At 72.9% G+C, this 114,505-nt stretch carries 93 protein-coding genes and 18 pseudogenes (2 of these 111 cut by a window edge); 49 read left to right on the top strand and 62 right to left on the bottom strand.

What is annotated here, in order from left to right:
* Positions 1-505, bottom strand: the 5' portion of a protein-coding gene (locus ACQ95T_RS07670) for a LuxR C-terminal-related transcriptional regulator (RefSeq protein ID WP_431473803.1). Its footprint begins 947 nt before the window's first position; the window shows 505 of its 1,452 coding nt (coding positions 1-505); its start codon is at positions 503-505; its stop codon lies off the left edge, out of view.
* A 254-nt stretch (positions 506-759) separates the two neighbouring features.
* Between ACQ95T_RS07670 and ACQ95T_RS07665 the strand changes: the two genes are divergently transcribed.
* The 4 genes from ACQ95T_RS07665 (at position 760) to ACQ95T_RS07650 (ending at position 3,310) form a co-directional block, all read left to right on the top strand.
* Positions 760-1,518: a response regulator transcription factor gene (locus ACQ95T_RS07665; RefSeq protein WP_425940758.1), complete on the top strand. Its 759-nt coding sequence runs from the start codon at positions 760-762 to the stop codon at positions 1,516-1,518.
* 142 nt (positions 1,519-1,660) lie between these two features.
* The gene (gene nthA, locus ACQ95T_RS07660) at positions 1,661-2,317 is read left to right on the top strand and encodes a nitrile hydratase subunit alpha (RefSeq protein ID WP_425940757.1); all 657 of its coding nucleotides are present in this window, start codon (positions 1,661-1,663) and stop codon (positions 2,315-2,317) included.
* Position 2,318: 1 nt separating this feature from the next.
* Positions 2,319-2,954 (top strand): nitrile hydratase subunit beta, encoded by a 636-nt coding sequence (nthB, locus tag ACQ95T_RS07655; protein ID WP_425940756.1) that lies wholly within the window; start codon positions 2,319-2,321, stop codon positions 2,952-2,954.
* Positions 2,951-3,310 (top strand): nitrile hydratase accessory protein, encoded by a 360-nt coding sequence (locus ACQ95T_RS07650; protein ID WP_425940754.1) that lies wholly within the window; start codon positions 2,951-2,953, stop codon positions 3,308-3,310. The genes nthB and ACQ95T_RS07650 overlap by 4 nt, the downstream gene beginning before the upstream one ends.
* Positions 3,311-3,373: 63 nt before the next feature.
* On the opposite strand, the gene ACQ95T_RS07645 is transcribed toward ACQ95T_RS07650, so the two are convergent.
* Entirely contained in the window at positions 3,374-4,390 is a 1,017-nt protein-coding gene (locus ACQ95T_RS07645) for a LacI family DNA-binding transcriptional regulator (RefSeq protein WP_425940752.1), read from the bottom strand.
* A 171-nt stretch (positions 4,391-4,561) separates the two neighbouring features.
* Here ACQ95T_RS07645 and araB point away from each other — a divergent pair, with 171 nt between their 5' ends.
* From araB to ACQ95T_RS07600, 9 genes and pseudogenes are all read left to right on the top strand, one after another.
* The gene (gene araB, locus ACQ95T_RS07640) at positions 4,562-6,298 is read left to right on the top strand and encodes a ribulokinase (protein ID WP_425940750.1); all 1,737 of its coding nucleotides are present in this window, start codon (positions 4,562-4,564) and stop codon (positions 6,296-6,298) included.
* Complete coding sequence (locus tag ACQ95T_RS07635; protein ID WP_425940748.1) at positions 6,295-7,011, top strand: L-ribulose-5-phosphate 4-epimerase; 717 nt, start codon at positions 6,295-6,297, stop codon at positions 7,009-7,011. Before araB ends, ACQ95T_RS07635 begins: the two co-directional genes overlap by 4 nt.
* Positions 7,008-8,516: an L-arabinose isomerase gene (gene araA / locus ACQ95T_RS07630; RefSeq protein WP_425940746.1), complete on the top strand. Its 1,509-nt coding sequence runs from the start codon at positions 7,008-7,010 to the stop codon at positions 8,514-8,516. Before ACQ95T_RS07635 ends, araA begins: the two co-directional genes overlap by 4 nt.
* A gap of 107 nt (positions 8,517-8,623) precedes the next feature.
* Entirely contained in the window at positions 8,624-9,802 is a 1,179-nt protein-coding gene (chvE, locus tag ACQ95T_RS07625) for a multiple monosaccharide ABC transporter substrate-binding protein (RefSeq protein WP_425940744.1), read from the top strand.
* 141 nt (positions 9,803-9,943) lie between these two features.
* Entirely contained in the window at positions 9,944-11,485 is a 1,542-nt protein-coding gene (gene mmsA / locus ACQ95T_RS07620) for a multiple monosaccharide ABC transporter ATP-binding protein (RefSeq protein ID WP_425940742.1), read from the top strand.
* Positions 11,482-12,653, top strand: a pseudogene (gene mmsB, locus ACQ95T_RS07615) (multiple monosaccharide ABC transporter permease). The gene mmsA and the pseudogene mmsB overlap by 4 nt, the downstream one beginning before the upstream one ends.
* 10 nt (positions 12,654-12,663) lie before the next feature.
* Positions 12,664-13,652: pseudogene (locus ACQ95T_RS07610) on the top strand (aldo/keto reductase).
* Between the two features lie 97 nt (positions 13,653-13,749).
* Positions 13,750-14,907, top strand: a complete 1,158-nt coding sequence (locus ACQ95T_RS07605; protein WP_425940737.1) for an acyl-CoA dehydrogenase family protein — start codon at positions 13,750-13,752, stop codon at positions 14,905-14,907.
* A 71-nt stretch (positions 14,908-14,978) separates the two neighbouring features.
* Positions 14,979-15,875, top strand: a complete 897-nt coding sequence (locus tag ACQ95T_RS07600; protein ID WP_425940735.1) for an LLM class flavin-dependent oxidoreductase — start codon at positions 14,979-14,981, stop codon at positions 15,873-15,875.
* 19 nt (positions 15,876-15,894) lie between these two features.
* On the opposite strand, the gene ACQ95T_RS07595 is transcribed toward ACQ95T_RS07600, so the two are convergent.
* Genes ACQ95T_RS07595 through ACQ95T_RS07575 form a run of 5 tightly spaced genes read right to left on the bottom strand, consistent with a single transcriptional unit; the run spans position 15,895 to position 20,114 of the window.
* Positions 15,895-16,530 carry an SHOCT domain-containing protein gene (locus tag ACQ95T_RS07595; protein ID WP_425940734.1) on the bottom strand — a complete coding sequence of 212 codons (636 nt, stop codon included), beginning with the start codon at positions 16,528-16,530 and terminating at the stop codon, positions 15,895-15,897.
* A 52-nt stretch (positions 16,531-16,582) separates the two neighbouring features.
* Entirely contained in the window at positions 16,583-17,455 is an 873-nt protein-coding gene (locus ACQ95T_RS07590) for a biotin-dependent carboxyltransferase family protein (protein WP_425940733.1), read from the bottom strand.
* A gap of 31 nt (positions 17,456-17,486) precedes the next feature.
* Positions 17,487-18,092: a 5-oxoprolinase subunit B family protein gene (locus ACQ95T_RS07585; protein WP_425940731.1), complete on the bottom strand. Its 606-nt coding sequence runs from the start codon at positions 18,090-18,092 to the stop codon at positions 17,487-17,489.
* Between the two features lies 1 nt (position 18,093).
* The gene (locus ACQ95T_RS07580; RefSeq protein WP_425940729.1) at positions 18,094-18,867 is read right to left on the bottom strand and encodes a LamB/YcsF family protein; all 774 of its coding nucleotides are present in this window, start codon (positions 18,865-18,867) and stop codon (positions 18,094-18,096) included.
* 5 nt (positions 18,868-18,872) lie between these two features.
* Positions 18,873-20,114, bottom strand: a complete 1,242-nt coding sequence (locus ACQ95T_RS07575; RefSeq protein ID WP_425940727.1) for an NRAMP family divalent metal transporter — start codon at positions 20,112-20,114, stop codon at positions 18,873-18,875.
* 121 nt (positions 20,115-20,235) lie between these two features.
* On the opposite strand from ACQ95T_RS07575, the gene ACQ95T_RS07570 reads away from it, so the two are divergent.
* The 5 genes from ACQ95T_RS07570 to ACQ95T_RS07550 all read left to right on the top strand — a co-directional run bounded on the left by ACQ95T_RS07570 (position 20,236) and on the right by ACQ95T_RS07550 (position 23,679).
* Entirely contained in the window at positions 20,236-20,922 is a 687-nt protein-coding gene (locus ACQ95T_RS07570; protein WP_425940725.1) for a GntR family transcriptional regulator, read from the top strand.
* Positions 20,919-21,785, top strand: coding sequence for a putative hydro-lyase (locus ACQ95T_RS07565; protein WP_425940723.1), 867 nt, complete (start codon positions 20,919-20,921; stop codon positions 21,783-21,785). The genes ACQ95T_RS07570 and ACQ95T_RS07565 overlap by 4 nt, the downstream gene beginning before the upstream one ends.
* The gene (locus tag ACQ95T_RS07560; RefSeq protein ID WP_425940721.1) at positions 21,782-22,477 is read left to right on the top strand and encodes an enoyl-CoA hydratase/isomerase family protein; all 696 of its coding nucleotides are present in this window, start codon (positions 21,782-21,784) and stop codon (positions 22,475-22,477) included. Before ACQ95T_RS07565 ends, ACQ95T_RS07560 begins: the two co-directional genes overlap by 4 nt.
* Positions 22,478-22,546: 69 nt before the next feature.
* The gene (locus ACQ95T_RS07555; RefSeq protein WP_431473716.1) at positions 22,547-23,554 is read left to right on the top strand and encodes an aminotransferase class V-fold PLP-dependent enzyme; all 1,008 of its coding nucleotides are present in this window, start codon (positions 22,547-22,549) and stop codon (positions 23,552-23,554) included.
* On the top strand, positions 23,554-23,679 hold the full coding sequence (locus tag ACQ95T_RS07550) for a hypothetical protein (protein ID WP_431473715.1): 126 nt from the start codon (positions 23,554-23,556) through the stop codon (positions 23,677-23,679). Before ACQ95T_RS07555 ends, ACQ95T_RS07550 begins: the two co-directional genes overlap by 1 nt.
* A 29-nt stretch (positions 23,680-23,708) precedes the next feature.
* Here ACQ95T_RS07550 and ACQ95T_RS07545 read toward each other — a convergent pair whose 3' ends face one another.
* From ACQ95T_RS07545 to ACQ95T_RS07530, 4 genes and pseudogenes are all read right to left on the bottom strand, one after another.
* The gene (locus ACQ95T_RS07545; RefSeq protein ID WP_431473714.1) at positions 23,709-24,485 is read right to left on the bottom strand and encodes a carbohydrate ABC transporter permease; all 777 of its coding nucleotides are present in this window, start codon (positions 24,483-24,485) and stop codon (positions 23,709-23,711) included.
* A 51-nt stretch (positions 24,486-24,536) separates the two neighbouring features.
* A complete protein-coding gene (locus ACQ95T_RS07540; RefSeq protein ID WP_425940715.1) occupies positions 24,537-25,391 on the bottom strand; it encodes a carbohydrate ABC transporter permease in 855 nt (284 codons plus the stop codon).
* Positions 25,392-25,504: 113 nt separating this feature from the next.
* Complete coding sequence (locus tag ACQ95T_RS07535) at positions 25,505-26,026, bottom strand: extracellular solute-binding protein (protein WP_431473713.1); 522 nt, start codon at positions 26,024-26,026, stop codon at positions 25,505-25,507.
* A gap of 67 nt (positions 26,027-26,093) precedes the next feature.
* Positions 26,094-26,786: pseudogene (locus ACQ95T_RS07530) on the bottom strand (ABC transporter substrate-binding protein); the annotation flags it as partial.
* A 240-nt stretch (positions 26,787-27,026) separates the two neighbouring features.
* Between ACQ95T_RS07530 and ACQ95T_RS07525 the strand changes: the two are divergent.
* Positions 27,027-27,926, top strand: a complete 900-nt coding sequence (locus ACQ95T_RS07525; RefSeq protein WP_425940711.1) for an SIS domain-containing protein — start codon at positions 27,027-27,029, stop codon at positions 27,924-27,926.
* A gap of 61 nt (positions 27,927-27,987) precedes the next feature.
* Here ACQ95T_RS07525 and ACQ95T_RS07520 read toward each other — a convergent pair whose 3' ends face one another.
* From ACQ95T_RS07520 to ACQ95T_RS07505, 4 genes are all read right to left on the bottom strand, one after another.
* Positions 27,988-28,827, bottom strand: a complete 840-nt coding sequence (locus tag ACQ95T_RS07520; protein ID WP_425940709.1) for a class II fructose-bisphosphate aldolase — start codon at positions 28,825-28,827, stop codon at positions 27,988-27,990.
* A gap of 17 nt (positions 28,828-28,844) precedes the next feature.
* Entirely contained in the window at positions 28,845-29,828 is a 984-nt protein-coding gene (locus tag ACQ95T_RS07515) for a 1-phosphofructokinase family hexose kinase (protein ID WP_425940707.1), read from the bottom strand.
* A complete protein-coding gene (locus ACQ95T_RS07510; RefSeq protein WP_431473712.1) occupies positions 29,825-30,586 on the bottom strand; it encodes an ROK family protein in 762 nt (253 codons plus the stop codon). The genes ACQ95T_RS07515 and ACQ95T_RS07510 overlap by 4 nt, the downstream gene beginning before the upstream one ends.
* A gap of 345 nt (positions 30,587-30,931) precedes the next feature.
* Positions 30,932-31,678, bottom strand: coding sequence for a DeoR/GlpR family DNA-binding transcription regulator (locus tag ACQ95T_RS07505; RefSeq protein WP_431473711.1), 747 nt, complete (start codon positions 31,676-31,678; stop codon positions 30,932-30,934).
* Between ACQ95T_RS07505 and nagA the strand changes: the two genes are divergently transcribed.
* Positions 31,649-33,016 carry an N-acetylglucosamine-6-phosphate deacetylase gene (gene nagA, locus ACQ95T_RS07500; protein ID WP_425940701.1) on the top strand — a complete coding sequence of 456 codons (1,368 nt, stop codon included), beginning with the start codon at positions 31,649-31,651 and terminating at the stop codon, positions 33,014-33,016. The two genes, ACQ95T_RS07505 and nagA, sit on opposite strands and share 30 nt — an antisense overlap.
* Positions 33,017-33,257: 241 nt before the next feature.
* Positions 33,258-35,645, top strand: coding sequence for a M14 family metallopeptidase (locus tag ACQ95T_RS07495; RefSeq protein ID WP_425940699.1), 2,388 nt, complete (start codon positions 33,258-33,260; stop codon positions 35,643-35,645).
* Positions 35,646-35,749: 104 nt separating this feature from the next.
* On the opposite strand, the gene ACQ95T_RS07490 is transcribed toward ACQ95T_RS07495, so the two are convergent.
* The 13 genes and pseudogenes from ACQ95T_RS07490 to ACQ95T_RS07430 all read right to left on the bottom strand — a co-directional run bounded on the left by ACQ95T_RS07490 (position 35,750) and on the right by ACQ95T_RS07430 (position 48,151).
* Positions 35,750-36,814, bottom strand: coding sequence for a tartrate dehydrogenase (locus ACQ95T_RS07490; RefSeq protein ID WP_425940697.1), 1,065 nt, complete (start codon positions 36,812-36,814; stop codon positions 35,750-35,752).
* Positions 36,815-36,816: 2 nt separating this feature from the next.
* Positions 36,817-37,695, bottom strand: a complete 879-nt coding sequence (locus tag ACQ95T_RS07485; protein WP_425940695.1) for an NAD(P)-dependent oxidoreductase — start codon at positions 37,693-37,695, stop codon at positions 36,817-36,819.
* A gap of 43 nt (positions 37,696-37,738) precedes the next feature.
* Positions 37,739-38,500, bottom strand: coding sequence for a TSUP family transporter (locus ACQ95T_RS07480; RefSeq protein WP_425940693.1), 762 nt, complete (start codon positions 38,498-38,500; stop codon positions 37,739-37,741).
* On the bottom strand, positions 38,497-39,372 hold the full coding sequence (locus tag ACQ95T_RS07475; protein WP_425940692.1) for an alpha/beta fold hydrolase: 876 nt from the start codon (positions 39,370-39,372) through the stop codon (positions 38,497-38,499). The genes ACQ95T_RS07480 and ACQ95T_RS07475 overlap by 4 nt, the downstream gene beginning before the upstream one ends.
* Before the next feature lie 44 nt (positions 39,373-39,416).
* The gene (locus ACQ95T_RS07470) at positions 39,417-40,436 is read right to left on the bottom strand and encodes a hypothetical protein (RefSeq protein WP_425940690.1); all 1,020 of its coding nucleotides are present in this window, start codon (positions 40,434-40,436) and stop codon (positions 39,417-39,419) included.
* Positions 40,433-41,005, bottom strand: coding sequence for an RNA polymerase sigma factor (locus ACQ95T_RS07465; protein WP_431473710.1), 573 nt, complete (start codon positions 41,003-41,005; stop codon positions 40,433-40,435). The genes ACQ95T_RS07470 and ACQ95T_RS07465 overlap by 4 nt, the downstream gene beginning before the upstream one ends.
* Positions 41,006-41,105: 100 nt before the next feature.
* Entirely contained in the window at positions 41,106-42,074 is a 969-nt protein-coding gene (locus ACQ95T_RS07460; protein ID WP_425941027.1) for a SulP family inorganic anion transporter, read from the bottom strand.
* Positions 41,990-42,949 carry a SulP family inorganic anion transporter gene (locus ACQ95T_RS07455; protein WP_425940686.1) on the bottom strand — a complete coding sequence of 320 codons (960 nt, stop codon included), beginning with the start codon at positions 42,947-42,949 and terminating at the stop codon, positions 41,990-41,992. The genes ACQ95T_RS07460 and ACQ95T_RS07455 overlap by 85 nt, the downstream gene beginning before the upstream one ends.
* Positions 42,950-43,048: 99 nt before the next feature.
* Positions 43,049-44,905, bottom strand: a pseudogene (locus ACQ95T_RS07450) (FIMAH domain-containing protein); the annotation flags it as partial.
* Between the two features lie 9 nt (positions 44,906-44,914).
* A pseudogene (locus ACQ95T_RS07445) lies at positions 44,915-45,052 on the bottom strand (thrombospondin type 3 repeat-containing protein); the annotation flags it as partial.
* Between the two features lie 291 nt (positions 45,053-45,343).
* Positions 45,344-45,895 (bottom strand): annotated as a pseudogene (locus ACQ95T_RS07440) (FG-GAP repeat domain-containing protein); the annotation flags it as partial.
* Between the two features lie 342 nt (positions 45,896-46,237).
* Positions 46,238-47,008: a maleylpyruvate isomerase N-terminal domain-containing protein gene (locus ACQ95T_RS07435; RefSeq protein WP_425940684.1), complete on the bottom strand. Its 771-nt coding sequence runs from the start codon at positions 47,006-47,008 to the stop codon at positions 46,238-46,240.
* Positions 47,009-47,014: 6 nt separating this feature from the next.
* Entirely contained in the window at positions 47,015-48,151 is a 1,137-nt protein-coding gene (locus tag ACQ95T_RS07430; RefSeq protein WP_425940682.1) for a zinc-binding dehydrogenase, read from the bottom strand.
* A gap of 17 nt (positions 48,152-48,168) precedes the next feature.
* Here ACQ95T_RS07430 and ACQ95T_RS07425 point away from each other — a divergent pair.
* Positions 48,169-48,954: pseudogene (locus ACQ95T_RS07425) on the top strand (zinc-binding dehydrogenase); the annotation flags it as partial.
* 364 nt (positions 48,955-49,318) lie between these two features.
* On the opposite strand, the gene ACQ95T_RS07420 reads toward ACQ95T_RS07425, so the two are convergent.
* Together ACQ95T_RS07420 and ACQ95T_RS07415 are read right to left on the bottom strand one after the other, a co-directional pair.
* Positions 49,319-49,996, bottom strand: coding sequence for a haloacid dehalogenase type II (locus ACQ95T_RS07420; RefSeq protein WP_425940678.1), 678 nt, complete (start codon positions 49,994-49,996; stop codon positions 49,319-49,321).
* A gap of 52 nt (positions 49,997-50,048) precedes the next feature.
* Positions 50,049-51,389: an alpha/beta fold hydrolase gene (locus ACQ95T_RS07415; RefSeq protein ID WP_425940676.1), complete on the bottom strand. Its 1,341-nt coding sequence runs from the start codon at positions 51,387-51,389 to the stop codon at positions 50,049-50,051.
* Positions 51,390-51,555: 166 nt separating this feature from the next.
* On the opposite strand from ACQ95T_RS07415, the gene ACQ95T_RS07410 reads away from it, so the two are divergent.
* Complete coding sequence (locus ACQ95T_RS07410) at positions 51,556-52,290, top strand: flavodoxin family protein (protein ID WP_425940674.1); 735 nt, start codon at positions 51,556-51,558, stop codon at positions 52,288-52,290.
* A 9-nt stretch (positions 52,291-52,299) separates the two neighbouring features.
* On the opposite strand, the gene ACQ95T_RS07405 is transcribed toward ACQ95T_RS07410, so the two are convergent.
* From ACQ95T_RS07405 to ACQ95T_RS07395, 3 genes are all read right to left on the bottom strand, one after another.
* Positions 52,300-53,037, bottom strand: a complete 738-nt coding sequence (locus tag ACQ95T_RS07405) for a maleylpyruvate isomerase family mycothiol-dependent enzyme (protein ID WP_425940673.1) — start codon at positions 53,035-53,037, stop codon at positions 52,300-52,302.
* The gene (locus ACQ95T_RS07400) at positions 53,037-53,867 is read right to left on the bottom strand and encodes an alpha/beta fold hydrolase (protein ID WP_425940671.1); all 831 of its coding nucleotides are present in this window, start codon (positions 53,865-53,867) and stop codon (positions 53,037-53,039) included. Before ACQ95T_RS07400 ends, ACQ95T_RS07405 begins: the two co-directional genes overlap by 1 nt.
* A gap of 118 nt (positions 53,868-53,985) precedes the next feature.
* The gene (locus ACQ95T_RS07395; RefSeq protein WP_425940669.1) at positions 53,986-55,134 is read right to left on the bottom strand and encodes a sugar ABC transporter substrate-binding protein; all 1,149 of its coding nucleotides are present in this window, start codon (positions 55,132-55,134) and stop codon (positions 53,986-53,988) included.
* A gap of 287 nt (positions 55,135-55,421) precedes the next feature.
* Between ACQ95T_RS07395 and ACQ95T_RS07390 the strand changes: the two genes are divergently transcribed.
* The 3 genes from ACQ95T_RS07390 to ACQ95T_RS07380 are packed head-to-tail and all read left to right on the top strand — an operon-like array spanning position 55,422 to position 58,664.
* Positions 55,422-56,618: an O-succinylhomoserine sulfhydrylase gene (locus tag ACQ95T_RS07390; RefSeq protein WP_431473709.1), complete on the top strand. Its 1,197-nt coding sequence runs from the start codon at positions 55,422-55,424 to the stop codon at positions 56,616-56,618.
* Entirely contained in the window at positions 56,615-57,688 is a 1,074-nt protein-coding gene (locus ACQ95T_RS07385) for an NAD(P)-binding domain-containing protein (RefSeq protein WP_425941025.1), read from the top strand. Before ACQ95T_RS07390 ends, ACQ95T_RS07385 begins: the two co-directional genes overlap by 4 nt.
* A 4-nt stretch (positions 57,689-57,692) precedes the next feature.
* Positions 57,693-58,664, top strand: a complete 972-nt coding sequence (locus ACQ95T_RS07380; RefSeq protein ID WP_425940665.1) for an Lsr2 family DNA-binding protein — start codon at positions 57,693-57,695, stop codon at positions 58,662-58,664.
* Between the two features lie 20 nt (positions 58,665-58,684).
* On the opposite strand, the gene ACQ95T_RS07375 is transcribed toward ACQ95T_RS07380, so the two are convergent.
* From ACQ95T_RS07375 to ACQ95T_RS07365, 3 genes and pseudogenes are all read right to left on the bottom strand, one after another.
* On the bottom strand, positions 58,685-59,911 hold the full coding sequence (locus tag ACQ95T_RS07375) for a saccharopine dehydrogenase family protein (protein WP_425940663.1): 1,227 nt from the start codon (positions 59,909-59,911) through the stop codon (positions 58,685-58,687).
* A 14-nt stretch (positions 59,912-59,925) separates the two neighbouring features.
* Positions 59,926-60,495 carry a diacylglycerol/lipid kinase family protein gene (locus tag ACQ95T_RS07370; protein WP_431473708.1) on the bottom strand — a complete coding sequence of 190 codons (570 nt, stop codon included), beginning with the start codon at positions 60,493-60,495 and terminating at the stop codon, positions 59,926-59,928.
* An 89-nt stretch (positions 60,496-60,584) separates the two neighbouring features.
* Positions 60,585-61,238: pseudogene (locus ACQ95T_RS07365) on the bottom strand (diacylglycerol kinase family protein); the annotation flags it as partial.
* Between ACQ95T_RS07365 and ACQ95T_RS07360 the strand changes: the two are divergent.
* The 3 genes from ACQ95T_RS07360 to ACQ95T_RS07350 all read left to right on the top strand — a co-directional run bounded on the left by ACQ95T_RS07360 (position 61,171) and on the right by ACQ95T_RS07350 (position 64,860).
* The gene (locus ACQ95T_RS07360) at positions 61,171-62,679 is read left to right on the top strand and encodes a DEAD/DEAH box helicase (RefSeq protein WP_425940660.1); all 1,509 of its coding nucleotides are present in this window, start codon (positions 61,171-61,173) and stop codon (positions 62,677-62,679) included. The pseudogene ACQ95T_RS07365 and the gene ACQ95T_RS07360 sit on opposite strands and share 68 nt — an antisense overlap.
* 282 nt (positions 62,680-62,961) lie before the next feature.
* A complete protein-coding gene (locus ACQ95T_RS07355) occupies positions 62,962-63,843 on the top strand; it encodes a DUF72 domain-containing protein (RefSeq protein WP_425940658.1) in 882 nt (293 codons plus the stop codon).
* Positions 63,844-63,924: 81 nt separating this feature from the next.
* Positions 63,925-64,860: an aldo/keto reductase gene (locus ACQ95T_RS07350; RefSeq protein ID WP_425940657.1), complete on the top strand. Its 936-nt coding sequence runs from the start codon at positions 63,925-63,927 to the stop codon at positions 64,858-64,860.
* Positions 64,861-64,906: 46 nt separating this feature from the next.
* Here ACQ95T_RS07350 and ACQ95T_RS07345 read toward each other — a convergent pair whose 3' ends face one another.
* Together ACQ95T_RS07345 and ACQ95T_RS07340 are read right to left on the bottom strand one after the other, a co-directional pair.
* Positions 64,907-67,375 (bottom strand): hypothetical protein, encoded by a 2,469-nt coding sequence (locus tag ACQ95T_RS07345; RefSeq protein ID WP_431473707.1) that lies wholly within the window; start codon positions 67,373-67,375, stop codon positions 64,907-64,909.
* A 323-nt stretch (positions 67,376-67,698) separates the two neighbouring features.
* A pseudogene (locus ACQ95T_RS07340) lies at positions 67,699-68,669 on the bottom strand (quinone oxidoreductase family protein).
* A 61-nt stretch (positions 68,670-68,730) separates the two neighbouring features.
* Here ACQ95T_RS07340 and ACQ95T_RS07335 point away from each other — a divergent pair.
* Positions 68,731-68,950 (top strand): annotated as a pseudogene (locus ACQ95T_RS07335) (MFS transporter); the annotation flags it as partial.
* A gap of 138 nt (positions 68,951-69,088) precedes the next feature.
* On the opposite strand, the gene ACQ95T_RS07330 reads toward ACQ95T_RS07335, so the two are convergent.
* The 5 genes from ACQ95T_RS07330 to ACQ95T_RS07310 all read right to left on the bottom strand — a co-directional run bounded on the left by ACQ95T_RS07330 (position 69,089) and on the right by ACQ95T_RS07310 (position 72,783).
* Entirely contained in the window at positions 69,089-69,688 is a 600-nt protein-coding gene (locus tag ACQ95T_RS07330; RefSeq protein WP_425940653.1) for a TIGR00725 family protein, read from the bottom strand.
* Complete coding sequence (locus ACQ95T_RS07325; protein ID WP_425940651.1) at positions 69,660-69,863, bottom strand: hypothetical protein; 204 nt, start codon at positions 69,861-69,863, stop codon at positions 69,660-69,662. Before ACQ95T_RS07325 ends, ACQ95T_RS07330 begins: the two co-directional genes overlap by 29 nt.
* Before the next feature lie 60 nt (positions 69,864-69,923).
* A complete protein-coding gene (gene amaB / locus ACQ95T_RS07320; protein WP_431473706.1) occupies positions 69,924-71,480 on the bottom strand; it encodes an L-piperidine-6-carboxylate dehydrogenase in 1,557 nt (518 codons plus the stop codon).
* An 83-nt stretch (positions 71,481-71,563) separates the two neighbouring features.
* The gene (locus ACQ95T_RS07315; RefSeq protein WP_425940647.1) at positions 71,564-72,469 is read right to left on the bottom strand and encodes an FHA domain-containing protein; all 906 of its coding nucleotides are present in this window, start codon (positions 72,467-72,469) and stop codon (positions 71,564-71,566) included.
* A gap of 5 nt (positions 72,470-72,474) precedes the next feature.
* Positions 72,475-72,783 (bottom strand): hypothetical protein, encoded by a 309-nt coding sequence (locus tag ACQ95T_RS07310; RefSeq protein ID WP_425940645.1) that lies wholly within the window; start codon positions 72,781-72,783, stop codon positions 72,475-72,477.
* A 130-nt stretch (positions 72,784-72,913) separates the two neighbouring features.
* On the opposite strand from ACQ95T_RS07310, the gene ACQ95T_RS07305 reads away from it, so the two are divergent.
* Positions 72,914-74,113: an acyl-CoA dehydrogenase family protein gene (locus ACQ95T_RS07305; protein ID WP_425940643.1), complete on the top strand. Its 1,200-nt coding sequence runs from the start codon at positions 72,914-72,916 to the stop codon at positions 74,111-74,113.
* A gap of 25 nt (positions 74,114-74,138) precedes the next feature.
* Here ACQ95T_RS07305 and ACQ95T_RS07300 read toward each other — a convergent pair whose 3' ends face one another.
* Together ACQ95T_RS07300 and ACQ95T_RS07295 are read right to left on the bottom strand one after the other, a co-directional pair.
* Positions 74,139-74,531, bottom strand: coding sequence for a L,D-transpeptidase (locus ACQ95T_RS07300; RefSeq protein ID WP_431473705.1), 393 nt, complete (start codon positions 74,529-74,531; stop codon positions 74,139-74,141).
* 86 nt (positions 74,532-74,617) lie between these two features.
* Positions 74,618-74,938, bottom strand: a pseudogene (locus ACQ95T_RS07295) (peptidoglycan-binding domain-containing protein); the annotation flags it as partial.
* A gap of 225 nt (positions 74,939-75,163) precedes the next feature.
* Here ACQ95T_RS07295 and ACQ95T_RS07290 point away from each other — a divergent pair.
* Positions 75,164-76,462 carry an ABC transporter substrate-binding protein gene (locus ACQ95T_RS07290; protein WP_425940639.1) on the top strand — a complete coding sequence of 433 codons (1,299 nt, stop codon included), beginning with the start codon at positions 75,164-75,166 and terminating at the stop codon, positions 76,460-76,462.
* Positions 76,463-76,531: 69 nt separating this feature from the next.
* Here the strand turns inward: ACQ95T_RS07290 and ACQ95T_RS07285 are convergent, their stop codons facing one another.
* Both ACQ95T_RS07285 and ACQ95T_RS07280 read right to left on the bottom strand, forming a co-directional pair.
* Entirely contained in the window at positions 76,532-77,470 is a 939-nt protein-coding gene (locus ACQ95T_RS07285) for an SLC13 family permease (protein WP_431473704.1), read from the bottom strand.
* Complete coding sequence (locus tag ACQ95T_RS07280; protein ID WP_431473703.1) at positions 77,467-78,075, bottom strand: SLC13 family permease; 609 nt, start codon at positions 78,073-78,075, stop codon at positions 77,467-77,469. The genes ACQ95T_RS07285 and ACQ95T_RS07280 overlap by 4 nt, the downstream gene beginning before the upstream one ends.
* Before the next feature lie 151 nt (positions 78,076-78,226).
* On the opposite strand from ACQ95T_RS07280, the pseudogene ACQ95T_RS07275 reads away from it, so the two are divergent.
* A pseudogene (locus ACQ95T_RS07275) lies at positions 78,227-79,009 on the top strand (NYN domain-containing protein); the annotation flags it as partial.
* A gap of 374 nt (positions 79,010-79,383) precedes the next feature.
* Positions 79,384-79,758 (top strand): annotated as a pseudogene (locus ACQ95T_RS07270) (DUF488 family protein); the annotation flags it as partial.
* Between the two features lie 600 nt (positions 79,759-80,358).
* On the opposite strand, the pseudogene ACQ95T_RS07265 reads toward ACQ95T_RS07270, so the two are convergent.
* The 5 genes and pseudogenes from ACQ95T_RS07265 to icmF form a co-directional block, all read right to left on the bottom strand.
* Positions 80,359-81,120, bottom strand: a pseudogene (locus ACQ95T_RS07265) (glycoside hydrolase family 32 protein); the annotation flags it as partial.
* 217 nt (positions 81,121-81,337) lie between these two features.
* Positions 81,338-82,003, bottom strand: a complete 666-nt coding sequence (locus ACQ95T_RS07260; protein WP_425940632.1) for a VOC family protein — start codon at positions 82,001-82,003, stop codon at positions 81,338-81,340.
* A 48-nt stretch (positions 82,004-82,051) separates the two neighbouring features.
* Positions 82,052-83,716, bottom strand: a complete 1,665-nt coding sequence (locus ACQ95T_RS07255; RefSeq protein WP_431473802.1) for a DEAD/DEAH box helicase — start codon at positions 83,714-83,716, stop codon at positions 82,052-82,054.
* A gap of 74 nt (positions 83,717-83,790) precedes the next feature.
* The gene (locus tag ACQ95T_RS07250; RefSeq protein ID WP_431473702.1) at positions 83,791-85,437 is read right to left on the bottom strand and encodes an SWIM zinc finger family protein; all 1,647 of its coding nucleotides are present in this window, start codon (positions 85,435-85,437) and stop codon (positions 83,791-83,793) included.
* A gap of 66 nt (positions 85,438-85,503) precedes the next feature.
* Positions 85,504-88,717, bottom strand: a pseudogene (gene icmF, locus ACQ95T_RS07245) (fused isobutyryl-CoA mutase/GTPase IcmF).
* A 332-nt stretch (positions 88,718-89,049) separates the two neighbouring features.
* On the opposite strand from icmF, the gene ACQ95T_RS07240 reads away from it, so the two are divergent.
* From ACQ95T_RS07240 to ACQ95T_RS07230, 3 genes and pseudogenes are all read left to right on the top strand, one after another.
* A complete protein-coding gene (locus ACQ95T_RS07240; RefSeq protein ID WP_431473701.1) occupies positions 89,050-90,453 on the top strand; it encodes an ABC transporter substrate-binding protein in 1,404 nt (467 codons plus the stop codon).
* A 67-nt stretch (positions 90,454-90,520) separates the two neighbouring features.
* Positions 90,521-91,501: a carbohydrate ABC transporter permease gene (locus ACQ95T_RS07235; protein ID WP_425940627.1), complete on the top strand. Its 981-nt coding sequence runs from the start codon at positions 90,521-90,523 to the stop codon at positions 91,499-91,501.
* Positions 91,498-92,443, top strand: a pseudogene (locus ACQ95T_RS07230) (carbohydrate ABC transporter permease). The gene ACQ95T_RS07235 and the pseudogene ACQ95T_RS07230 overlap by 4 nt, the downstream one beginning before the upstream one ends.
* Here ACQ95T_RS07230 and ACQ95T_RS07225 read toward each other — a convergent pair.
* The gene (locus ACQ95T_RS07225) at positions 92,433-93,869 is read right to left on the bottom strand and encodes a GH1 family beta-glucosidase (protein ID WP_425940624.1); all 1,437 of its coding nucleotides are present in this window, start codon (positions 93,867-93,869) and stop codon (positions 92,433-92,435) included. The pseudogene ACQ95T_RS07230 and the gene ACQ95T_RS07225 overlap by 11 nt on opposite strands.
* Positions 93,870-93,979: 110 nt before the next feature.
* Here ACQ95T_RS07225 and ACQ95T_RS07220 point away from each other — a divergent pair.
* The 3 genes and pseudogenes from ACQ95T_RS07220 to ACQ95T_RS07210 all read left to right on the top strand — a co-directional run.
* Positions 93,980-94,474, top strand: a pseudogene (locus ACQ95T_RS07220) (UTP--glucose-1-phosphate uridylyltransferase); the annotation flags it as partial.
* Positions 94,475-94,479: 5 nt separating this feature from the next.
* Entirely contained in the window at positions 94,480-95,409 is a 930-nt protein-coding gene (locus ACQ95T_RS07215) for a UTP--glucose-1-phosphate uridylyltransferase (protein WP_431473700.1), read from the top strand.
* Positions 95,406-96,170, top strand: coding sequence for a helical backbone metal receptor (locus tag ACQ95T_RS07210; protein ID WP_425940620.1), 765 nt, complete (start codon positions 95,406-95,408; stop codon positions 96,168-96,170). Before ACQ95T_RS07215 ends, ACQ95T_RS07210 begins: the two co-directional genes overlap by 4 nt.
* A gap of 33 nt (positions 96,171-96,203) precedes the next feature.
* Here ACQ95T_RS07210 and ACQ95T_RS07205 read toward each other — a convergent pair whose 3' ends face one another.
* The 4 genes from ACQ95T_RS07205 to aroQ all read right to left on the bottom strand — a co-directional run bounded on the left by ACQ95T_RS07205 (position 96,204) and on the right by aroQ (position 99,608).
* A complete protein-coding gene (locus ACQ95T_RS07205; RefSeq protein WP_425940618.1) occupies positions 96,204-96,605 on the bottom strand; it encodes a hypothetical protein in 402 nt (133 codons plus the stop codon).
* A 39-nt stretch (positions 96,606-96,644) separates the two neighbouring features.
* Complete coding sequence (locus tag ACQ95T_RS07200; protein ID WP_425941021.1) at positions 96,645-98,105, bottom strand: aldehyde dehydrogenase family protein; 1,461 nt, start codon at positions 98,103-98,105, stop codon at positions 96,645-96,647.
* 99 nt (positions 98,106-98,204) lie between these two features.
* Positions 98,205-99,086 carry a DUF429 domain-containing protein gene (locus tag ACQ95T_RS07195; RefSeq protein ID WP_425940616.1) on the bottom strand — a complete coding sequence of 294 codons (882 nt, stop codon included), beginning with the start codon at positions 99,084-99,086 and terminating at the stop codon, positions 98,205-98,207.
* 75 nt (positions 99,087-99,161) lie between these two features.
* On the bottom strand, positions 99,162-99,608 hold the full coding sequence (gene aroQ / locus ACQ95T_RS07190) for a type II 3-dehydroquinate dehydratase (RefSeq protein ID WP_425940614.1): 447 nt from the start codon (positions 99,606-99,608) through the stop codon (positions 99,162-99,164).
* A gap of 160 nt (positions 99,609-99,768) precedes the next feature.
* Between aroQ and ACQ95T_RS07185 the strand changes: the two genes are divergently transcribed.
* Together ACQ95T_RS07185 and ACQ95T_RS07180 are read left to right on the top strand one after the other, a co-directional pair.
* Positions 99,769-101,319, top strand: coding sequence for a sodium-dependent transporter (locus tag ACQ95T_RS07185; RefSeq protein WP_425940612.1), 1,551 nt, complete (start codon positions 99,769-99,771; stop codon positions 101,317-101,319).
* On the top strand, positions 101,316-101,498 hold the full coding sequence (locus tag ACQ95T_RS07180) for a methionine/alanine import family NSS transporter small subunit (protein WP_425940610.1): 183 nt from the start codon (positions 101,316-101,318) through the stop codon (positions 101,496-101,498). The genes ACQ95T_RS07185 and ACQ95T_RS07180 overlap by 4 nt, the downstream gene beginning before the upstream one ends.
* Before the next feature lie 38 nt (positions 101,499-101,536).
* On the opposite strand, the pseudogene ACQ95T_RS07175 reads toward ACQ95T_RS07180, so the two are convergent.
* The 4 genes and pseudogenes from ACQ95T_RS07175 to ACQ95T_RS07160 all read right to left on the bottom strand — a co-directional run bounded on the left by ACQ95T_RS07175 (position 101,537) and on the right by ACQ95T_RS07160 (position 109,357).
* Positions 101,537-103,077, bottom strand: a pseudogene (locus ACQ95T_RS07175) (phytoene desaturase family protein).
* Between the two features lie 7 nt (positions 103,078-103,084).
* Positions 103,085-104,434: an NADP-specific glutamate dehydrogenase gene (gene gdhA, locus ACQ95T_RS07170; protein ID WP_425940606.1), complete on the bottom strand. Its 1,350-nt coding sequence runs from the start codon at positions 104,432-104,434 to the stop codon at positions 103,085-103,087.
* A gap of 186 nt (positions 104,435-104,620) precedes the next feature.
* The gene (locus tag ACQ95T_RS07165; RefSeq protein ID WP_425940604.1) at positions 104,621-107,008 is read right to left on the bottom strand and encodes a DEAD/DEAH box helicase; all 2,388 of its coding nucleotides are present in this window, start codon (positions 107,006-107,008) and stop codon (positions 104,621-104,623) included.
* Positions 107,009-107,251: 243 nt separating this feature from the next.
* Positions 107,252-109,357 (bottom strand): DNA gyrase/topoisomerase IV subunit B, encoded by a 2,106-nt coding sequence (locus tag ACQ95T_RS07160; RefSeq protein ID WP_425940602.1) that lies wholly within the window; start codon positions 109,355-109,357, stop codon positions 107,252-107,254.
* Between the two features lie 102 nt (positions 109,358-109,459).
* Here ACQ95T_RS07160 and ACQ95T_RS07155 point away from each other — a divergent pair, with 102 nt between their 5' ends.
* From ACQ95T_RS07155 to ACQ95T_RS07125, 7 genes are all read left to right on the top strand, one after another.
* Positions 109,460-110,107: a histidine phosphatase family protein gene (locus ACQ95T_RS07155; RefSeq protein WP_431473699.1), complete on the top strand. Its 648-nt coding sequence runs from the start codon at positions 109,460-109,462 to the stop codon at positions 110,105-110,107.
* Positions 110,032-110,238 (top strand): hypothetical protein, encoded by a 207-nt coding sequence (locus ACQ95T_RS07150; protein WP_431473698.1) that lies wholly within the window; start codon positions 110,032-110,034, stop codon positions 110,236-110,238. The genes ACQ95T_RS07155 and ACQ95T_RS07150 overlap by 76 nt, the downstream gene beginning before the upstream one ends.
* The gene (locus ACQ95T_RS07145) at positions 110,235-111,119 is read left to right on the top strand and encodes an NAD(P)H-hydrate dehydratase (protein WP_425940599.1); all 885 of its coding nucleotides are present in this window, start codon (positions 110,235-110,237) and stop codon (positions 111,117-111,119) included. The genes ACQ95T_RS07150 and ACQ95T_RS07145 overlap by 4 nt, the downstream gene beginning before the upstream one ends.
* 144 nt (positions 111,120-111,263) lie before the next feature.
* Entirely contained in the window at positions 111,264-111,485 is a 222-nt protein-coding gene (locus ACQ95T_RS07140) for a DUF7455 domain-containing protein (protein WP_425940597.1), read from the top strand.
* 111 nt (positions 111,486-111,596) lie between these two features.
* Positions 111,597-112,079, top strand: coding sequence for a DUF456 domain-containing protein (locus ACQ95T_RS07135; RefSeq protein ID WP_425940595.1), 483 nt, complete (start codon positions 111,597-111,599; stop codon positions 112,077-112,079).
* Between the two features lie 114 nt (positions 112,080-112,193).
* Positions 112,194-112,946: a CHRD domain-containing protein gene (locus ACQ95T_RS07130; protein WP_425940594.1), complete on the top strand. Its 753-nt coding sequence runs from the start codon at positions 112,194-112,196 to the stop codon at positions 112,944-112,946.
* A 6-nt stretch (positions 112,947-112,952) separates the two neighbouring features.
* Positions 112,953-113,762: a class F sortase gene (locus ACQ95T_RS07125; RefSeq protein ID WP_425940592.1), complete on the top strand. Its 810-nt coding sequence runs from the start codon at positions 112,953-112,955 to the stop codon at positions 113,760-113,762.
* 129 nt (positions 113,763-113,891) lie between these two features.
* On the opposite strand, the gene ACQ95T_RS07120 is transcribed toward ACQ95T_RS07125, so the two are convergent.
* Positions 113,892-114,505 carry the 3' portion of an anti-sigma factor domain-containing protein gene (locus ACQ95T_RS07120; RefSeq protein ID WP_425940591.1) on the bottom strand. It continues 232 nt past the right edge of the window, so the window shows 614 of its 846 coding nt (coding positions 233-846); its start codon lies beyond the right edge, outside the window — the gene reads right to left on this strand; it ends in the stop codon at positions 113,892-113,894.

Here is a 114,505-nt window from a genome sequence, read left to right as displayed (position 1 = left end):
TCCAGCGCTGCGCACGCGGGAGGTCGCGCAGCTCGAAGCAGAGCGACATCGTGTCGCAGTAGAGGAGCCCCACCCACTCGGGAGCGACCTCCCCGGCCTGCACCGGCAGCATGGCCTCGTCGACGTCGCGCAGCCCCTGCTCGGTCCGGCCCTCGTGGACGGCCACGCACCCGCACAGGAAGCGGCTGAGCGCCACCACCGTCGCCAGTCCGTGCTCCTCGCCCAGCGCGAGCGCCTCCCGAGCCAGCCGTCCGGCGGCCCGCAGGTCACCGGAGGACAGGGCCCCCTGGGCGTCGGCCGCCAGCAGAAGGCCGCGCTCGGGTGCCTCCGGCACCTCCGCGAAGAGTCGCCGGGCACGGGCCATCCACCCGATCCCCACCTCCGCCCGGCCCCGCACGACCTCGGTGTAACCCAGCTCGAAGGCCACCAGCGCAGCCTCGACGGGTCGCTCCTCCGCAAGGAGGCGCCGGTGCAGCTCCGCGCTGGCGGCGGCATACTCGTCCACCTCGCCCAACCACCAGCAGGTGTGTCCACCAGCAGACCCAGGTCCTCGGTGCCCAGCTCCCCGGCCGCCCGGAACTCCTCGCGCGCCGCGGCCCAGCGGTGCTGCCCGCACGCCGCGCGGGCCGCCTCCAGGGACTCGTCCTCGGTCATCGTCCACCCACCTCGACCGATCATGGCAGCAGCGCCCCGGACTGTCACGACCCGCAGGCGTCGGTTGCTCTCGCGGCGCGGCCGACGCGGCCGCATACTCCCTCCATGGACGTCGCCAGGATGGCGCGCCGCGGCGCCGACCTGTGCCACGCCGTGGCCGAGGGGCACGAGGTGATGCCCGAGGTGCTGCGGCTGCTGGCCGACGGTGTCGGCACCGACATGGTGTCGTGGTCCTGCATCCAGCTCAACGGGACCGGCACCCAGCTCCTCCAGCACGGGCGCGGCCCGCTGGAGCAGCCCGGGATGGCCGAGTGGGAACGGCTGCTGCCCACGCACCCCTACGCCACCCACCTGATCACCGATCCGGCCCCGCGGACGAGGCTGACCGACGTGGTCGACCTGGTGCAGTTCCAGCGCAGCGAGGTGTACCAGGTGCTGCTGGCTCCCACGGGCGACCGCTACCAGGCCGCCTTCGTGCTCGACCGGTCGCCGGAGGAGCTGACCCTGCTCTCGTTGTGGCGGGTCCGGCGCGACTTCACCGACGAGGAGGTGGCCCCGGTCGAGCGGCTGGCGGCCGCGCTCGCGGCCAGCGCGCGGGTCCGCGACAACCTCGAGGCGCTGCGGGGGATGGCCGAGGCGGACCCGGCGACGCCGCTGACCCCGCGACAGACCCAGGTCGTCGCGCTCGTGGCCCTGGGTCTGACGAACGAGCAGGCCGCCCGGAGGCTCGGGCTGTCGCCGCGCACCGTGCGCAAGCACCTGGAGTCACTCTTCGCCCGGACCGGGGCGACGTCCCGCACCGAGCTGGCCGTGCTGTGGCGCGAGTCGGTGCGGACGGGGATGCCGCTGGGTCCTCTGCGGTGACCCGGCTCCGCCGGGTCGGGGCGCCCCGAGCGCGCCCCGACCTGCGGAGCCTCCAGACCCAGGGTGCCCCTGCGCCGCGCCCGGGCGGAAGGTGGCGCTTCGGCCACCCCGGGAGGGCGCGGGGCCCCACTAGAGTTTCGACATGTCGCACGCGCACGGTCAGGACCACCAGCACGACCACGACTCCCCCGGGTCCAGCGAGCTCTCGGAGATGGACGCCCGCGTCCGGGCGCTGGAGACCCTGCTGACCGAGCGCGGGCTGGTCGACCGGGAGGCGCTGGACGCGGTCGTCGAGCGCTACGAGCACGAGGTCGGGCCGCACAACGGCGCACAGGTCGTCGCCCGGGCGTGGGTCGACCCCGACTACCGCCGCTGGCTCCTGGAGGACGCCGACGCGGCGATCGCCTCGCTGGGCCACGTCGGTCGTCAGGGCGAGCACATGGTCGCCGTGGAGAACACCCCTGAGCTGCACAACATGGTGGTCTGCACGCTGTGCTCGTGCTACCCGTGGCCGGTCCTGGGTCTGCCACCGGTCTGGTACAAGTCTCCTGCCTACCGGGCCAAGGCCGTCGTCGACCCGCGCGGCGTGCTGGCCGACTTCGGGGTCACCCTCCCCGCGGGCACCCGGATCAAGGTGTGGGACTCCACCTCCGAGGTGCGCTACCTCGTCCTCCCCCGTCGGCCGGAGGGCACCGAGCACCTGACCGAGGACCAGCTCGCAGCCCTCGTCACCCGGGACAGCATGATCGGCACCGGGCTGGCGTCCGCCGCCGCTCCGTCCGCGTCCGAGGGGGCCTGACGTGGACGGCGTGCACGACCTCGGCGGGATGCACGGCTTCGGACCGGTGCGCCCCGAGGCGGACGAGCCGACCTTCCACGCCGACTGGGAGCGCCGGGCGCTCGCGCTCACGCTGGCCACGGGTGCCCTGGGCCGGTGGAACATCGACCAGATGCGCCACGTGCGGGAGTCGCTGCCGCCGGCCGTCTACCTCACCAGCAGCTACTACCGGATCTGGACCCTGGGGCTGGAGCGGGCCGTCGCCGCGCTGGGGCTGCTCGAGCGCGACGACCTGGAGGCGCGGTCCGCGGAGCAGCTGCGGAAGGGGTTCTCCACTCCCGGCAGCTACGAGCGTCCGACCTCCCGGCCGCCCGCCTTCGCAGCGGGACAGCAGGTGCGGGCCAGGAACATCCACCCCCGTGGGCACACCCGCCTGCCCCGGTACGCCCGCGGCCACGTCGGCACCGTCGTGGCGGTCCACGGTGCGCACGTCTTCCCGGACCGGCACGCGGCACCGCTCGGCCGGCCGGCGGAAGAGGCGCCCGAGTGGCTCTACACCGTCGACTTCCCCGCCCGCGAGCTCTGGGGGGAGGAGGCCGACCCGACGGTGACCGTCTCGGTCGACGCGTGGGAGCCCTACCTGGAGGTGCCGGCATGAGCACCGCGGCCCGGACGCTGGCCTCGATCTCGGCCGCGTGCGGCGAGAGCCTGCCCCTGCCGCCCCGTGGCGACGAGCAGGTCTTCGCCGCGCCCTGGCAGGCGCAGGTGTTCGCGATGACCGTGGCCCTGCACGAGCGCGGGATCTTCACCTGGCCCGAGTGGGCAGACGTCCTGGCGCGCCACGTCGCCCGCGGCGCCGCCGACGGCGCCGACTACTACGAACGCTGGGAGGACGCGCTCGAGGAGCTGCTGCACACCCGCGGGATCGCCACCGCCGCCGAGGTGGGCCGCGCCACGCGGGCCTGGCACGAGGCCGCCGCGCGCACCCCGCACGGGCAGCCGATCGAGCTGTAGCCGGCCCTCAGGGTCCGGTGCGGGTGCCCACCGTCACCGGCGGCGGGCGCCGCCAGCGGGAGGTCAGCCGGCGGCGTCCGGCACGGGGCCGGTGCTGCTGCGCACCACGAGCGCGGGTGAGACGAGCACCTCGGGCTCGACCGGCAGTCCCTCGACGAGCTTGAGCAGCTGCTCGATGCCCACCTCGCCCGCCCGCCGGAACTCCTGCTCGACCGTGGTCAGGGGCGGGAAGTACCACCCGCTCTCGGGAGTGTTGTCGTAGCCGACGACGCTGACGTCGGCGGGGACGCGCAGACCCGCCCCGCAGAGGGCGGACAGCAGCCCCAGGGCCATCTGGTCGTTGGCCGCGTAGACCGCCGTCACCCCCGCCGCCTGCATCCGGGGCCAGGCCTCGAAGCCCGACCGGGCCGACCAGTCCCCGTCGACGCGCACGCCGCCGTCCAGGCCGTGGTCGGCGAGCACCCTCTCCCAGCCCACCGTGCGCAGCCGCGCCTCCGACCAGTCGGCGGGACCGGCCACGTGCCCGATCCGCGTGTGCCCCAGCGAGGCCAGGTGCTCCCCGGCCAGGGCTCCACCGGTCTCGTTGTCGCTGGCGACGAGCGGCCGTCCGGGGAGGCGCGCCTCCAGCGCCAGGACGGGCAGGTCGTCCGGCAGCACGGAGTCGACCAGCTCGGCCTGCTCGTCCGTCGGTGCGACCACCACCAGCCCCTCCACCTCGCGCTGCAGGAGGTCGTCCAGGACGGCGCGCGACTGCCGGGGCTCGAGCCCGGCGAGGGAGACGGAGTATGGCGTGTAGCGGCGCGCGCGGGCGGCGGCCTCGACCGCCTGGATGGTCGACATGGGACCGAAGTAGGGCCCGACGAAGGTGACCACCCCCACGGCCCGGGTCCGGCGGGCGGCGAGGCTGCGGGCGGAGGCGCTGGGCCGGTAGCCGAGCCGGGTCATCGCCTCGCGCACCCGGCGCTCGGTCGCCTCGGCCACGTTGGGCGCCGCGTTGACCACCCGGGAGACGGTCTGGTGGGACACGCCCGACTCGCGGGCGACGTCGTACATCGTCGGACGCCCCTTGTGCGCACCCATGACGCCATCCTTCCACGCCCAGGACCGGAGCCCCGTGACCGGATCGTGATCTGTCGGCCCCTTGACAGGAACCGGGTTGTGAGCGCTAACGTACCGCTCAGCGTTAGCGCTCACAACCACCCGGACCGGGTGCTGCGGGCGCGACCACCTCGACGGCGAGGAAGGAGCTCGATGAACATCGCCGAAGCACCCCGGCCGACGGGTCCGGACGCCCTCGTGGTGGGGGTCGACTACGGCACCCTGTCGGGCCGCGCGGTCGTCGTGCGGGCCGCCGACGGCCAGATCCTGGGATCGGCCGTGCACCCCTACCCGCACGCCGTGATGGAGGAGGCGCTGACCGCGGGCCCCTCCGCCGGCGCACCCCTTCCCCCCGACTGGGCCCTGCAGGTGCCCGCGGACTACGTCGAGGTGCTCACGGTCGCCGTGCCCGCCGCCCTGCGCCAGGCGCGCGAGGAGCACGGGGTGCAGGCCGACCAGGTGGTGGGGATCGCGACGGACTTCACCGCGTGCACCATGGTGCCCACGACCGAGGACGGCACGCCGCTGAACGAGCTGCCCGGGCTGGCCGACCGTCCGCACGCCTACGTCAAGCTCTGGAAGCACCACGCCGCCCAGCCGCACGCCGACCGGATCAACACCCTGGCGCACGAGCGCGGCGAGCCGTGGATCAGCCGCTACGGCGGGCTGATCTCCTCGGAGTGGGAGTTCGCCAAGGGCCTGCAGCTGCTCGAGGAGGACCCCGAGGTCTACGCCACGATGCAGCACTGGGTCGAGGCCGCCGACTGGATCGTCTGGCAGCTGTGCGGTGACTACGTCCGCAACGCCTGCACGGCCGGCTACAAGGGCATCCGACAGGACGGGGCCTACCCCTCCCCCGACTTCCTGTCCGCCCTCGACCCCGGTTTCGCCGACTTCGTCTCCGACAAGCTCGAGCACCGCATCGGCCAGCTGGGAGAGCAGGCCGGCCGGCTCACGGCGCAGGCCGCCTCCTGGACCGGCCTTCCCGAGGGCATCGCGGTCGCGGTCGGCAACGTCGACGCCCACGTCACCGCGCCCGCGGCCGGTGCCGTCGAGCCCGGCCAGATGGTCGCGATCATGGGCACCTCCACCTGCCACGTCATGAACGGGGACGCCCTGGCCGAGGTCCCCGGCATGTGCGGGGTCGTCGACGGTGGCATCGTCGAGGGGCTGTGGGGCTACGAGGCCGGCCAGTCCGGCGTGGGCGACATCTTCGGCTGGTTCGTCGACCACGGCGTTCCCGGCAGCTACCACGAGGAGGCCGCCGCCCGCGGCATCTCGACGCACGAGCTGCTCACCGAGAGGGCCGCCGCCCAGCAGGTCGGCGAGCACGGTCTCGTCGCGCTGGACTGGCACTCGGGCAACCGCTCGGTCCTGGTCGACCACGAGCTCTCCGGCCTGGTCCTCGGCCAGACCCTGGCCACGCGGGCGGAGGACGTCTACCGCGCCCTGCTCGAGGCGACCGCCTTCGGCACGCGCGTCATCGTCGAGACCTTCCAGGACGCCGGCGTGCCCGTCACCGAGTTCATCGTCGCCGGCGGCCTGCTGAAGAACCCCCTGCTCATGCAGATCTACGCCGACGTCACCCGCCTGCCGCTGTCGACCATCGCCACCGACCAGGGACCCGCGCTCGGGTCGGCCATCCACGCCGCCGTCGCGGCCGGCGTCCATCCCGACGTCCGGACCGCGGCCGCCGCGATGGGCAAGGTCGACCGGGCCGTCTACACCCCCGACCCCGAGCGGGCCGCCCGCTACGACCGGCTCTTCGCCGAGTACCGCCTGCTCCACGACCACTTCGGGCGCGGCGGCAACGACGTCATGCGCCGGCTGCGGGCGCTGCGCCGGGAGGCGCACGCCCCCGCCGGAGCCGTCGCGGAGGTGCCCCGGTGACGCTGGCGGCATACTCCTCCGCGGTCCGGGACGAGGTCGCCCGCGTGCGCGAGGTCGTGGCCCGCCTGCACGCCGAGCTGCCCCGGTGGGAGCTCGTCGTGTGGACCGCCGGCAACGTCTCGCAGCGGGTGCCGGGCGCCGACCTGTTCGTCATCAAGCCCAGCGGCGTCGGCTACGACGAGCTCTCCCCGGAGGCCATGGTGGTCTGCGACCTGGACGGCGTCCTCGTCGACGGCGACCGCGCCCCCTCCTCCGACACCGCCGCCCACGCCTACGTCTACCGGCACCTGCCCGAGGTGGGCGGGGTCGTGCACACCCACTCCACGTATGCCGTGGCCTGGGCCGCGCGCGGCGAGGAGATCCCCTGCGTGCTGACGATGATGGCCGACGAGTTCGGCGGGCCGGTCCCGGTGGGCCCGTTCGCGCTCATCGGGGACGACTCCATCGGCCGCGGCATCGTGGAGACCCTGCGCCGCTCGCGCAGCCGGGCCGTCCTCATGCAGAACCACGGACCGTTCACCGTCGGCCCCGACGCGCGCGCCGCGGTCAAGGCGGCCGTCATGGTCGAGGAGGTGGCCCGCACCGTGCACGTCGCCCGCCAGCTGGGCGAGCCGCTGCCCATCCCCCGGGCCGACGTCGACCGGCTCTACGAGCGCTACCAGCACGTCTACGGCCAACCGGCCGCCGCCCCGACCCAGGAGAGCACCCGATGACCAAGCCCTTCGGCGAGCAGGAGATCTGGTTCTGCACCGGCAGCCAGGACCTCTACGGCGAGGACACCCTGCGCCAGGTCGCGGAGCAGTCCCGGGCCATCGCCGACCAGCTGGACGCCTCCACGCACGTGCCGGCCCGGGTGGTGTGGAAGCCGGTGCTCAAGGACCGGGAGGCCATCCACCGGCTGGCCCTGGAGGCCAACGCCGACCCGCGGTGCATCGGCGTCGTCGCCTGGATGCACACCTTCTCCCCGGCCAAGATGTGGATCGCCGGGCTGGGCGCCCTGGACGTGCCGCTGCTCCACCTGCACACCCAGGCCGACGTCGAGCTGCCGTGGTCGACGATCGACATGGACTTCATGAACCTCAACCAGGCCGCGCACGGCGACCGGGAGTTCGGCTACATCCAGAGCCGGATGGGCGTGCGGCGCACCATCGTCGCCGGTCACTTCTCGCACGAGCCGGTGCAGCGGCGGGTGGGCACCTGGGTCCGGGCCGCCGCCGGCTGGGCCGCGACCCGCGACCTGCGGCTGGTCCGCTTCGGGGACAACATGCGCAACGTCGCGGTCACCGAGGGCGACAAGACCGAGGCGGAGATCCGTTTCGGGGTCTCGGTCAACACCTGGGGAGTGAACGACCTGGCGGCGGCCGTCGACCAGGTCGCCGACACCGAGGTGGACGCGCTGGTGGCGGAGTACGAGGACCTCTACGACGTCGCCCCCGAGCTGCGGCGCGGTGGCGGGCGGCACGCCTCGCTGCGCCACGGGGCGGCCCAGGAGCTGGCCCTGCTGGCCTTTCTGGAGTCGGTCGGCGCCTCCGCCTTCACGACCACCTTCGAGGACCTGGGTGCGCTGCGGCAGCTGCCCGGCCTGGCGGTCCAGCGGCTCATGGCCGCCGGCTACGGCTTCGGTGCCGAGGGCGACTGGAAGACCGCCATCCTCGTGCGGGCCGCGAAGGTCATGGGCGAGGGGCTGCCGGGCGGGGCCTCCCTGATGGAGGACTACACCTACGACCTCACGCCCGGGAAGGAGCTCATCCTCGGGGCGCACATGCTCGAGATCTGCCCCTCCCTGACCACCGCGCGGCCCAGCCTGCAGATCCACCCGCTGTCCATCGGCGACCGGGAGGACCCGGTGCGCCTGGTCTTCTCCGCCGACCCCGGCGAGGGCGTGGTCGTGGCGATGTCGGACCTGCGCGACCGCTTCCGGCTCACGGCCAACGTCGTCGACGTCGTCGAGCCGGTGCAGGACCTGCCCCGCCTGCCGGTCGCCCACGCCGTCTGGCGCCCCCGTCCGGACCTGGCCACCTCGGCCGAGTCCTGGATGCTCGCCGGCGCGGCCCACCACACGGTCCTGTCCACCCAGCTGCCGGTCGAGGCCTTCGAGATCTTCGCCGACATCGCCGGCACCGAGCTGCTCGTCATCGACGAGGAGACCACCGCGCGGGGGTTCGCCCGCGAGGTGCGCTGGAACCAGGCCTACCACCGGCTGGCCCAGGGGATGTGAGGCCGGACCGACGAGCAGCACGACCAGCACGACCACCCGCCACCCGTACGACGCAGGACCCACGCACCACCGACGCAGGACCCACGCACCACCATCAAGGAGTGAACATGTCCATTCGAATCCGGCGGATCACCGCCATCGCAGCGGCCGGAACCCTGGCCCTCGGACTGACCGCCTGCGGCGGCGAGGGCGCGGGCGACACCGGCGACGACGACACCGGGGCCACCGGTGGGGAGGCCGCCGCCGGCGGCGAGGACGTCACCGTCGGGGTCGCCATGCCCACGCAGACGTCCGAGCGCTGGATCGCCGACGGCGAGTCCGTCCAGGCGGGCCTGGAGGAGGCCGGCTACCAGGTCGACCTGCAGTTCGCCAACGACGACATCCCCACCCAGAGCCAGCAGATCGACCAGATGATCACCAACGGCGCCGACGCCCTGGTCATCGCCGCGATCGACGGCACCGCCCTGTCCAGCCAGCTGGACGCGGCGGCCGCGGCCGACATCCCGGTCATCTCCTACGACCGTCTCATCCGGGACAGCGAGAACGTCGACTTCTACGTCACCTTCGACAACTACAACGTCGGCGTCCAGCAGGCGACCTCCCTGCTGGTCGGTCTGGGCATCCTCGACAAGGACGGCAACGAGACCGACGAGGAGGGCCCCTTCAACATCGAGCTCTTCGCCGGGTCGCTGGACGACAACAACGCGCACTTCTTCTGGGACGGCGCGATGGACACGCTGCAGCCCTACATGGACTCCGGCGTCCTGGAGGTGCCGTCCGGGCAGACCGACATCGAGCAGGCGGCCACCCTCCGGTGGCAGCAGGAGACCGCCCAGCGCCGGATGGAGGACCTGCTGACCAGCTCCTACGCCGGCGGCAGCGAGCCCCTCGCCGGTGTCCTGTCCCCCTACGACGGGCTGTCCCGCGGCATCATCACCGCGCTGCAGAACGCCGGCTACGGCGACACCATCGAGGACGGACTGCCCGTGGTCACCGGTCAGGACGCCGAGATCGCCTCGGTCAAGCTGATCGCCGACGACGTGCAGTTCTCGACCATCTTCAAGGACACCCGCAAGCTGGCCGACCAGGCCGTGGTCACGGTGGAGTCGTTCCTGGGCGGCTCGGAGCCGGAGGCCAACGACACCGAGAGCTACGACAACGGCGTCAAGGTCGTCCCGTCCTTCCTCCTGGAGTCGGACATCGTCTACGAGGACAACATCCAGAGCCTGCTCGTCGACTCCGGCTACTGGACCGCCGAGGAGGTCGAGTCGGGCGTCGCCGAGTGACCCCGACCCGCCGGCCCGGCCGCAGCTGCGGCCGGGCCGGCGGGACCGCACCGGCGTCTCTCGCCCGCGCCCGCGCCCGCGCACACCCCATACCCCTCCCTGCCCCCAGATCCGCCACCGGCCCCGAGTGAGGACCGTCGCATGACCGACACCATCCTGCAGATGCGGGACATCACCAAGACCTTCCCCGGCGTGAAGGCGCTCGAGAACGTCAGCCTCGACGTCCGACGCGGCGAGATCCACGCCATCTGCGGCGAGAACGGCGCGGGCAAGTCCACGCTGATGAAGGTGCTCTCCGGGGTCTACCCGCACGGCACCTACGACGGGCAGATCCTGCTGGACGGGCAGGAGGTGTCCTTCTCCCGGATCAACGACAGCGAGGAGAAGGGCATCGTCATCATCCACCAGGAGCTGGCCCTGGTCCCCCACCTGTCGGTCGCCGAGAACATGTACCTCGGCAACGAGCGCCGGGGGACCCTGGGGCTGATCGACTGGCACCAGACCAACGCCGACGCGGCCGAGCTGATGAGGCGCGTGGGCCTGCGCGAGCAGCCGGTCACCCAGATCGGGCACCTGGGCGTGGGCAAGCAGCAGCTGGTCGAGATCGCCAAGGCCCTGTCCAAGGACGTCCGGCTGCTGATCCTCGACGAGCCCACCGCCGCGCTGAACGACCGGGACTCCGAGCACCTCCTCGGCCTGCTGCGCCAGCTCAACGAGCAGGGCGTGACCTGCATCATGATCTCGCACAAGCTCAACGAGATCGCCGAGATCGCCGACCGCACCACGATCATCCGGGACGGGCACACGGTGGAGACGCTCGACATGAGCGACCCCGCCTCGACCCAGGACCGGATCATCCGGGGCATGGTCGGCCGCGACCTGGAGCACCGCTACCCCGAGCGCACGCCCCAGATCGGCGAGGAGCTGTTCCGGGTGGAGGGGTGGACCGTGGACCACCCGACCCAGTCCGGTCGTCGGATCGTCGAGGACGCCTCCCTCACCGTGCGGGCCGGCGAGGTCGTCGGCATCGCCGGCCTCATGGGCGCCGGACGCACCGAGCTGGCGATGAGCATCTTCGGGCGCACGTGGGGCCGGTACGTCTCCGGCAAGACCTACCTGCGCGGCGAGGAGGTCCGCATGCGCAGCGTCTCCGACGCCATCGAGGCCGGCGTGGCCTACGCCACCGAGGACCGCAAGCGCTACGGGCTGAACCTCATCGACGACGTCCGGCACAACACGACCGCGGCGGCCCTGTCGAGGATCTCCCGCGCCGGCTGGGTCAACGGGCTCGAGGAGCTCAAGGTCGCCAACCAGTACCGCGAGGACCTGAACACCAGGACCCCCTCGGTGCTCACCCCCGTCGGCAAGCTGTCCGGCGGCAACCAGCAGAAGGTCGTCCTCGCCAAGTGGCTGATGACCGAGCCCGAGGTGCTCATCCTCGACGAACCCACCCGCGGCATCGACGTCGGGGCCAAGTTCGAGATCTACACGATCATCAACCGGATGGTCGGGGAGGGCAAGGGCGTGCTGGTCATCTCCTCCGAGCTGCCCGAGCTGCTCGGCGTCTGCGACCGCATCTACACCCTCGCCTCCGGGCGCATCACCGGTGAGCTCCCGACGCAGGAAGCCACCCAGGAACGGCTCATGGCCCTCATGACCATGGAGAAGGAGACTGCCCGATGACCGGGACGATGAACCTCAAGGACCTCCTCACCCACAACCTGCGCCAGAGGGGATCCTGTTCGCCTTCGTGGTGATCGTGGGGATGTTCGCGCTGCTGCACCCCAACTTCCTCTCGCCGGGGAACATCTCCAACATCGTCCTGCAGTACTCCTACATCCTCATCCTGGCGATCGGCATGATCATCGTCATCATCGGCGGTCACATCGACCTGTCGGTGGGATCGTTGGTGGCCCTCACCGGGGCGACCTCCGCGGTGGTCGTCGTGCAGAACGGCCAGCCCTGGTGGCTCGGCGCGCTCGCCGCGCTGGTGGTCGGCGTGCTGGCCGGGATGTGGCAGGGCTTCTGGGTCGCCTACGTCGGCATCCCCGCCTTCATCGTCACCCTCGCCGGGATGCTCATCTTCCGCGGGCTGACCTTCCTGGTCCTGGACAACATCTCGCTGTCACCCTTCGGCGGCACCTACTACGAGATCGCCAACGGCTTCCAGAACGGGCTGCTCGGCGGACGGGGCGTGGACGTCTTCACCCTGGTCATCTTCGCCGTCGCCGTGGCGGGGTATGCCGTGAACGCCTGGCGCAACCGGCGCGCGGCCATCGCCTACCAGCAGGAGGTCGTGGCGCTGCCGCTCTTCATCCTCAAGACCGTCTTCGTCGCCGCCGTCGTCATGTGGTTCGCCTACCAGCTCGCCTCCAGCCGCGGCCTGCCCAACGTGCTGATCCTGCTGGCCATCCTCGTCCTGGTCTACGGGCTGATCACCCAGAAGACGGTCTTCGGCCGCAACGTCTACGCGATCGGCGGCAACCTGCACGCCGCCCAGCTCTCGGGCGTGAAGGTCAAGAAGGTCAACTTCCTCATCTTCGTCAACATGGGCCTGCTGGCGGCCGTCGCCGGCATCGTCTACTCCTCCCGGATGAACGGTGCCCAGCCCGGGGCCGGCAACATGTTCGAGCTCGACGCCATCGCCGCCTGCTTCATCGGCGGGGCCGCGGTCACCGGTGGGATCGGCCGGGTGGGCGGTGCCATGATCGGTGGCCTGATCATGGCGGTCATGAGCAACGGGATGCAGCTGATGGGCATCGACCAGTCGGTCCAGCAGGTCGTCAAGGGCCTGGTGCTGCTGCTGGCCGTCGCCTTCGACGTCTGGAACAAGCGCCGTGCCGGAAACTGAGGAGAGTCGTATGGAGCACCGTCCCGTCCCGCGTCTGGACCGCGAGCTGAGCGTGATCGGGCTGGGCTGCTGGCAGCTCGGCGCCGACTGGGGGCAGGTGTCGGAGGAGCGGGCCCTGGAGATCCTCGCGGCCGCCGCCGACGCCGGCGTGACCTTCCTCGACACCGCCGACGTCTACGGCGACGGCCGGTCGGAGTCCCTGGTCGGCCGGTTCGTCCACGGGCGCGGCCGGGCCGGGTTCGTGGTCGCCACCAAGATGGGCCGGCGGGCGGACCCGCACGAGGCCGAGCAGTACACCCCCGACGCCCTGCGCCGGTGGAACGACCGCTCCCGCGAGCTGCTCGGCGACGACACGCTGGACCTGGTCCAGCTGCACTGCCCCCCCCGGCGGTCTACGCCCGGGACGACCTGTTCGACACCCTCGACGAGATGGTCGACGAGGGACGGATGAAGGCCTACGGCGTCTCGGTCGAGACCGCCGACGAGGCGCTGTCGGCCATCGCCCGACCCCGGGTGGCCACCGTGCAGATCATCCTCAACGTCCTGCGCCGCAAACCGCTGGAGCGGGTCACCGGGGCGGCCGCCGAGGCGGGCGTGGGCATCATCGCCCGGGTCCCCCTCGCCTCGGGCCTGCTCACGGGCAAGTTCGACGAGTCCTCCACCTTCGCCGCCGACGACCACCGCCAGTTCAACCGGCACGGTGAGGCCTTCGACGTCGGCGAGACCTTCGCCGGGGTGCCCTACGAGGTCGGTGTCGCGGCGGCCCGGGAGTTTGCCGCGATCGAGGGGGCCGCGGGCTCCACCCCCGCTCAGCGGGCCCTGCGCTGGATCGTCGACCAGCCCGGGGTCACCACCGCCATCCCTGGGGCGAGCTCCCCCGACCAGGCCCGCGCCAACGCCGCCGCCGCCTCGCTGCCGCCCACCGCCCCCGAGGACGCGGCCGCCTACGAACGGCTCTACGACCGGCACGCGCGGGAGCACGTCCACCACCGCTGGTAGACCGGCCGACCGGCAGACCGGCAGCCCTCCGGGGCCGACCCCGGCGCGCGTCGGCGGCATCGGCCAGACTGGAGCCAGGCCGACCGGAGGAGACACGATGCGACGGACCATCTTCACCGAGGACCACGAGGCGTTCCGGGCCTCGGTCCGCGGGTTCGTCGACCGCGTGCTGCGGCCCCGGGCGGAGGAGATGGTCCGGGAGCGGACCATCCCCGCCGACGTCTGGACCGAGGCGGGCCGCCAGGGGCTCTTCGGCCTGGAGATCCCCGAGGAGCACGGCGGTGCCGGCGCCGGGGACTACCGCTTCAACGCGGTCCTGTCCGAGGAGCAGGCCCGCTTCAGCTTCGCGGTCTCCTCCTGCTTCGGCATCCACGCCGACATCTGTCCTCCCTACCTCGTCGACCTCGGCACCGAGGAGCAGAAGGCGCGCTGGCTCCCCGGCATCGCCAGCGGGGAGCAGGTCGTCGGCATCGCCATGACCGAGCCCTCCGGCGGCAGCGACCTGGCCGCGCTGCGCACGAGCGCGGTGCGCGCCCAGGACGGGTCCGGCGACTGGCTGGTCGACGGCTCCAAGACGTTCATCACCAACGGCCACCGGTGCGACCTGGTCGTCGTCGCCGCCCGCACGGACCCCGCGGCGGGCGCCCGGGGCATCACGCTGTTCGTGCTGGAGGCCGGCATGCCCGGGTTCACCAAGGGCGGCAAGCTCGACAAGGTGGGCCAGGACGAGGCGGACACCTGCGAGCTCTTCTTCGACGGCGTCCGGGTGCCGGACCACCACCGCCTCGGCGCGCAGGGTCAGGGCTTCGTGGCCATGATGGAACGACTGCCCCAGGAACGGGTCGGGGCCGCGGTCGCCAACACCGCCCACGCCGCCCAGATCCTCACCGAGACGATCGACTACGCCAAGGAGCGGCAGGCGTTCGGCCGCCCGATCGGGACCTTCCAGCACACCCGGTTCCGGATCGCCGAGCTGGTCACCGCGGTCGAGGTCACCAGGGCCTTCGTCGACCAGTGCGTCCTGGCCCACGCCGAGGGCCGGCTCACCGGCGTCGACGCCGCGAAGGCGAAGTGGTGGTCCTCGCGGATGCAGAACGACGTGCTCGACGAGTGCGTGCAGCTGTGGGGCGGCTACGGCTACATGAACGAGTACCGGGTCGCCCGGGCCTGGCGGGACGCCCGGGTCAGCACGATCTGGGCCGGCTCCAACGAGATCATGAAGGAGATCATCGGTCGCAACCTGGGGCTGGCCTGACGCAGAACGGAGGCACCCCGTGACTGGTAGCGTCGCTGCCCATCTCGGGACCCCCGGTCGAGGAGCAAGCGATGGAGCCGACGCACGGAACCGCCACCCCCCGGTCGCCCCGACACGCGCTCATCCTGCCCAACCCCGAGGTCGGGGACGACGCCCCCGCGATGGTGGAGTATGCCGTCGCCGCCGAGGAGTCGGGGTGGGACGGCGTCTTCATGTGGGACGTGCTGGTCTGGCCGGCCGCGCCGGACGCGCTCGGGCGGGCCGGTGACCCGGAGCACTTCCGCCCGGAGACGTACGCCGCCCAGATCGACCCGGTCATCACGCTGGCCGGCATCGCCACCCGCACCGAGCGGATCACCCTGGGCACCTGGATCGTCCCGGCGGCACGGCGCCAGCCCTGGCAGCTGGCCCGCGACCTGGCGACGCTGGACCGCCTCTCCCGCGGACGGGTGGTGCTGGGCGTCGGGCTCGGCCGCCGCGCCGAGTACGACCTCTTCGGCGAGGAGTGGGACCCCCGGCGGGTGGGCCGGCGCTACGACGAGACCCTGGAGCTGCTGTCCCGCTTCTGGAGCGGCGAGCGGGTCACCTTCCACGGCGAGTTCTTCGACGTCGACGACGTGGCCCTGCTGCCCACCCCCGCGCAGCGGCCGCGCATCCCGATCCTCGTGGCGGCCTTCTGGCCCAACCGCCGGCCGGTGCGCCGGGCCGGCCGGTGGGACGGGCTCATGCCCGTCGTCGACCCGGACCCGGACGGCCCGGACCTGGCGGCGCTGATGACCTACTACCGCCAGGTGGCCGAGGAGCCCGGCGAGGTCTTCCTCTACGTCGACGCCCCCGCCCTGACGGACGCGCGGGTCGCGTCCTACGGCGAGCTGGGCGTCACCTGGCTCGCCTCCGACCTCATCACCGGCCGGCGGTCCTCCAGGGAGAACCTGGCCGCGATCAGGAGGGGCCCGCCGCCCTGGTGAGCCGCACCCGCGGGCCGGATCACCCCTGCGGGTCGGCCAGCAGCCGTGCCTTGGCCGCGGCGAACTCCTCGTCGGTCAGCGCTCCCCGCTCGTGCAGGTCGGCCAACGCCGCCAGGTGCACCACCAGCGGGTGGTCCGACCGGGCCCGCGGGCCGCCGGGCCGCGGCGCGGGGACGTCGTCCTGCGGCGACCCGTCCTCCCGGTCTCCTCCGGCCAGTGGCGGTGCGACCACCGGGATCACGGGCATGCCGCCGGAACCGGTGCGGGCGAGCACCTCCTCCAGCCGGTTGAAGGTCTGCCCGGTGAAGGTCAACGTCCCCAGGTTGACCTCGTCCTCGTCCGTGACCGCCGTCACCAGACCGGCGCTGAACACCTTCTGCCGCTCGATCCGGACGTCGGTGACGCGGGCACGGTCGACCTCGTCCACGACCGGCATGCCGACGTGCTGGTCGCCCAGCGTCAGCAGCCGGCGGTCCGTCACGACGAGCAGGGCCACCGACCGTCGGAAGCGGGTCACGGGGAACACCCCGAGCACCTGCTCCCCCGGCAGCAGGTTGAGGCGCAGCGACTGCCGGGCGACCGGCAGCAGCCACTGCACCTTCGGGTCGACGTATGCCGTGTCCTCCACCGGCCACCCGGACGTCTGCTCCCGCACGCATTTCCTCCCTGGTCCCTGACCACGCTCACCCCGCGGCCCGACGCAGACCCTATCGTCGCGTGGACGGTGCGTCGGCCCCGGCGGACCGGGCGGTGAACCGGACCTCCTGACCCGGCCGCAGCTGGGCGCACCGGTCGACGGCGTCGTCGTCGACGTACGCCATGACCGGGTAGCCGCCCGTCACCGGGTGGTCGGCCAGGAAGAGCACCGGCTGTCCCGACGGCGGGATCTGCACCGCCCCCCGCAGCATCCCCTCGCTCGTCAGCTCGCCCGAGCGCTCCCGCTCCAGCGGTGTGCCCTCCAGCCGCACGCCCACCCGGTTGGACTTGGGATCCACGACGTAGGTCTGCGACAGGAACAGCTCCCACGCCTCGTCCTCGAACCAGTCGCGCCGCGGTCCGGCGGTCACCGGCACCACGAGGAGGTCGTTCGTCGGCTCGGGCACGGGGGCCACGTCCACCCCCGGGACCGGCCGCGGCGTGGTCCCCACCGGCAGCAGGTCGCCCGCCTCGACCACCTTCGGTCCGAGCCCGGACAGCACGTCCGTGGCCCGGCTGCCCAGCACCGGCTCCACGGCGATCCCGCCGCGGACCGCGACATAGGTCCGCAGCCCGGCCTGGGGTATGCCGAGGCGCAGCTCCTCCCCCGCCCGCAGGGAGGCGGGGGCCAGGTGGGGCGCGCCCGGGCACCGCGCTCCGGTGGTGACGACGACGACGTCCTCGTCGGTCGTCAGGACCAGCCCGCCCAGGGTGACCTCGAGCGTCGCCAGGGTGGGGTGGTTGCCCACGAGCGCGTTGGCCAGCCGGTGCGCCCCGCGGTCGCAGCACCCGGAGCGGCCGACCCCCAGCGCGGCCTGCCCCAGCCGCCCGAAGTCCTGCACGGTCGTCAGCGGACCGGCCTCGACGACGGTCAGCGCGGTCACGTCCCGACCCCCGCACCCGCGGCATACCCGCTCATGACGCCTCCACGAACCGGACCGGGGTGCCGGGCAGGAGCAGGGAGGGCGGGTCGCGGTCGAGGTCGAACATCTCCACGAGCGCGTGCCCGACCAGCTGCCACCCGCCGGGCGACTCCCGCGGATAGACGGCGGTGAACTCCCCCGCGAGGGCGAGCGCCCCGGGCGGCACCTTCGTGCGCGGGGAGGAGCGCCGGGGCGTGTCCCAGTCGAAGCGGGTGCCGGCGATGTAGGCGAAACCGGGGGCGAAGCCGCAGAAGGCGACCGTCCACTCCTCCTCCTGGTGGCGGCGGACCAGCTCCTCGGTCGACCAGCCGAGCAGCTCGGCCGCCTCGTGCAGGTCCTCCCCGTCGTAGCGCACCGGGACCTCCACCGGGTCGCGCTCGGGGCCGGTGTGCCCGCCCGGGCGGACCGCGCGGACCGTCTGCTCCAGCTCGCGCAGGTCGGTGCCGCGGTCGGCGACGACGAGGATGGTCCGCCCGGCCGGGACCAGGTCCAGGACCGGCAGGTCGACGTCCTTCAGGGCGGCGTACCGCTCCAGGACCTCCTCCAGGGAGTCCATCTCCAGCAGCAACCCGCGCGAGCCGCTCGGCAGGACGCGCACCTCAGTCCGCCGGGGCGAACGGGGCCAGGGCGACGCCGGCCCCCTCGAGGGCCTCCCGCACGCGGCGGGCGATCTCGACCGCTCCGGGGGTGTCGCCGTGCACGCAGATCGAGTGCGGCCGCAGCGTCAGCGGGTCGCCGTCGACGTCCGTGATCGGTTCACCGGTGGCCATCGCCACGCACCGGCGGGCGATCTCCTCCGGGTCGTGCAGGACCGAGCCCTCCCGGCTGCGGGGGACCAGGTGGCCCTCGGGGGTGTAGGCGCGGTCGGCGAAGGCCTCGTGGGCGGTCGGCACCCCGGCCTCCTCGGCCAGGCGCAGGACGACCGAGCCGGGCAGGCCCATCAGCACCAGGTGCGCGTCGAACTCCTGGACGGCCCGGACGACCGCGCGTGCCTGCTCCTCGTGGGTGACGATCGCGTTGTAGAGGCCGCCGTGCGGCTTGACGTAGGTGACCCGGTGGCCGTGCCGGCGCGCCATGCCGTCGAGCGCACCGATCTGGTAGACCACCTCGTCGGTCAGGACGGTGGGTTCCATGTCGATGAACCGGCGCCCGAACCCGGTGTGGTCGCGGTAGGCCACGTGCGCGCCGACCGCGACCTTCAGCTCGGCCGCCCGGGCGGTGACCTGCCGCATGATCGGCGGGTCGCCCGCGTGGAAGCCGCAGGCCACGTTGGCGCTGGTGACGACGGACAGCAGCGCCTCGTCGTCGCCCATGGACCAGCTGCCCAGGCCCTCGCCGAGGTCGGAGTTCAGGTCGATGGTGCCGATGGTCATGTCGTTCACCCCGTGACGAGCTCGATGGCGGGCCGGATGGAGTTGACCGCCAGGTAGATGGTCACCAGCCACGCGACGGTGCCGATGCCGGCCAGCCACTTCGGGTACTCGTAGCCGTGCAGCAGGTCGCGACGCCGCCACGCCACCCACATCATGACACCGATGCCGACGGGCAGCAGGATGCCGTTGAAGGCGCCGGCGAAGACGAGCAGCTGGGCCGGGGCCGCCCCGATGGCCAGGAAGAGCACCGTGGAGAGCACGATGAACCCGACGACCAGGAAGTTGGTCGTGCGCGGTGGTGTCTTCGTCCTCGAGGTGAGGAAGGTGATCGTCGTGTAGGACACGCCGATCACGCTGGTCAGCGCCGCGGCCGAGAACACGACCCCGAACAGGCGGTAGCCGACGTTGCCGGCGGCGGCCTCGAAGGCGCTGGCGGCCTGGCTGGCCGGGTCGAGCTCTGCGCCGGTGCTGACCACGCCGAGGATCGCGAGGAAGAGGATGACCCGCATGACGCCGGTGACGATGATGCCGGTCGCCGCGCTGCGGGTGATCTCGCGCAGGTGGGCCTCCCCGGTGACGCCGGCGTCGAGCAGGCGGTGGGCGCCGGCGTAGATGATGTAGCCGCCGATCGTGCCGCCGATGAGGGTGGTGATGGCCAGCACGCTGACCTGCTCGGGCAGGACCGAGTTGCGCAGGGCGTCGCCGACCGGCGGGCCGGAGGTGACCGCCACGTAGAGGGTCAGCAGGATCATCACCGCCCCGAGCAGCACCACGATCCGGTCCATCGCGACCCCGGCCCGCTTGGACAGGAAGATGCCGATCGCCACCGTGGCGAGGATGACGGCCCCGATCCGTGGGTCGAGGTCGGTCATGATGTTCAGGCCCAGGCCGGCGCCGCTGACGTTGCCGATGTTGAAGACGAGACCGCCGACGAGCAGCAGGGCGGCCATGACGTAGCCCAGGCCCGGCAGCGAGGCGTTGCCCAGCTCCTGGGCCCGCATCCCCGAGACCCCGATGACCCGCCACACGTTGGTCTGGATCGCGATGTCGACGAGGATCGAGATGAGGATGGCGAAGGCGAAGGCCGCCCCCAGCTGCACGGTGAAGTTGGTCGTCTGGGTGATGAAGCCCGGACCGATCGCCGAGGTGGCCATGAGGAAGATCGCGCCCAGGAGGGTGCCGCGGCCGGTCGCCGCGGGTCGCGCGGCCTCGGCCGTGGTGTGCGGGGAGTCGTGCAGCTCTGCCATCGACGTGGTCCTGCCTGTGCGGGGCCCCGGAACGGGCCGGATGCCGCACGAGCGTAGTGATTGTTCAACGATCCGTCCAGAGCTGTTGAACAAATCGTGACCGTGGTCGATGATCGGGGCCATGGGACCAGGGAGCGAGGGCAGCGGGCGGGCTCGCCGGGCCCGCACGGCGGCAGGGACCGTCGTGACCCTCGTCGGCGACTGGATCACCGACGGACGTCTGCAGCCCGGGGACAAGGTCTCCGAGACCCGGGTCGCGGCCGAGTCCGGCGTCTCGCGCAACACCGTGCGCGAGGCGTTCCGGCTGCTGGAGCACGACCGCCTGCTCGTGCACGAGCCCAACCGGGGCGTCTTCGTCCCCCGGGTCGGCCCGCTGGACGTGCGCGACATCTACCGGGTGCGTCGTGTCCTGGAGCCTGCGGTCGTCCGGGCGCTGACCACCCTCGACGTGCCGCGGATGCAGCCCCTCGCCGACGCCGTCGCCGAGGCCCGGGCGGCCGCCGCCCGGGCGGACTGGCCGCACACGGGCACCTCGAACATGCGCTTCCACCGGTCCCTCGTCGGGCTGGCCGGCAGCGCCCGGCTCGACGCCACCATGCGCCGGCTGATGGCCGAGCTGCGCCTCGTCTTCGCCGTCGTCGAGCACCCGGCCGAGCTGTTCGGCCCGTTCGTGGAGCGCAACGCCCTGATCGCCGACCTGCTCATGGCCACCCGCTTCCCGGAGGCGGCCGCCACCCTGGAGACCTATCTCACCGACTCCGAGGACGCCATCCTCGCCGCCTTCGCCCGACAGGAGCTGACCGCATGACCTCCGCCCCCGCCTCCACGTCCGCCCCCACCCCCGACGGCCGCATCGACTCCCCGGCCCACGGCGGCCTCGACTCCCCCGCCGACGGCGGCCTCGACTCCCCCGCCGCCGCGCGTGCGGCATACCGCGACGGCCTGGTCTCCCCCACCAGCGGGCACGCGCCGGGGTCCACCCAGGCCAACCTCGTGGTCCTGCCGCGCGACTGGGCCTGGGACATGCTCCTGTTCGCCCAGCGCAACCCCCGGCCCGTGCCCCTGCTGGACGTGACCGAGCCCGGCTCCCCGCACACCCCGCTGGCGGAGGGCGCGGACCTGCGCACGGACCTGCCGCTGTACCGCGTGTGGCGCGACGGCGAGCTGGTCGAGGAGGTGCCCGACGTCACCGCCCTGTGGCGCGAGGACCTCGTGGCCTTCCTGGTCGGGTGCTCGTTCAGCTTCGAGCGGGCGCTGCTGGACGCGGGGGTGCCGGTGCGCAACATCGAGCAGGGGCGCAACGTGGCGATGTACCGGACGAACAGGCGGTGCCGTCCCGCCGGCCGGCTGTCGGGGGAGCTCGTCGTCTCGATGCGTCCGATCCCGGCCGCGCTGGTGCCGACCGCCGTCCAGGTGACCGCGCGGATGCCCGCGGTGCACGGCGCACCGGTGCACGTCGGGGCGCCCGAGGGCCTGGGGATCGCGAACCTGGACGATCCCGACTTCGGCGAGCCGATCGAGGCCCAGCCCGGCGACGTGCCGGTGTTCTGGGCCTGCGGGGTGACGCCGCAGGCGGCGCTCATGGCCTCGCGCCCGCCGTTCGCGATCACGCACGTGCCCGGGCACATGTTCGTCACCGACGTGCCCGACCGCGAGCACCGGCTCCCGTGACCGAGGTCCGGCTGAGCACCACCTCCCTGGGTCGGACGCTGGTCCTGGACCGGCCCGACCGCCGCAACGCCCTCACGCTGCCGATGTGGCAGGAGCTGGGCGCGCTCGTGCGCCAGGTCGGGGACGGGCCCGAGCCCCTGTATGTCGTGGGGGCCGGGGGCTACTTCTGCTCGGGGGCCGACCTCGGTGCCCTGCAGCACGCCCGGTCCGGACCCGACGACGCCGAGACGTTCGTCCACGCGGTGGTCTCGGCGCTGCTGAGCATCCACGCGCTCGACCGGGAGGTGGTCGCGGTGGTGGAGGGTGGCGCCGCGGGCGGCGGGGTGGAGATCATGGCCGCCTGCGACCGCAGGGTGGCCGTCGGCTCACCGTCGCTGGTCTTCCCGTTCGGCCACCACGGGATGGTCCTGGACGGCTTCACCCGGTGGCGGCTGCACGGGATCGTCGGGGACGAGCAGGCCGAACGTCTGGTCGACGGACGGCACGTCGTGCAGGCCGACGAGGCCGTGCGGCTCGGGCTCTTCGACGAGCGCCACGCCGACCTGGCCGCGCTGGAGGACGCCGAGCATCGACGTCCGCCGACGGCGGGGGCCCGCCCCGGCGAGCGCTACCTCACCGGGCCGGCCGGGCTGCCCGAGGCCGTGCGGCGCGCGGCGGCGCCGATGCTGCAGGCCTTCCCACGGCATACCTGATCCGGGTCGGCGGCCGGGGACGACCGCTCGCACGCCCGGTCCGTCCCCCCGGCCCGATACCGTGGCCCCATGACGCTCCCTCGCCCCGACATCGACCCCGACGGCCTGCTCGAGTACTCCGTCGTCTTCACCGACCTCTCGCTCAACCACATGTCGAAGCGCTTCGTCGGCGTGATGCAGCAGCTGAACGAGGTGCTGAGGAGCACGTACGGCGCCGACGCGGTGGCGGTCGTCCCCGGTGGCGGCACCTACGGCATGGAGGCCGTGGCCCGCCAGTTGGTGACCGGTCGGCGCGCGCTCGTGGTGCGCAACGGCTTCTTCTCCTACCGCTGGTCCCAGATCTTCGACATGGGCGCCATCCCCGAGGACGTCACCGTGCTCACCGCCCGCCCGACCACCGACGCCTCCCCCTCGCCGTGGGCGCCGCCGCCGGCCGAGGAGGTCGCGGCCGCGATCAAGGAGCACAACCCGCAGATCGTCCTCGCCGCGCACGTGGAGACCTCCGCCGGCATCGTGCTGCCCGACGACTACCTGCGCACGGTCGCGCAGGCCACGCACGAGGCCGGCGGCCTGTTCGTGCTGGACTGCATCGCCTCCGGGGCGCTGTGGGTCGACATGTCGGACATCGGTGTCGACGTGCTCATCACCGCGCCCCAGAAGGGCTGGAGCGGCAGCCCGGGCGCGGCCTACGTCATGGTCAACGCCGAGGCGCGCGAGGCGATCCAGGCCACCACCTCCACCAGCTTCTCGGCCGACCTGAAGAAGTGGCTGTCGATCTCCGAGGGCTACGTCGAGGGCAAGCATGCCTACCACGCCACGATGCCGACCGACACCCTGGCGCACAACCTCGAGGTCATGCTCGAGGGGACGCAGCGCGGGCTGCCGGCGCTGCGCGAGGCGCAGGTCGAGCTGGGCTCCCGGGTGCGGGCGCTGCTGGCCGAGCGCGGCTTCACCTCGGTCGCTGCGGAGGGGTATGCCGCCCCCACCGTGGTCGTGGTCCACACCGACGACCCGGGGCTGAAGTCGGGTGCGAAGTTCGCCCAGGTCGGCCTGCAGGCGCCGGCGGCGTGCCGCTGATGTGCGGCGAGCCGGAGGACTGGTCGACCTTCCGCCTGGGCCTGTTCGGCCTTGACAAGCTGGGCGACGTCGACGGCACGGTGGCCCGGCTGGCCGAGGGGCTGGACCGGGCGCTGGCGCTGTAGGGGGGTGTGTGGGCTCGCCGGGCGGGGTGCTACTTGACACTGCCGGCGGTCAGCCCGCCGACCAGATGCTTCTCGATCATCGCGAACAGGATGACGACCGGGACGACGGCGATCACCGAGGCCGCGAACAACTGGTCCCAGTGCTGCTCGTAGCCGGTGATGTAGGCCCTCATGCCGACGGTGAGGGGCTTCTTCGCGTCGTCGATCATCAGGGTCAGCGCGACGACGTACTCGTTCCAGGCGGCGATGAAGGTGAAGATGGTCGCCGTCACCAGCCCTGGGCGGGTCAGCGGCAGCATGACCCGCCACAGCGTCTGCAGCCGGCTGCTCCCGTCGAGCTCGGCGGCCTCCTCCACCTCCGTCGGGATGGAGGAGAAGAAGCCGTGCAGGATCCACACCGCGAAGGCCAGGTTGAAGGCTGAGTTCGCGATGATCAGTGCCGCGAACGTGTTGACGAGGTTCATCTCGAAGAACTGCCGGTAGAGGCCCACGACGAGGGCGGTGGGGCTGAACATCTGCGTCACCAGCACGAGCAGGAGAAAAGGCGTCCGTCCGATGAAGCGGTAACGGGCCGTCATGTAGGCCGCGGGGATGGCGACGGCGATGACGATGAGGGTGGAGGCCACCGCCACGAGGAGCGAGGTGCGCAGCCAGGCAAGGAAACGCTCGTCCGTGAGAACGGTGACGTAGGTGTCCCACTGCCACTCGCGAGGCAAGAACGTGGGCGGCGTGGTCTTGACGTCTCCACTGGTTCGCAGCGAACTCATGAGCATGACGCTGTAGGGCGCCAGGAAGAAGAGGGTCACGAGTCCGCCGAGCGCGGCCAGGCCCCAGCGACGCCGCTTCGCGGAGGGCTGTCATTTGGTCTCCTCACGCCAGTTGACGACCTTGAGATAGATCAGGATGACCACGAGGATGAGCAGGACGTTGATCACGCCCGTAGCTGCGGACATGCCCACGTCCTTCTCCTGGCTCTCGAAGGCCAACTTGTACATGAAGGTGATGAGCGTGTCGTTGCCGAAGCCCGGGTTGCGGTCGTTGAGGGTGTAGATGATGGGGAAGTTGTTGAACACGTAGATCGTGTTGAGGACCGAGGCGACCATGAGTGCGGGCCGCAGCAGCGGCAAGGTGATGCTCGCATAGCGTTGCCACCCGCTGGCCCCGTCGACACGTGCCGCCTCCATGACGTCCTCAGGGATGGCGTTGAGCCCGGCGATGAAGACGAAGGTCGTGAACGGCAACGACACGAACACGCCAACGGCGATCATGGAGGGAAGCACCAGCCGGTCGTCCCCGAGGAACTCGATGGACTGGTCGATCAGTCCCAGCGACTTCAACAGGTGGTTGATCATCCCGTAGTTGTAGTCGTAGAGCAGCACGAACAACTGGCTGGTGATGATGACCGATGCAGCCCACGGGACGATCAGGGCCCACCGCGCCAACCGTCGGCCCGGGAAGTCCTTGACCAGGAGCTGAGCCAGCGCGAGGGAGATGACCACGGTGATCAGGACGACCGCGACGACCCACACGACGGTGTTGACGACGACCGTGCCGAGCAGTGGGTGGGACAGGACGTTCTGGTAGTTCGACCACCCTGCATCCCCCCGCCGCAGGCCGGTGATCGAGTACTCCGACAGCGAGGCCTGGAAGAGTTTGACCGCCGGGTACAGAACGACCCCGAGAATCAGGAGCAGCGACGGCGCCAGCCACACCAGCGCCAGAGCCGGGTGGATCGATCCTCGGCGGTTCGGACGCCGCCGCCGCGACCGTGCACCGTCGGCGCCCGCGGGGGCGGGCGCCGACGGTCCAGACACGGGAGCCGTCATCAGTCGCCGGCGGACTCGGCGGTCTGCTGCAGGTCGTCCAGGGTGGCCTGCGGGCCCTTGTCGCCCAGCGCGAGACCCAGGTTCTGCTGAACCGCCAGCTTGACGCTGTCCCAGGTCGGGTCGTCGGTGGGGGTCAACCGCGCGTTCGGCAGCGTGTCCAGGTACACCTGCAGGTCCTCGTCATCGGCGAAGTACTCGAGGCCGGACTCGGTGACCGGCAGGAAGCCTTCGTTCTCGATGAAGGTGTTGACCTGGTCCTCCTGGTAGTAGAGCTCGTAGAACGCCCGGACCGCCTCCTGATTGCCGTCCTTCTTGAAGGCCATGAGGTAGTCGGTGACGCCGAAGGTCTTGCTCTCGGAGCCGTCGTTGGTCGGGAACGGGGCGACCTCGTAGTCCACCCGGTCCTCCTCGTCCAGCTGCGTGGCGAGCGGGCTGAAGCCGACGACCATGCCGGCCTTCCCGGACTTGAACAGGTCGAAGGCGTCCGCCCGGTTGCTTCGCGCGGGGTTGTTCTGCGTCAACCCCCCCGTCCGCCAGCGTCTTCATGAACTCCAGAGTCTCGACGTTCTCCGGGCTGTTGATCGTCCAGGTGTCCCCGTCCTTCCAGGTCCCACCGTTGTTGTACAACCACATCGAGAACTCCCCCTGCGCCTCCTCCGGACCGAGCGGGAGTGCGTATCCGACGTTGCCGTCACCCAGGTCCGCGACGGCCGCTGCGTCTTCCTTGAGCTCGTCCCACGTCGTGGGCGCCCCGTCGATGCCGGCCTGCTCGAAAAGGTCGGCGTTGTAGAACAGGGCACGGGCACTGGCCAGGTCGGGGAAGCCGTAGAACTTGCCGTCGTAGGTGCCGTACTCGACGAAGGTGTCCAGAATGTCTTCCTGCGCCTCAGCCGGAAGCACCTCCTCCGCGCTCCAGAGCAGGTCGTCGGCCGCGTAGCTGGCGTAGACGTTCAGGTTCAGGATGTCCGGCGCCTGGTTGTTCTGGATCATGGTCGAGGCCTGCTGGTCGATGTTGTCCCAGCTGATGACCTGGACCTCCAGGGTGTGCCCGGTCGTCTCGTTGTAGGTCTCGGCGAACTGGTCCCAGAACGCCTTGGTGTTGCTGGCGGAGTACTCGGCCGCGACGAGCTTGATCGTCTGGGGCTCGTCCTCGCCGCCGGTGCTGTCGTCTCCGTCGCCACCACCGGCGGACCCGGCTCCCGTCCCTCCGCCGCAGGCGCTCAGGACGAGCACCGACGCCACCGAGGTGGTGGCCAGCGCGGCCCTCAAAGAAGTCTTCATTGGCTCTCCTCTCACGTCCGGCCCACGTGGTCGAGGCCCAGGACCGGACGAACATACCCCTGCCTGACCCACGATCACAAGAGCGAACGTGAAGCATCGGGTCACGTTTGAGTCAAGATCGGTCTATGGGCGTGGGTGGCGCGACGGGCGGGGAGGACGGCAGAACACTTGACGTCTGAACGCAATCAAGTGATGCTAAGGGGCCTGAATACATCAGGAAACGTCAAGCAAGGGAGTATCGTGACCAGTCACCTGGAGACCGAACTGTCGACGCAGCCGGACGTGTGGGCCGAGGTGGTCGACCGCAGCGAGACGCTCCTCCCACCTCTGCCCGCGCGTGGCCAGCGGGTTGCAGCCGTCGGTTGCGGCACCTCGTGGTTCATGGCGCAGGCGTATGCCGCGCTACGGGAGTCCCGGGGTCACGGCGTGACCGACGCGTTCGCCGCCAGCGAGTTCCCGCGCGAGCGCGACTACGACAAGGTGGTCCTCATCACCCGGTCGGGCACCACCACCGAGGTCATCGAGGTCATGCGCGACCTCCGGGAGCGGGGCGTTCCGCACGTCGCCATCGTTGCCACGCCAGGGACCCAGGTGGCCGAGCAGGCCCAGGAGTGCGTGCTGCTCGACTTCGCCGACGAGCAGAGCGTCGTCCAGACCCGCTTCGCCACGGCAGCACTCGGGCTTCTGCGGCTCTCCGTCGGTGACGACCTCTCAGCTGCGATCGCCGACGCACGCGAGATCCTCCGGATCCCCCGAGAGGACCTCTTTCCGGCCTCCTTGACGGAGGTCGAGCAGGTCACCTTTCTGGGCCGTGGCTGGAGCGTAGGCCTGGCGAACGAAGCTGGGCTCAAGCTGCGGGAGTCGGTGCAGTTCTGGACCGAGGCGTACCCGGCCATGGAGTACCGGCACGGCCCGATCTCGATCGCGGCACCGGGCCGCGCCGTCTGGACGCTCGACGAGCTGCCCGAGGGCCTGGCCGACTCCGTCACCGCCACGGGAGCCGAGCTGGTCACTCACCCGGGGGTCGACCCCATGGCCGAGCTGGTACGCGTCCACCGCTACTGCGTGGTCCGCGCCGAGCTCGCGGGTGTCGACCCCGACCAGCCGCGCAACCTCACGCGGAGCATCGTCCTGTCCTGACGGCGCTGTCACGACAGGGGGGTGGTGGCCCGCCTCTGCTGCGGCCCGTCGCCCGGCCCGGTCAGCGACGCGCGTCGGCGAGCAGCCGCAGCAGGCGAGCGCTCTCCTCGGCGACCGCCTCCCGGGCGGGGCCGAGATACTTGCGGGTGTCCACCGTGGGGCGTTCGGCCAGGACCTCCTGCAGCGCCCGGGTGAAGACGACGTTGAGGTGGGTGGCGATGTTGACCTTGGTCATCCCGGCTCGCACGGCCCCCTGCAGGCCCTGGTCGGGAACGCCCGAGGAACCGTGGAGCACCAGCGGTACCCCGACCCGTCCGGCGATCGTCGCGATGAGTCCCTCGTCGAGGGTGGCGACCCGCTCGGTCATCGCGTGCGAGCTGCCGACGGCGACGGCCAGGGCGTCGATGCCGGTGTCGGCCACGAAGCGCGCGGCCTCCTGCGGGTCCGTGCGTGCCCCCGGCGCGTGGACACCGTCCTTGCCCCCGACCTCGCCGAGCTCGGCCTCGACGCTGACCCCCGCCGAGTGGCAGCGGCGCACGACCTCGGCGGTGACGCTGCGGTTCTCCTCGTCCGGCAACCGCGAACCGTCGTACATCACCGACGTCATCCCGAGGTCGAGCGCCTGCGCCACGAGCGACACGTCCTCCGCGTGATCCAGGTGGACGACGACGTGCTGCGCGCAGGCGTCGGCGATGGCGACCACGGCGCGGGCGAGCGGGGCGAGCGCACCGTGGTAGCGCACACAGTTCTCACTGATCTGCATCACCACGGGCAGGCCCGCACGTTCGGCCGCGTCGGCATAGGCCTCGGCGTGCTCCAGCTGGACGACGTTGAACGCACCGACGGCACGGCCCTCGGTCCGGGCCTGAGCGAGCACGGTGTGCAGAGGCTGCAGGGGCACGGTCTCTCCTTCGACGTTCAGATTCGCTCGATGCCGGCGAGGGCACCAAGCTCGGACAGGTGGTCGGGATCGAGATCGCCGGCGTGAGGGTGCAGGACGGCGGCGCCGGACCAGGCGACCACCTGCCGCAGCAGCGCCTCCGGGTCGTCGGCAGGATCGTGCTGAGCCAGGTATGACGCCGCGGCGGCAGTCGCAGCGTCACCGGCGCCGGTGGGGTTGCCCCGAAGAACCCGACCGGGACGGCCGCTCCAGCGCCTGCCGTCGTCCAGGACGAGGACGAGCCCGTCCGCGCCGGCGCTGACCATGGCTGCCCTGGCGCCTGACCTGACGAGTGCTTCAGCGGCCCTCAAGGGGTCGTCCTCACCTGTCGTTGCAGCGGCCTCGTCCGCGTTGGGCTTGACCAGGGCGGGGCGGGTGGCCAACACCGCGGTCAACCACGGTCCCGATCCGTCGACCACGAGTGCCCCCACGCCGCCGAAGCGGGCGGCCAGCTCGAGCAGCGATCCGGGCGGAGAGTCCTGAGCGGCGCCCGGCAGGCTGCCGCAGATGGCGAGCACAGCCCGCCCCGCCCTCGGACCTGTCGCCCCGCGGGCCGCAGCACCGAGGCCGGACACGCGCTCCACCAGTCCGCGCCACACCTGCTCGTCGGGGGTGTCACCAGCCTCGTTGAGAACCGTGGCCGTGCCATCGTCCTGGACGACGGTCGTGCTGGTGCGGGTCCGCCAGGGCGGGGCCACCGCGACCGTCTCCGGTCGGATGCCACGGGCAGCCAGGTCGGAGTCCCACCAGGCTCTGGATGCCTCATCCACGGCGGAGGCACAGGTGACGGCAGCCGACCCTCGCTGCGTTCCACGGACCCGCGCAAGGACACCGGCCGCATTCACTCCCTTGCCTCCCGGACGTCGGTGGAGGTCGGTGATCCGGTGGGAGGCGCCGGGACGGAGGGACGGGACCCGATAGGTGACGTCGATCGCCGGGTTGGGCGTGAGGGTTATGATCACAGCGACATCGACCGACCGTTCCTGGACACCTCGTCCAGGGCCAGGGCCGCGGCCCCCAGCGCGGCGGCCCGGTCGCCCAGTCCTGCGCGCGCGACCCGGATCCGCTGTCCCGGAAGCCTCTCGTGCAGGGCTGTGTCGAGGGGCCCGAGCAGCTGGGCACCCGCGTTGGACAGACCCCCTCCCACCAGCACCAGCTGCGTTCCGGTGGCAGCGACGACCGGGGCCAGGACGGCGCTGAGAGCGTTGATCGCCTCGCACCACAGCTCGACCGCGACAGGCTCCCCCGCGGCGGCCTGTTCGGCGACGACCTGCGCGTCGCCCGGGCGGCCGGTGATCTGGAGCCAACGCCGGGCGAGCGCCCCCGCGCCCGCGACGGCCTCCAGACAGCCAAGCGCGCCGCAACCGCACTCCGGCCCTCCCGGCCGCACGACCACGTGCCCGATCTCACCGGACCAGGGTGAACCCACGACCAGGCGTCCACCCACCAGGAGTGCCGAGGCCAGGCCGGTGCCGAGCGCGACGAAAAGCACGTCCTGCTCCGCCCGGGCCGCGCCGAAGCGGTGCTCCCCCACCAGGCCGGCTCGCACGTCGTGCCCGACGGCTACGGCGACGCCTTTTCGCGAGCCGGACGCCCGGGTGACGAGGTCGCGCAGGGGCAGGTCCCGCCACCTGAGGTTGGCGGACCACACCGCCGTGCCCGTGCGGTGGTCGACCCAGACCGGGAACGACGACGCCCAGACCCACGAGCCGGTGGTCACCGACGACCCGTGCCAGCGCGGTACGCACGTGGTCGACGAACCGGTCGGCCACGTCCGGGGGCGTCGACAGCACCTGCTCGCCGATCGGGTGTGCATCCTCCGGCGTACGCATCGCGGCGTCTTCCACCGATCCCCCGGCCGCCGGGAGAGCGACGACCTTGGTTCGGGTGCCACCGATGTCCACGCCGATGACGAGATCCACCCATCTCCTCTCCTGACTCGATCGCCGAGCCGCTCGTTCGCGGTCCTTGAGAGCCGGATCGCTCACTTTCAAGCATGATAGCGACCCCACGACGCATCCAGGGTGCTCGGCGGGTCCTTCCTGAGATCCGGGGCTCCTGCGCCTCAGCCCATCGGGGGGGGCGAGGCGACGAGCACCTCGACGCCGGCACGCTCGACGGCGGCCCGGTCGGCATCCAGCAGGCCCGGGTCGGTCACGAGGACATCGACGTCCTCGAGGCCACAGATCCGGGCGAACGCGGTGACACCGAACTTGGAGGAGTCTGCGGCCACGATGATCCGCTTCGCCGCACCGACCAGCGCCGCGTTCACCGACGCCTCACCGTCGTGGTGCGTGAAGAGCCCCAGGTCGGGAAGGATGCCGGTGACACCCAGCACGAGCGTGTCGATGCTGACCCGCGGCAGCAGCGCCTCGGCCAACGGACCGACGAGCTCGTAGGAACGCGTGCGCGCCACACCTCCGGTGAGCATGACACGCATCTGCGGTCGGACGATGAGATCGTTGGCGATGTTGACTGCGTTGGTCACCACGGTGATGACCTCGTCCTCGTTGGGGTGCTCGTGCGCCATCCGCACACCGAGCTCGTAGGCCACCGTGGTGGTGGTCGTCCCTCCGTTGAAGGCCACCACCTCATGGGGGTGCAGTCGCTCCACCACCGCCTTGGCCACCGCCAGCTTCTCCCGCCCACGCCGGGCCGCCCGATAGCGCATCGGCACGTCACCGGAGGCGGCGTTCGCCTGGGCCCCGCCACGGGTACGGATGACGAGCTGCTGGTCGGCCAGGGCGTCCAGGTCACGCCGGGCTGTGGCCGCGGAGACACGATGAACCTCCATGACCCGCTCGACGCTCATGGATCCCTCAGCGACGATCCGATCCACCAGCTGGGACAGCCGCTCTGCCCGGGACATTCGTCATCCTTCCACGTCGACGACGCATCGTTCTCCAGCGTCCTGCTGCGAACCTACACGCAGCCTCCACGACGACGACCGTCCCCGGGTCCGCCCCGTGCGGCCTCGGCAGGACGGCGCGTCGTCGTGATGATGGCATGCGCCCACCGTGCAAGAGTGGGCCTGGTGGTGTCCCTGATCCAGGCGGAGCAGCTGCTCCTGAACGACGGGCGTCTCGTCCCGGGATGGGTACGCATCCGGGCGAACGCCGTCGTCGAGGTCGGCCAAGGGCCTGCCCCAGCCCACGCCGACCTGCACGTCCCACTGCTCAGTCCGGGATTCGTCGACATGCACTGCCACGGAGGCGGGGGCGCCGCCTTCGGCTCACCCGACGCGGACGACGTCAGCGTCGCCGCGTCCGTGCACCTGCTCCACGGGACGACGACCGTCATCGCATCCTTGGTCACAGCGGCCGAGGAGGACCTTCACCAGCAAGTCACGAGGCTGGCCGGCCTCGCCGCTCGCGGGGTCGTGGCGGGCATCCATCTCGAGGGACCCTGGCTCAGCCCGCTCCACGCAGGTGCCCACGACCCTGGTCACCTTCGGACACCTGACCCCGGGGAGATCGCTGCTCTCGTCCGGGCTGCCGACGGTCACCTACGCATGGTGACCCTGGCGCCCGAGCTCGACGGTGGGACCGATGCGGTCGTCCAGCTTGCGCGGGCCGGCGTCGCGGTGGCGGTGGGTCACACGGACGCCGACGGGCCTCAGCTGCGTGCCGCTGTCGACAGCGGTGCAAGCGTCGTGACCCATCTGTGCAACGCCATGCGCCCGATCCACCACCGCGATCCTGGACCTGTTGTCGAGGCGCTGGCCGACCCCCGGCTCACCGTCGAGGTCATCGTCGACGACCTGCACGTCCATCCGGACGTGGTGAACCTCGTGCAGCGCAGCGCCCGCTCACAGGTGGCGCTGGTGACCGACGCCATGGCCGCTGCAGGCGCGGGGGACGGTTCCTACACGCTCGGCGGGCTCGCCGTCGAGGTCCGCCACGGTGCAGCCCGCCTCGTGGAGGGCGGCAGCATCGCAGGCAGCACCCTGACCATGGACAGAGCCGTGCGCACGGCGGTCAGGGCCGGGTGGACGACGGCGGCAGCGCTGACGGCGGCCACGCGCACCCCGGCCCGCGCTCTCGGGCTCAGCGCCGGCACGATCCAGGCTGGTCGGCCGGCCGACCTGGTTGCCCTGGACGAAGGTCTGAACGTCCTGTTCGTGATGCGGGGCGGGGACTTCCTCTCCTGAGGCGGAGTCCCACGCTCACACTCCGGGTCGCCACCTCGACGAGGGTCACGCGCTCTGGTCAAGAGCAGGTATGCCGCCGGTCAAGGTTGGGTCAGCAGTGGGCTCAACCCCTTCCAGGGGGTTGTGAGCGACGCCATACTCACGAGCACCCGCCGGTCCAGTGAAGCCCGTCTCGCGTCGCCCGACCATCCGGACCGGCGGCTCGGGACGCCGGCGCGCGGGGGCCGATCAAGGAGGATCAGTGAACCATCCACCCTCGCCCGCCCGTCGCCGCAGGACCCGGCTGTCCCGACTCCTCGCCGTCCCGCTCCTGCCCCTTCCCCTTCTGCTCATCCCTTCGACGGGCTCGGCCACCGAGACCGCGGACGAGGTCCTCGGCGAACCCGAGGTGACCAGCCTCGTCCGCCTGGCCGTTCCCGACAAGGCGGCCGTGCTGGAGCTGGAGCAGGAGGGTTATGACCTGGCGCACTACACCAAGCCCCTGGACGACGGCCTCGAGGTCCACGCCGTGCTCACCGAGGATGAGCAGGCGACACTGGAGGACGCCGGAGTACGCGTGCTGGGCGTTCTCGAGGACGCCGGGACGCTGGCCACGGTGCAGCAGGAGCGGCGTAGCGCAGCTGCAGCGGCCGAGGCCACCGAGGCGGCGACCGACACGCTGACACCGCTGCGGACGGAGTGGTTCACCTCCGTCGGTGGGGAGACCTACCTCAACCTGGAGGTGAAGTCGGACGCGCCCGCGTCGGTGACCGTGACCGCCGACTGGGACGGCGGGTCCGTCACCCTGCAGCGGTTCACCGACGCCGGTCAGTACATGTACCACCGGGCCAGCGCCCCCATCGCGGTCGAGGACGTGCCCGACGCCGTCACCTACACCAGCTCCGGCGGTGGTGAGCTGACCGTGCCGGTGACCCAGTGGCTCGGTCAGCCGCGCAAGGGTCCGTCGCCCCACTACGCGTCCGGCTTCGTCGACCGCTACCTGGATCCCACCGAGGTCACCGAGCGGGTCGAGGAGCTGGCGGCGGAGTTCCCGCAGCTGGCAGAGGTCGTCGACCTGCCGCACGAGACCAACGGCTACCGACGGCACGCGCAGGTGACCGTGGGCACCCTCGCCTCGCACGCGTTCTACGTCACCAGCGCCGCCTGGGGCCACGAGGGTGGCAACAGCGCCCGCCTGGTGCTGGCCGCCGACGCCGTCGACCAGCAACTCTCGGTCGATGTCGACGGATCGGTCGCCACGGTCCACCTCCAGACGGACTCCGCGGGCGACCCGGTCTCCACCGCCGACGAGGTGGTGGCCGCCATCAACGCCGCGGCCGGAGAGGTGATGACCGCCGCGCCATACCGCAGTGACTCCCGGACAGGGGTGGTCACCGCCACCGGCGAGTTCGCCCTCAGCGACAACCTCAGTGCGCCCGACTCCGTGTCCCGCGACCCGTTCGAGATGAAGGCCATCCGCATCGGCGAGCAGCGCGACGGCAGCCGGCCGGGCGTCATGCTCTACTGCCAGGAGCACGCCCGGGAGTGGGTCACCCCGATCACGTGCGTGGAGACCGCCGAACGGCTGCTGCGCAACTACCAGCACGACCCGGGCACGCGAAAGCTGCTCAAGGGGCTGGACGTGTTCATCATGCCGACGGTCAACCCGGACGGCGGGCACTACAGCATGTATGACTACAACTGGCAGCGGAAGAACATGACCAACTACTGCGGGCCGGAGCAGAGCGACCCCGCCCGGCGCACCAGCTGGGGCGTCGACCTCAACCGCAACTTCACGGTCGGTTCGCACCAGGACGGGTACGTCGGCGCGTCGGACAACTGCACCAGCGCCGTCTTCGCCGGGCCCGACGAGCTCTCCGAGCCGGAGGCACAGAACGAGAAGTGGCTGACCGAGGAGTTCGACAACATCGAGTACGCCATGAACACGCACAGCTACGGCGGCTACTTCATGTGGGCCCCGGGTGCCTACAAGCCCGACCGCACTCCGCTGCCCCGTCCCGACTTCGGCACCGAGGAGCACTTCTGGGAGGCCTCGGAGCACATCCTGAGCACCATCCAGGACTACCGGGGCACGGCGATCTGGCCCGGGCGCACCGGCCCAGTCATCGACGTCCTCTACTCGGCCGCCGGCAACTCGGCCGACGAACACTTCTACGAGGGCGACATCTACGCCTGGAACTTCGAGGTGGGCGCGGACCTGTGGGACGCCGAGGCAGGTCGTTGGCGTGCGGTCGGCTTCCAGCCGCCGTTCGAGGAGGGCTACCAGGAGGCGATGGAGTTCAGCAACGGCATGATCGGAATGCTCGAGGTGGCCCTCGAACAGGCAGGTGACGTCAAGGCGCCGACGAGCGACCTCGAGGTCACGGGCACCGAGGAAGGCTCGGTGAGCTTCGTCATCACCACCGACGAGGCCGCCACGGTCTACTACACGACCGACGGCAGCCGGCCGACCTACGACTCCCCGACGGTGGAGTCCGCCGGCCTGCGCGAGGGTCCTGCCGAGATCACCGTGTCCAACACGACCACGGTCAACTGGTTCGCCGTGGACGTGGCCGGCAACGTCGAGCGCAACTACGACCCGGAGAAGAAGGCGAACAACTACCGGTCCGAAAAGGTCCGGGTGCGCTGAGCCCGCCCCGGACCAGACGCCCCCTGCGCCCCACCGGTGCAGGGGGCGTCAGAGTGAGGGTCACGCCGGTCGTCCGGACGACCGGCGTGACACGACAGCGCGGACTATCCCGCCGCCGCGATCTGCAGGACCGCGTCGGCCACCTCGGTGGTGCTCGCGGTGCCGCCCAGATCGGGCGTGCGCACCCCTGAGACGAGGGTGGCCTCGATCGCCGTCACCAGCTCGGCCGCGGCCTGGGGGTGGCCCAGGTGGTCCAGCATCATCGAGGCCGCCCAGATCTGGCCGAGCGGGTTGGCCACGCCCTGCCCGGCGATGTCGGGGGCGGACCCGTGCACCGGCTCGAACATGGAGGGGTGCTCCCCCTCGGGGTTGAGGTTGCCGGACGGGGCGATGCCGATGCTCCCGATGATCGCCGCACCGAGGTCGGTGAGGATGTCGCCGAAGAGGTTGGAGGCGACGACGACGTCGAACCGGCCGGGGTCCAGCACGAACAGGGCCGAGAGCGCGTCGATGTGGTAGTCCCGCACCTCGACGCCCGGGTAGGCCTGCGCGGTCTCGTGGACGACCTCGTCCCAGAACGGCATCGTGTGGATGATGCCGTTGGACTTGGTGGCCGACGCCAGGCTCCCCCGGCGGGAGGATGCCAGCTCCAGGGCGTAGCGGGCGGCCCGCTCGACGCCGCGGCGGGTGAAGACGGACTCCTGGACGGCGAACTCGTCCGGGGTGCCGCGGTACATGCGTCCGCCGACCTCGGAGTACTCCCCCTCGTTGTTCTCGCGCACGACGAGGAAGTCGATCTCGGTGCCCTCTTTCAGCCGCAGGGGGCAGTCGATCCCGGGCAGCAGCCGGACCGGGCGCAGGTTGATGTACTGCCGGAAGGCACGCCGGATGGGGATGAGCAGACCCCACAGGGACACGTGGTCGGGGACCCCGGGGTAGCCGACGGCCCCCAGCAGGATCTGGTCGGCCTCCGCGAGCTGCTCCAGGCCGTCCTCGGGCATCATCCGGCCGGTCCTGGTGTAGTACTCGCAGCTCCAGTCGTGGTGCTGCCAGGAGAAGTCGATGCCGTGGCGGCGTCCGACCGCCTCGAGGATGCCCAGCGTGGGCTCCATCACCTCGGTGCCGATCCCGTCGCCGGGGATCACGGCGACCCTCACCTGCTGGTCCATGGTCACAACCTTCCGTTGAGTCGAAGCACCCCGCGGAGCAGGGCCGAGTGGTCGAGTCCTCCGTCGCCGTTCGCCACGGCGGAGGTCATCAGCTGGGCGAGCAGCGCCCCCACGGGGAGCACCACGGAGGCCTCCCGGGCGGCACCGGTGACGATGCCGAGGTCCTTGTCGTGCAGCTCGACCCGGAACCCCGGGTCGAACCGCCGTCCGGCCATGTTCTCCCGCTTCTGCTCCAGGACGGCGGACCCTGCCAGCCCACCGCCGAGGACGTCGAGCGCGGGACCCAGCTCCACGCCATACCCCTCGAGGAGGGCGACGGCCTCGGCCAGCACCTGCAGGTGGCCGGCGACGATCAGCTGGTTGGCCGCCTTGACCGTCTGTCCCGCGCCGGAGGGGCCCACGTGGACGACGGTGCGCCCGACCACCTCCAGGACGGGCCGCGCCGCCTCGACGTCCTCCGCGTCGCCACCGACCATGATCGAGAGGGTGGCGTTCCGCGCGCCCGCCTCCCCGCCGGACACGGGGGCGTCGAGCATGCGCAGGCCCCGCTCACGCGCCTCGGCGGCCATGCGGCGGGCGACGTCGGGCCGGATGGTGGACAGGTCGATCACCAGCGTGCCGGGCCGGGCGTGCTGGAGGACCGCGCCCTCCCCCACGAGCACGTCCTCCACGTCGGGGCCGTCCGGCAGCATGAGGCAGACGACCTCCGCACCGTCGACCGCCTCGGCGGCCGAGCCGCAGGCCGTCCCGCCGGCGTCGACCAGCGGCTGCATCTTCTCCGACGAGCGGTTGTGGCCGCGCACCTCGTGCCCGGCCTGCTGCAGGTGGACGGCCATGGGACTGCCCATGATCCCCAGGCCGATGAAGGCGATCGTGCTCACGAGACGGGTCCTCTCCGACGGGTCCGCGGCCAGCCTACGGTCCTCAGGCCAGCATGAGCAGCCCACGGACCAGGGCCGCCGCCCCGCCCAGCGCCGCGACCAGGGTGGCGGTGCGTCGGGCGGCCGAGGCGGAGACCCGGTCGGCGAGGTAGCCGCCGAGACCGATCCCGACGAGGACGCCGCCGACCACGACCGCAGCCAGCCACCACGGCGGGACCCACGCGGTGACCGGGGTGACGAAGGTCTTGGCCAGCACCGACAGGGCGCCCATGACCATGAAGACCGGCTGCATCGTCGCGGCGAACCCGGCCTGGCCCCAGCGCACCAGGCGGGAGTGGACGATCATCGCCGGCCCGGCCACCCCGGCGATGGTGTTGAGCGCACCGCCGACCAGCCCGGCACCGGGGGTGACCCACCACCGGCGCACGTGCGGCAGCCGGCCGAGGTGGTCGACCAGCCACCCGGTGCCCAGCCCGAGGAGCACCACGGCGCCGACGGTGATCTGCAGGGCCGGACCGGGAAGTGCCCCGACGAGCAGCGCGCCGAGGACCGCCCCCGGCACCGCGGCGACCCCGATGAGCAGCGCGCGGCGCCACTCGACGGTCCGCCTCACCGCCACCGTGAGCATCAACGCCGAGACCGTCGTCGTGGCGTTGGCCACGAGCACACCGGGCGCGGCACCGAGGAGCACCGCCAGGAGCGGGGCCACCACCAGTCCCATCCCCAGTCCGGACACCCGTTGCAGGGTCGCCCCGACGACGATCGCGACCACGATGAACGCGATCATCGAGGCCGTCAGGGTCATGGGCGGAAGTCTCGCACCCTCGCCAGCACCTCCCGCGCCACCACCTCCGGCTGCCGCTCCGGCAGCCAGTGACCTGCGTCCACCTCCACGAACCGGTACTCGCCGGTGACGTGCCGGGCGGTCCGTTCGGCGGCAGCCCTGCCGAGGAAGGGGTCGCGGGCACCCCAGACGTAGGTCGTCGGCACCGCCACCGGTCCCGCCGCCAGCCCACCGCGCCCACCGCGCCCACCGCGCCCACCGCGCCCACCGCGCCCACCACGGGAGGGTCGCAGCGCGGCGCGGTACCAGTTCACCGGCCCGCGCAGCGCGCCCGCCCGACCCAGCCGCGCGGCATACCTCTCGCCGTCCTCACGCGCCAGGCCCGTGCGGCGCAGGCCGCCGGACCGGAGCATCCGGGCCAGTCCCCGCTCCGGCAGGACGGGGAGCTGGAAGGCGAGCATGTACCAGCTGCGCCGCCCCTGGTCGGTGTGCCGCAGGGCCCAGCGGAGCGCCGACGGGTGCGGCGTGGACAGCACGACCAGGCTGGCGACCCGCGCCGGGTGCTCGGCGGCGAGCGCCCAGGCCACCCCTCCGCCCCAGTCGTGCCCGACCACGTGCGCCCGCTCGACGCCGGCGGCGTCCAGGAGCGCGACGACGTCGGCGACGAGCTCGGGGAACCGGTATGCCGACACGCGCCGGGGGCGGGCGCCGGACGAGTATCCACGCTGGTGGGGCGCGAGGGTGCGCAGACCGGCGTCGTGCAACCCGGGCGTCACCCTGTCCCAGGCCGTTGCGTCCTGGGGGAACCCGTGCAGCAGGACCACGACGTCACCGTCGACCGGGCCGCCGTCGAGCACGTCGAAGACCAGACCGTCGCGGGTGAACGTCTCCACGTCCTGATGCTAGCGACGAGCACCGGCTGACGGGCGGGGCCAGGTCAGGAGACCTGGACCCAGATCCCACCCAGCTCGGCGTGCTGCGAGCACTCGTGGGGACCGGGCGTCAGGTCCAGGGCCGGTGCCGGATTCGGGGGGATGGTGCCACCCGTCCCGCGGAGGACGGGCTCCTGGAAGAACACCGTCGATCCCACCGGGCATCCCTGCGACTCGTCGCTGCTGGTGAGCACGAGGTTGCCCGCGTCGTCCATCGCGACCTCCCCGACGTCGTCGGGGCTGGTCAGCAGCTCACCGTCGTCGTCGAGGACGTAGCGCCCGCCCTCCGCCCCGTCCGGGGTCGTGACGACCAGGAGCCGCCCCGTGCCCTGCTGCATCCACGCGCGGGTGATGAGCTCGATCCGGGTGACGGGGGTCGGGGAACGGTGCCACCTGGCTGCCTCGCTGTTCTCGTGCTCGCGCCACCCGGTGTAGACCACCGCTGCACCGACATCGGACCTCGGTGAGAGGCGGATCCACGACACGCGGTCCCCACCGGTGCAGCCGCCGTCCGAGTCCGGGACGGGGACGACGCTGCCGACCATCCGGCCGTCGTCGGTGATCTGCAGCGACCAGTCGCACAGGTCGTCCGGAAGCTCGATGCCCGTGTCGGTCACCGCGTAGGGAACCGGAACCTCGTCGGAGACGGCCTGGTAGGTCGGGTTGAAGAAGCTGACCGTGCCGTTGCGGTGGAAGGACCACAGCCAGCCGCTGGCGTCGTGCGTGAGCCAGATGCCGGCCAGGTTGTCGACCGAGACGGGGAGCTCCGTCGGCAGCTGGGGCCCGGGTGCTGCCGGCTGCGGCGCCGCCCCCTCCTGCAGCTCCCGCCAGCCGACGGCCCCCGCGAGCACGAGGCCGCTGACGGCCGCGGCGGCCACCAGTCCGGTGCCCCAGCGGCGCCGGACGGCACCCTGCTCGCGCCGGTGGATGAACCGGTGCTCGGCGTGGACGAGCTGCTCGGGCGTCACCGAGACCTCCCTGGCCACGGTCTGGAGCGAGCTGTGCAGCGCCTCGTCGATGTTCATCGGGTCACCTCCATGCTGGTCGACAGGGCCGCGCGTGCCCGGTGGGCGTGCCGCTTGACCGAGCCGGTGCTCATGCCGAGCAGGGCGGCGGTCTCCGCCTCGCTCAGCTCGAGGAAGTAGCGGCAGACGATGACCTCGCACTGCCGTCGGGGCAGGGACCGCACCGCCTCGACGAGCCGGTGCGCCTCGTCCCGCTCGATCACCGACACGCTGGTGTCCAGGACGGGCGGAGGGTCGGCCCATCCGGTGCGTGTGCGTTCTCTGACCAGGGCACGGATCCGCGAACGGGACAGGTTCAGGACGGACACCCGCAGGTATCCGACCGGTGACGCCCGGTCGCGCAGGGTGGACCAGTGCGTGTGCAGGGAGCAGAAGGCCTCCATGACCACGTCCTCCGCGCTGCAGCGGTCACCCAGGATGCAGTAAGACAGTCGCAGCAGACCCTCGTAGTGCTCGCGGAACAGGCTCTCGACGATCTCGTCCCGCGTGAGCTCCACCACCTCGGGGGCAGCCTCGCGGACGGGGGCCTCGGAGTGTCTTTCGTCCGCGTCGCACCCCGCCTGCGACATGCCTGTCACCGCCTCTTCGGCTACGTACCTCATGCTCCCTAGTCGCATCCGACGCCATCAGGTTGACACGCATGCGGCGCGAACGGGGCCAGGCCGTCGGTCAGGGGCCCCGTTCGCCTGTCTCCTCCTCGTCGTCGGCGTGCGCGGTCGACCGCTCCGTCACCCGCAGCGCCCCCTCCGGCAGCACCGGCGCCTGCGGCCGGCGCAGCTCGTGCCCGCGCTCCTCGACCGGCTCGTCCCGCCGGCTGCTCAACCAGGACCGGGCCTCCCTCATCGCGGCGGCCGTCGACGCCCCCAGCCGGGGGGTGGCGTGCTCCAGGTGCACCGTCTCGTCGATGTCGAGCTTGGCCGAGAGTCGCAGCTGACGGGCCATTGTCTCGCTGAGCCCGGTGAGGTGGAGCCGGCCGCCCCCGGCCTCCAGCTCGTCGGCGTAGTCGTCGAGGACGTCGATGAACGTCGCCCCGATCTCCTCGTGCCCGCGCAGCCGCAGCACGACCACGGCGTTCCGCGACCCCCGGGCGGAGGGCAGCTGCTCCTGGAGGGCACGCGCCCCGGCGAAGAACATGGACCCGCGCACGGCGAGCACGAGGACCGATCCGTCCGGCACGTGCCCGGGCAGGTCGGTGTGCTCCTCCAGGCCGCCGTCCTCGGTCGTGCGCAGCTCCACCAGCCGGACGTCGGCACCCGAGCGCGCCACGTAGACCAGCACGGACAGGACGAACCCGGCGGCCACGGCCATGGGGATGGTCAGGACGAGCGTGGCGAAGAAGGTGGCGGCGATGGTCAGCCGCGCCTGCAGCCCGGCGGACCAGATCGAGCGGGCCTCCCTGGAGGAGATGGCCGCCAGGCCGGCGATCACCATGAGGGCACCCAGCACCGTCATCGGCACCTGGGTCACCACGCCCGGCAGGACCACGATGAACAGGAGCATCCACACCCCGCTGAGCACGCTGGCCCACCGGCTCCGCGCCCCGGCCGAGACGTTCAGCGCGGTCTGCCCGACCGACCCGCCGGCGGGGATGCCGGAGAAGAGACCGGCCGCGATGTTGCCCGCCCCCTGGGCGAAGATGTCGGTCGTGGTGGAGATCCTGGAGTCGTCGGGGTTCTCGACCTGCTGCGAGACCCGGCCCCCTGGATCGCCACGATGCCCGCGAGCGCCAGCGCGGCCAGGACCAGGTCGACGGAGAGCAGGGACAGGTCGGGCAGGCTGAGCGCGGGCAGGCCGGAGGGTATGGCGGCCACGTCACCGACGCGTTCGACGCTCGGCAGCCCGAGCAGGACGACGGCGAGGGACGGCACGACGAGAGCCACGACGGTGGCCATCGTCTCGAACCGCGTGGACATCAGCGCGACCATGATGCCCAGGGCCACCAGGCCGACCACGGTCGTGACCAGGTCCCAGTCGCCCACGTGGCGGACGAGGTCGACGAACTGCAGCAGCTCGTTGGATCCGTCCGGTCGGTAGCCGACCAGCGGCGCGAGCTGGTCCAGCACCAGGACGGCCGAGACCCCGAAGAGGAACCCGGTCATCACCGAGTGCGAGACGTAGCGCACCAGCCGTCCCACCCGCAGCACCGCGAACAGGGCGAGGAAGACCCCGGTGAGAAGCGAGATGAGGAACACCGCCGGCCCCCGGTCCTCGGCGGGGTAGGACGCCACCGCCTGGCCGGCGGCCAGCGAGGCCGCCGAGGTGGTCGCGATCATCATCATGTGCGAGCTCGACGTCAGGCCGCCGGCGATCGCCGAGGTGGCCGAGGTGTAGAGGCCGTAGACCGGGTTGACCCCGGCCAGGGCCCCGGCGGCCAGGCCGTCCGGGACCGAGACGACCGCGTTCACCAGCCCTGCCTGGGCGTCGGCGCGGAGGGTCTTGGGCCGGAAGGACTCCTTGGTCAGCCCGGGACGCCGACGGGGTCGCTGCATGGCCGGCCGGTCATGCTGCTCCACCAGTCGCTTCCTTCCGCGGGGTCGGCACACACCCTAGATCCCCGCGCCACGGTTCGCGCGTGGCGCCCGCCCGGGTGGCCCCGGGCCCCGAGCCTGGCTCTACAGCCCGGCCCGCAACGCCTCGATGTCGGTCAGCAGCACCGCCGCCGCCTCGTCCTCGATCGACTTCCCCGTCTGCGCCTCCACGTGCGAGGCCAGAGCGGCGAGCTGGTTGTCAGCGGCCCGCAGGTTGCCCCGCTCCATCGACGCCTCTACCACGGCGAGCCGCGCGACCAGGGTCGCCGCCTCCTCCGGCACGATCAGGCCTGCGTCGGCATACCGCTCCACCAACCCGCGCAGCGACTCCAGGGTCACCTCGGCGATGAAGGTCACCGAATCGGTTCCCTCGTTGCCCGAGGTGTCGATGGCCGTGACCGTCAGCGTGTGTTCACCGAGCCCGAGCTGGCTCAGGTCGATCTCGTCCGCGTCGAACACCTCGCCGTCCAACCGGACCACCAGCTGCTCCACGTCGCCGCGTTCGTCGTCGACCTCCACGACGACCGGGACGACCTCGTGGTGCCCGTACTCGCCGGCCTGCGGAGACGTGATCTCGACCGTGGGGGCCACGTCGTCGACGACGGTGAACGTCCACGCCTCCTGAGTGGCGTTGCCGGCCTTGTCCTCGACCCGCACCACGACGGTGTGCTTGCCCAGCGTCAGCTTATCCAGGTCGACCACGGTCCCCGCCCCGAGAGTCTCGTCGTCCAAGGTGATCTCGGTCGACCAGACCCCCGACAGCGCGTCCCCGACGACCGGCGCGATCGTCACCTCGTCCGTGTAGGAGTAGGACTCCGCCAGGTCGAGGGTCACCGTGGGCGCGTCCGGGTCGTGCGCCCGCATCGCGGCTGCGTACTCACCCAGCGTCATCGACACGCCGCCGGTCTCCTCGAGGAGGGCCTGCAGCTCGGTCAGCGTCCGCTGGTAGCCCTCGAACGCTCTGGGGTCCAGGGTGCCCTCGGAGAAGTTCCCGTCGTAGCTCGTCAGCTCGAAGAGCACCTGGCAGGTGCCGTGCTCCTGGAAGTCCGCGCGGCACCGGTCGGCCAAGGAGGTGGAGGCGTGCCGCTCCCAGTCGGAGTAGTCCTTGCCGTCCTCGGTGGGCCTGCAGACGTCCGCGTCGTCGCAGTCCACGCCGCTGTGCGCCCGTAGACCTTGCTCGGCGCCTGACTGGCAGTTGGTCCAGGTCGCCGCCCCGTTTCCGCAGGCGATCTGCGACCAGGGCACGTGCGCCAGGCCAGCCTCGTCGACGTAGTTGAAGTCGTCCCGGCCCCACGGCTCTGCGTACCAGGCGGAGGAGACGTAGGAGTAGCCGACCGCCTGGATGGCCTCCTGGGCCGCGTCGTCGAAGGCGTCCGTCGGCGGGATGAACCCGGTCAGCGCGTGTGATGCCGCGGCCAGGTCGACGGTGCCCGCGATCGCGTCCATCCCCACGCGCAGGAGTGCGACGGACTGAGACACCGGCATGCCACAGTCGAACTCGGCGGCCGTGGGCCCGTGCTCCTCGAGGTATGGCGTGTAGACGCAGGTGTGGTAGGTCCCGTGGTGGACCAGCTCGAAGTTCGGGTCGGCGATCACCGTGTCCAGGAACTCCGGGGTGCTGCTCCCGTCCAGCCGTCGTTCGTCCCAGGGGATGAGAGCCAGCGAGAAGCCCAGGTCGCGGCCCAACGCCTCGGTCGTGAGGGCACGGGCAATCTCGGACCGATAGCCGACCGACATGGCGTCCGCCCGCAGCATCAGCGCTGGGCTGCGGCCCCAGTCGATCCGGTCTGCCTGCTCGTGCTCCCAGGAGCCGACCTCGGTCGCCGGTCGTCGGTCGTCCCGAGGGTCACAGGCGTCGCCGCGGTCGTCACCGTCGCGGTCCTCCTGGCTGGGGTCCGCGGTCCACGGGCAGACGTCGACCGCGTCCTCGACGCCGTCGTCGTCGTCGTCCGGGTCGCAGGCGTCCCCTGCGCCGTCGCCATCCAGGTCCACCTGAACCGGGTTCTCCTTGTCCAGCTGGATGTCCGGCGGGTTGGGCACCGATGGGCAGTTGTCCAGCGAGTCGGACAGGCCGTCACCGTCGGTGTCGGGCGCCTGGCCGTGGAGCATGGTCACCGGGTTGGTGATCCAGCCGGAGTGGAAGCCGCGGACCAGGTCGAGGTAACCGTCCCCGTCCCAGTCCGTCGCATCGACGACGTTGTTGACCAGACCGGGCAGGGTCAGGGTCGTGCAGGAGTCGTAGACGGGCGCCCCGGCGGTGGACGAGTCCAGACACTGGTGCAGCCGGAACGAGCGGTCAGTACCGACCTGTCCACCCGCCACGAGCAGGTCCAGGCGGCCATCGTCGTCGATGTCGACGACCGTGGGCTCGTGGTAGGCCTCACCGTCCAGCCCGTCGGTCGTGCCCGACCGGACCAGCCACTCCGGCGCTGCCCAGGCGTGGGTGTCACTGGTTCCGACGTTGCGGTACAGGCGCACGCCCTTCTCGTTCGCCAAGGCGCCGGTCCCGATGAGCAGGTCCAGGTCGCCGTCACCGTCCAGATCGACGAGCTCCGGGGAGACGTACGCCGTCGTCGACCCGGTCGTGGCACCCACCCGGGCACCGTCCTCGGTCACGAGGATCTCGCAGCCCTCCGTGTGCACCCGGGCGGCTCCGTCACCGGACCCCGGACACAGGGCGACACCCTTCTGGCTGTACTGGGTCCCGACCACGAGATCGGCCTCTCCGTCCCCGTCGACGTCGCCCACCGCAGGACGGGCGTAGAGCGTCCAGCCGAACGGGTCTCCGATCGTCCCCGAGCCGAAGACGGAGGACAGCTGTCCCAGGGCTCCGTCCTCGTCCCGCAGCGCGACCGCGACACCACCGTGCTGACCTGCACTCCGCAGCCCGACGACGAGGTCGTCGCTCCCGTCCCCGTCCCAGTCGGCCACGGCCGGTGCCGGCGCGTGGTTCGCGGGCAGCTGGAGGAGGTCCACCGTGGTGTCGTGCTCCCAGGGGTAAGGCGCAGCCTGCGCCGCGTCGGGCGAGCCGATCGCCACAAGCGGCGTGACCAGCAGGGCGAGCAGGGCGCTGAGCACCGCAGCTGCGCGCGGGGACGACGACGTCGTGACCACAGAGTTCTCCCGATGGTGATCGCCGCACCGCGGCGTGGTGTTCGTGTGCTGCCGCGTGCAGGCTACGGGGCAGGTCGAGCACCTGACCAGGGACTTTGCCAAGAACTGACCTGAGGATGACCGTCCTGTGACCCGGTGGGTGAGGGATTCCCACGGCGCTCAGCTCCAGCGCACCCGGGCCCGCCCGCGCCAGACCTCGAGCACGCCGCCGTCGTCCTTCACCGCGCCGGGGGCGGCACGGTTCCAGAGGGTGAGGTAGAGCGCGCGGGGTGTGCCGGCCAGGACGGGGTCGTCGTCGCGAGCGGGCCGGTCGCGGTCGGTCGTGACCGCGCCGTCGTCGGCGACCCGCACCGTCCAGGACCGGTCGGACCCGTCGGGGCGGACGACGAACCGCAGGGGCCCGGCGCCCCTGAAGCGCGACCGGCCGCGGGTCACGAACCCGGTGAGCAGCTCATCGACGCCGTCCAGGGCCACCGCGTCGTCGATCCAGACCGCCACGTCCGGAGGCGCAGCCCCGCCCAGCCGGGCGGCGAGCGCGTCGACGGCGTGGATCGTCGTCTCGTGGCACTGGCGCCGGGCCCAGAACGTCCGCGGGGGCGGGGCGTCGCGGAGGAAGACCATGGCCGCGACGTCGTCGGCGACCTCCCCGATCGTGGTGGCCAGCGCCGCGGCGCCCTCGGCGAGCCAGGCCACGGGGTCGGCCACCTCGTGGCCCTCGGCGTTCCAGCCGGGCGGGTGGCACGGCTGCTGCAGCAGGGTGGCGCGCGCCCAGCGGTGCACCATCCCCTGGTGGGCGACCAGGTCGCGGACGGTCCAGCGGGGGCAGGTCGGCACCGCCGCGTCGAGGCCGGCGGTGCTCGCCTCGTGCTCGAACTCCCCCGCCGCGGCCAGGAGACCGGCGACGTGCTCCTCGACGCTGCGGTGCTGCATACCTCCTCAGCCCCCCATGGTCACCACGGCCCGGCCGGTGATCCCCCCGGCGCGCAGGGCGGCGTAGGCCTCGTCGACGTCGGCCAGGTCGAAGGTCCGGGTGACCACGTCGCGGTAGCGCAGGACCCCGCGGTCGGCCAGGTCGATGACCGCCGGCAGGTCGGTGCGGGTGCGGGCGCCGTAGTTGGCCACGATCCGCAGACTGCGCCGGACCATGAGGTTGATCTCCACCGGCGCGTCCTGGCCGGCACGGCCCAGGCCGACCGGGACCATCCGGCCACCGGGCGCCAGAAGCTTCAGCGCCAGCTCGAACGTCTCGGGTCGGCCGAGCACCTCGAAGGCCACGTCCACCCCCAGACCGCCGGTGGCGGCCAGGACCTGCTCGCGCGCGTCGGGGTCGCGCGAGTCGACGGTCACCGTGGCCCCCATCCGGGTGGCCGCCGCCAGCTTGTCCGCGTCGACGTCGACGGCGACCACCTCGGAGGCACCGAACGCCCGGGCCAGCTGGACGACGTTCGACCCCACCCCGCCGACGGCGACGACCGCGACGCTCTCCCCCGGGCGCAGGTCGGCAGCCCGCCGCACCGCGCCGTAGGCGGTCAGCCCGGCGCACCCCAGGACCGCGGCGGGCGCGAGCTCCATACCCTCCGGCACGGGGGCGACCGCGGTGGCGGGCACGACCGCGTACTCGGCCAGCCCGCCCATGGAGTACATCGCGACCGGCTCACCGCCCGAGGTGCGCAACCGGCTCGTGCCGTCGAACAGGTGGCCCGACAACCGATTCTCGGCGAAGAAGGGTTCGCACAGGTCGTCCCGTCCCTGCGCGCAGAAGCGGCAGCGGCCGCAGGGCATGAGGAAGGCCCCGACCACCGGCCGACCGACGGCCAGGCCGTCCCGCCCGGCCCCGGGCCCGAGGGCGGCCACGTGCCCGGAGATCTCGTGCCCCAGGACGGCCGGCCGAGGGAAGGCGATGTGCCCGTCCAGCGCGTGCAGGTCGCTGTGGCAGACCCCGCAGGCGGTGACCCTGATCAGCACCTCGTCCCGCTGCGGCTGCGGCACCGGAAGGTCCTCCAGGGACAGGTGACCGTCCTCGCGGCACACGGCCGCCCGCATCGTGGTGGGCAGTGCCTCGGACGTCGTCATCGTCGTCTCCCTCGTCGATGTGGCGGACGCCTCCGATCATGCCGTGCGGGTGGGGGTCCGGCCAGGCCGGGTGGGGTGGCGGCCGACGGCGTCCACGCCGGACCGGGGAGACTGGGCGGATGGACCCCGCAACCACCCGGCAGGTCGTGCTGCTGTCCCGGCCGGACGACGTCCCCCGGGCCGAGCACTTCGAGATCCGCGAGACACCGGTGCCGGACCTGGCCGAGGGTCAGCTGCTCGTGCGCACCGAGTACCTCTCGGTCGACCCGGCGATGCGCGGTTGGGTCAGCGCGGTGGCCAACTACGCCGAGCCGGTGGGGATCGGTGAGGTGATGCGCTCCCTCGCGGTCGGCGAGGTCCTGGCCTCCCGGCACCCTGCCCACCAGGTCGGCGACGTGGTCATGGGGATGTTCGGCTGGCAGGAGCACGCGGTGGTCGACGCCACCGCCGTGTGGCTGACCGTCGTCGACGACGACCTGCCGCACTCGCTCGCCCTCGGCGTCCTGGGGCTGAACGGGCTCACCGCCTGGGCCGGTGTCCACCGGGTCCTGCGCCCCCGGGCCGGGTCCACGGTCGTGGTCTCCACCGCCGCCGGCGCCGTGGGGTCGATCGTCGGCCAGCTCGCCTCGAGGATGGGCTGCCGCACCGTCGGCATCGCCGGCGGCCCCGGGAAGGCCGCCCGCTGCGTGGAGGAGTTCGGCTACGACGTCGGGATCGACTACCGCGCCGCCGACTTCCAGGAGCAGCTGGCGGCCGCCACGCCCGAGGGGGTCGACCACTACTTCGACAACACCTCAGGACCGATCACCGACGCGGTCCTGGCCCGGCTGGCACCCCGCTCCTCGGTGCTCGTCTGCGGGACCGCGGCCATCCATCACCTCCTGGGACCCCTGGCCCACCGGCCCCCGCGTCGAACGCATCGTCCTCACCCGCCGCGCCCGCATCGAGGGCTTCCTGGCCTTCGACCACCTCGACGTCCTGGAGGAGGCGGTCGGCGAGCTGGCGGACCTCGTCCGCTCCGGCCGGCTGGCCCACCGCGAGCACGTCCTCGACGGGCTCGAGCACGCGCCCGGCGCGATCGCGATGCTCTACGAGGGCAGCAACGAGGGAAAGCTCGTCGTCCGGCTGCCCTGAACCGCACGGTGCGTGGCGCACCGGCGACGGAGGCTACGCCGGGGAGCTTCCCAGCACGGACGCCAGCTCGACCAGCGAGGCCACCTCGACGTCGGGACGGGCGAAGTGGGCGGGGTATGCCGTGCCGCTGCGGTCGATCCACGCCGTCGCCAGACCCGCCTCGTGGGCGCCGTGGACGTCCCACGGGTGGACGGCCACCAGCATGGCGTCGGCCGCGTCCACCCCGCAGACGTCAAGGGCGTAGGCGTAGGCCTGCGGCGCGGGCTTCCACCGTGGCGCGTCCTCCACCGACAGCAGCCGGTCGAAGGCGTCCGTCAGCCCGTGGCGCTCGAACAGCCCCCGGGCGACCGCGGTGGAGCCGTTGCTCAGGGTCACGAGCGGGATTCCCAGGTCGAGCAGTCCCCGCACGCCCTCGACCACGTCCGGGTGCACGCCGAGCTGGCCGAACCCGGCCATCACGTGCTCGACGGCCGGCTCCACGTCGTCCATGTGCGGGGCCAGCACGCCGCCCAGGACGTCCTTGCCGACGTCGGCGAAGGACGGGTTGGACCCGGTAGCGGTGAGGGCGAAGCCGTCCCGCAGCAGCGCGGCGAACCACGTCCTCGCCAGGTGCTCGGGCGCACCGACGGCGGCGAACCGCTCCCCCATCGGGCTCATGTCCGAGAGCGTCTCGTTGACGTCGAACACGATGAGGTCGGGGCGTCGGTCCATCCCAGGACGCTACCCTGCCGCTCCCGACGTGCGGCGGCACCACCGACCTCGCTCAGGCGTCCTCCGGCTCCAGCTCGGTGAAGATCTCCACGGTGCCGGTCAGGGTGCGGTGGACCGGGCACTTGTCGGCGATCCGCAGCAGGGCCTCCCGCTGCTCCTCCGACAGCGCGGGATCCACGGCGATGGAGCGGTCGATCCGCTCCAGACGTCCCTCGGTGGTCTCGCACTCCTGGCAGTCCCTGGCGTGGATCCTGCTGTGCCGCACCGTGACCGTCGTGGTCCCGTAGTCCCAGCCCTTGCGGCGGGCATACATCCGCATCGTCATCGAGGTGCACGCGCCCAGAGCCGACAGCAGCACCTGGTAGGGGTCCGGTCCGTCGTCGTCGCCTCCGGCGGCGGTCGGCTCGTCCAGGACCCAGGTGTGCCCTCCCGCCTCCGCGGTGTGCGCGTAGCCGGCGTCGGCGGCCCGCTCGCTCACCCGCACCCCCTCGAGGACGGGCTGCGTCACCTGGGCCGTGGCCACCGCCTGCGCCGCCTCTTCCCGGGGCGCCGCCTCGTCCTGCCCGCCGGTGACGTCCGCGGCGGCCGTGACCGGGTCGGGCAGGTAGCGACCGGCCCAGGCGGCCACGATCCCGGCGGCGAACTCCGCGTCGGCCGGGTCCGAGAGGAGGTGGTCGGCCCCGTCCAGGGAGACGAAGGACCGCGGGTGACCGGCCGCGGCGAAGATCGTTGCCGCCTCCTCGATGCCGACGACCTGGTCCTGCGGCGAGTGGAGCACGAGAATCGCCGCGTCCAGGGTCCTGAGCCGTTCCGTCTGCGACTGCTCGGAGATGTCGTGGAGGAACTGCCGACCGATGACGAAGGGCCGCCCGCCGATGTCGACCCGCAGCCGGTCCTCGCCCTGCTCGCTGGGCCGGGCGTCGGCCAGCAGGTGCTGCACGTGCTCGGGCGAGGCCGGCGCCCCGATCGTGCTCACCGCACGGACGCTGTCGATCTGCCCCGCGGCCGCGACCACGGCCGGACCCCCGAACGAGTGGCCCACGAGCAGCCCGACCTGCCCCCACTCGCGTCCCATCCACCGGGCGGCGGCCACCAGGTCCTCCACGTTGGTGGTGAAGGTGGTCTCGGCGAAGTCGCCCCCCGAGTCCCCCAGGCCGGTGAAGTCGAAGCGCAGGACGGCATACCCGCGTCCGGCCAGCTGCTGGGAGATGCGGGTGGTGGCGTGCGCGTCGCTGCTGCAGGTGAAGCAGTGCGCCATGATCGCGTAGCCGCGCGGTCGCCCGTCCGGCAGCTCGAGGGTGGCCGACAGGTCGGCCCCGGTGGCCCCGGGGAAGGTCACGTCCCGCACGGTGGTCCGGTCCCCGTCCCGGACGGCCTGCTGCTCCTGCTGCACGTCATACCTCCACGGTGGTCATCCTCGTCCTGGCTGCGTCCACCCTGGCACGCCGCCACGGTCCGTGCCGCGAGGGGGTCACCGCCACCGCCCACGGAGCGGCCGGTGGTGGCAGGCTGGTGGGACCAGCCAGCCCCGACCACCCCGTCGCACCGAGGAGCCACCCATGGACGCACCCCGTTACGAGGACCTGACCGCCCTGCTCGTCAACTGTTCCCTGACCCCCGACCCCGTCCGCTCGCACACCGGCCGCCTGCTCGACGTGGTCGACCACCTGATGAGCGGCGCCGGCGTCACGGTGGACCGCCTGCACGCGGTCAGCCACGACATCGCCCCCGGCGTGCAGCCCGACATGCGCGAGCAGGGGTGGGAGGAGGACGCGTGGCCCGAGCTGTGGCCCCGCGTCCAGGCCGCCGACATCCTCGTGCTGGGCACCCCGCTGTGGCTGGGCGAGGAGTCCTCGGTCTGCCGCCGGGTCGTCGAGCGGCTCTACGCCATGTCCGGGCAGCTCAACGACGCCGGCCAGTCGATCTACTACGGCAAGGTCGGCGGCGCGGTCATCACCGGCAACGAGGACGGCGTCAAGCACACCTCGATGTCCCTGCTCTTCGCCCTGCAGCACCTGGGCCTGGTCATCCCGCCGCAGGCCGACGTCGGCTGGATCGGCGAGATCGGACCCGGACCCTCCTACGCAGACCCGCGCGAGGGCGACGTGCCGGTCGGCTTCGACAGCGACTTCACCAGGAAGAACGCCACGATCATGTCCTGGAACCTCATGCACACCGCCGACCTGCTGCGCCGCTCCGGCGGGCTGCCGTCCTACGGCAACGACCGCAACGCCCTGCAGGACGGCGAGCTGTTCGGCTACGCCGACCCGGAGGCGGTCAGCAGCGGGTCCTGACGCGTCCGGCTACAACCAGCGCGGCAGGGCCGGGGCGGGACCGCCGCCGACCGTCCCCGGCGCCCCGTCCGCGTCCCGACCCGTGAGGTATGCCGCCAGCTGGGCCGCCGTCCCCCGCACCTCGGGCGCAGCAGGGCTCTCGGTCGGCTCGCCGATGCGCCACGTGCGCTCCCCGACCTCGTCGTGGAGCCAGAGGGCGGGGTGGTCGGCCGAGCCGACGGCAGCCGTGCGCTGGGCGACGACGTCGTCCACCAGGTCGTGCAGGAAGCCCTCGGGCAGGTCGGCGAAGGACACCCCGGCCCCCAGGTCGGCGGCATGGATCATCACCTCCCGGGCCCTCATCCAGGGCACCTCGGTCGCCTCGATGGTGCGCCCCTGAGCCGTGCGCACCGGGCTCTCCCACTGCTCGTCGGTCAGCGCGTCGAGGTCGGCGCGCAGGTCCCGCGCGGTGGAGGCGAACCACTCCCTCAGCTCGACCGGCGGTTTCAGCGCTCCCTCGTCGATGTCGGCGTTGCGCTGGTCCATGGAGGCGTACATCGGCGTCTCCACGCCGGTGCGGGCCCAGGTGACGAGGTTGCGCAGGGCCTCGGCGTTGGCCGCCACGTGGGCGACGACGTGGCGCCTGGTCCATCCCTGGAGCGACGAGGGTCCGTCGAGCTCCTCGCCGGACAGCCCGGCCAGCGCCCGTCCGAAGATCGCGGTGCCCTCGTCCGCCCACGCGAGCGAGCGGGTCAGCGGTGGTGCCATCAGAACCTTCCCTCCTCGGCCGGGGAGTCCGGCCGCACGACCTGGTCGAGCCACCCGGCCAGCACCTCGGCGACCTCGAGCGGCTGCTCGGCGGGGGCCAGGTGGGCCGACCCCTCCGCGATGACGACGGACGCCCCCGGGAGGGCCGCGGCCAGCTGTTCCTGCGTCGCGGGCGGCACCACCTGGTCGTGGCGTCCGCCGAGGACCAGCACCGGCATCCTCACGTCCGCCAGGAAGGGCCGCAGGTCGGCCTGCGCGAGCGCCTCGCACACCCGGGCGTAGGACTCGTCGTCCGCCCGCTCCAGGCCTGCGAGCAGCGCCGCCGCGGTGCCGGCCTCCCGCTCGAGGAACCCGGGCGCGAACCACCGCTGGGTCGAACCCTCGACCATGCTGGCCGTCCCGTCGCGACGGACCGTCGAGGCCCGCTCGTGCCATCCCTCGGCGGTACCGACCTTCGCCCCGGAGCACAGCACCGCGCTCCCGAGCACCCGCGCGGCCGCACCCGACCGGCCCGTCGCCAGCGCCAGCCCGACGACCCCGCCGACGCTCACGCCGGCGTGGGCGAAGGTCTCCCGGGGCCGGACCTCGTCCACCAGGGCGACCACCGCGCGGCCGAGGTCCTCCACGGTGAACGCGTCGGGGCAGGGATCCCCGTCCCCGTGCCCCGGCAGGTCCCACCCGAGGACGTCCACCTCGGCCAGGGTCGCCAGGTGCCGGGCGCACTCCTGCCACAGGGCGACCACCCCGGTGCCCAGCGACGGCCCGACGACCAGCAGCGGCCGTCCGCCGTCCGGCGTCAGCCAGTGTCCCCGCAGCACCGGTCCGTTCATCGCCGTCCGTCCGTCCTGCGGTCACCCGTGTCTTCGTGCCTCCCGGTCATGAGGACAGGTTCCCACGGACCAGCCGTGCAGGGGCCACCCGTCCGACCGTGGGATGACGCGCGGTCGGTCAGTCTTCGTCCAGTCCCCACAGCTGCAGGAAGCCCTCCTCGTAGGACATGTCGCCGTAGCCCTCCGACGCGTTCTCGGCGGTGATCAGCCGCGAGTAGGGAAAGTCGACCTCCCTCACGGACTCGCCTCCGGTCATCAGGCGCAGCACCTGGTCGGCGGCGTACCAGCCCATGGCGGTGTGGTCGAAACCGGCCACGGCACCGACCGGCCCGTCGGGCGTCACCTGCTCCAGCACCTCCGGCGTGCCGTCCTGGCTGACGACGAGGACGTCCGTGCGCCCGGTCGCCTCGATCCCCTGCACGGCGGCGTCCACAGCGACGTCCATGGTGACGTGGACGTAACGGGTTGCCGGCGAGCGGGCCAGCGCCTCCTCGACCAGTGCGGGCAGCTCGCCGAGCCGGCCGGTCGTGACCTCCAGCAGGCTCGTCGTGCATCCGGGGCACGCCGCGTAGACGGGGAGCGCCCCGTCCTGGACCCACGCCTGCATCGCGGGGGTGTCGATGAGCTGGACCACGAGCACGGACCCCGTCCCGCCGGAGTCGGCCACGACCCACTCGGCGAGCCAGCCCTGCTGCTCGGCATGGTCGGGACTGAGGTAGCCGACCTCGGCCGGATACCCGCGGCCCGTCGGCGCGGTCTGGGTGAACAGCACGGGGATCTCTGCACGGGAGGCGTGGACCAGCGCCGTCGCGATCCGGTCCTCGGGCACGGCACCGGTGACGATGACGTCGACGTCGGCCTCGACGGCCGCGGTGACGCAGGCGGCCATCACCACCGGGTCGCCCGTGCCGTCGCAGGTCTCCACCGTCACCCCGGCGTGGCCCAGCGCCTGCGCCATGCCGTCCCGGACGGCCAGAAAGGTGCCCACCTTCGACGACGCAGGCACGTAGTGGACCGTTCCACCCTCGAGATCGTCCACTCCCGCCACGGGGGGTCCGGGTGGGACGAACTCCTCCACGGCCATCTCCGTCGCCCGGTCGACCACGGCCTGCGCCCTTCCGGCCGCCGGGTCCACGGTGCGGTCGGCGGTCGCGCCGGTGGCGTCCTGCCCCTCCGGACCGTCCCCGTTCTGCGCCCCGCATCCTCCCAGCGCCAGCAGGGCCACCACGGCCACCGCTCCCGGACCGGTCCACAGCGACGTCCTCATGGCCCTTCTCCTTCCTGCTTCCAGCGTCCTCCCGCCGCCACCTCCTCGTCAGGGTGAGCGGGGCCGTCGCAGGGTGAGTTCGCTCACAGGGAGATCGAAAGGCATCCGCCCCGACCGAAAATTCGTCCTGCCACCCCTCCTCCCGACCATGGTGCGGCCCTCGACCCAGCCACCCGCGCTCTGCCTCCCCCGGCCCACCGACCTGCGAAGATCACGAGCGCACCGGGCGCGCGACGGCATACCGAGGATTCTTCGTCCTCCCCCCGCCCGCCCTAGATTGGCTCCCCATGGAGCAGCCCCCCGCCGCCTGGAGATCAGACACCCTGGCCGTCCGCGGCGGGCTGATGCGCAGCGGCTTCGACGAGACCGCCGAGGCGCTCTACCCGACCTCCGGCTACGTCTACTCCAGCGCCGAGGAGGCCGACGCGGCGTTCGGCGAGGAGATCGAGCGCTTCGTCTACTCCCGCTACGGCAACCCCACGGTGGCCATGCTCGAGGAGCGGCTGCGGCTGCTGCACGGCGCCGAGGCCTGCCAGGCGACCGCCTCGGGCATGTCGGCGGTGTTCACCACGCTCGGCGGCCTGTGCGCGCAGGGCGACCGGATCGTCGCGGCCCGGGCGCTCTTCGGCTCCTGCTTCGTGGTCGTCGACGAGGTCCTGCGGCGCTGGGGCGTGGAGTCCACCTTCGTCGACGGCACCGACCTGGACCAGTGGGCCCGGGCGCTGTCCACCCCGGCGACCGCGGTGTTCTTCGAGACCCCCTCCAACCCCACCCAGGAGCTCGTCGACATCGCGGCGGTGAGCGAGCTGGCGCACGCGGCCGGGGCGGTCGTCGTCGTGGACAACGTCTTCGGCACGCCGGTCTTCTCCCGACCCCTGGACCACGGCGCCGACGTGGTCGTCTACTCCACGACCAAGCACATCGACGGTCAGGGACGCGTCATGGGCGGGGCCATCCTCGGTCCGGCGGAGCTGGTCGGCGGACCGATCCGCACCCTCGTGCGGCACACGGGCCCCTCCCTGTCCCCCTTCAACGCGTGGGTGACCCTCAAGGGTATGGAGACGCTCACCCTGCGGGTGGAACGGATGGCCGCGAGCGCGCTGACCCTGGCGACGGAGCTGGAGGCCGACCCCCGGGTGCGGCGGGTCTTCCACCCCTGGCTCCCCTCGCACCCCCAGCACGGGCTCGCGCGACGGCAGATGAGCGGCGGGGGCACCGTCGTGACCTTCACCCTCGACGGCGGACGCGCGGAGGCCTTCCGGTTCATGAACGCCCTGCAGGTCGTGGACATCTCCAACAACCTGGGCGACGCGAAGTCGCTGACCACCCACCCGGCCACGACCACCCACCGGCGGCTGCCCGAGGAGGCCCGCGTCGCGGCCGGGATCCAGGAGGAGGGCACCGTCCGTCTCTCGGTGGGGCTGGAGGACCTGGACGACCTGCGCGAGGACGTGGCCAGGGGCCTGACGGCGGCGTTCGGCTGACCGTGCGGCGCGTCGACGTCCTCGTCCTCGGCGCCGGGCAGGCCGGCCTGTCGACGGCGTACCACCTGCGACGGCGCGGGTTCGCCGCGCAGGGCCCCGCCACCTACCTCGTCCTCGACGGCGAGGAGGGGCCGGGCGGCGCGTGGCGGCACCGGTGGCGCTCCCTGCGGATGGCGACGGTCAACGGGATCGCCCAGCTGCCGGGGATGCCGGTGCCGGAGGCGGACCCGTGCGCGCCGAGCTCGGAGTTCCTCGTGCACTACTTCGGGCGCTACGAGGAGGAGCTGGAGCTGGCGGTGGAGCGGCCCGTGAAGGTCCGGCGGGTGGTCCGCGAGGACGACGACCCCCGCGGCCGCCTGCGGGTGGAGACCTCGGCCGGGGCGTTCTCGGTCCGGGCGGTCGTCAACGCCACCGGCACCTGGCGCAAGCCGTTCTGGCCGATCTACGCCGGGCAGGAGACGTTCGCCGGACGTCAGCTGCACGTGGCCGACTACGTCGCTGCCGAGGAGTTCCGCGGCCAGCACGTCGCCGTCGTCGGCGGCGGGATCTCGGCCGTGCAGCTGCTCGACGAGATCTCCCGGGTGACGGCCACCAGCTGGTTCACCCGCACGGAGCCGGTCTGGCGCGAGGACGACTTCGACGCGGACGCGGGCCGGCGGGCCGTGGCGATGGTCGAGGAACGGGTCCGCCAGGGGCTGCCCCCGCAGAGCGTGGTCTCGGTGACCGGCCTGCTGCGCACGGCCTCGCTGCGGGCGGCGGAGGAGCGGGGCGCCCTGGACCGGCGGCCGATGTTCACCGAGATCGTCCCCGAGGGCGTCCGCCTGGTCGACGGACGGGTGCTGGAGGTGGACGTCCTCCTCTGGGCGACCGGGTTCCGTGCGGCGCTCGACCACCTGGCTCCGCTCGGTCTGCGGGGCCACGGCGGCGGCATCCGGATGGAGGGGACGCAGGTGGCCGACGAGCCCCGTGTGCACCTCGTCGGCTACGGGCCCTCGTCCTCCACGATCGGGGCGAACCGGGCCGGGCGCGCGGCGGTCACCGCCCTGGTGAGGGAGCTCGGCATACCCTGACGTCGTGGACGACTTCCTCATCGCCCGCAACCCCGAGGAGGGCACCTCGCTGCCCTACCTGCTGCGCATCCCGCTGGGGCCGGAGGGCGTGGTGCTCAAGGCGCGCGACACCTGGCCGCGCACCGGCAAGATCTACTGCCACCGCGCCGCCGGCTGGCCCCGGGACCCGGACATCGTCGAGGCCGTGCCGACCCGCTCGTGCGTGCGTCGGGGGGCGAGCATCGACCTGGTCCTGGCCCGCGGCCGGGAGAACCGCTCGCAGTTCGTGCTCACCCGCGTCCGCGGGGGTCGCGAGGCCATCTTCTGGCAGACCGCGCGGACGGCCAGGCAGGCACGGCCCGCGGTCGCCCTCCCCACGGCCCGCGCCTCCGGCGTCGCCGGCCTGGAGGTGCTCGTCGACAGCCACGAGCGCTACGCCTGGACCTTCGACCACCAGCAGGTCCTCACCCGGCGCCAGGCCCTGGTGGCCGGCGACTACGGTGTCGAGGTCCAGGGTCGTCTGGTCGCCTCCGTCGAGCGGAAGTCGTTGCCGGACCTGGTCTCCACGCTGACGAGCGGCCGGATGCGCTACGTCCTGGCCGACCTCTCCGCTCTCCCCGCTGCCGCGGTCGTCGTCGAGGAGCGCTACTCCTCCGTCTTCAAGCTCGACCGGGTCCGTCCGGCCGTCGTCGCCGACTCCCTCGGCGAGTGCCAGGCGCGTTTCCCTGCCGTGCCGATCGTGTTCTGTGAGAACCGTTCCCTGGCCCAGGAGTGGACCTACCGCTTCCTGGCGGCGGCACTCACCCACGCCGCCGAGGAGGCCCACGTCGGCGGCGAGGCGAGCCCCCTGCCGTCCGCGCGTCCCCCCACCGCCGCCCAGGTGCGGGCGTGGGCGCGGCAGGAGGGGTATGCCGTCTCCGACCGCGGTCGGATCCCGCAGGAGATCTCGGCGGCCTTCGAACGGCGCGGCGGTCGGGCCGGGGACCCGGAGGGCTGACCCGCCCGGCGAGGCTGGGCTCAGGCGTCGAGGCGGCGCACGTCCAGGGAGAACCCCTGCGCGCGGAGCGCCTCGGCCAGCGCGTCGCCGATCGCCACGGCGGGGGTCAGCACCCCGCCGTCGCCCGAGCCGCGCGTGGCGACCAGCGTCAGCGCCGCCTGTCCGAGCATGACCGAGGTGGCGGCATACCCGGGGTCGCCCTGCGCGGCGACGGTGGCGGCATACCGGGTCCCGTTCTCGGTGGTCGTCTCCGTCTCGGTGCGGAACGAGCCCGCCTCGCGCCTCGCCCGGTCCGGACCCTCCCCCGGTGCCGGCAGCCGGCGCTCCACGAGCGGACCCACGACCGGCAGGGCGAGCGCGCCCATGAACGTGCCGAGCCCGGCGACCATCGCCTTCGCCCGCAGCGCGCCCCTGGCCCCGCGCCCGGTGGGCACGAGCTCGCGGTAGCGGAACCGGGGCCCGTAGCCACCCTCGGTGAGCGCGTGGGAGCGCCGGACGACGCGGGTGTTGTAGGGCCCCATGAAGAATGGGGCGGCCCAGCGGCCGCTGCGCTCCTCCACGAACGGCCGCCACACGTCCCGCTGACCCGGCGTGCCGGTCGCCCCGCCGCTGAGCGCCTCGGGGTCGAGGACGACCCGGCGCAGCGAGGGGTCCTGGCGCATCCGCTCCAGCTGGGCGCGCAGGGAGTCGATCGTGCCGCCGCTGATGCCTCCCCGTATCCGTCGCACCCACAGCGTGGTGTCGGTCAGGCCGCCCGCTCCGTCCGCCTCGGCCGCCCGGTGCAGCAGGTGGACGCCCAGGTCGGAGGGCACCGAGTCGAACCCGCACGAGACGACGATCCGCGCCCCCGTCCCCCGGGCCGTCCCGTGCGCCCGCTCGATCGCCTCCCGCACGAAGAGCACCTCCCCGGTGAGGTCGGCGTAGTCGGTCCCCTCCTCGGCGCAGGCCACCACCAGCGGCATGCCGTAGCGCTGGTAGGGCCCGACGGTGCTCACCACCACCGCGGACCGGGCGGCCATCGCCCACAGGGCCGGTTCGTCGGCGGCGTCGGCCACGACGAGGGGCCAGTCGGCCGCGCGCGGGCCGAGCGTGGACCGGACGGCCGCCAGCCGGTCGCGGGAACGGCCGCCCAGGCCGATCCGCACACCCTCGGGGGCGGTGGCCACCAGATGCTCGGCGACGAGCCGACCCACGAAACCGGTGGCGCCGTAGAGGGTGATGTCGAGGTCGCGCGTGTCGTCCGTCATGCGTCCATCGTCGGTCATGGCCGCGGCAGGGACGCGGCCGGTGGGCTCCCGGGCACCCGCAACCGCCAGGCGTCGGGCTCGACCCGCCAGGTCCGTCGCCGGAGCCGCCCCGGCGGGACCTCCCCGTCGGCGCTGACGTGGAACGCGTCCCGCGGCCCCACCGCCTCGACGAGCACCTCCCGGCCCCGGGTCACGGTGACGTCGGAACGCCGGGTGTGCCGTCCCTTGCGCAGGTCGCGGGCGAAGCTCGTGCGCGCCGCGGGAGAGGTGCCCAGGGCGACCACGACCTCGGCGAGGCCGTCGTCGGGCCGGGCGGCCGGCGCCACGAGGGTCCCGCCCCCGACCGAGGAGCCCAGGGCGAGGGTGACCATGAGGACGGGGGCCGAGCCGTCGACCACGGTCGCTCCGTCGACGACGATCCTCAGGTGCCAGCCGCGGGACGTCAGTCCGGCCCGGAGGGCGCCGACCGCGTACGCCGCCTTGCCGAACACCCCCTTGACCTCGCCCGCGTGGGCGGTGGCCTCCGCGGCGACGCCGGCGTGGACCGCGTTGACGACCACACCGCCGGTGTCGTCCACCAGCATCCCGCGTGGGTCGGGACGGCCCGTGGCCGCGCGAGCGGTGCTGCGGCCTCCGGGTCGAGCGGGATGCCGGCGGAGCGGGCCAGGTCGTTCCCGGTCCCGGTGGGCACCAGCCCGACCGTGGCCGGCAGCAGGCGCTGGTCGTGCAGCTCCTGCAGCAGCCGGTGGACGGAGCCGTCACCGCCGAGGACGACCACGTCGCGCCGGACGGGACCGGCGAGGGAGGAGGCGGCGGCGGCATACTCCTCGTCGGACCCGGGGGTCCTGACCTCGACCTGTGCCGGCGCTGCGGCCGTCGCGAGGAGGCGGCGCACGCGCTCGACCCGGGAGTGCTCGTCGTCGTCCCCGGGGGGTCTGGCCAGGACGAGGACCGGTCGACGGTGGTCGGCCCTCGTGACGTCGGCGTCGGCGGTCAGGTCTGCTCCTTCGTCGGTCCTCGGTCGGCTGGGGCCTCCAGCGTAGGTCCACACCGGTCCGGGGCGTCGGTGTCCGGGACGGGCGTCCACGACCGCTACACTGGTTCCAGCGCCCCGCACCGTCTCGCCTCGGGGTGCCCGATCTGTGCGCCGCCCTCCCCCACCTTCCCAGGTGCTCCGGGCAGCCCCCAAGGTCGCGCCGCTCCCGCCGGGGGCCTGCGCGCCGGGTGAGACACCGCATACGTCTCGAAAGACTTTCTTAGTGACCTCCAGCTTCGCCGACCTCGGCGTGCCCGCCCACCTGTCCTCCCTCCTGGCCGAGCGCGGCATCACCGTGCCCACGCCCATCCAGGCCGCCACGCTGCCCGACTCGATGGCCGGCCGGGACGTCCTGGGCCGCGGCCGCACCGGGTCGGGCAAGTCCTACGCCTTCCTCCTGCCGCTCGTCACCCGGCTCAGCACCGGTGCCGACGCCCGCCGGTCCGCGACCCGTGGGCGTGCCCCCCGGGCCCTCATCCTGGCGCCGACCCGTGAACTGGTGCGCCAGCTCGACGAGGCGCTGGCCCCGCTGGCCAAGGCCGCCGGGCTGTCCACCCTGACCATCTTCGGCGGCGTCGGCCAGAACCCGCAGGTGCGGGCGCTGCAAGCGGGCGTCGACGTGCTCGTGGCCACGCCCGGCCGGCTCGAGGACCTCATCAGCCAGCGCCACGCGGACCTCGGATCGGTGCAGATCACCGTCCTGGACGAGGCCGACCACATGTCCGACCTGGGCTTCCTGCCCGCGGTCAAGCGGCTGCTCGACCGCACCCCGCGGGAGGGCCAGCGCATGCTGTTCTCCGCGACGCTGGACGCCGGGATCGACGTCATCGTCAAGCGCTACCTCGACCGCCCGGTCACCCACCACGCGGACTCGGCCCAGTCGCCGATCTCGACCATGGCGCACCACGTGCTGCACATCGACGCCGGCCACCGGCTCCCGGTGCTCACCGACCTGGCGTCCGCGCCCGGTCGGGTCGTCATGTTCACCCGGACCAAGCACGGCGCGAAGAAGCTGGCCAAGCAGCTCAACGGCGCGGGCGTGCCCACGGTGGAGCTGCACGGCAACCTCGCCCAGAACGCCCGGGTGCGCAACCTGGACGCCTTCCAGTCCGGCACGGCGACCACCCTGGTGGCCACCGACATCGCCGCCCGCGGCATCCACGTCGACGACGTGGCGCTCGTCGTGCACGCCGACCCGCCGGTCGAGCACAAGGCCTACCTGCACCGCTCGGGCCGCACCGCCCGCGCCGGCGCATCGGGCACCGTCATCACGATCATGACCGACGACCAGGTCCGCGACGTACGTTCGCTGACCCGCGCCGCCGGCATCAGGCCGACGATCACCAAGGCCCACCCCGAGCACCCCGTGCTCGTCGAGCTCGCTCCCGGTGAGCGCACGCTCGTCCCCGGTGGCCTGCAGCTGGCCGTCCCGGAGCAGAGCGGTGGCCAGGGGCGTGGCCGCGGCAACGGTGGCGGTCGAGGCAACGGTGGCGGCCGTGGCAGCGGCAACGGCGGCGGAGGCCGCGCAGCCGGTGGCGGCCGTAGCGCAGCCGGTGGCGGAGGCCGCGGTCGCGGCAGCGCCGCGGGCTCGGGCCAGGGACGCCCCGCCCGTACCGGCGGAGGCGGCGGCGCCGGCGGTGGTCGCTCCGGCGGACGCTCGCGGAGCGGCTCCGGCGGCGGTTCGGTCGTGGCCTTCTCCTCCTCCAGCAGCGGGAGCCGCGGAGGTCGCTGAGCCGCGGCAGGCTGCACCGCACGGCGTCACACAGCGCACGGCGTCACGCAGGGCACCACGCAGCGCACGGCGTCACGCACCGCACCACGCATCTTGACGGCGGGGGTCGACCTCAGGGTCGGCCCCCGCCGTCGTCGTGGGCCCCCGCCGTCGTCGTGGGCCACCGCCGTCGTCGTCGGCCACCGCCACCGCCACCGCCACCGCCACCGCCACCGAAGGTGCCGGCGTCCGGCCTGCCGCTCCGACCGACGGTCCACCAGGTGCTGGCCTACGGTCGGTGGGGTGAGCACCACCCACCGGATCCGCATCGGCATCTCCGGCTGGAGGTACGCCCCCTGGCGCGGCGTCTTCTACCCGCCCGGGCTGCTGCAGCGTCGCGAGCTGGAGTACGCCTCCCGCTGCCTGGACACCGTCGAGATCAACGGGTCGTTCTACTCCCTTCAGCGTCCCAGCAGCTACCGGGCCTGGGCCGAGCAGACACCGCCCGACACGGTCCTGTCGGTCAAGGGGAGCCGGTTCATCACGCACATGAAGAAGCTGCGCGACGTCGACACGGCGCTGGCCAACTTCTTCGCCTCCGGCCCGCTCGCCCTGGAGCACCGGCTCGGGCCGTTCCTGTGGCAGCTGGCCCCGCGCTTCCGCTACGACCACGACCGCCTGGACGCCTTCCTCGCCCGCCTGCCGCGCACGGCATACCAGGCCGCAGAGCTGGCCGCCCAGCACGACGACCGTCTGCGCGAACCCGCCTGGACCTCCCCCGGACCCGACCCGGAGCGTCCGCTGCGGCACGTGCTCGAGGTGCGCCACCCCACCTTCGCCGACAACGCCGAGCTGCTCGACCTGCTGCGGCGGCACGGCGTCGGGATCGTCGTCGCCGACGCCGCCGGGCTCTGGCCCTACTACGACGTGGTGACCGCGCCCGTCGTGTACGTGCGCCTGCACGGGGACACCGAGCTCTACACCAGCGGGTATGGCGAGGAGGCCCTGGGCGTGTGGGCGCAGCGCATCCGGGGCTGGGCCGAGCAGGCCGAGGTGTTCGTCTACTTCGACAACGACGTCAAGGTGCACGCGCCGCACGACGCGATGCGGCTGGCCGACGTGCTCGGGGTGACCGCCTCGTCGCGTCTGCCCGGGGAGCGGGGCCCGAGCGACGTGCAGGGGTGACCGGGTGAGGCACGGCTGGCCGTGGGGCGGGGCCTACAGTGCTGCCAGCGCACTCGTACTCCATACCCGAGAGGACCACGCATGCCGCAGCTGCCGGGCAGCCCCCTGGAGATCTTCCCCCTGAACCTCGGCGGCAACGCCTTCGGCTGGACGGCGGACGAGAAGACGTCGCACGCGGTGCTCGACGCGTTCGTGGAGGCGGGCGGCACCTTCGTGGACACCGCCGACTCCTACGCCGCCTGGGTGGACGATCGTGGTGGCCAGTCGGAGACGATCATCGGCTCGTGGCTGGCGGCGCGGGGGCGGCGGGACGACGTGCTCGTGCCGACCAAGGTGGCCCGAAAGCCCGGGCGTGAGGGACTGTCGCGGGCAAACGTGCTGGCGGCGGTCGACGAGTCGCTCGAGCGGCTCCAGACCGACCACGTCGACCTGTACTACGCGCACTTCGACGACGAGGACGTGCCGGTGGCCGAGCAGGTCGGGGCGTTCGACGAGGTGGTCCGGGCGGGCAAGGCCCGGGCTGTGGGCCTGTCGAACTTCTCGCCGGCACGCATGCGCGAGTGGTTCGAGACGGCCCGTCAGGAGGGTGCCGCGGTGCCGGTCGCGGTGCAGCCGCGCTGGTCTCTGGTGTCCCGCGAGACCTACGAGCGGGACTACGCACCCATCGTGGTGGACGAGCAGGTGTTGGTGTTCCCGTATCCGGCGCTGGCCTCGGGGTTCCTCACCGGGAAGTACCGGTCCGAGTCGGACTTCGAAGGAGCGCCCCGGGGTGGAGCGGCCCGGCGCTACTTCGAGGCGGGTGGGCTCAGGGTGGTGGACGTGCTCGTCGACGTCGCCGGTCGGCACGGGGTCGAGCCCGCGACGGTGGCGCTCGCGTGGCTGCTGGCCAAGGGGGCGACCGCACCGATCGCGTCCGTGTCCCGACCCGAGCAGCTCGCGCCGCTGCTGGCCGCTGCGACCACGACACTGAGCGACGAGGACGTGCGCCGGCTTGACGAGGCTTCCGAGGGCTTCTGACCGAGTGCCCGCTGTTCCCCGGGTCGAGGTCGGGGCGCTGGAGAGCTCAGAAGGGTGGGGGGTCGTCGGGGGCGGGGCGGGTGGCCCAGCCGTCGGTGTGGCCCTGGCTGGCGGTCCTTGACGCCCAGGGGTCCTGGGTGCGGGGGGTGTCGGGTGTCTTCGCGCCGGGGGTGTCCTTGATGTCGAGGAGCTGTTCGGGGGTGGGGCCTTTGAGGTCGGCGTGGCGGCCGTCGCGGGCCAGGGCCAGGCGGGGGTCGATGCTGGCCCAGCCGGCCAGGCGCAGGTCGTAGGCCTCGGCGTCGACGAGGTCGTCGGTGGCGCGGGCCGGGGCGCCGGCGTGGCGGTGCACGATCGCGGCGTACAGGAGGCGGTTGGCCAGGTCGGCCCGGTCGGCCCACCGTTGCGTACCGTCGGGGTCGTCGAGGTCCGAGGCGGGGGCCAGGGCATCGAGGCGGGTCAGGTACTGGCGGTAGTCGTGCCCGCGGGTGGTCACGACCTGTCGCAGCAGGGTGGTCCAGGTCAGGTCGCGGCGTTGGTTCATCGCCGAGGACCACAGCCGGGCGGTCTTGAGCGCGTGGAAGAAGACGCCCTTGCCGTTGAGGTTGGTCTCGGCCGTGGGACCGCCGTCCTGGTGCTCGTGCTCGTGGTCGAGCTGCCAGCGCTGCGGCGGGGTCCGCTCCCCCGGGCCGCGCCCGTACACGTCGGCCGCGGCGATTTGGCGGCGCATGTCCGCGTCGGGCCGGTAGGCGGCGATCGTGCGCTCGATGCACCGCCCGTCGGCCGGGTCGACCAGGATCCGGTGCATCGTCGTGCCCGGTGCCAGCGCCAGCTCCCGGGCCCCACCCGGGGTCAGGAACGCCGGGTGCAGCCCCACCAGCTCGGCCACCGTGCCCGACCACGCGACCCCCGGCAACGGGACCTGCCCCACCACCGGCCAGCCCGGTGGCACGGCCATCGGTGCTGGCGCGCCCGGCGAGGGCGGCGCGCCCGGAGAGGGCGGCGCGCCCGGAGAGGGCGGCGCGCCCGGAGAGGGCGGCGCGTCGGGCGAGGGCGGTGACGCTCCTGGCGGGGTCGGTGGCCCTGCTGAGGACGGCAGGGCAGACTGGTCCCCGCATCGTCGGGCGAGCCAGTCCGGCAGCGGAGGCCAGCCAGGGCCGGCCAGGGTCAACGACCCGACGTCGGCCGGACCATCTCCACCCCGGTTTCCCTCGCTACCGCCTCCGCCACTGCTGCCTGCTCCGCCATGGCTACCGCCACCCCGGCCTTGGACGCTACCCCCACCTTCGCCGCCCGGTCCGTGGGCACGCCCGCGACCGGGGCCGGGGTGGGTGTGGGCGCACCTCGGACAGGCCACCGTCCCGGTCAGGGAGTCCCAGGGGACCACGACCTGCAGGTTCACCGGTGGGGTCGCCGTCGTCACCGCGGCCAGGGCGTCCAGGTCCTGCGGTGTGAGCAGCTCATCGACGACCTGCGGAATCGCGACCGTGCCGTGCAGCAGGAGACCGGCGCACAGGTCCGAGCGCAGCTGCGCCAGCGAGCGTTCCTCCCCCGCACCCCTCAACGTCCTGGCCATCCGGTCGATGCGGGCGAACACGCCCACGCCCGAGATCAACGGGGTGCGCACACCCACCGTGGCGGTCCCGTCGTCGTGCACCCGCAACCACGCGTCCCGCCCCGCGACCGCCTCGTCGCGGGCGGCCCGCGCGGACCGCTCGTCCCTGCCCCTGGCCCGGACCACCTCACGCTCGAGCGCGGCGTAGAACTCCTTGACCGCCCACGCCCGTCCGTGCAGCTGCCCGTCCGGGTCCAGCCGCTCCGGCGCCGCGCACGCAACGTCGCTGCCGAAGAGCGCCGCGCCGATCATGGTCACGTCCTCGGTCGGCAGCGACCCTGCCTTGGTCCAGAACCGGCGCACCAGGTGCCAGGGCACCTCACCGCGGCGCAACGCACCCAGCACCGCTCCGACGATCCCCTCCGGCGCGCACGCCACCGCGACCATGTCCCGGGCCTCTCCGCGGCCCAGACCCAGGGCCACCTCCAGCTCGGCAGCCACCAACGACTTCACCCGCGCCCGCCACTTCCCCCAGGCCGTGGCCGACAACCCCGCCGGATCCTCGACCCCCTTCTCCTGCAGCAGCCGCCGCCCCGTGCGCACCGCCAGATCCGCCACCGCGACCAGCTGCACCGCCTCCATCCGGCACCGCAACAACGCCAACGCCCCCACCCCGTGGACGGCCTCCAGGTCCATGGCCGGGGCAGTGAGAACTCCCTCGTGCTCGGCCGCCACCACCGCCGCACCAGCCATCGCCTCCACCGTCGCGGCCTCCAGTCCCAGATCGGACAGGACGCGACCCACGGCGCCGATCGGATCCCGCAACGTCAACCCCGGGTCGTGCTCGGCCGCAGGCTCCGCCCAGGCTCCGGGACCGGTCAGCTCCTGCCACACCAGTGACTCTCCGAGGGCGCAGGCCTCGGCGTCGTAGGGCTCGATGTCCTCCCACGGCGGCTCCACCACAGCGACACCAGGACCCGACCCACCCGACACCCACGACGCCCCACCACCACGACCGGCACTGCGACTGCCACCCATCGAACCCCTCCTCCCCAGACATCCCCCTGCCTGAGACCCATATTAGGACATGTGTTCGAACATGGCAAGAGGTATCCCCAGCTCGCGTGTCCCCCACCGCGCGAGAACCCCGCAGGGCTGGCTCGCGGGGGCCTCGGGCGGCCAGACCGACGCGAGCGGCCCCCACGTCAGGAACGTGAGGGCCGCGCGAACACCCGGTTCAGATCAGGTCAAAGGTCAGGTAGGGCAGACCAGGTCAGGTAGGCGAGTCAGGGCACGAGCAGCAGCTTCCCCGTGGTGCCACCCGCCTCAAGGTCCTCATGCGCCCGCCGGGCCTCTGCCAGGGGATATCGTCCGCCGATCCGCACCTTCAGCGACCCGTCGGCCACCCCGCCGAGCACGTCGCCGGCCCGCCACAGCAGCTCCTCACGCTCGGCCGCGTAGTGCGCCAGCGACGGCCGGGTCAGGTAGAGCGACCCGCCGTGGTTGAGCGCCATCGGGTCGACCGGGGGCACCGGCCCGCTGGCCGCGCCGAAGAGCACCATCATCCCGCGGGGGCGCAGCACCGCGATCCCGGCGTCGAACGTGTCCTTGCCGACCCCGTCGTAGACGACGTGCACGCCGTCCCCGTCGGTCAGACGCTGCACCTCCTCCGCGAGGTCGACGTCGCGATAGAGCACGACCTCGTCCGCGCCCGCCTCCTTGGCCAGCTCGACCTTCTCCTGGCTTCCCACGGTCCCGATCACCCGCACGCCCTTGGCGCGCAGCAGCTGGCACAGCAGCAGGCCGACCCCACCGGCGGCAGCCGTCACCACCGCGGTCTGCCCCTCGGCGGCCTCGAAGGTCGAGTTCACCAGGTAGTGGGCCGTCATGCCCTGCAGCATCACCGCGGCCCCCAGCTCGAGCTCCATCCCCTCCGGCACCGGGACCACCCGCGCGGCCGGGACCAGGACCTGCTCGGCATACCCGCTCCCGGGGGCCATCGCCCACGCGACGCGGTCGCCCACCTGCACGTCCTCCACGCCCTCACCGAGGGCGGAGACCGTTCCCGACCCCTCGTTCCCACCGACGAACGGCAGCGGCAACGGGTACCTGCCGCTGCCTGGTAGACGTCGATGAAGTTGATCCCCCCGGCCGCCAGGTCGACGCGGACCTCGCCGGGGCCGGGCTCCGGCGTCTCCCGCTCGACGACGGTGAGGGCCTCCGGCCCTCCGGGCTGCTCCACGATGACTGCACGCATGTCCCGACCCTACCCACGCCGACGGGGCCCGACCGTCGGAGGCACCCCCTGCGGCTCCCCTGTGTCCACCCGCACCGTCGCACCGGACCGCCAAAGCCCCCGCGAACCGCGGCCGGCGCTGTGGGCGCTGGTCATCGGGTTTCATGGTCCTGGCCGGCACCACCATCGTCTCGGTGGCCACGCCCGCCCTCATCGACGGCCTCGACGCCAGCGTCAACGAGGTCCTCCGGGTCACCTCCGGCCACCTGCTGGGGTATGCCGTCCCGCTCCTGGTCACGGGCGCCCGGGTGACCGGGGCCGGAGCTGCAGACCCTCGTGGGGGCCTGCCAGGCGGGCGACATTCAGGCCTGCGACGACCTGTGGTTCGCGGCCCCCTCCGGATCGGCCGAGGAGCAGCTGGGCGCCGACTGCGGTGGCTTCTACCCGGGGCAGGGACCGGGCTGCGTGTGGGCCGAGGAGGACGCCGCCCTCTCGCCCTGATGCAGCAGGTGGGCCACCAGGGCGATCGTCTCCTCGACCGACCCGGCCCGCACCGGCGGACGCCCGGGTCCGTCGGTGCCGCCCAGCAGGTCGGCGTCCCACCCCAGCAGGACGACCGGCACCCCCGTCCGGCACGCGAGCGCCACCTCGCTGAGGGTTCCCCAGCTCGACCCGACGGCCACGACCACGTCGCTGACGCGCACCAGCAGGCCGTTGCGCAGCTCGCCCAGCCCGGTGGGCAGGACGACCGTGTGGTGCTCCCCGGCCGCGCCCCGTTCCCGGCCCGGGAGCAGCAGCCCCACGCTCAGGCCGCCCGCCGCGCGGCACCCCTGCGCCGCCGCGGCCATCACGCCGCCCAGTCCACCGGTGACGACCACGGACCCCCGCCGCCCCAGGGCCTGGCCGACGTCCCTGGCCAGCCCGACCTGCTCGGCCGTGGCACCGTCCCCCGGCCCGACGACCCCGACGTAGCCCGCGTGGCCCGCGTCTGCCTCGCCCCCCGTTGACCGGTCAGCTGGGGTGGCCGGAGAGCTCATCATCGGCGGTGCTGCCCGAGGAGGGGACGACCGACGCCACCGGGCTGCTGCTGGCCGCCCGTCCTCGACGGCCGGTGACGGCCCGGACGATGCTTATGGCGGCGACCATCGCCAGCGCCCCGCCGAAGATCCAGGCGAAGGGCGAGGGGTCCTGTGACCGGTCGGTGCTGCGGTTCATCGGATGCTCCTGGGGTCGCGGTGCCGGCGGCGTCGTCGCCGCCTCCTCCAGTGTCGCCCCTCAGACCTCGAACGTCACTCCCTGGGCGAGGGGCAGCTCGCCGGAGTAGTTCACCGTCGTGGTGACGCGCCGCATGTAGGCCTTCCACGCGTCCGACCCGGACTCCCGACCGCCGCCGGTGTCCTTCTCCCCGCCGAACGCGCCGCCGATCTCGGCCCCCGAGGTCCCGATGTTGACGTTGACGATCCCGCAGTCCGACCCCTCCGCCGAGCAGAACAGCTCGGCCTCGGCCTGGTCGCGGGTGAAGATGCTCGACGACAGGCCCTGTGGCACGGCGTTGTTCATCGCCACCGCCTCCGGGAGCTCCTCGTAGGTCATCACGTAGAGCAGCGGGGCGAACGTCTCGGTGTGCACCACCTCGGTCTGCCGCGGCATCCGGACGACGGCCGGCCGGACGTAGAACGCCTCCGGCGCCTCCTCGGCGAGCACCCGATCACCTCCGGCGAGCAGCTCGCCCCCGTCCTGGACGGCCCGGTCCACCGCGCTGCTGAAGGTCTCGAAGGACCGTCCGTCGAGCAGCGGCCCCACCAGCGTCCCCGCACCCGACGGGTCCCCCACCTTCAGGCTGCGGTAGGCGGACGCGAGCCGCCGGGTGAGCTCCTCCTCCGCCACGTCCACGTGGGCGATCACCCGGCGCATGGTCGTGCACCGCTGCCCCGCGGTGCCGGCGGCGGAGAAGACGATCCCCCGGACCGCCAGGTCGAGGTCTGCGCTGGGTGCGACGACGGCGGCGTTGTTGCCCCCGAGCTCGAGCAGGCTGCGCCCGAGCCGTCCGGCGACGACCGGCCCGACCGAGCGCCCCATGCGGGTCGAGCCGGTGGCGCTGAGCAGGGCCACCCCACGGTCGGCGGCCAGCGCCTCCCCGACCTCGGGACCGCCCAGCAGCACCTGGGAGAGCGCCTCGGGATGCCCCGCCTCACGGATCGCCCGCCCCAGCAGCGCGTCGGCGGCGAGCGCGCACAGCGGCGTCCGCTCGGAGGGCTTCCACACCACCGGGTCGCCGCAGACCAGGGCGACCGCGGTGTTCCACGACCACACGGCGACCGGGAAGTTGAACGCCGAGACCACCCCGACGACGCCCAGCGGGTGCCACGTCTCGCTGAGCCGGTGCCCGGGCCTCTCCGAGGGCATCGTCCGCCCGTAGAGCTGCCGCGACAGCCCGACGGCGAGGTCGCAGACGTCGATCATCTCCTGCACCTCGCCGAGCGCCTCCGAGGTCACCTTCCCGGCCTCGACGGTCACCAGCGCGGCCAGGTCCTCCTTGTGCTCAGTCAGCAGCTCGGCCCACCGCTTGACCAGGGCCCCGCGCACCGGGGCCGGCACGGTGCGCCATCCCTCGAACGCCTCCCGCGCGCGCCGGACCGCCTCGCCCACCTCGTCGGGCCCGTCCCACTCCAGCGAGGACACCACGCCGCCCGTCACCGGGGAGCGGCCCTCGTGCGCCCCCCGCCGGGCGTCCAGGTCCACCCCGCAGGCGCGCGCCGCGGCCTCGGCCCGGGCGCGCAGCTCCTCCTCGGTCGGCAGGGACGCGGGTATGCGGTGGGGCTGGGACGGCACGGGAGGATCCTTCCAGGGTGCTCGGGTGGGCCCCGGGACCGGAGGTCCCGGGGCCCCTCACCCTGCCACAGCCGAGCGGGGACCTATCCCTGGTAGCGGGGCCGGGGGGGCTGCGGCCGCTGGCGGGCGAACTCCCCGCCCGCCCGACCGCCGTAGGGCCGGCCGTGGTCGGCGTACTCCTCCCGCCGGTAGGTCAGCGACCAGCGGCCCACGGACACGACCGCACCGGTCCGCAGCGGCACGGGTCGATCGACCTCGGCCCCGTGCACGCGGACGGACTCACCGGCGACCGGCACCACCTCGTACTCGTCGGTGGCTGGGTTGCGCCGCACCTGCAGCTGGCCCGGCGCCAGCCCCTCGAGGACGAGGTCGTCCTCCGGGCCCGACCCGATCGTCGTGGTGCCCCGGCGCAGGTCCAGCTCCGTCCGGGCGCCACCCTGCTCCGGCGGGGCGGTGTAGTAGACGAGGCGCGGACGCCCGCCCCCGAGAGGATCGTGCGTGGTGGTCACGTGCCGCCGGCGGGGCGGGGCGACGGTGGGGGCGGGTGGCCACGGCGTGGACGGGGGCACCAGCCCCCGCAGCGACGGGGCGCCCGCGTCCCCCTTCGACCGCGCCAGCCGCAGGGCGGCCCGCCGGTCGTGCAGCGCGATGTGGGCCGACCCGGTCAGGGCACGGTCGAGGATCGAGGCGCGGACCCTGCCGAGCGACAGGATCCGGCCATGGTCGCCCTCGACGACCACGGTCAGCCCGTCGTCGGCCAGCAGCCGTGCGAGGTCGCGGACCGGGTCCACGGTCGTGCGCAGGTCCGCGCCCATCGGCAGGACGTCCAGCCCGTCCAGGTGCACCGTCAGCGTCGACCCCGACCCGGTGACGCGACCGGTGAGCCGGCGGCCGGGGTCGTCGGCGGCAGGACCGGTGTCCACCGTCAGGGTGAGGTCGGCCTCCACGTGCAGGCGCGGGGCCGCCGGGGCCGCGGTGGGCGCGGACACGACGGTCACGCCCTGTCGGAGGCGGTGGCGTCGTGGCCCCGGCCGGTGTCGGAGGCGTGCTCCTCGGTGGTGATGCGCAGCGTCCCGTCCAGCTTCCAGGTGGCGCGGGGGGCGTCGGGGCCGGTGTCCCGGGGGACCTCGACGGCCATGTCGACGAAGCTGTAGTTGATCGCGGCCCCTTGGCCGGTCAGGTAGCTCCACATCTCCTTGGCGAGGTCCGTCCACGAGACGGCGCCGGACCCGTCGGCGGCCGGGGCGGTCCCGGGGCCGCCCGGGCTGACGGTGGTGCTGGCGGGGCTGGTGAGCTCGGTCATGTCTGCATCTCCTTGGTTCATCTTTGGACAACCTTTGTCCAATGTCTGTCAGTGTGACACCACCGGGCCGTCGACGCAAGGGGCACCCGTAGGCTGAGCCGCACCCACCCCATACCCGCAGGAGCGCACCGTGGCCCGCCTGAGCAGCACCGACCTGCCCGTCGACCTGATCGACCTCGACGCCGTCCTCACCGAGGAGGAGCGTGCGGTGCGCGACAGTGTGCGCGCGGTGTGCGCCGAGCACGTCCTGCCCTTCGTCGCGGAGTGGTACGAGCAGGGGCGGGCGCCGGTGCGCGAGCTGGCGCGGGTCTTCGGCGCCCACGGCCTCATGGGGATGCACCTGCAGGGCTACGGCTGCGCGGGGATGAGCGCCGTCGACTACGGCCTGGCGTGCCTGGAGCTGGAGGCCGCCGACTCCGGGGTGCGCTCGCTGGTGTCGGTGCAGGGCTCCCTGGCGATGTTCGCGATCTGGCGGTTCGGCAGCCAGGAGCACAAGCAGCGGTGGCTGCCCGCGATGGCCGCGGGCGAGGCGATCGGCTGCTTCGGCCTCACCGAGCCCGACCACGGCTCCGACCCCGGGTCCATGCGCACCCGGGCGCGCCGCGACGGGGACGAGTGGGTGCTGGAGGGGACCAAGACGTGGATCACCAACGGGTCGGTGGCCGACGTCGCCGTCGTGTGGGCGCGCACCGAGGGCGACCCGGAGGGGCGGGACACCGTCCGGGGGTTCGTCGTCCCCACCGACACCCCAGGATTCTCCGCCCCCGAGATCACCGGGAAGATGTCGCTGCGGGCCTCGGTGACCTCCGAGCTGGTCCTCCAGGGGGTCCGGCTGCCCGCCGACGCCGTCCTGCCGGAGTCCGGGGGCCTGCGCTCCCCGCTCGCCTGCCTCGACGAGGCGCGGTACGGGATCGTGTGGGGATCGATGGGGGCGGCGCGGACGGCGTTCGTGACGGCCCGCGACTACGCGGTGGAGCGCGAGCAGTTCGGCCGGCCCATCGCGGCCTTCCAGCTCACCCAGGCCAAGCTGGCCCGGATGCACCAGACGCTGGCCACGGGGCAGCTACTGGCCCTGCACCTGGGCCGGCTCAAGGACCGCGAGCTGCTCCGTCCCGAGCAGGTCAGCGTCGGCAAGCTCCACAACGTCACCGCCGCGATCGAGGTGTGCCGCAGCGCCCGCACGGTGCTCGGCGCCAACGGCGTCTCCGGGGACTACCCGGTCATGCGGCACGCCAACAACCTGGAGTCGGTGCTCACCTACGAGGGCACCGAGGAGATGCACACCCTGGTCGTGGGACAGGCGCTGACGGGCCACCAGGCGTTCAGGTAGGCCGACCCCTCAGGGCCACCGCCGCTCAGACGACGAGGACGCGGCCGCCCATCCCGAGCATCCCGTCGGCCCAGAACATGTCCATCGCGGCGGTGGAGATCCGGGCGCAGCCGTGCGACGCGGGCCAGGGCGGGATCGACCCGGAGCCGTGCACCGCATAGTTGCCGTCGTAGAACATCGGGCGGTACAGCTCGCCGAGCTCGCCCTCGCGCCAACCGTCGCCGAGCGTGCCCACGGAGTCCATGAAGCCCACGACGAAGTCGCCGGAGGGGGTCTGGGCGGTGTACTCGTTCCCCCTGAACTCGTAGGGCTCACCGTTGCCGGTGGAGGTGTTGAACACCATCGTCGTCGCTCCTCCGCGGACGACGAGGAGGAGCTGCGGCCCGAGGTGGACCTCCACGTGGTCCCCGCCGGCCACGGGGCCGGCCGGTAGCCGGTCTCCACGGCCGCCTGGGTCGCTGGCCCGGCGATGCCGTCGCGCACGAGGCCGTGGGCCTTCTGCACGGCCCAGACCGCCTGCTGGGTCAGGTGGCCGAACACGGCGTCGGGGGTGCCGCACCAGTAGCCGGTCGACCCCAGCTGCTGCTGCAGCGCCAGCACCCCGTCGCCGGCGTCACCACGCTGGTATGCCGCGGGCTGGGGCGGCGGGGGCGGCTCGGGCTCCGGTTCGGGCTCGGGCTCCGGCTCGGGCTCGGGCTCAGGCTCAGGCTCCGGCGGGGGTGGCGGCGGCGCGGCGACGACCCGGTCGTACGTGTCGGCGAGCCCGCCCAGCACCGCGCCGGTGACAAGACCCAGACCGCCCCGGAGCAGGTCCCGCCGGTGCATCGGCAGCCGGGTGAGGGCCTGCGGCACCCCCTCGTATCGCTGCAACCTCATGCCCGGTCCTCCCCGTGTGCGGCGTCGACGCGTCCGCCATTGGACGCACGGACCGGACCGGTGGCCCCCGGGCGACACGCGGTCGTTGCCGAATCGTGACCACCGACGGGTGGGGCGCACGCCCACGTCATACAGTGTTCCCACACGTCGGCCGACCCCTCCGGGAGGACCTGCATGGCACCGTCGCCGCCCCTGTCCCGCCGCTCCGTGCTCGCGCTGGGCGGGAGCGCGGCCCTCGGCGCGGTGCTCGCGGCCTGCGACGTCGGGACCCGGCCCGTGCCGATGACCGGGGACGGGACGACCGCGACGGGGACCGCCGGCGGACCTGCCCCGCGGTTGCAGCAGTGGTACCACCAGTACGGCGAGGAGGGGGTGCGGGAGGCGGTCGAGCGCTACGCCGCCGAGTACGAGGCCGCCGACGTCACCGTGAGCTGGCAGCCCGGGGCCTACGACCGCACGACCGTGACCGCCCTGGTGGGCGGCGAGGGTCCCGACGTGTTCGAGTACCCCAACGGACCCTCGGTCGACATGATCCGGGACGGCCTCGTGGTCGACCTGACGGACGTCTTCGGGGACGCCCTGGCCGACTTCACCCCGTCGATGATCGAGCGGATGACCTACGACGGGAAGATCTGGGCGATCCCCCAGGTCATCGACACCCAGGTGCTCGTCTACCGGCCCAGCCTGCTCGAGCAGATGGGCCTCGAGCCGCCGCGCACGATGGAGGACCTGCAGGTCGCGGCCCGCGAGCTGACCACCGACCAGGTCAAGGGCCTCTTCCTCGGCAACGACGGCGGTGCCCAGCGGATGGGCGGCCCGATGCTGTGGTCGGCGGGCCTGGACTACCTGGAGGACGACGAGGTCGCCTTCGACTCGGCCGGCGCGGCCGAGGCCCTGACGGTGCTGCGCACGTTCTGGACCGACGAGGTGCTGCTGCTGGACTCGCCGCAGGACTGGGACGACCCGGCCCCGCTGACGTCCGGCCGGGCCGCCATGCAGTGGACCGGCCTGTGGACCTTTCCGCAGATCCGGGCCGAGCTCGGCGACGACGTCGGGGCCATCCCCTGGCCGTCCATGCCCGGCGGGTCCCCCTCGGTGCCCGTCGGGGCCTACGGGTCCTGCGTCTCGGCCCGTGCGACCGACGTCGAGGCGGCCCGGGACTTCGCCCGGTGGCTGTGGGTGGAGAAGACCGAGCACCAGCTGGACTTCGCGACCTCCTACGGCGTGCACATCCCGGCCCGGCTGAGCCTCGTCCCCCAGGCCGACGTCCTGGCCGACGGTCCGGCCAAGGACGTGGCCGCCTACGTCGTCGAGCACGGCCACGTGCAGACGCCGCTGCTGTGGACCCCTCGGGCGCAGGCTGCCTGGGCCGAGATGATGGGCAGGGTGGTGCGGGAGGGGGCCGAGCCGCAGGCCGAGCTGGACGCCCTGGTCCCGCTCGTCGAGGAGGAGCTGGAGCGCGTGGCGGTCTGAAGGCCCGGGGCTCGTTCCCTCCCTCTTCACCACCGGGGGCGGTTCGACGACGGGGCAACTGCCCCGTCGTCAGAGACCGACGCCGAAGACGAGGGGGACCAGGGTGTACAGCATCAGGACCGCGACGAGCAGCGAGATGATGTTCAGCCACACCCCTGCCCGGACCATCTGCTTGATGCTCACCTCGCCGGAGCCGAAGGCCACAGCGTTGGAGGGAGTGGCCACAGGGAGCATGTAGGCCGAGCAGACCGCCAGGGTCACCGTGATCGTCATCAGCAGGGGATCCATGCCGATGCCCACGGCGACGGCGCCGAAGATGGGGAAGAAGGCCGCGGCCGTCGCGGTGTTGGAGGTCAGCTCCGTCAGACCCAGACCGACGACGGCGACCACGACCAGGATCAGCAGCGGGGACATGCCCTCCAGTCCGCCGACCTGCTCCCCGATCCAGGCGCTGAGACCGGTGGCGGAGAACATGGCCGAGAGGGACAGACCCCCGCCGAACAGGAGCAGCAGTCCCCAGGGGATGTCACGGGCGGCGCTCCACCTCAGCAACGGGATGCCGTCCGGGTCGACCGACCGACGTTCCGCGGGCACCAGGAAGCACGCGATGGCCGCCACCATGGCCACCTGCGGGTCGGAGATGGAGGCCAGGAACGGCAGTGCGGCCCCCACCGCGGGGATGTCCACGATGAACGGCACGGCGACCCAGAAGAAGATCGCGACCGCGAAGATCGCGGCCACCCGTCGCTCGGCCGTCGACATGGACCCCAACCCGCGGAGCTGGTCGTGGATCATCTCCTTGCCGCCGGGAATCCGGTCGACCTCGGGACGGAAGACCAGCTTCGTGAGCACGAGCCAGGCGATGACCAGCATGATCGCAGCCCACGGGACACCGACGAGCATCCAGCGGCCGAACGCGACGTCGATCTCGTGCGCGTCGGCCAGATAGGCCTTCATCAGAGCCATGGGCGGCTGGCCGATCACCGTGGCCGTGGAACCGATGGTCACTCCGTAGGCGACGCCCAGCAGCAGCGAGGCGGCAAACTTCGGGCCTGCGGACGCCGGGTGGCCACCTCGCGGACGAGGTGGAGGACCGAGACGGCGATCGGCACCATGATGACCGCGGTCGCGGTGTTGGACACCCACGCGGAGATGAGGGCCGAGGCCAGCATCAGGCCCAGCACCATCTGGGAGGAGCGGGTCCCGACCGCCCGGATGGTCAGCAGCGCGATCCGGGTGTGCAGGTTGGACCTCTCGGTGGCCAGCCCCAGGATCACGCCGCCCATGACGAGGAAGACGACGGGATTGGCATAGGGGGCCGCGACGTCCGACATCGAGGCCGAGTCGAGCAGGGGGAAGACGGCCAGCGGCAGGAGCGAGGTGACCGGGATGGGTGCCGCCTCGGTCATCCACCACAGCGCCATCCACGCGGCCGTGCCGGCCACCACCCTGCCCTCGACCGGGAGCGACGACGGGAGCAGGAGCGCGAGGACGAGGGCGACCACCGGACCCAGGGCCACCAGCCACCACCGGCGTGGACCCGCGGGGTCGAAGGAGTCCCCGGCGTCGGCCACCGGGGTGCTGGGCGTGGTCGCCTCGCTCGTCATCGTCATGGGAATACCTCTGCGGTCGTCGGACGGGGTCCCCATTCACGCTAGGGCGTTGCAAGGTACAGAAAAAGACTCAAATCACTGCGGATTGATTCTTGCGGATTATCAGTCGTCGAGGTCTTGGCGCTGAAGACGCTGGCGTAGGGTTCGAGGCGTGGATACCGACGCCAGCAGCTCGACCCGGATCGCCGTGCTCATCGACTGCGACAACGTCTCCGCCAAGCACGCCGAGTCCGTCCTGGAGGAGCTGGCCAAGTACGGCACCCCGACGGTCAAGCGGGCCTACGGCGACTGGACGACCCAGCATCTGGTGGGGTGGAAGTCCGAGCTGCACCGTCACGCCATCCAGCCGGTGCAGCAGTTCGCCTACACCGTGGGCAAGAACTCCTCAGACTCCGCGCTCATCATCGATGCGATGGACCTGCTGTGGCAGGGCAACGTCGAGGCCTTCGCCCTGGTCTCCTCCGACTCCGACTTCACCCGGCTGGCCACCCGGCTCCGCGAGTCCGGAAAGCGGGTCTTCGGCCTCGGGCGGCGGAAGACCCCCGAGTCGCTGCGCCGCGCGGTGGACCAGTTCATCTTCCTGGAGGTGCTCCAGGAGCAGGACCAGGACCACCGGCAGCTCGAGGACGACGGGCCCGAGGACGCCGGGCCGGACACGGCCGGTGAGGACGACCGCGGGAGCACCACCCCGTCCATCAACCTGCAGAGCGCCCTGACCAAGGGGGTCAACGCCACCTCGGGCGACGACGGCTGGAGCCGGTTGAGCGTCGTCGGCCAGCACCTGAACCGGGCGCACGCCGACTTCGACCCGCGCGAGTTCGGCTACGCCAAGCTGTCCCAGCTGGTGCAGGACCAGCCCTACCTGGAGACGATGACCGAGGGCGCCCACCTCATGGTGCGCCTGCGGCAGAAGAGGGGCGGACGGTCGACGAAGGCGTCCGCGACGACGAAGACACCCGCGAAGGCACCCGCGAAGTCGATGGAGAAGTCGGCGGAGAAAGCACCCGAGAAGGTGGAGAAGGCGGCCGAAGCGACCGTCGAGAAGGCACCGGCCAGGAGGACGCGGGCCGGGTCGTCCCGGGCCGCCGCGGCCCAGGGCGCGGCCGAGAAGGGCGCGGCCGAGAAGGACGACGTGGAGAACAGCACCGGTGCGGACGCGCCCGTGCCGGACTCCCCCGCCACCCAGGCCCCCGACACCGCCACCGAGCAGAAGCCGCCCGTGCGGCGCACGCCCACCCGCCGAACGGCCAGCCGCCGTGCCACGTCGGGAACCACGAGCCCGGCCGGCGGGGACGCCTGAGGGACGCCGTGGTCGGGACGGACCCCGCCCTGCTCACGTTCGGCCACGGGACGCTCGACGCCGAGGGCCTGGGCGACCTCGTCCGCTCGGCCGGCATCGCCCTGGTCGTCGACGTCCGCCGTTATCCGGGCAGCCGCACCAACCCGGCCGCGGGACGCCCCGCCCTGGAGGACCTGCTCGCCGACGTCGGGGTCGGGTACCGGTGGGACGAGCGGTTGGGCGGCCGCCGACGGCTCGACGCCGCGGAGCGCGCCGACAACCCGGACACCTGGTGGCGCGTCGAGCAGTTCCGGGCCTACGCCGCCTGGACCCGCGAGCCGCCGTTCCGCGACGGACTGGCCGACCTGGTGGCCGGGCTGTCCGGGGATCTGCGCGGGCGCACGGCGGTGATGTGCTCGGAGGCGGTCTGGTGGCGCTGCCACCGCCGGATCGTGGCGGACGTGGTTTCTCGGCGAGCAGGCGACGCCCGTCGGACACCTCATGCACGACGGCCGGGTCACCGCGCACACCCTCAGCGACGGGGCTCGACGGGGTCCGGACGGTCGGCTGGTGTGGAGCGGGGACGCACGCAACCGGCTGACCTCGACCGGGCGCACCTCGACGACGGGAGCAGCGGCCTCGGCCGGGACGACGAGGGACCACGGCCGGGGGTGACGGTGGGTGATCGTCGGACCGGCGACGGGGTAGACCTCCACCACGTCCGCGTCGACGAGGACCCGCGTGCCCGCTCTCAGGTCCACCGCTCCCAGCTCGGGGTGCACCAGCCGGGCACCGTCGGCGAGCGCCTCGACCTGTGCGGCGCGGTCGAGCACCTCGTCCGCCCCGGAGGCGGGGGTCCCGACAGCACCGAGGGGCAGCCCGGCCGCCACCAGCGGGTCGAGCACCAGGCGGACCGCGCCCTCGTGACCACCGTCGGGATCGCGCACGACCCGCCGGGGAAGGGTCAGGCAGCCGGCATGGTCAGGCCCACCGGCGGGCCGGTCCTCCTCGCGCACCCACCCCATGAGCCAGGCGCCCGGCCCCGGGTCCGCGGCGACCTGCGGCGCGTAGAAGGCCTGCCCGGCGTCCAGCACCTCCACCCCCGAGGGGGCGAAGCGGGGCACGCCCCCCTCGTCGAGGATCCTGCCCCCCACCGACACGACCCGGGTCAACCGGCCCCGGTCGTGCAGGGACAGGATCAGCGCCGCATCGCCGTCGCCCAGCAGGACCAGCTGCGGGCACTCCCACACGTCCGCGGGGAGCGCCCCGGCGAGCTCGACACCCTCGCCACGCAGCCAGATCCCGGCGTAGAGCCAGTCGTCCAGGTCCGTGCAGTCGTAGAGCAGGACCGCAGGGGTCCCGTCCTCCAGTCCGGCGCCGAGCAGCGCCCAGCGCCGACCCCCGTGCTGGAGGACGAACGGGTCGCGCATAACCCGGACCGGAGCGCCCGGCTGGGCCGCGACCACCTGGGGGGCCGACCAGAGCACGAGGTCCTCGTCCCCATGCCGCAGGCAGACGGTGCTCACCTGGGTCTCGTCGACCACCCCGGTGTAGAGGGCCACGGCCCCGTCCGCCGTGGGCACGACCACCCCGCTCCAGCAGCCGAACGCGTCCGGCCCGCCCTCGGTGGGTCCGAAGGCGACCGGGTGGTGCTCCCACCGGAGCAGGTCCGTGCTGCTGGCGTGCCCCCACGCGATCCGGTCGTGCCGCGCGGCCTCGGGGTTGTGCTGGTAGAAGACGTGCCAGCGCCCTCCGGTGAAGACCATCCCGTTGGGGTCGTTGAGCCAGCCGCTCCGCGGCCTGAGGTGGTATGCCGTCCCGTCGGGTGCGCCGCACGCGGCACCGCCGTGGTCGCCCCCGGCACCGCCGTGGTCGCCCCCGGCACCGCCGTGGTCGTCGCCGTCGCGGCCGTGGTCGTCCCCGTCGCGGCCGTGGTCGTCCCCGTCGCGGCCGTGGTGGTCGCCGTCACCGCCTGGGTCGCCGTCATCGCCCACGGCAGCACTCCCCCAGCTCGATCCGCCCCTCGGGGCTGTCCAGCACGGCGTGCAGGCGGGGCTCGGGACCGCGGTGCACCTCGACGCGGACGCCCAGGGCGGCCAGGTCCCGGGCCACGGCCTCCGGGTCGGGGTGGTCGACCGCGAGCTCGACGAGCTCCAGGGTCGGCATCGAGGCGTCGGTGGGGTGGGGCCCGTCCCAGGCGATGAGGAACGGCTGCACGCCGCCGTGGCCCAGCGGACGGGGCACCGCCAGCCGCCAGGCCAGGCGGGTGCCGTCGGGCAGCTCCCTGCTCGCGGCGACGGGGTGCCCGGCGTCCACCCCCGCCGCCTCCGCCGCGGCGAGCGCGGCGTCCAGGTCCTGCGGCTGCACCGCCCAGGCGTGCAGCCGGGGGACGAAGTCCGCCCCCAGGGTCCCCAGCCCGAGCATCGTCTCCTCCGGTGCCACCGGGGGCTGGTCCGGGTCGGGTGCCAGCAGCTCCAGGTAGCACCGGCGTCGCCCCTGCCAGGTCATCCCCACCAGGGCGTTGCGGGTCCCCCGCCCGGGATGGGCACCGCCCGCGACCGGCTGCACCCCCGTCCGGCGCGCCAGGTCCAGCACCGCGTCCTCCAGGTGGGGGACGGCCAGGACGAGGTGGTCGAGGGCGGCGGGCATGAGGGACATCCTCAACCATGCGCCGCCGTGCCGCCACCACCTGTGCTCCTATCCGTCCAGCAGGCCCCGGATGTCCTCGGCCGTGATCGTCCCGGAGCGGAACTCCCCGGCGTCGACGACGGTGCGGAACAGGTCGCGCTTGCGCTCCTGCAGAGCCACGACCTTCTCCTCGATCGTGCCGGTGGAGACGAGCCGGTAGACGTTGACCGGGCGGGTCTGGCCGATCCGGTGCGCCCGGTCCACCGCTTGCGCCTCGGCGGCCGGGTTCCACCACGGGTCCAGCACGAAGACGTAGTCCGCCTCGGTCAGGGTGAGGCCGAAGCCCCCCGCCTTCAGGCTGATGAGGAACACCGGGTCCTGGCCCTCGCGGAACGCCGCGATCCGGGCGGGCCGGTCACGGGTGCGGCCGTCCAGGTAGGAGCAGCTGATGCCGGCCGATGTCAACGCTTCCCGGACCAGCCCCAGGTAGCCGGTGAAACTGGAGAACACCAGCGCCCGGTGCCCCTCGGCCGCCAGCTCGCGCACCTGGTCCACGAGCACCGAGATCTTCGCCGAGGTCGCCAGCCCGACGTGCTCCTCGTCGACGAGCCCGGGGTCCAGGGCGAGCTGGCGCAGCATCGTCAGCGCGCGGAAGACGGCCATCCGGTTGCGGTCGAGGTCCTGGAGCAGTCCCAGCACCCGTTGACGCTCGCGCTGCAGGTGGCGGTCGTAGACCTTCTGGTGGCTCGGGTGCAGCGGGACGGGCAGCACCTGCTCGACGCGCTCGGGCAGCTCGGTGGCCACCTCACCCTTGGTGCGGCGCAGCAGGAACGGACGCACCCGGCGCCGGAGCCGGTCCAGCGCCGAGGCCGACCGCTCCTGCTCGATGGGCCGGCGGAAGTGCTCGGTGAACGACTCGGGCCCGCCGAAGAGCCCCGGCGCGGCCAGGGAGGTCATCGACCAGAGGTCCATGACCGTGTTCTCAAGGGGTGTCCCCGTCAGGACGAACGTGCGGGGGCTGCCCAGCTCGCGCACCGCGCGGTAGGTCACCGACCGGTGGTTCTTGACGAACTGCGCCTCGTCGAGGACCACGCCGCTCCACGGCAGCGCGCGGTACTCGGCCGCCTCCAGCCGCAGCAGGGTGTAGGAGGTGATGACAAGGTCGGCCGACCCCACGGCCTCCGCCAGCGCGGCCCCCCGCCGTCTGCGGGTCGCGGTGACCGCGGCGGTGCGCAGGCCGGGGGCGAACCGGCGGGCCTCGGACTCCCAGGTGGCCACCACGCTGGTGGGGGCCACGACGAGGACCGGCCCCTCCGCGAGGTCACCGCGCTCCTCCCCCCGCAGGACCGTCGCGAGGACCTGCACGGTCTTGCCCAGCCCCATGTCGTCGGCCAGGATCCCGCCGAGGCGCGCGTCCCACAGGATGCTCAGCCACCGGAAGCCCTGCAGCTGGTAGTCCCGCAGCGTCGCGTCCAGCGCCTGCGGCACCTGAGCGGTGCCGCGGTCGGCGTCGCCGAGCCGGCGCAGGGCGTCCACAGAGTCGCTCCACCGCTGCGCCTGCTCCCCCACGACGCCCAGCTCGACCAGCTCCTCCCACAGCCCCGCCTGGTAGCGCGTCAGCCGGACCGCGTCCGGACGCTCGACGTCGGTCAGCGCGCGGGCCTCCTCGATGAGGCGGCGCAGACGCTGCAGCTCCGGGGTGTCCAGGGCGAACCACGTGCCCGAGGGCAGCATCATGACGGCGTCTCCCCGGACGAGGGCTGCGAACAGCTCCTCGAACGGCACGGGTTCACCGTCGACCGTCACCGTCACGTGCAGGTCGAACCAGTCCTGGGGTCCGTCGTCGTCGCTGCCGACCTCGCTGGTGCCGAAGGTGACCACCGGGGCGTCCTGGGCCTCGGCGTATCCCGGCAGCTCCCCGTGCAGCCGCACGAGCACCTCGTCGTGGTCCTGCAGCGCCGGCAGGACCACGCTGACGAAGAGCGCGGTGTCGCGACCGGAGAGCGTGCGCGGCTCGGGCCGAGGGGGGACGACCCACGGGTCGACGAGGGCAGGCATCGCCGCCAGCAGCTCCCCGACCTCGGCGAGGAGGCGGTCCTCGGTCCTGATGTCGCGGGGGCCATCCTCGTGCGAGCGCCGGAGGGGGACGACCACGCCCCCGCCGTCCCCGCCTCGGGATCCTCAGGGCCCCCGGAGGTGCTGGTGTCCCGCCCGCGGTAGAGGAAGCTCCAGGCCAGATCCAGCGCGTGCTCGGGCCCTGGCGTGAGGTCGAGCAGCAGGACCGGCCGGGCCGGCTCGAGGTCCTCCGCGGAGCCGTCGCCGGAGCGGACCGGGACCGCCCGGGCCAGGTGCGGGTAGTAGAGCGTGCGGAAACGCTCGACGTCCTCGACCGGCACCTGCACCGGGGTGTCCCGCTCCACCAGCGGCACGAGCGGCTCGGGGATGCTCGTGCGCACCGGCCACAGCTGCAGCCGGCCCTCCCGGTCGACGCGGACCACGCCGTGCGCGGGCCGGCCCAGGACGAGCAGCCGCCCCGCACCGTCGTGCCCGTCGCGTCCGTCCCGGCCCTCGTCGTCGACGGGCCCGTCGTCGTGCACCAGCCGGGGAGCCAGCGACAGGTGCCCGTCCTCGGCGCGGGCGAGGTCGAGCACCACGTCGACCGTGCCCCTGCCCAGCTCGACGGCGGTCAGGCCGGTCCCGGCCACGAGCTCGACCCCGACGTCGCGGCACCGCTGCAGCACCGGCCAGGCCAGGGCCCCCATGTCGCCCAGGGAGAGCTCGGTGGCCGAGAAGTGCCGGTAGGACAGGCTCTGCGCGGCCGTGTGCAGCTGGCTGACCGCCGCGCGGTGGACCGGGTCGACCCCGGGGCTGGCCCACGGGCTGGACAGGTCCCGCCAGGTGACGCCGCTGCGGGCCCAGCGACCGCCGCCGCGCAGGCTGCGCCGGACCGGGCGGACCACGACCCGCGCCCGCTGGTCCCAGGCGTCCGGGCCGTCGGGCAGGCCCAGCTCCAGCCCGAGCCGGTGGGTGGGTTCCTGCTCCCCGTCGCCGTGGGGACCGCCCGCGCCCGGCGAGGGCGCCCGGACGACGGCCGCCAGCGCGTGCTCCCAGTCCTGCCGCGAGGTGTCGGCCCCCAGCTCCCGCAGCCGGCGGGCCGCGACGAGCATCACGGCCACGGCGTGCTTGCAGTCGACCGCCACGGGGCAGGAGCAGCGGCCGAACCACCCGGTGTCGGCGGTCCCCCGGTCCGGCTCCACGACCGTCTGGTAGAGACCGCGGCCCGACCCGTTGACGGTGGCGACCAGCTGGCCGCGCCGCCCGGCGGCGAGGGTGCGCACCTGGTCGCTGGCGGCATACCCCTCGGCGCGCGAGAGGGTGACCACCCCGACGTCGCGCACGAGGGTCTCCCTGCTCAGCTCGAGCACCCAGCGCGCGGAGGTCAGGTCGGTGGCCACCCCGTCACCGTAGGCGCTCGCGCCGACAGTCCCGGCCGCGCGTCCACAGGCCCGTGGCCGCCCCGCTCAGACGTTGCGGCGGTACTGCCCGCCCACCTCGAAGAACGCCTCGGTGACCTGCTGCAGCGTGCAGACGCGGGCGGCGTCCATGAGCACGGCGAAGACGTTGTCCCCGGCCAGCGCCGCCTCCTTGAGCCGGCCCAGCGCCTCCTGCGCCTCGTCGGCGTGAGCCTGCTGGAACTCGGTGACCCGCCGCAGCTGGGACTGCTTCTCCTGCTCGGTGGCCCGGGCCAGCTCGACCTCGACCTCCTCCCGCTCCGACTCCGGCCGGCGGAAGGTGTTGACCCCCACGATGGGCAGCGACCCGTCGTGCTTGCGGTGCTCGTAGAGCATCGACTCGTCCTGGATCCTGCCGCGCTGGTAGCCGGTCTCCATCGCCCCGAGCACGCCGCCGCGCTCGGAGATCCGGTCGAACTCGGCCAGCACGGCCTCCTCCACCAGGTCGGTCAGCTGGTCGATGATGAACGACCCCTGCTGGGGGTTCTCGTTCATCGCCAGGCCCCACTCCTTGTTGATGATCAGCTGGATCGCCAGGGCCCGGCGCACACCGACTCGGTCGACGGTGTGGTGATCGCCTCGTCGTAGGCGTTGGTGTGCAGGCTGTTGGCGTTGTCGTAGATGGCGATGAGCGCCTGCAGCGTGGTGCGGATGTCGTTGAAGTCCATCTCCTGGGCGTGCAGCGAGCGCCCGGAGGTCTGCACGTGGTACTTCAGCTTCTGGCTGCGCTCGTTGGCGCCGTACTTCTCCCGCATCGCCACCGCCCAGATCCTGCGGGCGACGCGGCCGATGACCGAGTACTCCGGGTCCATCCCGTTGGAGAAGAAGAAGGACAGGTTGGGCGCGAAGTCGTTGACGTCCATCCCGCGGGCCAGGTAGGACTCCACGTAGGTGAACCCGTTGGCGAGGGTGAACGCCAGCTGGCTGATGGGGTTCGCCCCGGCCTCGGCGATGTGGTAGCCGGAGATCGACACCGAGTAGAAGTTGCGCACCCCGTTCTCGATGAACCACTCCTGAATGTCGGCCATCATCCGCAGCGAGAACTCGGTGGTGAACAGGCAGGTGTTCTGCCCCTGGTCCTCCTTGAGGATGTCCGCCTGCACGGTGCCGCGCACGGTGGCCAGGGCGTGCGCCCGCAGCTCCTCGGCCTCGGCGCCGGAGGGCTCGCGGCCCTCCCGCTCGCGGAAGGCGTCCAGCTGCTGGTCGATCGCGGTGTTGAGGAAGAAGGCCAGCACGGTGGGTGCCGGGCCGTTGATCGTCATCGACACCGAGGTCGTCGGCGAGAGCAGGTCGAAGCCGTCGTACAGGACCTTCATGTCGTCCAGCGTGGCGATCGAGACCCCGGACGTGCCGACCTTGCCGTAGATGTCGGGCCGCTCGCCCGGGTCGCGCCCGTAGAGGGTGACCGAGTCGAACGCGGTGGACAGCCGGGTCGCCGGCAGCCCCTCGGAGAGCAGCTTGAAGCGCCGGTTGGTGCGGAACGGGTCGCCCTCGCCGGCGAACATCCGGGCCGGGTCCTCGTTGTCCCGCTTGAAGGAGAAGACCCCGGCGGTGTAGGGGAAGGCACCGGGCAGGTTCTCCCGCCGCCAGAAGCGCAGCATGTCGCCGGCGTCGCGGAAGGCCGGCAGGGCCACCCGCGGCACCCTGGTGCCGGAGAGGGACTCCCGGGTAAGCTTGGTGGTGATGTCCCGGTCGCGCACGCGCACCGTGTGCTCGTCCCCGGAGTATGCCGTCACGATCCCCGGCCAGGCCTGCTGCAGCTGGTGCACCTCCTCGGGCAGGTCCTGGCGGGCCTGCTCGAGCAGCTCGTCCACGCCGTGGTCGGTCCGGCCCAGCGCGGCCAGCTCGTCGTCGACCGCCTCCAGGCGCTGGACCCGGGAGGCCGCGTCGGCCCAGCGCTCGGTGTCCGCGTGGTAGCCGCGCACGGTCTCGGTGATCTCGGACAGGTAGCGCACCCGGGTCGGCGGGACCACCTGCCGGATCGTGCTGGAGTGCCGCACGTCGACCCGCGGCAGCGTGCCCTCGGACACCTGGAGCCCGTGCCCGCCGAGGAGCTCGAGCAGGTGCTGGTAGAGGGCGGTGACGCCGTCATCGTTGAAGGTGGCCGCCGAGGTGCCGAAGACCGGCATGTCCTCGGGCCGCTCGCCGAACGCCTCCCGGTTGCGGACCAGCTGGCGGCCCACGTCCCGCATCGCGTCCATCGCGCCGCGCCGCTCGAACTTGTTGATCGCGACCACGTCGGCGAAGTCGAGCATGTCGATCTTCTCCAGCTGGGAGGCGGCGCCGAACTCCGGCGTCATGACGTAGAGCGAGGTGTCCACGAACGGCACGATCCCCGCGTCGCCCTGCCCGATGCCGGGGGTCTCCACGACCACCAGGTCGAACCCGGCGGCCTTGAGGATGTCGATCGCCGCCGGGACGGCGTCCGGCACCTCGCGGTCCCCGCGGGTGGCCATCGACCTGAACATGACCATGTCCCCGTCCAAGGAGTTCATCCGGATCCGGTCGCCCAGCAGCGCCCCGCCGCCCTTGCGCCGGGTGGGTCGATCGCCAGCACCGCCACCCTCAGCCGGTCGCCCTGGTCGACCCGGATCCGGCGGACCAGCTCGTCGGTGAGCGAGGACTTGCCCGAGCCGCCCGTGCCGGTGATCCCCAGGACCGGCACGGTCCTGGCCGCGGCGGCCTCGGCATACCTGCTCCGGTCCGCCTCCGGCAACCGTCCGGTCTCGGCGCCGGTGATCGCCCGCGCCACGGCGGTCCGCTCCCCGGCCAGCACCGCGTCCACGTCGGCGGCGCCGACGTCCCACAGGTCGTAGTCGCAGTCGGCGACGACCTGGTTGATCATCCCCGGCAGGCCGAGGCGCTGACCGTCCTCCGGGGAGAAGATGGTCACCCCCGAACCCCGCAGCCTCTCGATCTCCTCGTGGACGATGACCCCGCCGCCGCCTCCGACGACGCGCACGTGCCCGGCCCCGGCCTCGCGCAGGCTCTCGACGAGGTACTCGAAGTACTCCACGTGGCCGCCCTGGTAGGAGGAGACCGCCACCCCGTTGGCGTCCTCGTCCAGGACCGCGTCGACGACCTCCTGGACGGACCGGTTGTGGCCCAGGTGGACCACCTCGGCCCCCTGGGTCTGCATGATCCGCCGCATGATGTTGATCGAGGCGTCGTGGCCGTCGAACAGGCTGGCGGCCGTGACGATGCGGACCGGGTTGGTCGGCACGTGCCGCTCCGGGGCCGCCGGGGCGGCACCCTGCTGCGGGGTGGCCTCCTGCTGATCCTTCGCCTGCGCGTCGCTCGTCCGGACGTCGGTGTCGGTGCTCACGGCCTTCTCCTCGTCGAGTGCGGGTCTCCCCTGCCGATGGTAGGGGACGCCGGCACCGAGGTTGACGTTCGGGTCAACCGGTCCGGCTCCAGGACAGGCCTCCGTGACCCGCTGAGCAGCGGCGATCGTTACGAGGATGTGACCCGGGGTCCCTCCCCGGGGCGGCGAGCACGGTGCCATAGTGGCCAGGGAGTCCGGTTCGGACGCCCGAGAGAAAGAGAGCTGCAACGATGCGCACCACCCGTATGCACCGCCGGATGAGCCTCGCCCTGGCGGCGAGCCTGGCCACCGTGACCCTGGCCGCCTGCGGAGGTGACGACGGCGGCGACGCGGGCGACGACGGCTCGACGGCCGCCGGCGGCGACACCGACTGCTCCGCCTTCGAGCAGTACGGCGACCTGGAGGGTCTGTCCGTCTCCGTCTACACCTCGATCATCTCCCCCGAGGACCAGCCGCACATCGACTCCTACATCCCGTTCGAGGAGTGCACCGGAGCGACCGTGGAGTACGAGGGCTCCCGCGAGTTCGAGGCCCAGCTGCTCGTCCGGCTGGAGTCCGGCAACGCCCCCGACATCGCCTACGTCCCCCAGCCCGGCCTGATCGAGCGCATGGCGGCGGACTTCCCGGACCAGATCACCGAGGTCGGGGAGCTGGCGCAGGAGAACGTCGACAACTACTACAACGAGGCCTGGCGCGGCTACGGCAGCGTCGACGACACCCTCTACGGCGCGCCGCTGGGCGCGAACGCCAAGTCCTTCGTCTGGTACTCCCCGGCGGCGTTCGAGGAGAACGGCTACGAGATCCCCGAGACCTGGGACGACCTTCTGGCCCTGAGCGACCAGATCGCCAGCGACCACCCGGACTCCAAGCCGTGGTGCGCCGGGATCGAGTCCGGTGGCGCGACCGGCTGGCCGGCCACCGACTGGGTCGAGGACGTCATGCTGCGCACGGCGGGCCCCGACGTCTACGACCAGTGGGTGAACCACGAGATCCCCTTCGACGACCCGCAGGTCGTGGAGGCCGTGGACGCCGTCGGTGAGATCCTGCGCAACCCGGACTACGTCAACGGCGGTCTGGGCGAGGTCCAGTCGATCGCGACCACGCCGTTCGGCGAGGCGGGGCTGCCCATCCTCGACGGCTCCTGCTTCCTGCACCGCCAGGCGTCCTTCTACCAGGCCAACTGGCCCGAGGGCACCACCGTGGCCGAGGACGGCGCGTGTGTTCGCCTTCTTCCTGCCCGGGCAGAGCGCCGAGGACCGCCCCGTCCTGGGCGCGGGCGAGTTCACCGTCGCGCTGGCCGACCGGCCCGAGGTCGCGGCGCTGCAGGCCTACCTGACCAGCCCCGAGTGGTCGAACGAGAAGGCCAGGGTCACCGGCCCCGGCTGGGTGTCGGCCAACTCCGAGCTCGACCCGGCCAACCTGGAGTCGGCGATCGACCAGCTCGCCTACGAGCTGCTCACCGACGAGGAGGCGGTCTTCCGCTTCGACGCCTCCGACCTCATGCCGGCCGCGGTCGGTGCAGGCACCTTCTGGTCGGAGATGACCGCCTGGATCGCCAGCGGCAAGGACACGCAGGAGGCGCTCACGGCCATCGAGAGCTCCTGGCCCGCCGAGTGATGAACCGGCGGCCGTGACCGGGTGACGGGTGGGGGTGATCCCCCACCCGTCACCCGTCAGCGGGTGCCCCACGGAAGGAACCCCATGGACTACCTCCTCGGAGCCGACACCTCCACCCAGAAGCTCGTCGTGATGGTCGTGGCCATTCTGCTCTTCGTCGGCGTGATGGCGCTCGTGCTGTTCGTCGCCGAGCTGCCCAAGATGCCCCGCTGGGCCACCACGCTCGTGTTCGTCGGTCCGGCCGTGCTGCTGCTGGCCTTCGGCCTGGTCTACCCGGCCATCAACACGGTGCTCAGCTCGTTCAAGAGCCCCAACCTGCAGGAGTGGGTCGGTCTCGACAACTACCTCGAGGTCTTCACCAACCCCTCGATGAGACGGGTCCTGCTCAACACCCTCCTCTGGGTCCTGCTGGTGCCCACGCTCTCCACCGCGATCGGGCTGATCTACGCGGTGCTCGTGGACCGCACCCGGTTCGAGAAGATCGCCAAGACCCTCGTCTTCCTGCCGATGGCCATCTCGATGGTCGGGGCGAGCATCATCTGGAAGTTCGTCTACGACTTCAAGCCGGCCAGCCGCCCCCAGACGGGGCTGGCCAACCAGTTCCTCGTCTGGCTGGGCCTGGACACCCAGCAGTTCCTGCTGAACTGGCCGTGGAACACCTTCTTCCTCATCGCCGTCATGGTCTGGATCCAGGCGGGCTTCGCGATGACCGTGCTCTCGGCGGCCATCAAGGCCATCCCCGACGACATCATCGAGGCGGCCAAGCTCGACGGCGCCAGCAGCTTCCGGATGTTCCGGTCGGTCACGGTGCCCTCGATCCGGCCGGCGGTGGTGGTGGTCCTCACGACCGTGGCCATGGCGACCCTGAAGGTCTTCGACATCGTCTACTCGATGACCGGCGGCAACTTCGGCACCTCGATCGTGGCCAACGAGTTCTACATCCAGACCTTCCGGACCGCCCAGCGCGGCGTCGGCGCCACCCTCGCCGTGCTGCTGTTCGTCATGGTGATTCCGCTGGTGGTCTACAACGTGCGCCAGATGAAGCTTTCCGAGGAGCAGCGATGACCAGCAACGCCCCCGTGGCCCCCGTCAAGGACCTGGACGAGGACGGCCGGTCCGAGCCGGTCCGTCCCCGCAAGCTCACCCGGGCGGAGAAGCGGGCGATCGACGCCAAGAACCGCCTCTCCTCCCCCTGGGCCTCGGTCGTGGCGATCGTCATCGCGCTGCTGTGGACGGTGCCCACGTTCGGGCTCTTCGTCACCTCGTGGCGTCCCCCGGCGGACATCCGCACCAGCGGGTGGTGGACCTTTTTCGGGGACCCGGAGGTGACCACGGAGAACTACGTGGAGGTGTTCACCGGCGGGAGCACCGACTTCGCCTCGGCGTTCATCAACACCGTCGTCATCACCCTGCCCTCGGTCGTCATCCCGATCACCCTGGCCCTGCTGGCGGCCTACGCGTTCGCGTGGATGGAGTTCAAGGGGCGCAACACCCTGTTCGTGGCCGTGTTCGCCCTGCAGATCGTGCCCATCCAGGTCACCCTCATCCCGCTGCTGACGCAGTACAACAACTGGGGCCTGGTGGGGTCGTTCTGGCGTGTGGATGTCGCACACGATCTTCGCGCTGCCCCTGGCGATCTTCCTGCTGCACAACTTCATGATGGACATCCCGCGCACGCTCATCGAGGCGGCCCGGGTCGACGGTGCCGGGCACGTGAAGATCTTCTTCATGGTGCTCCTGCCCCTGCTCGTCCCGGCGATCGCGGCCTTCGGCATCTTCCAGTTCCTCTGGGTCTGGAACGACCTGCTCGTCGGCCTGGTGTTCGGCTCCGGCCCGGACATCTCCCCGCTGACGGTGCGCCTGGCCGACCTGACCGGCACGCGCGGGACCGCCTGGCACCTGCTCTCCTCCGGCGCCTTCGTGGCGATGGTCGTCCCGGTGACGGTCTTCCTGCTGCTGCAGCGCTACTTCGTGCGCGGCCTGCTCGCGGGCGGCGTCAAGGGGTAGGCCGGGCCCCGTCCTCCGGCACCACGCCCGTCGAGGCGAGCCGCGCCCACCAGCGCGCGCTCGCCTTCGGCGTGCGCCGCTGGGTGTCGTAGTCGACCCGCACGATGCCGAACCGCTTGGCGTAGCCGAAGGCCCACTCGAAGTTGTCCATCAGCGACCACACCAGGTAGCCGCGCAGGTCGGCCCCCTGCTCGATCGCCTCGTGGGCCGCGCGCACGTGCGCGTCCAGGTAGGCGATCCGCTCCTGGTCGTCGACGAACCCGTCGGCATCGGGCAGGTCGTCGCAGGCCATCCCGTTCTCGGTGATGACCATCGGGATCCCCCGCGGACCGGTGTAGTCGCGCTGCAGGCGCAGCAGCAGGTCGCGCAGCGCGTCCGCGGAGATCTCCCACCCCATGTCCGAGACGGGTATGCCGCGGCGCACCGCGCGCACGTGCTCGGACCCCACGTCGGGCGAGGGGTCGTCGAAGGCCCGGGCCTGGCGGGCCGCCTCGGCGGCCCGCTCGGGCTCGCATCCGGTCACCGCCTGGGTGGCGTAGTAGTTGACGCCGAGCACGTCGATCGGGGAGGAGATGATCTCCAGGTCGCCCTCCCGCACGAGGTCCTGAGGCCATAGCTCGCCCAGGTCCGCCAGGACGTCCGCGGGGTAGGCCCCGCGGGTCACCGCCTCGACGAAGAAGCGGTTGGCCGTCCCGTCGACGCGGCGGGCCGCGTCCCGGTCCCCCTCCCGGTCCGGGTCGAGGGGCACGGTGTCGGTGAAGTTCAGCGTCAGGCCCAGGCTGGCGTCGGGGTCGCGCTCGCGCAGCGCCTGCACCGCCCGGCCGTGGGCGAGCAGCAGGTGGTGCGCCGCCCGCAGGGAGGCGACGGGGTCGGCATACCCCGGCGCGTGGTGGGCGGCGGCATAGCCGTGGAAGGCCGAGCACCACGGCTCGTTGAGGGTGGCCCAGCTGCGGACCCGGTCGCCCAGGGCGTCGTGCACGGCGAGGGCGTAGTCGACGAAGCGGTCGGCCGTCTCGCGCGCGGGCCAGCCGCCCCGCTCCTCCAGGGCCTGCGGCAGGTCCCAGTGGTAGAGCGTCAGCCACGGGGTGATCCCCCGGTCCAGCAGGGTGTCGACCAGGCGTGAGTAGAAGTCCAGCCCGGCGCGGTTGACCGTGGTCCCGTCCGGCACCACCCGTGCCCAGGAGGTGGAGAAGCGGTAGGTGCCCAGCGACAGGTCCCGCAGGAGGTCCACGTCCTCCTCGTAGCGGTGGTAGTGGTCGCAGGCCACCGAGCCGTCCTGGCCCTGCAGCACGGCACCGGGCTGGCGCGCGTAGACGTCCCAGATCGAGTCGGCCCGGCCGTCCTCGGTGGCTGCGCCCTCGATCTGGTAGGCGGCCGTCGCCGCGCCCCAGAGGAAGCCGTCGGGAAACTGCACCTGTGCGTTCATGCGCCCCATCCTGTCGCACGGGCCCGCGTGGCAGGCTGGGGCCCGTGGCAGTGACGACGCAGGAGCAGCAGGACCCCTTCCGTCCGGGGCGCGAGGCCGCGGTGGCCCGGATGAGGGCCGTGGGGGTCGCCGAGCCGGCGGTCCGGGCCTTCGAGCGGCAGCACGCGGCCCTGGCCGGCGGGGCGTCGGGGCTGATCCGCGAGGCCGACGTGGAGCCCGTCGCGCCGCAGGTGCACCTGGACGACCTGCCCGAGGAGCCCGGCTCCGCGCGCGCGGCGCTGGACGCGACGGCCGTCGTCGTGCTCAACGGGGGGCTGGGGACCTCGATGGGGCTGTCCGGTCCCAAGTCGCTGCTGCCCGTGCACGACGGGCTGACCTTCCTGGACCTCACCGTCCGCCAGGTGCTCGCCCTGCGGGAGGCCTCAGGGGCGCGGCTGCCGCTGCTGCTCATGGACAGCTTCGCCACCCGCGACGCCTCCCTGGAGCGGCTCGCGGCATACCCCGACCTGGTCGTGGACGACCTGCCCCCCGACGTCCTGCAGAGCCGCGAGCCCAAGCTGCGCGTCGAGGACCTCGCCCCCGTCGACCACCCGGCCGACCCGCGGCTGGAGTGGTGCCCGCCGGGGCACGGGGACCTCTACCCCACCCTGATGGCCTCGGGCGTGTGCTGGACGCGCTGCTGGAGCGCGGCTACCGGCACCTGTTCGTCTCCAACGTGGACAACCTGGGTGCGGTGCCCGACCCCCGCCTGGCGGCCTGGTTCGCGGCGAGCGGGGCGGGGTACGCCGCCGAGGTGTGCCCCCGCACCGCGATGGACCGCAAGGGCGGGCACCTCGTGCGCCGGCGGGCCGACGGCCGGCTGCTCCTGCGCGACACCGCGCAGACGGCGAGCGAGGACATGGGTCACGCCACCGACGGCGAGCGGCACCCGTGGGTGCACACGAACAGCCTGTGGCTGGACCTGCCGCGGCTGCGCGAGCTGCTCCTGACCCACGACGGGGCGCTGCCGCTCCCGCTCATCCGCAACACCAAGACCGTCGACCCCACGGATCCGACGTCCACGCCGGTCGTGCAGGTGGAGAGCGCCATGGGCGGAGCGGTCGCGCTGTTCGACGACGCGGTCGCGGTCGGGGTGGGCCGCGACCGGTTCGTGCCCGTCAAGGGCACCGACGAGCTGCTCCTGCTCCGGTCGGACGTGTACGAGGTGGGGGCGGGCACGGGCTACCGGCTGCTGGCGGGTGTGGACCCGCTCCCGGTCGTGAGCCTGGACCCGGAGCACTACCGCTTCGTGCACGACCTGGACGCCCGGTTCCCCGACGGTGCCCCCTCGCTGCGGGAGGCGGTGTCGCTGCAGGTCCGGGGCGACTGGACGTTCGGCGCGCAGGTCGTCGTGCGCGGACGCGTCCGGCTGGACGACCGGGGTGGGGCGCGGCGGGTGCCGGACGGCACGGTGCTGGAGGGGTCGGCTGGTCCAGGGCCGGGCGGTACGGGGCCGGGTGGTACGGGGCCGGGTGGTACGGGGCCGGAGGAGGCGCCGTGAGGACGGTCGTCGACGACCTGGGCGGCGAGGTGGTGCTGCCGGAGGGTCCGGTGACTAGGGTCGTCTCGCTCGTGCCGTCGCTGACCGAGGCGGTCGCGGCCACCCGGCGGGACACCCTGGTGGGGGCCACCGACTGGTGCACCCGTCCGGCCGACCTCGCCGTGGATCGGGTGCGCGGGACGAAGAACCCCGACCGGGGGGCCGTGGCGGCGCTCGCCCCCGAGCTCGTCCTGGCCGTCCAGGAGGAGAACCGCGAGCTCGACGTGCGCCGCCTGCGGGCGGCCGGGGTGCCGGTCTGGGTCGGGGTGGTGGAGTCGGTCGACCAGGCCCTGGACGTCCTGACCCGGCTGTTCCGCGACATCCTGGGGTGGGGCGACCCGGCGTGGCTGCAGGAGGCCCGTCGGCGGTGGGGCGCGAGCCAGGCACCGTCACCGCGGGCGCGGGTGGCCGTGCCCATCTGGCGCGACCCCTGGATGGTCGTCGGCTCGGCGACGTTCACCGGCGACCTGCTGGGCCGGGCCGGCCTGGTGAACGTCTTCGCCGACCATCCCGAGCGCTACCCCTCGATGACGGTGGAGGAGGTCGACGGCGCCGGGGCGGACCTGGTCCTGCTGCCCGACGAGCCCTACGTCTTCACCGCCGACGACGGGCCGGAGGCGTTCGCGCGGACCCCCACCCGGCTGGTCAGCGGGCGGCTGCTCACCTGGTACGGCCCGGCCATGGTGGAGGCGTGGGACCACCTGGCCGGGATCGAGGTCTGAGCGGGTCGGCTCCCGCGGGTCTTCCCGCCCGGCTCAGTGGCCCTGCAGCCGGGCCGGGTCGACCGGCTCCAGCCGCATGCCCGGCTTGCGCAGCGCGAGGGTGGCCAGCGGCACGGCGGCGAGGAAGAAGAGGACGCCGACGACGATGTGCGCCGTGCGCAGGCCCATCTCCCCGAGGGCGACCTGGGCGACGGCGAGCACCAGGACGCCGACCGCGTGCAGAAACAGGCCCTTGTTGTCCGAGGCCCGCATCCACAGGAAGGCCACCACGGCGGTGACGAGGGCGACGACGACCGTGGCGTTGCCGATCATGCCGTGGGCCCCGATCCAGGTGCCCCCGACGATCAGGAACCCAAGGACGGCCTGCAGCACCCCCAGGAGGGCGGTCAGGACGGCGGTGATCTTCAGCAGGGACAGGGTGGTGTCGGACGTCATACCTGCGAGTATCCCAGATGCGGGACGCGTCAACGGACGTCAGAGCCGGACGTTGACCTGCTGGATCTGGGTGAAGCCCTCCAGCAGCCCCTCCAGGGAGAACTCGCGCCCGTGACCGCTGGACTTCATCCCGCCGTAGGACTGGCCGACCTGCTGGCCGCCGCCCTGGTTGACCTGCACCCACCCGGACTCGATCCGGTGCGCGGTCCGCAGGGCCGCGGAGACGTCCCGGGCGAAGACGAAGGCCGCCAGGCCGTAGTGGGAGTCGTTGGCCATCTGCACGACCTCGTCCTCGTCGCGCCAGCGCAGGACCGAGAGCACCGGGCCGAAGATCTCCTCGCGGGCGATCCGCCAGTCGTTGGACACCTGGGACAGGATCATCGGCGCGTGGTAGAACCCCGGCTCCCCCACCGTGAGGTCCGGGCGGCCGTCGAAGGCGACCTCGACGCCCTCGGTGCTCAGCCCGTCCTCGACGTAGCCCTGGACCCGGTCCCACTGCCGCTGGTTGATGATGCACCCGATGTCGGTGGACTCCTCGCGGGGGTCGCCGACCGTCAGCCGGGAGACCCGGTCGACGAGCTTCTCCAGGAAGCTGTCGTGCACGTCCTCGTGCAGGAAGAGCCGGGAGCCGGACGTGCAGCTCTGGCCCTGCCGGGCGAAGCGGGTGGCCAGCAGCACCTGCTCGACGACCTCGTCGGTGTCGGAGTCGGGGAAGACGATGCACGGCGACTTCCCGCCGAGCTCGAGGGAGACGTGCGCCAGCCGCTGCCCCGCCCGGGCCGCGACGCCGGAGCCGGTGACCGTCGACCCCGTGAAGGACACCTTGTCCACCCCCTCGTGCGCGACCAGGGCCTCGCCGACCTCCGGGCCGTAGCCGGTGACGACGTTGACCACGCCCGGCGGCAGGTGCCGCTGGCAGACCGCGGCCAGCTCCAGGATCGTCGTGGGGGCGTCCTCGGCGGCCTTGAGCACGACGGTGTTGCCGGTGACCAGGGCCGCAGGCAGCTTGAACGCGGCGATCATCAGCGGGGAGTTCCACGGCAGGATCGCGGCGACGACGCCCAGCGGGAGCCGCCTGCTGTAGGACAGCGTCCCGGGACCCGTCGGCAGCGTGACGCCCTTGACCTCGCCCGCCAGCCCGGCGAAGTAGCGGAAGGCGGTGACGAGCAGCGCCGCCTCGGGCCGGGCCTGGGTCCGGATCGCGTTGCCGGTGTCCAGCGCCGTCAGCCGGGCGAGGTTCTCGACGAGCTCCTCCAGGTCGTCGGCGATGCGCAGCAGCGCCCGCTGGCGCTCCACGAACGGCAGCTCCGCCCACCCCGGGTATGCCGTGCGCGCGGCGCGCACCGCCCGGTCCGCGTCCTCGGCCCGTCCGCGGGGCACGCGGGCCACCACCTTCGTGCGGTCGATCGGCGTGATGACGTCGATCGTCTCGCCCGCCGCGGCCGCCACCCACTCCCCGCCGATCAGCATGCCGTACTCGCGGGGGGTCGTGTCGTCCATCGTGGGGTAGGGCTGGTCCGGGCCGGTCGTGCTCGAGGTGTTGGCGGTGCTGGTGGTGCTGGTGGTGCTGGTCATGAGGGGCTCCTGCGGGGTGGCGGGTCAGACGTGGATGGCGGCCGGGATGCCGTCGGAGAAGGTCTGGGGCGCCTCCGGGAAGGTGCGGGCCTGGCCGGTCTTGACCCGGTGGGCGGTCCAGGCCGCGGCGCAGGCGTCCAGCATGTCGTCGGTGCCCACCCCGGTGGGCGCGGTCGTCGGCACGTAGATGCCCTGCCTCGCCAGTGTGTCGCGGCGTTCGGCCGCCCCCTCGGCCGACCTCTTCTTCGAGGTCAGCGGGGTGCCCGCCATCATCGCGAAGGACGCCTCCGGGTGGCACTCGGCGACGAGGAACGGCAGGTCCTCGCGCACCCAGGCGTCGACCTCCTTGATCCGGCGGCGCAGCTCGAAGGCCTGCTGCGAGACCCCCGAGCCCACGCGCTCGCGGTTGACGGCGTTGGCCTGCCCGTAGGACTCGGCGTAGACGGCCTCGCGCACGGGCGTGGTGAAGACCGAGGACGCCTTGCCCGGCAGGAAGGCCCTCGTCTGGACGTCGGCCTCGCGACGGGCGTCGTCGGGCAGTCCGACGGGGATGTCGACGGCCACGACGGCCACCTCCCCCGCCTTCTGCACCACCTCGGCGGCGGTGGCGCCGGTGAGCAGCATCGGGGTCCCGTGGCCGGAGGCCTCCAGCAGGGCTCCGACCCACCCGCCGCGGGCGACGTCCAGCCCGAGCACGGGCCGGGCGGGGTCGGGGGCGGACGGCCGCTTCCCGGGGCGTCCGTGGGGCATCGTGCCGCCCGTGGCCCTCCTCCCCCGCGCCGCCTCCGGCGCGGTCGTGCGGCGAGGGCGCGACCCCCCGCCCGCACCCCGGGACCCCCGTCCCTCGACCCCGGGCTTCTTCGCACCCTTGCCGGTCAGCCTGTTCCACCACTCCGTCAGACCCATGGGGACACGATAGGTGGCGGGCACGACAGCCCTCTCGGCGGGCGTCCGGGGCGGGTCTGCGACGAGGAGGAGCCGTCAGCCGCCGTGCCGGGTGGCGAGCAGCTCGACCGCCCACCGGTAGCCGTCGGCGCCGGCCCCCGCCACGACCGCCTCGGCGACCGGGGAGAGGAAGGAGTGGTGCCGGAACGGCTCACGCGCGTGCGGGTTGCTCAGGTGCACCTCGACGACGGGCAGCCGGACGGCCTTGACGGCGTCGAGCACGGCGACCGAGGTGTGCGTGTAGGCCGCGGCGTTGAGCACCACCCCGACGACGTCGCCGGCGGCGCCCGCCTCGTGCAGGGCGTCCACGAGGCCGCCCTCGTGGTTGGACTGGACGCAGGTGACCTCCAGGCCGTGCCGCCGGGCCTCCTGCGCGCAGAGGCGCTCCACGTCCGCCAGCGTGGTCGAGCCGTAGATCTCCGGCTCGCGGGTGCCGAGCAGGTTGAGGTTGGGGCCGTTCAGCACGAGGATCCGGCGGGTCATGGGACCAGCGTGGCACACGGGGCGCGTGCGCGTGGACGCTACCCAACCGCCCCGTTCTGCACTAGGTTGCGAACCATCCGGGCCGCCCCCGGACGCCGCGCACCGCCGCGGCAGCCGCGCACGCCCCATACCGCTCCATCCCGCAGAAGGAGGTCCGCCCGTGGCCGGCACCAACACCGCCCCGGTCGCCGAGGACCGCGACACCTGGACCCACAACACCGGGTTCATCCTCGCGGCCATCGGATCGGCCGTCGGACTGGGCAACATCTGGCGATTCCCCGGGGTCGCCTACGAGAGCGGGGGTGGGGCCTTCCTCATCCCCTACCTGCTGGCGCTGCTGACGGCCGGCATCCCCATCCTCTTCCTGGACTACGCGATCGGCCACCGCTACCGCGCGGCGGCCCCGCTGTCCTACCGGCGGATGGCGCGACCGGCCGAGACGCTGGGCTGGTTCCAGATCAGCCTGTCCTTCGTCATCGCCGTCTACTACGCCGCCGTCGTGGCGTGGTCGTTGAGCTACTTCGTCTACGCCTTCGACCTGAGCTGGGGCGACGACACGCTGGGCTTCTTCACGGGCGAGTACCTGCAGGTGGGCGACCCGGAGATCTCCACGACGATCGTCTCCTCCGTGGCGATCCCCCTCGTGCTCGTCTGGGCGGCGATCCTCGTCGTGCTGGCCCTGGGCGTCAGCCGCGGCGTGCAGCGGGTCAACGTCATCTTCATCCCGCTGCTCGTGGTCGCCTTCCTCGGCCTGGTGATCCGGGCCCTGACCCTCCCCGGTGCCGTCGACGGCCTCAACGCGCTGTTCACCCCGAACTGGTCGGCCCTGCTCGACCTCAACGTGTGGATCGCCGCCTACGCGCAGATCTTCTTCTCGCTCTCCATCGCCTTCGGCATCATGGTCACCTACGCCTCCTTCCAGCGGCGCAAGGCGAACATGACCAGCTCGGGCCTGGTGGTGGCCTTCGCCAACTCCTCCTTCGAGATCCTCGCCGGCATCGGCGTCTTCGCCACCCTGGGCTTCTTCGCCCACCAGCAGCAGGTGGCGGTCGGCGACCTCGAGGGGCTCACCGGGCCGATCCTGTCCTTCGTCACCTTCCCGGCGGTCATCTCCGAGATGCCCGGAGGCAACGTCTTCGGCGTCGTCTTCTTCGCCGCCCTGGTGCTGGCCGGGTTCACCTCGCTGATCTCCATCCTGCTCGGCGTGGCCGCCTCGGTGCAGGAGAAGTTCGGGCTGGGCCGGCGCACTGCCGCGCTCGCGGTCGCCGTCGTCTCGGCGATCATCTCGATCGGCCTGTTCTCGACCACCTCGGGCCTGCTGGCCCTGGACACCGTCGACCAGTTCGCCAACAACGTGGGCATCGTCCTGTCGGCCATCGTCATGACGGTGGTCGTGGTCTGGGTGTTCCGCCGCGGAGAGGTGCTGCGCCGGCACCTCAACGCCGTGTCCACCTTCAAGGTGGGACGCATCTGGATCTTCCTGCTCGGCCTCCTCGTGCCCGCCTTCCTGGTCGTGATGCTGGTGCAGAAGCTGGTCACCCTGGTCACCGAGGGCTACGAGGGCCTGCCCGGCTGGTACGTCGGCCTCTTCGGCTGGGGCATGCTCGCCCTCGTCATCCTGGCCTCCGTGGTGCTGACGGCCCTACCCTGGAAGGGCCGGGACGATCCGGACTTCCGTGCCTGGCCCGAGCTGGAGGAGGAGAAGCGATGACCACGTCCGCGATCGTCATGATGCTCGTGGCCATGGCCGTGGTCTGGGGAGGGCTGACGGCGAGCATCCTGTTCCTGCGCAGCCGTCCCGAGGTGACCGACGGGCTGCACGAGGACCCCGACCTGGTGATCGACGACGAGCGGCGCGAGCACGAACCGCACCCCTTCCGCGACACCTGAGCCCAGCCGCGCCGGCCCGGGTCGGTCCTCCAGGACGGTCAGTCCTCCAGGACGGCCCGGGCCGCGTGATAGCCGCCGAGCCCGCTCACACCGCCGCCGCGGCGCGAGCCGGCCCCGGCGAGCAGCACCCCGGGGTATGGCGTTTCCACGCCCCACCGGCGCGCGGGCGTGTCCAGGGGGGCGTCGTCCTCGACCCACGGCCAGGTCAGCGGCGCGTGGAAGATGTTGCCGCCGGGCATGGCCAGGGTGTCCTGCAGGTCGCGGGTGGTCTTCGTCTCCACGCAGGGCCGCCCGTCCCGGTCGCGCAGGACGACGTCCTCGATCGGCTCGGCCAGCACCGAGGACAGGGACTCCAGGGTGGCCCGCTCCAGCTGGTCGCGGGTCACCTGCCCGTCGTCCAGCAGCCGGTCGGGCGTCTGCAGGGTGAACACCGTGAGGGTGTGCGCCCCGGAGGCCCGCAGCTCCGGGGAGAGGATCGAGGGGTCCGTCAGGGAGTGGCAGTAGATCTCCGCGGGCACCGGGTCCGGCACCCGCCCGGCCAGCGCCGCGGCATACGCCTCCTCCAGCTGCGGGTAGGTCTCGTTGATGTGGAAGGTCCCGCCGAAGGCGGCGACCGGGTCCACCGAGGTGTCGCGCAGGCGCGGCAGCCGGGACAGGAGCAGGTTGACCTTGACCTGCGCCCCCTCGACCCGCTCGTGCGGGGTGCCGAGCAGGTCCGCCAGGACGGCCGGGGCCGCGGCCCACAGGATGCGACCGGCGGTCGCCCGGTGCTCGTGCCCCTCGGCGTCGACCCAGCTGACAGCGCCGTCGTCGACCCCGGTCACGGTGGCGCCCGTGCGCAGCTCGGCCCCCGCCCGGCGGGCCGCCCGCTCCAGCTCGCCGGAGACCTGGCCCATGCCGCCCACCGGCACGTCCCAGTCCCCCGTCCCGCCGCCGACCACGTGGTAGAGGAAGCACACGTTGTGCCGCAGGTCGGTCTCGTGGGCCGAGGCGTAGGTGGAGATGAGCCCGTCGGTGAGCACCACGCCGCGACGAGGTCGTCGGTGAAGCTGGACTCCACGACCTCGCCGAGCGGCCGCTGCAGGAAGTCGCGGACCAGGCCGGGGTCGCCCACCAGCCCGGCCAGCTCGGCCGCCCGCGGGAGCGGCCCGGTCATCGTGGGCCAGACCGCCCGCGCCAGCCGCCCGACCCGCTCGTAGAAGGCGTCCCAGCGGGCGGCGTCCTCCGCCGCCCCGACCGCCGCGAAGGAGGCCGCCGTCGCGGCCGGGTCACCGTTGTCGACGAGCAGCCCCGTGTCGCCGCCGGGCACCGGGGTGTAGGAGGAGTAGCGCCGGCGGGACAGCCGCAGCGACAGGCCGAGGTCGTCGACGATCTGCCGCGGCATCAGGCTGACGAGGTAGCTGTAGCGCGAGAGCCGCGCCCCGACGCCCTCGAACGCCTCGGCCGAGACGGTGGCCCCGCCCAGGGCCTCCTGCCGTTCCAGGAGCAGCACGGACCGGCCCGCCCGGGCCAGGTAGGCGGCGGCGGTGAGGCCGTTGTGGCCCCCGCCGACGACGACGACGTCGTGGCTGGTGCTCACCGTCACCTCAGATGACGCCCATGGCGAGCATGGCGTTCGCCACCTGGGTGAACCCGGCGGCGTTGGCCCCGAAGACGTAGTCGCCCGGTCGGTCGTAGTCCTCGGCGGTGGTGACGACCCGCTCGTGGATGCGCCGCATGATCTCGGCCAGCCGCTGCTCGGTGTGCTCGAAGGTCCAGGAGTCGCGCGAGGCGTTCTGCTGCATCTCCAGCGCAGAGGTCGCCACGCCGCCGGCGTTGACGGCCTTGCCCGGCCCGAAGAGGACACCGGCCTCGGCGAGCACCCGGACGGCACCGGGGGTGCACGGCATGTTGGCGCCCTCGGCGACGATCTCGGTGCCGTTCTGCGCGAGCACCCGGGCGGCGTCCTCGTCGAGCTCGTTCTGGGTGGCGCAGGGCAGCGCGACGTGGCAGGGGACGTCCCAGACCCGCCCGCCCTCGACGAAGCGGGCGCTGGAGCGCTCGTCGGCGTAGACCGAGATCCGGTCCCGGCGCGACTCCTTGACGTCCTTGAGCAGCTCCAGGTCGATCCCCTGCTCGTCGACGACGTAGCCGGAGGAGTCGGAGCAGGCCAGCACCCGGCCGCCCAGCTCGTGGGTCTTCTCGATCGCGTAGATCGCCACGTTCCCGGACCCGGAGACGACGACGTCGTTGCCCTCGAAGCCCAGCCCCGCGTGCCGGGCCATCTCCTGGGCGAAGTAGACCGTGCCGTAGCCGGTGGCCTCGGTGCGCGCCTGCGACCCGCCCCAGGCCAGCCCCTTGCCGGTGAGCACGCCGCCCTCGTAGCGGTTGGTGATCCGCTTGTACTGGCCGAAGAGGTAGCCGATCTCACGGGTGCCCACGCCGATGTCGCCGGCGGGGACGTCGGTGTACTCCCCCAGGTGGCGGTACAGCTCGGTCATGAACGACTGGCAGAAGCGCATGATCTCGGTGTCCGACTTGCCCTTGGGGTCGAAGTCGGAGCCTCCCTTGCCGCCGCCGATCGGCAGCCCGGTGAGCGCGTTCTTGAAGATCTGCTCGAACCCGAGGAACTTCACCGTGCCCAGCAGCACGCTGGGGTGGAAGCGCAGGCCGCCCTTGTAGGGGCCCAGCACCGAGGAGTACTCCACGCGGAAGCCGCGGTTGATCTGGACCTGGCCCACGTCGTCGGTCCACGGCACCCGGAAGATGATCTGCCGCTCCGGCTCGCACAGCCGCTCGATGACCCGCTCGGCCAGGTAGTGGGGGTGGCGCTTGACCACCGGCCCGAGCGAGCCGAGGACCTCCTCGACGGCCTGGTGGAACTCGTGCTCCCCGGGGTTGCGGCGCAGCACCTCGCGGTAGGCGTGCTGCAGGGCGGGGTCGATGGAGTCGGACATGGAGCCTCCGGTTCGGTCGGTCGGACGGCCACCGCCCGGGCAGGGGACCCGTGCGCGGCGACCGCGCGTCATCTTATGCCTGGGAATGCATAGGTATGCCCTCGGCCCGGCCGCGCGTGTCCCCGCCAGGGGTGCGCGGCCGGGCCGAGGGGTTGCCTCGGGCGGTGCCTCGGCAGGTCCCGCGGGTCAGCGCGGGGACCAGTCCCGACGCCCGTCGCTCTTCGGCGCGTCGGGGTCCCGACGGGGACGGCCTCCGGCGCGGTCGCCACCGTCGCGGCCGCGACCTCCGCTCTTGTAGCCGCCGCCGCGAGCGCCCTGGCCGCCGCCGCGTGCGCCATACCCTCCGCGCCCGGCGGGGCGACCGCCCCGGCCGGCGGGACGGCGGGGCCGCAGGACCGCGTCGAGGGCCGACTGGGGGATCGGCTCGCCCTCGGCGACCCGGCCGCCGGCGGTCTCGATGACCGCGGTGTCCTCCGGGGCGACCGTCAGCGGGTCGGTCTGCACGCCGGCGGCGTCCAGCAGCCGGCCGACCTGGCGCTTCTGGTGGGGCAGCGCCAGGGTGACCACGACACCCTCGTCACCGGCGCGGGCGGTGCGGCCGGAGCGGTGCAGGTAGTCCTTGTGGTCGGCCGGCGGGTCCACCTGGAGCACCAGCGAGACGTCGTCGACGTGGATGCCGCGCGCGGCGACGTCGGTCGCGACGAGGACCGGCAGGGTGCCGCCCTTGAAGGCGTCGAGCACCCGGGTGCGCTGGGCCTGGTTGAGCCCGCCGTGCAGCGCCGCGGCGAAGACGCCCGACTCGCGCAGCTGCAGCGCGACCCGGTCGGCGCCGAGCTTGGTGCGGCAGAAGACGATCGTGCGCCCGGGGCGGTTGGCGATGGCCGCGGTGATCGGCCGCTTGTGGTGCGGGTGCACCAGGAAGAGGTGGTGCTCCATCGTCGTCACGCTCGCCGCGACGTCGTTGGTGGAGTGGGTCACCGGGTCCTTCAGGTAGGTCTTGGCCACCTGGTCCACGCCGTGGTCCAGGGTCGCGGAGAACAGCAGCCGCTGACCGTCGGACGGCGTGAGGTCCAGGATCTGGCGGATGGCCTCGACGAAGCCCATCTCGGCCATGTGGTCGGCCTCGTCGAGAACGATCAGCTCGACCTCCGACAGGTCGGCCGCGGACCGCTCGATGAGGTCGATGAGCCGGCCGGGGGTGGCGACGAGGACGTCGACCCCACGGTCCAGGGCCGCGAGCTGGGGGGTGTAGGACATGCCGCCGGCGACGAGCAGGAAGCGCTTGTCGACCGCCCGCATGAGCGGGGCGAGCGCGTCGACGATCTGCATCGCCAGCTCGCGGGTCGGGGTCATGATGACCGCGCGGGGGCGGTGCGGGACGGCCCGGGGACGCTCGATCAGGCGGTGCAGCATCGGCAGGCCGAAGGCCATCGTCTTGCCCGAGCCGGTCTGGCCGCGGCCGAGCAGGTCCTTGCCGGCCAGCGCGTCCGGGATGGTCGCGGTCTGGATCGGGAAGGGGGTGGTGATGCCGGTGCGCGCCAGCGCGGTGACGAGCTTCTCGTCCAGCCCGAGGCCGGCGAAGCCGTTGTCCTCGGTCACCTCGGCCTCGACCTGCTTGCCGGCGCTGGCGGCCAGGTGCTCCTGGTATGCCGCCTCGGCGGCCTCGCGGTCGTCCTCGCCGTGGTGCTCCTCGACGGGGGCGGCGTCGCGGCGACGGTCCTGCCAGCCCCGGTCGTCCCGCCGACGGTTCTCGTCCCAGCCGCGACCCTCGTGCCGGCCGCGCTCGGCGCTGCGGCCCTCGCGCTCCTCCCGGTGGGCGCGCCAGGTGTGCTCGCGCGGGCTGCGACGCTCCTCGCGGGCGTCCCGCTCACGACGCTCGTCCCGGCGGTCGGTGCGCTCCTCGTCGGCCCAGCGGGGCCGGGACCGGAAGCCGCCGTCCGGGGCAGCGCCACGGGACGGGGAGCCGCCCTGACGGTCGTCCCGACCGCGGTAGCCGCCACCCTGGCGGTCGTCCCGGCGGGGGTAGCCGCCGTCGCGGGCCCCACCCTCAGGCGACTGGTAGCCACCCGGTCGGTCGTCCCGACCACGGTAGCCGCCGGACTGACCACCCTGACGGTCGTCCCGGCCCCGGTAGCCGCCCTCGCGGGCCCCACCCTCACGCGACTGGTAGCCACCCGGTCGGTCGTCCCGACCACGGTAGCCGCCGGACTGACCACCCTGGCGGTCGTCCCGACCCCGGTAGCCGCCGGACTGACCACCCGGTCGGTCGTCACGCCCCCGGTAGCCGCCACCCTCGCGGTCCTCCCGGCGGGGGTAGCCGCCCTTGTGGTCGTCGCGGCGGGGGTAGCCGCCGCGGTCGTCGCGGCGCTCGGACGCGTCGCGGCGGGGGTAGCCGCCGGAGCGCTGCCCGGCCTCGCCACCACGGTCGGGGCGGTCGCCGGCGGGGCGGTCACGCCGGCCCTTGAGCTGGGCGCGGGCCTGCTTCTCGCGGGCGACGCGGGCCGCCTGCTTCTGGGCGGCGGTGTGTCGGGGCTTCTTGCCTCCGGAGGCACCGGTACGGACGGGTTTGGCCATGAGGGCTCACTGCTTTCGTCGGATCGTCGAGGAAGGTGCTCGCCTCGACGCCCTTCTGGCGCGACCGGACCAACCTCCAGGCGCCCACGTGGCGCCCTGCGTCCCCCGGGGTCGGATCGCCCTCAGGGTCTGAACTGCCGCACTCGTCAGGAGTCGGCGGACGCACCAGTCTAGCGGACCGGCGACCCCCGTCCCGACCGGGGCGTGACGCAGCACCCCGTCCAGGGGGCCGTCCGCTCCCTCTCAGGCGTCGATCCGCTCCCGGTCGAGCTGGTCCGCGGAGCCGATGATGAAGTCCTTGCGCGGCGCGACGTTGCTGCCCATGAGCAGGTCGAAGACCCCGTCGGCGCGGGCCGCGTCGGCCAGGGTGATCCGGCGCAGCGTCCGGTACCGCGGGTCCATCGTGGTCTCGGCCAGCTGATCGGCGTCCATCTCGCCCAGCCCCTTGTAGCGCTGCATCGGCTGCTTGACGGTGCGGCCCTTCTTCTGCAGCGCGGCGACGGTGCGGCGCATCTCCGGCTCGGTGTAGGTGTAGATGTACTCCTTGCCCGCCCGGCCGCGCCCGCCCGCGACCTCGATGCGGTGCAGCGGCGGCATGGCCGCGTAGACGCGGCCGGCCTCGACGAGCGGCCGCATGTAGCGGAAGAAGAGCGTCAGCAGCAGGGTGCGGATGTGGGCGCCGTCGACGTCGGCGTCGGTCATGATGATGACCTTGCCGTAGCGGGCCATCTCCAGGTCGAACGACCGGCCCGAGCCGGCCCCGATCACCTGGATGATCGCGGCGCACTCGGCGTTGGAGAGCATGTCCGAGACCGAGGCCTTCTGGACGTTGAGGATCTTGCCGCGGATCGGCAGCAGCGCCTGGTGGTCGCTGGAGCGGGCCAGCTTGGCCGTTCCCAGCGCGCTGTCCCCCTCGACGATGAACAGCTCGCTGCGCTCGGTCTCGTTGGTCCGGCAGTCGGCCAGCTTGGCCGGCAGCGAGGAGGACTCCAGCGCGTTCTTGCGCCGCTGGGTCTCCTTGTGCAGCCGCGCCGAGATCCGCGACTTCATCTCGGCCACGACCTTGTCCAGCAGGAGGCTGGCCTGGGCCTTGTCCCCCCGGTGGGTGGAGGTGAGCCGCTCGCTCAGCCCCTGCTCCACGACCCGGGCGACGATCGCCCGGACCGCGCTGGTGCCCAGGACCTCCTTGGTCTGCCCCTCGAACTGGGGCTCGGCCAGGCGGACGGTGACGACCGCGGTGAGCCCGGCGGTGATGTCGTCCTTGTCGACCTTGTCGTTGCCCACCTTCAGCCGCCGGGCGTTGACCTCCAGCTGCTTGCGGAAGACCTTCATCAGGGCCTGGTCGAAGCCGGCGACGTGGGTCCCGCCCTTGGGCGTGGCGATGATGTTGACGAAGCTGCGGGTCGTGGTCTCATACCCGGTCCCCCAGCGCACCGCCACGTCCACCTCGCACTCGCGGTCCACGGCCGTGGAGACCATGTGGCCCCGGTCGTCCAGGACCGGGACGGTCTCGGTGAAGCTGCCCGAGCCCTGCAGCCGCCACACGTCGGTGACGGCGGAGTCGGGGGCGAGGTACTCGGCATACTCGGTGATCCCCCCCGAGTAGGCGAAGACCTCCTCGTAGGGGCCCTCCTCCCCCGCCGTGCCCGGCAGGCCGCGCTCGTCGCGGACGACCATGGTCAGCCCGGGGACGAGGAAGGCCGTCTGCCGGGCCCGCGAGACGAGCTCGTCGTAGCTGAAGGCGGCGTCCTTGACGAAGATCTGCGGGTCGGCCCAGTAGCGCACCCTGGTGCCGCTGCGACCGGCCCTGACCTTGCCGGCGACCGTGAGCTCGCTGCTGCGCTCGAACGGGGTGAAGGGCGCGTCCGGGGACTTCTGCCCGCCGTGGTCGTCGAAGACCCCCGGCTCCCCGCGCCGGAAGCTCATCACGTAGGTCTTGCCCTTGCGGTCGACCTCCACGTCCAGCCGGGAGGACAGGGCGTTGACGACCGAGGCGCCCACGCCGTGCAGGCCGCCGGAGGCGGCGTAGGAGCCCCCGCCGAACTTGCCGCCGGCGTGCAGCTTGGTGAAGACGACCTCCACGCCCGAGAGTCCGGTCCGTGGTTCGATGTCGACCGGGATCCCGCGGGCGTCGTCGCGCACCTCGACCGAGCCGTCGGCGTGCAGGACGACCTCGATCCGGTCGCCGTGGCCGCCGAGCGCCTCGTCGACGGAGTTGTCGATGATCTCCCACAGGCAGTGCATCAGGCCCCGGGAGTCGGTGGAGCCGATGTACATGCCCGGCCGCTTGCGGACGGCCTCCAACCCCTCGAGGACCTGCAGGTGCCGGGCCGAGTAGTCCTGCGCCACGGGTGGGGTCTCCTTTCCGCCGGACGGGTCGTGCGCAGCCTAGCCGCGGGGTCCGACGAGCCTGGGCAGGCGCGACCGGGCGGGGATGTCTACGCTCGCGCCATGAGCCCGCAGACACGGAGCATGGAGAGCGCCTCCCCGGACCGGGGGGTGGCCGAGCTGGTCCTGGTGCGGCACGGCGAGTCCGAGGGGAACGTCGCCGACCGCGAGGCGCTGGAGGCCGGCCGCGAGACGCTGTCGCTGGACGTGCGCGACGCGGACGTGGAGCTGTCCGCCACCGGGCGCGAGCAGGCCCGGGCGGTCCACGAGCACCTGCGCTCCCTGCCGCCGGAGGAGCGCCCGACCGCGGTGGTCACCTCCCCCTACCGCCGCGCCCGCGGCACCGCGGAGATCGCGGTGGCGGGGCTGGACGTGCCGCTCGTCGTCGACGAACGGGTCCGCGAGCGCGACCTGGGCGCCTTCGACGGGCTGACCTGGATCGGCATCGAGAAGGAGTTCCCCCGGGAGTCGCGGCGGCGCCAGCGGGTGGGCAAGTACTACTACCGGCCACCGGGCGGGGAGAGCTGGTGCGACGTCGTGCTGCGGGTGCGGCAGGTGCTTCTGGAGATGCAGGAGCGCTACGCCGGCGAGCGGCTGTGGCTCTTCTCCCACCAGGCCACGATCATGTCCTTCCGGTGGCGATCGAGGGCCTGGACGAGGCCGAGGTGCTCACGGCCGCCAAGCGCAGCCCCCTGGCCAACTGCTCGCTGACCTCCTACCGACCGGGTCCCCAGGGCCTGGAGCTGGTGTTCTACGGCGACACCACGGCGGTCGACCGGGCCGGCGGCGACGTCACCCACGAGCCCTCCCACGGCACCGAGGACGAGGACGAGGAGGGATGAGCCGGCCGGCGCCGGAGGTCGTCACCCCCCACCTGCTGCGCGAGTGGCCGCTGCCGGACCTGCAGGACGACAAGGAGTCCCGCGGCCGGGTGCTGGTCGTCGGCGGCAGCCGGGCCAACCCGGGCGGCGCGGCCCTCGCGGCCGAGGCCGCCCTGCGGGCCGGCGCCGGGAAGGTGCAGGTGGTCACGGTCGCCTCGGTGTCGAGGCAGCTGGCGGTCGCCCTGCCGGAGACCTGGGTGCGCGGCGTGCCCGAGGACGAGGACGGGGAGCTCACGCCGCAGGCCGCCGACGTCGTCCTGGAGCTCGCGGCGGAGTGCCAGGCGGTGCTGCTGGGTCCGGGTATGGGGTCGCTCCCCGGAGCCCGCGACCTCGCCGCCCGCGTGCTCCCGGAGCTGGACACGGTCTGCCTCGTGGACGCCCTGGCGCTGGCGGCGGTCACCGAGGACCACCGGTGCCTGGAGCACCTGGCCGGCCGGTCGGTCCTGACCCCCAACGTCGGCGAGCTGGCGACCACGCTGGGGTGGGACCCGGGCAAGGTCGCCGACGACCCGCGCGAGGCCGCCCTCCGGCTGGCGTCCCGGACCGGTGCCTGCGTCTCCTCCGGCGGCGCGGTGACCTGGACGGCGCACCCCGACGGACGTTCCTGGCGCGGGTCGGTCGGCGGGCCCGGCCTGGGGACGGCGGGGTCCGGCGACGTCAAGGCCGGCGTGGTGACCGGGCTGTGCGCCCGGGGTGCCGACCCCTGCCAGGCGGCGGTGTGGGGCTCGCACCTGCACGGCAGTGCGGGCGACCGGCTGGCCTCGGCCCTGGGCCCCACCGGGTACCTGGCCCGCGAGCTGTCCCTCCAGGTTCCGCGGGTGCTGGCCGAGCTCCTGGTCTGAGGTCCCGCACGGCATTCCCGGCTACGCGCTCAGCGAAACACCCCCCGCCCGCGGCACAAAGTCCCGGTGCCGTGACGTTGTCGTGCTTGACTGGATGGCACCAGGAGGGGACCGACCACCCTGGGGCCAGGAGAGGAGACCGACGTGAACGCCACGCTGACCCCCGAGCTGACCGCTTACGACCGCTGCGACCGTTGTGGTGCGCAGGCCTACGTCCGCGCCCGGCTGGGAGACGGCCTCGAGCTGCACTTCTGCGCCCACCACGGCCGGGAGCACCTCGACAAGCTGCGCCACCTGCAGGACGTCGACATCCTCGACGAGACCCACCGTCTCCACGCCGAGGAGAGCCGGAGCCCGGCCCTCTGACGACGGCCGCGGTCGACCGACCGCAGCGGAACCGCCCGCGCACGCCCCGAGCGTGCGCGGGCGGTTCTGCGTCGCGTCCACGGCCTCCCGGGGCTGGCAGACTGGCCGACCATGACCGCCCTGGAGATCGTGCTCGCCCTGCTCATGGCCGTCGGCGTGGTGGGCATCGTCGTGCCGGTCCTCCCGGGGCTGCTGCTCGTGGTCGTCGCCGTGCTGATCTGGGCGCTGGAGTCCCCCAGCACGAGCGGCTGGGTCGTCCTGGGCATCACCCTGACGCTGTTCCTGCTGGGGACGGCCCTGCAGTGGCTCGTCCCCGGGCAGCGGATGCGCCGTGCCGGCGTGGGCACCAGCACCCTGGTGGCCGGCGTGGTCGCCGCGATCGTCGGCGCGTTCCTCATCCCGGTCGTGGGACTGTTCGTGGGGTTCCCGGTGGGCATCTTCCTCATCTCGCTGGTGCGCACGCGCGACCGGGTCGAGGCCTGGCGGGCGACCCGGCACGCGCTGCGGGCGGTGGGGACCAACATCCTCATCGAGCTGGCCACGGCCTTCCTCATCATCGCCGTCTGGGCGGTCACCGTCCTCGTCGTCCGCTGAGCACCGTGGTGTGACGTAGGTCACCTCCAGCAATCCGCGGTGCCGCTCGTGGCGAACCCCTTGCGACGCCCGGCGGACAACCCCGTCCGCCGGCCCTCGTCCAAGGAGTCCGTCATGAAGAAGCTCTCGACCACCCTGGCCGCCCTGGCCGTGCCCGCCCTCCTCGCCGGCCCGCTGGCCCTGTCCTCGGCGGCCGCCGAGCACACCGAGCTGATGTCCACCCTCACCGAGCTCAACGACTCCGGCGGCAGCGGCACCGTCTGGGCCAAGGTCACCGGCAACGAGGTGTGGCTCTCGATGGAGGTCGCCGGTCTGCTCGACGGCGCCCCCCACGCCCAGCACATCCACATCGGCGGCACCAACAGCTGCCCCGACCCGATGATGGAGGGCACCGGCGCCGGCGGCGCGATCCGCACCACGGACGCGGTCGACTCCTACGGCGGCGTGGCCGTCTCGTTGACCACCGAGGGCGGCATGACCGGCCCGGACCACGGGCTCGACGTCGCCAACTTCCCGGCCACGGGGACCTACACCTACGAGCGGACGTTCGAGGTGAGCGACGAGGTCGCCGCCCAGATCGCCGCCGGTGACGGCGTCGTCGTGGTGCACGGGACCGACCACGACGGAAGCGGCGCCTACGACGGGGACCAGGAGTCCGACCTGGACCCGAGCCTGCCGTCCGAGGCGACCGACCCCGCGCTGTGCGGCCCCCTGGACGTCGCCCCGATGGAGGCCCCCGCCGGCGGTGTGCAGACCGGTGGCGGCAGCACCCAGGGGACCGAGCAGGGCGGCCTCCTCGCGGCCGGCGCCCTCCTGGCGGCCGTGGGTGCGGGATCCCTGGTGGCCCGTCGTCGCGCGCAGGACTGACGAGGTATGCCGCAGCCGCACCGGGAGCGCAGGGGTGACCGTCGCCCCGCGCTCCCGGGCGCGCTGGCCGGGGTGGTGACCGCGCTGGGCCTCGGCCTGGTGGCCTGCGGGGTCTCCGGGCAGGTGCCCGACCCGCCCGCCCCGTCGTCGGCCGTGACGCAGACGTCGGCACCCCGGGCCGGTGCGGCCGGCCCTTCGTCGGAGACCGGCCCCGCGCCGACGCCCGGCCCCGCGCCGACGCCCACGCCCGCCTCCTCGCCGACACCCGACCCCTCGACCCCGCCGGGCACGGCCGCCGAGACGTCCCCGGCCTCCTCCTCCGCCCCGGTGGCGACGGCATACCCCGCGGTGGACCCCTCGCCCCCGGTCGAGGTGCGCCTGCCCGCCCTCGGGGTCACCAGTCCCCTGCACCCGCTGGGCCTGGCCGCCGACGGCACCCTCGAGGTGCCCACGGGGGACCGCGTGGACGAGGCGGCCTGGTACTCCGGCTCCCCCACCCCCGGCGAGGTGGGCCCCACCGTCGTCGAGGGGCACGTCACCGGGCCCGATGGCCGGCCGTCGGTCTTCTTCGAGCTCGGCGCGTCCGCCGTGGGCGACCTCGTCGAGCTGGACCGCGAGGACGGGCGGACGGTGGTCTACGAGGTCTACCGCGTCGACCGCTTCGCCAAGGACGCCTTCCCGACGGTGGACGTCTACGGCACCACGCCCGGCCCCGAGCTGCGGGTCATCACCTGCGGAGGAGAGTTCGACGAGGCCAGCGGCCATCACGTGGACAACACGGTGGTCTTCGCACGCCAGGTCTCGATCAGCGGCTGACCGCCTCGTGGTCGCCACCCGCTGGACGGCCCCACGAGGAAGGACCGACGACGACGAGGTGGCAGGTGCTCCGCGGAGCACCTGCCACCTCGTTCCTCGTTCCCCGTTCAGCCGAGAGGACGACGACGTTCAGCTGAGGGGGACGACGACGAACGGTTCGGTGGTCGGCTGGTCCGACCCGCCGGTGGGCTCCACCGACAGGCCGACGGCCGCGGCGCCCTGGGGCGTCCCCTCCAGGAGGACCTCCCCGTCCTGCAGCACCTCGGCCGTCAGGACCCCGGCCGAGCGGGCAGAGCCGTCGGACCCCACGAACCACGCCTGGTAGACGCTGCCCTCCGGGGGCGGGTCGACGTCCGAGGGCAGCCGCAGGACGGCGGCGTCGCGGTCGGCCGAGCTGACGACCTCCACGAGGCCGACGTCGGTGCTGGCGGAGTACTCGCGCGCGTCCGAGGCGGCGACGACCCGCTCGGCGGGGTCGGCCCCCAGGACCCGGGTGACCCCCCACGTCCCGGTGACCAGGACCGCGGCCGCCGCGGCGGCGACCAGCCAGCGGACCGGGCCCGCCGACCGGCCGGTGGTGTCGTGCACCGACCCGTCGGTGTCGCGGTGGGCCGATCCTCGGGCGGACCGCAGGGGGACGACCTCGGCGACGGTCGCGCCGGCCTCGCCGGTCTCGGTCGGGCCGGTCTCGGTCGGGCCGGTCTCGGTCGGGCCGGTCTCGGTCGCGCCGGTCTTCCTCGCGC

The sequence above is a fragment of the Ornithinimicrobium carbonis genome (assembly GCF_050703245.1).
In the GTDB taxonomy this organism is placed as follows: Bacteria; Actinomycetota; Actinomycetes; order Actinomycetales; family Dermatophilaceae; genus Ornithinicoccus.
This window is presented reverse-complemented; position numbering and strand designations above follow the sequence as displayed.

Bases quoted from the DNA above. Each gene is read 5' to 3' on its own strand.
- ACQ95T_RS07665 (WP_425940758.1), top strand. From the start codon at position 760: ATGGACGTCGCCAGGATGGCGCGCCGCGGCGCCGACCTGTGCCACGCC.
- nthA (WP_425940757.1), top strand. From the start codon at position 1,661: ATGTCGCACGCGCACGGTCAGGACCACCAGCACGACCACGACTCCCCC.
- ACQ95T_RS07650 (WP_425940754.1), top strand. From the start codon at position 2,951: ATGAGCACCGCGGCCCGGACGCTGGCCTCGATCTCGGCCGCGTGCGGC.
- ACQ95T_RS07645 (WP_425940752.1), bottom strand. From the start codon at position 4,390: ATGGGTGCGCACAAGGGGCGTCCGACGATGTACGACGTCGCCCGCGAG.
- araB (WP_425940750.1), top strand. From the start codon at position 4,562: ATGAACATCGCCGAAGCACCCCGGCCGACGGGTCCGGACGCCCTCGTG.
- araA (WP_425940746.1), top strand. From the start codon at position 7,008: ATGACCAAGCCCTTCGGCGAGCAGGAGATCTGGTTCTGCACCGGCAGC.
- chvE (WP_425940744.1), top strand. From the start codon at position 8,624: ATGTCCATTCGAATCCGGCGGATCACCGCCATCGCAGCGGCCGGAACC.
- mmsA (WP_425940742.1), top strand. From the start codon at position 9,944: ATGACCGACACCATCCTGCAGATGCGGGACATCACCAAGACCTTCCCC.
- ACQ95T_RS07605 (WP_425940737.1), top strand. From the start codon at position 13,750: ATGCGACGGACCATCTTCACCGAGGACCACGAGGCGTTCCGGGCCTCG.
- ACQ95T_RS07600 (WP_425940735.1), top strand. From the start codon at position 14,979: ATGGAGCCGACGCACGGAACCGCCACCCCCCGGTCGCCCCGACACGCG.
- ACQ95T_RS07580 (WP_425940729.1), bottom strand. From the start codon at position 18,867: ATGACCATCGGCACCATCGACCTGAACTCCGACCTCGGCGAGGGCCTG.
- ACQ95T_RS07575 (WP_425940727.1), bottom strand. From the start codon at position 20,114: ATGGCAGAGCTGCACGACTCCCCGCACACCACGGCCGAGGCCGCGCGA.
- ACQ95T_RS07570 (WP_425940725.1), top strand. From the start codon at position 20,236: ATGGGACCAGGGAGCGAGGGCAGCGGGCGGGCTCGCCGGGCCCGCACG.
- ACQ95T_RS07565 (WP_425940723.1), top strand. From the start codon at position 20,919: ATGACCTCCGCCCCCGCCTCCACGTCCGCCCCCACCCCCGACGGCCGC.
- ACQ95T_RS07555 (WP_431473716.1), top strand. From the start codon at position 22,547: ATGACGCTCCCTCGCCCCGACATCGACCCCGACGGCCTGCTCGAGTAC.
- ACQ95T_RS07550 (WP_431473715.1), top strand. From the start codon at position 23,554: ATGTGCGGCGAGCCGGAGGACTGGTCGACCTTCCGCCTGGGCCTGTTC.
- nagA (WP_425940701.1), top strand. From the start codon at position 31,649: ATGAACCTCCATGACCCGCTCGACGCTCATGGATCCCTCAGCGACGAT.
- ACQ95T_RS07505 (WP_431473711.1), bottom strand. From the start codon at position 31,678: ATGAGCGTCGAGCGGGTCATGGAGGTTCATCGTGTCTCCGCGGCCACA.
- ACQ95T_RS07490 (WP_425940697.1), bottom strand. From the start codon at position 36,814: ATGGACCAGCAGGTGAGGGTCGCCGTGATCCCCGGCGACGGGATCGGC.
- ACQ95T_RS07480 (WP_425940693.1), bottom strand. From the start codon at position 38,500: ATGACCCTGACGGCCTCGATGATCGCGTTCATCGTGGTCGCGATCGTC.
- ACQ95T_RS07470 (WP_425940690.1), bottom strand. From the start codon at position 40,436: ATGAACATCGACGAGGCGCTGCACAGCTCGCTCCAGACCGTGGCCAGG.
- ACQ95T_RS07465 (WP_431473710.1), bottom strand. From the start codon at position 41,005: ATGTCGCAGGCGGGGTGCGACGCGGACGAAAGACACTCCGAGGCCCCC.
- ACQ95T_RS07435 (WP_425940684.1), bottom strand. From the start codon at position 47,008: ATGCAGCACCGCAGCGTCGAGGAGCACGTCGCCGGTCTCCTGGCCGCG.
- ACQ95T_RS07430 (WP_425940682.1), bottom strand. From the start codon at position 48,151: ATGACGACGTCCGAGGCACTGCCCACCACGATGCGGGCGGCCGTGTGC.
- ACQ95T_RS07420 (WP_425940678.1), bottom strand. From the start codon at position 49,996: ATGGACCGACGCCCCGACCTCATCGTGTTCGACGTCAACGAGACGCTC.
- ACQ95T_RS07410 (WP_425940674.1), top strand. From the start codon at position 51,556: ATGGACGCACCCCGTTACGAGGACCTGACCGCCCTGCTCGTCAACTGT.
- ACQ95T_RS07405 (WP_425940673.1), bottom strand. From the start codon at position 53,037: ATGGCACCACCGCTGACCCGCTCGCTCGCGTGGGCGGACGAGGGCACC.
- ACQ95T_RS07400 (WP_425940671.1), bottom strand. From the start codon at position 53,867: ATGAACGGACCGGTGCTGCGGGGACACTGGCTGACGCCGGACGGCGGA.
- ACQ95T_RS07395 (WP_425940669.1), bottom strand. From the start codon at position 55,134: ATGAGGACGTCGCTGTGGACCGGTCCGGGAGCGGTGGCCGTGGTGGCC.
- ACQ95T_RS07390 (WP_431473709.1), top strand. From the start codon at position 55,422: ATGGAGCAGCCCCCCGCCGCCTGGAGATCAGACACCCTGGCCGTCCGC.
- ACQ95T_RS07375 (WP_425940663.1), bottom strand. From the start codon at position 59,911: ATGACGGACGACACGCGCGACCTCGACATCACCCTCTACGGCGCCACC.
- ACQ95T_RS07370 (WP_431473708.1), bottom strand. From the start codon at position 60,495: ATGCTGGTGGACGACACCGGCGGTGTGGTCGTCAACGCGGTCCACGCC.
- ACQ95T_RS07350 (WP_425940657.1), top strand. From the start codon at position 63,925: ATGCCGCAGCTGCCGGGCAGCCCCCTGGAGATCTTCCCCCTGAACCTC.
- ACQ95T_RS07330 (WP_425940653.1), bottom strand. From the start codon at position 69,688: ATGATGAGCTCTCCGGCCACCCCAGCTGACCGGTCAACGGGGGGCGAG.
- ACQ95T_RS07325 (WP_425940651.1), bottom strand. From the start codon at position 69,863: ATGAACCGCAGCACCGACCGGTCACAGGACCCCTCGCCCTTCGCCTGG.
- ACQ95T_RS07310 (WP_425940645.1), bottom strand. From the start codon at position 72,783: ATGACCGAGCTCACCAGCCCCGCCAGCACCACCGTCAGCCCGGGCGGC.
- ACQ95T_RS07290 (WP_425940639.1), top strand. From the start codon at position 75,164: ATGGCACCGTCGCCGCCCCTGTCCCGCCGCTCCGTGCTCGCGCTGGGC.
- ACQ95T_RS07280 (WP_431473703.1), bottom strand. From the start codon at position 78,075: ATGACGATGACGAGCGAGGCGACCACGCCCAGCACCCCGGTGGCCGAC.
- ACQ95T_RS07260 (WP_425940632.1), bottom strand. From the start codon at position 82,003: ATGCCCGCCGCCCTCGACCACCTCGTCCTGGCCGTCCCCCACCTGGAG.
- ACQ95T_RS07255 (WP_431473802.1), bottom strand. From the start codon at position 83,716: ATGCTGCCCTCGGGCACGTGGTTCGCCCTGGACACCCCGGAGCTGCAG.
- ACQ95T_RS07240 (WP_431473701.1), top strand. From the start codon at position 89,050: ATGCGCACCACCCGTATGCACCGCCGGATGAGCCTCGCCCTGGCGGCG.
- ACQ95T_RS07235 (WP_425940627.1), top strand. From the start codon at position 90,521: ATGGACTACCTCCTCGGAGCCGACACCTCCACCCAGAAGCTCGTCGTG.
- ACQ95T_RS07225 (WP_425940624.1), bottom strand. From the start codon at position 93,869: ATGAACGCACAGGTGCAGTTTCCCGACGGCTTCCTCTGGGGCGCGGCG.
- ACQ95T_RS07205 (WP_425940618.1), bottom strand. From the start codon at position 96,605: ATGACGTCCGACACCACCCTGTCCCTGCTGAAGATCACCGCCGTCCTG.
- ACQ95T_RS07200 (WP_425941021.1), bottom strand. From the start codon at position 98,105: ATGGACGACACGACCCCCCGCGAGTACGGCATGCTGATCGGCGGGGAG.
- ACQ95T_RS07195 (WP_425940616.1), bottom strand. From the start codon at position 99,086: ATGGGTCTGACGGAGTGGTGGAACAGGCTGACCGGCAAGGGTGCGAAG.
- aroQ (WP_425940614.1), bottom strand. From the start codon at position 99,608: ATGACCCGCCGGATCCTCGTGCTGAACGGCCCCAACCTCAACCTGCTC.
- ACQ95T_RS07180 (WP_425940610.1), top strand. From the start codon at position 101,316: ATGACCACGTCCGCGATCGTCATGATGCTCGTGGCCATGGCCGTGGTC.
- gdhA (WP_425940606.1), bottom strand. From the start codon at position 104,434: ATGTCCGACTCCATCGACCCCGCCCTGCAGCACGCCTACCGCGAGGTG.
- ACQ95T_RS07165 (WP_425940604.1), bottom strand. From the start codon at position 107,008: ATGGCCAAACCCGTCCGTACCGGTGCCTCCGGAGGCAAGAAGCCCCGA.
- ACQ95T_RS07155 (WP_431473699.1), top strand. From the start codon at position 109,460: ATGAGCCCGCAGACACGGAGCATGGAGAGCGCCTCCCCGGACCGGGGG.
- ACQ95T_RS07145 (WP_425940599.1), top strand. From the start codon at position 110,235: ATGAGCCGGCCGGCGCCGGAGGTCGTCACCCCCCACCTGCTGCGCGAG.
- ACQ95T_RS07135 (WP_425940595.1), top strand. From the start codon at position 111,597: ATGACCGCCCTGGAGATCGTGCTCGCCCTGCTCATGGCCGTCGGCGTG.
- ACQ95T_RS07130 (WP_425940594.1), top strand. From the start codon at position 112,194: ATGAAGAAGCTCTCGACCACCCTGGCCGCCCTGGCCGTGCCCGCCCTC.
- ACQ95T_RS07125 (WP_425940592.1), top strand. From the start codon at position 112,953: ATGCCGCAGCCGCACCGGGAGCGCAGGGGTGACCGTCGCCCCGCGCTC.